Annotated in this window: 93 protein-coding genes and 1 other RNA gene (2 of these 94 cut by a window edge); 57 read left to right on the top strand and 37 right to left on the bottom strand. The window is 50.5% G+C overall.

Features of this window, described 5'->3' with window-relative positions:
• The 10 genes from CLV60_RS20885 to CLV60_RS20840 all read right to left on the bottom strand — a co-directional run.
• On the bottom strand, positions 1 to 434 hold the beginning of the coding sequence (locus CLV60_RS20885) for a ferredoxin-like domain-containing protein (RefSeq protein WP_106597320.1). Its footprint begins 1,795 nt before the window's first position; 434 of the gene's 2,229 nt are visible here — the first part of the coding sequence; it begins with the start codon at positions 432 to 434; its stop codon lies beyond the left edge, outside the window.
• 177 nt (positions 435 to 611) lie between these two features.
• A complete protein-coding gene (locus CLV60_RS20880) occupies positions 612 to 1,856 on the bottom strand; it encodes a sulfate adenylyltransferase subunit 1 (RefSeq protein ID WP_106597319.1) in 1,245 nt (414 codons plus the stop codon).
• 87 nt (positions 1,857 to 1,943) lie between these two features.
• Positions 1,944 to 2,897 (bottom strand): sulfate adenylyltransferase subunit CysD, encoded by a 954-nt coding sequence (cysD, locus tag CLV60_RS20875; RefSeq protein ID WP_229211071.1) that lies wholly within the window; start codon positions 2,895 to 2,897, stop codon positions 1,944 to 1,946.
• A gap of 119 nt (positions 2,898 to 3,016) precedes the next feature.
• Positions 3,017 to 3,718 carry a phosphoadenylyl-sulfate reductase gene (locus tag CLV60_RS20870; RefSeq protein ID WP_106597318.1) on the bottom strand — a complete coding sequence of 234 codons (702 nt, stop codon included), beginning with the start codon at positions 3,716 to 3,718 and terminating at the stop codon, positions 3,017 to 3,019.
• Positions 3,719 to 3,726: 8 nt separating this feature from the next.
• Positions 3,727 to 4,173, bottom strand: a complete 447-nt coding sequence (locus tag CLV60_RS20865; RefSeq protein WP_106597317.1) for a type II toxin-antitoxin system VapC family toxin — start codon at positions 4,171 to 4,173, stop codon at positions 3,727 to 3,729.
• A complete protein-coding gene (locus CLV60_RS20860) occupies positions 4,170 to 4,511 on the bottom strand; it encodes a hypothetical protein (protein WP_106597316.1) in 342 nt (113 codons plus the stop codon). The genes CLV60_RS20865 and CLV60_RS20860 overlap by 4 nt, the downstream gene beginning before the upstream one ends.
• Before the next feature lie 28 nt (positions 4,512 to 4,539).
• Positions 4,540 to 5,727, bottom strand: coding sequence for a trans-sulfuration enzyme family protein (locus CLV60_RS20855; RefSeq protein WP_106597315.1), 1,188 nt, complete (start codon positions 5,725 to 5,727; stop codon positions 4,540 to 4,542).
• Between the two features lie 70 nt (positions 5,728 to 5,797).
• On the bottom strand, positions 5,798 to 6,976 hold the full coding sequence (locus tag CLV60_RS20850; protein WP_229211070.1) for a TSUP family transporter: 1,179 nt from the start codon (positions 6,974 to 6,976) through the stop codon (positions 5,798 to 5,800).
• A gap of 127 nt (positions 6,977 to 7,103) precedes the next feature.
• Positions 7,104 to 9,377 (bottom strand): FAD-dependent oxidoreductase, encoded by a 2,274-nt coding sequence (locus CLV60_RS20845; RefSeq protein ID WP_106597314.1) that lies wholly within the window; start codon positions 9,375 to 9,377, stop codon positions 7,104 to 7,106.
• Positions 9,378 to 9,431: 54 nt separating this feature from the next.
• Positions 9,432 to 11,492 (bottom strand): glycoside hydrolase family 2 protein, encoded by a 2,061-nt coding sequence (locus tag CLV60_RS20840; protein WP_106597448.1) that lies wholly within the window; start codon positions 11,490 to 11,492, stop codon positions 9,432 to 9,434.
• Positions 11,493 to 11,571: 79 nt separating this feature from the next.
• Here CLV60_RS20840 and CLV60_RS20835 point away from each other — a divergent pair, with 79 nt between their 5' ends.
• On the top strand, positions 11,572 to 11,808 hold the full coding sequence (locus CLV60_RS20835) for a DUF8507 family protein (RefSeq protein ID WP_106597313.1): 237 nt from the start codon (positions 11,572 to 11,574) through the stop codon (positions 11,806 to 11,808).
• 275 nt (positions 11,809 to 12,083) lie between these two features.
• On the opposite strand, the gene CLV60_RS20830 is transcribed toward CLV60_RS20835, so the two are convergent.
• The 7 genes from CLV60_RS20830 to CLV60_RS20800 form a co-directional block, all read right to left on the bottom strand.
• On the bottom strand, positions 12,084 to 13,793 hold the full coding sequence (locus tag CLV60_RS20830; protein WP_106597312.1) for a sodium:solute symporter family protein: 1,710 nt from the start codon (positions 13,791 to 13,793) through the stop codon (positions 12,084 to 12,086).
• Between the two features lie 9 nt (positions 13,794 to 13,802).
• On the bottom strand, positions 13,803 to 16,379 hold the full coding sequence (locus CLV60_RS20825) for a glycoside hydrolase family protein (protein ID WP_106597311.1): 2,577 nt from the start codon (positions 16,377 to 16,379) through the stop codon (positions 13,803 to 13,805).
• Positions 16,376 to 17,407 (bottom strand): FAD:protein FMN transferase, encoded by a 1,032-nt coding sequence (locus CLV60_RS20820; RefSeq protein ID WP_229211069.1) that lies wholly within the window; start codon positions 17,405 to 17,407, stop codon positions 16,376 to 16,378. The genes CLV60_RS20825 and CLV60_RS20820 overlap by 4 nt, the downstream gene beginning before the upstream one ends.
• Positions 17,408 to 17,426: 19 nt before the next feature.
• On the bottom strand, positions 17,427 to 19,190 hold the full coding sequence (locus tag CLV60_RS20815) for an FAD-dependent oxidoreductase (protein ID WP_374755654.1): 1,764 nt from the start codon (positions 19,188 to 19,190) through the stop codon (positions 17,427 to 17,429).
• A gap of 227 nt (positions 19,191 to 19,417) precedes the next feature.
• The gene (locus tag CLV60_RS20810; protein WP_106597309.1) at positions 19,418 to 20,350 is read right to left on the bottom strand and encodes a hypothetical protein; all 933 of its coding nucleotides are present in this window, start codon (positions 20,348 to 20,350) and stop codon (positions 19,418 to 19,420) included.
• Between the two features lie 73 nt (positions 20,351 to 20,423).
• On the bottom strand, positions 20,424 to 21,917 hold the full coding sequence (locus CLV60_RS20805) for a RagB/SusD family nutrient uptake outer membrane protein (protein ID WP_106597308.1): 1,494 nt from the start codon (positions 21,915 to 21,917) through the stop codon (positions 20,424 to 20,426).
• A 33-nt stretch (positions 21,918 to 21,950) separates the two neighbouring features.
• The gene (locus CLV60_RS20800; RefSeq protein WP_106597446.1) at positions 21,951 to 24,974 is read right to left on the bottom strand and encodes a SusC/RagA family TonB-linked outer membrane protein; all 3,024 of its coding nucleotides are present in this window, start codon (positions 24,972 to 24,974) and stop codon (positions 21,951 to 21,953) included.
• Between the two features lie 340 nt (positions 24,975 to 25,314).
• On the opposite strand from CLV60_RS20800, the gene CLV60_RS20795 reads away from it, so the two are divergent.
• From CLV60_RS20795 to CLV60_RS20785, 3 genes are all read left to right on the top strand, one after another.
• Positions 25,315 to 26,481: a substrate-binding domain-containing protein gene (locus CLV60_RS20795; RefSeq protein WP_106597307.1), complete on the top strand. Its 1,167-nt coding sequence runs from the start codon at positions 25,315 to 25,317 to the stop codon at positions 26,479 to 26,481.
• A gap of 70 nt (positions 26,482 to 26,551) precedes the next feature.
• A complete protein-coding gene (locus CLV60_RS20790) occupies positions 26,552 to 26,761 on the top strand; it encodes a type II toxin-antitoxin system Phd/YefM family antitoxin (RefSeq protein ID WP_106597306.1) in 210 nt (69 codons plus the stop codon).
• Positions 26,761 to 27,012, top strand: coding sequence for a Txe/YoeB family addiction module toxin (locus CLV60_RS20785; protein ID WP_106597305.1), 252 nt, complete (start codon positions 26,761 to 26,763; stop codon positions 27,010 to 27,012). The genes CLV60_RS20790 and CLV60_RS20785 overlap by 1 nt, the downstream gene beginning before the upstream one ends.
• Positions 27,013 to 27,095: 83 nt before the next feature.
• Here CLV60_RS20785 and CLV60_RS20780 read toward each other — a convergent pair whose 3' ends face one another.
• The 5 genes from CLV60_RS20780 to CLV60_RS20760 form a co-directional block, all read right to left on the bottom strand.
• Positions 27,096 to 28,046 (bottom strand): sugar phosphate isomerase/epimerase family protein, encoded by a 951-nt coding sequence (locus tag CLV60_RS20780; protein WP_106597304.1) that lies wholly within the window; start codon positions 28,044 to 28,046, stop codon positions 27,096 to 27,098.
• 42 nt (positions 28,047 to 28,088) lie between these two features.
• Positions 28,089 to 29,753, bottom strand: coding sequence for a RagB/SusD family nutrient uptake outer membrane protein (locus CLV60_RS20775; protein ID WP_106597303.1), 1,665 nt, complete (start codon positions 29,751 to 29,753; stop codon positions 28,089 to 28,091).
• A 47-nt stretch (positions 29,754 to 29,800) separates the two neighbouring features.
• A complete protein-coding gene (locus CLV60_RS20770; RefSeq protein ID WP_106597445.1) occupies positions 29,801 to 33,379 on the bottom strand; it encodes a TonB-dependent receptor in 3,579 nt (1,192 codons plus the stop codon).
• Between the two features lie 173 nt (positions 33,380 to 33,552).
• Positions 33,553 to 34,635, bottom strand: coding sequence for a FecR family protein (locus CLV60_RS20765; RefSeq protein WP_106597302.1), 1,083 nt, complete (start codon positions 34,633 to 34,635; stop codon positions 33,553 to 33,555).
• Between the two features lie 76 nt (positions 34,636 to 34,711).
• A complete protein-coding gene (locus tag CLV60_RS20760) occupies positions 34,712 to 35,323 on the bottom strand; it encodes an RNA polymerase sigma factor (RefSeq protein WP_106597301.1) in 612 nt (203 codons plus the stop codon).
• 219 nt (positions 35,324 to 35,542) lie between these two features.
• Between CLV60_RS20760 and CLV60_RS20755 the strand changes: the two genes are divergently transcribed.
• The gene (locus CLV60_RS20755; RefSeq protein WP_106597300.1) at positions 35,543 to 36,622 is read left to right on the top strand and encodes a glycoside hydrolase family 76 protein; all 1,080 of its coding nucleotides are present in this window, start codon (positions 35,543 to 35,545) and stop codon (positions 36,620 to 36,622) included.
• Positions 36,623 to 36,914: 292 nt separating this feature from the next.
• Entirely contained in the window at positions 36,915 to 37,319 is a 405-nt protein-coding gene (locus CLV60_RS20745; protein WP_106597298.1) for a type II toxin-antitoxin system VapC family toxin, read from the top strand.
• A gap of 54 nt (positions 37,320 to 37,373) precedes the next feature.
• Here CLV60_RS20745 and CLV60_RS20740 read toward each other — a convergent pair whose 3' ends face one another.
• The 3 genes from CLV60_RS20740 to CLV60_RS20730 all read right to left on the bottom strand — a co-directional run bounded on the left by CLV60_RS20740 (position 37,374) and on the right by CLV60_RS20730 (position 41,448).
• Positions 37,374 to 38,837, bottom strand: coding sequence for an alpha-L-fucosidase (locus CLV60_RS20740; RefSeq protein WP_106597297.1), 1,464 nt, complete (start codon positions 38,835 to 38,837; stop codon positions 37,374 to 37,376).
• A 107-nt stretch (positions 38,838 to 38,944) separates the two neighbouring features.
• Positions 38,945 to 40,366, bottom strand: coding sequence for an alpha-L-fucosidase (locus CLV60_RS20735; RefSeq protein ID WP_106597296.1), 1,422 nt, complete (start codon positions 40,364 to 40,366; stop codon positions 38,945 to 38,947).
• A 41-nt stretch (positions 40,367 to 40,407) separates the two neighbouring features.
• Positions 40,408 to 41,448 (bottom strand): isoaspartyl peptidase/L-asparaginase family protein, encoded by a 1,041-nt coding sequence (locus CLV60_RS20730; protein WP_106597295.1) that lies wholly within the window; start codon positions 41,446 to 41,448, stop codon positions 40,408 to 40,410.
• A 299-nt stretch (positions 41,449 to 41,747) separates the two neighbouring features.
• Here CLV60_RS20730 and CLV60_RS20725 point away from each other — a divergent pair, with 299 nt between their 5' ends.
• The 3 genes from CLV60_RS20725 to CLV60_RS20715 are packed head-to-tail and all read left to right on the top strand — an operon-like array spanning position 41,748 to position 44,373.
• Positions 41,748 to 42,638: a hypothetical protein gene (locus tag CLV60_RS20725; RefSeq protein ID WP_106597294.1), complete on the top strand. Its 891-nt coding sequence runs from the start codon at positions 41,748 to 41,750 to the stop codon at positions 42,636 to 42,638.
• A gap of 20 nt (positions 42,639 to 42,658) precedes the next feature.
• On the top strand, positions 42,659 to 43,297 hold the full coding sequence (locus CLV60_RS20720) for an ABC transporter ATP-binding protein (RefSeq protein ID WP_106597293.1): 639 nt from the start codon (positions 42,659 to 42,661) through the stop codon (positions 43,295 to 43,297).
• Positions 43,294 to 44,373 carry a hypothetical protein gene (locus CLV60_RS20715; protein ID WP_106597292.1) on the top strand — a complete coding sequence of 360 codons (1,080 nt, stop codon included), beginning with the start codon at positions 43,294 to 43,296 and terminating at the stop codon, positions 44,371 to 44,373. Before CLV60_RS20720 ends, CLV60_RS20715 begins: the two co-directional genes overlap by 4 nt.
• Before the next feature lie 186 nt (positions 44,374 to 44,559).
• Here the strand turns inward: CLV60_RS20715 and CLV60_RS20710 are convergent, their stop codons facing one another.
• Together CLV60_RS20710 and yiaA are read right to left on the bottom strand one after the other, a co-directional pair.
• On the bottom strand, positions 44,560 to 45,270 hold the full coding sequence (locus CLV60_RS20710; RefSeq protein ID WP_106597291.1) for an SDR family oxidoreductase: 711 nt from the start codon (positions 45,268 to 45,270) through the stop codon (positions 44,560 to 44,562).
• A 45-nt stretch (positions 45,271 to 45,315) separates the two neighbouring features.
• The gene (gene yiaA / locus CLV60_RS20705) at positions 45,316 to 45,750 is read right to left on the bottom strand and encodes an inner membrane protein YiaA (RefSeq protein ID WP_106597290.1); all 435 of its coding nucleotides are present in this window, start codon (positions 45,748 to 45,750) and stop codon (positions 45,316 to 45,318) included.
• Between the two features lie 150 nt (positions 45,751 to 45,900).
• On the opposite strand from yiaA, the gene fabG reads away from it, so the two are divergent.
• The 10 genes from fabG (at position 45,901) to trmD (ending at position 56,360) form a co-directional block, all read left to right on the top strand.
• A complete protein-coding gene (fabG, locus tag CLV60_RS20700; RefSeq protein WP_106597289.1) occupies positions 45,901 to 46,647 on the top strand; it encodes a 3-oxoacyl-[acyl-carrier-protein] reductase in 747 nt (248 codons plus the stop codon).
• A 74-nt stretch (positions 46,648 to 46,721) separates the two neighbouring features.
• Complete coding sequence (locus CLV60_RS20695; RefSeq protein ID WP_106597288.1) at positions 46,722 to 48,794, top strand: hypothetical protein; 2,073 nt, start codon at positions 46,722 to 46,724, stop codon at positions 48,792 to 48,794.
• A 22-nt stretch (positions 48,795 to 48,816) separates the two neighbouring features.
• On the top strand, positions 48,817 to 49,785 hold the full coding sequence (locus CLV60_RS20690; protein ID WP_106597444.1) for a DUF2279 domain-containing protein: 969 nt from the start codon (positions 48,817 to 48,819) through the stop codon (positions 49,783 to 49,785).
• Positions 49,786 to 49,838: 53 nt separating this feature from the next.
• Complete coding sequence (locus tag CLV60_RS20685; protein ID WP_106597287.1) at positions 49,839 to 50,822, top strand: Smr/MutS family protein; 984 nt, start codon at positions 49,839 to 49,841, stop codon at positions 50,820 to 50,822.
• A gap of 94 nt (positions 50,823 to 50,916) precedes the next feature.
• On the top strand, positions 50,917 to 52,257 hold the full coding sequence (locus CLV60_RS20680) for a DUF4403 family protein (protein ID WP_106597286.1): 1,341 nt from the start codon (positions 50,917 to 50,919) through the stop codon (positions 52,255 to 52,257).
• 108 nt (positions 52,258 to 52,365) lie between these two features.
• Positions 52,366 to 52,773: RNase P RNA component class A (rnpB, locus tag CLV60_RS20675), an RNA gene on the top strand.
• A 63-nt stretch (positions 52,774 to 52,836) separates the two neighbouring features.
• Entirely contained in the window at positions 52,837 to 54,345 is a 1,509-nt protein-coding gene (locus CLV60_RS20670) for an OmpA family protein (RefSeq protein ID WP_106597285.1), read from the top strand.
• 139 nt (positions 54,346 to 54,484) lie between these two features.
• Positions 54,485 to 55,045: a 30S ribosomal protein S16 gene (locus CLV60_RS20665; protein WP_106597284.1), complete on the top strand. Its 561-nt coding sequence runs from the start codon at positions 54,485 to 54,487 to the stop codon at positions 55,043 to 55,045.
• Between the two features lie 90 nt (positions 55,046 to 55,135).
• Positions 55,136 to 55,696, top strand: a complete 561-nt coding sequence (gene rimM, locus CLV60_RS20660; protein ID WP_106597283.1) for a ribosome maturation factor RimM — start codon at positions 55,136 to 55,138, stop codon at positions 55,694 to 55,696.
• Positions 55,686 to 56,360, top strand: a complete 675-nt coding sequence (gene trmD, locus CLV60_RS20655; protein WP_106597282.1) for a tRNA (guanosine(37)-N1)-methyltransferase TrmD — start codon at positions 55,686 to 55,688, stop codon at positions 56,358 to 56,360. Before rimM ends, trmD begins: the two co-directional genes overlap by 11 nt.
• 52 nt (positions 56,361 to 56,412) lie before the next feature.
• Here the strand turns inward: trmD and CLV60_RS20650 are convergent, their stop codons facing one another.
• The gene (locus tag CLV60_RS20650; protein WP_106597281.1) at positions 56,413 to 56,856 is read right to left on the bottom strand and encodes a GNAT family N-acetyltransferase; all 444 of its coding nucleotides are present in this window, start codon (positions 56,854 to 56,856) and stop codon (positions 56,413 to 56,415) included.
• A 50-nt stretch (positions 56,857 to 56,906) separates the two neighbouring features.
• Positions 56,907 to 57,938 (bottom strand): RluA family pseudouridine synthase, encoded by a 1,032-nt coding sequence (locus CLV60_RS20645; protein ID WP_106597280.1) that lies wholly within the window; start codon positions 57,936 to 57,938, stop codon positions 56,907 to 56,909.
• Between the two features lie 38 nt (positions 57,939 to 57,976).
• Between CLV60_RS20645 and CLV60_RS20640 the strand changes: the two genes are divergently transcribed.
• Positions 57,977 to 58,873: a 1-aminocyclopropane-1-carboxylate deaminase/D-cysteine desulfhydrase gene (locus CLV60_RS20640; protein ID WP_229211068.1), complete on the top strand. Its 897-nt coding sequence runs from the start codon at positions 57,977 to 57,979 to the stop codon at positions 58,871 to 58,873.
• On the opposite strand, the gene CLV60_RS20635 is transcribed toward CLV60_RS20640, so the two are convergent.
• The 3 genes from CLV60_RS20635 to rfaD form a co-directional block, all read right to left on the bottom strand.
• Positions 58,863 to 61,136, bottom strand: coding sequence for a monovalent cation:proton antiporter family protein (locus CLV60_RS20635; protein ID WP_106597279.1), 2,274 nt, complete (start codon positions 61,134 to 61,136; stop codon positions 58,863 to 58,865). The two genes, CLV60_RS20640 and CLV60_RS20635, sit on opposite strands and share 11 nt — an antisense overlap.
• A 99-nt stretch (positions 61,137 to 61,235) precedes the next feature.
• Positions 61,236 to 62,681: a Fe-S cluster assembly protein SufB gene (gene sufB / locus CLV60_RS20630; protein ID WP_106597278.1), complete on the bottom strand. Its 1,446-nt coding sequence runs from the start codon at positions 62,679 to 62,681 to the stop codon at positions 61,236 to 61,238.
• 190 nt (positions 62,682 to 62,871) lie between these two features.
• Positions 62,872 to 63,837, bottom strand: a complete 966-nt coding sequence (rfaD, locus tag CLV60_RS20625) for an ADP-glyceromanno-heptose 6-epimerase (RefSeq protein ID WP_106597277.1) — start codon at positions 63,835 to 63,837, stop codon at positions 62,872 to 62,874.
• Between the two features lie 177 nt (positions 63,838 to 64,014).
• Here rfaD and CLV60_RS20620 point away from each other — a divergent pair, with 177 nt between their 5' ends.
• The 3 genes from CLV60_RS20620 (at position 64,015) to CLV60_RS20610 (ending at position 66,674) form a co-directional block, all read left to right on the top strand.
• The gene (locus CLV60_RS20620; RefSeq protein ID WP_106597442.1) at positions 64,015 to 64,434 is read left to right on the top strand and encodes a 6-pyruvoyl trahydropterin synthase family protein; all 420 of its coding nucleotides are present in this window, start codon (positions 64,015 to 64,017) and stop codon (positions 64,432 to 64,434) included.
• 90 nt (positions 64,435 to 64,524) lie between these two features.
• The gene (gene lpxB, locus CLV60_RS20615) at positions 64,525 to 65,634 is read left to right on the top strand and encodes a lipid-A-disaccharide synthase (protein ID WP_106597441.1); all 1,110 of its coding nucleotides are present in this window, start codon (positions 64,525 to 64,527) and stop codon (positions 65,632 to 65,634) included.
• A 95-nt stretch (positions 65,635 to 65,729) separates the two neighbouring features.
• Complete coding sequence (locus CLV60_RS20610) at positions 65,730 to 66,674, top strand: bifunctional helix-turn-helix transcriptional regulator/GNAT family N-acetyltransferase (protein ID WP_106597276.1); 945 nt, start codon at positions 65,730 to 65,732, stop codon at positions 66,672 to 66,674.
• Here CLV60_RS20610 and CLV60_RS20605 read toward each other — a convergent pair whose 3' ends face one another.
• Together CLV60_RS20605 and CLV60_RS20600 are read right to left on the bottom strand one after the other, a co-directional pair.
• Positions 66,675 to 67,268 carry a Uma2 family endonuclease gene (locus tag CLV60_RS20605; protein WP_106597275.1) on the bottom strand — a complete coding sequence of 198 codons (594 nt, stop codon included), beginning with the start codon at positions 67,266 to 67,268 and terminating at the stop codon, positions 66,675 to 66,677.
• Positions 67,269 to 67,332: 64 nt separating this feature from the next.
• Positions 67,333 to 68,586, bottom strand: coding sequence for an asparagine synthetase B (locus CLV60_RS20600; RefSeq protein WP_106597274.1), 1,254 nt, complete (start codon positions 68,584 to 68,586; stop codon positions 67,333 to 67,335).
• Positions 68,587 to 68,734: 148 nt separating this feature from the next.
• On the opposite strand from CLV60_RS20600, the gene CLV60_RS20595 reads away from it, so the two are divergent.
• Together CLV60_RS20595 and CLV60_RS20590 are read left to right on the top strand one after the other, a co-directional pair.
• Complete coding sequence (locus CLV60_RS20595) at positions 68,735 to 69,322, top strand: Crp/Fnr family transcriptional regulator (RefSeq protein ID WP_106597273.1); 588 nt, start codon at positions 68,735 to 68,737, stop codon at positions 69,320 to 69,322.
• Between the two features lie 103 nt (positions 69,323 to 69,425).
• The gene (locus CLV60_RS20590) at positions 69,426 to 70,211 is read left to right on the top strand and encodes an alpha/beta hydrolase (RefSeq protein WP_106597272.1); all 786 of its coding nucleotides are present in this window, start codon (positions 69,426 to 69,428) and stop codon (positions 70,209 to 70,211) included.
• A 98-nt stretch (positions 70,212 to 70,309) separates the two neighbouring features.
• On the opposite strand, the gene CLV60_RS20585 is transcribed toward CLV60_RS20590, so the two are convergent.
• Positions 70,310 to 72,013 (bottom strand): hypothetical protein, encoded by a 1,704-nt coding sequence (locus tag CLV60_RS20585; protein WP_106597271.1) that lies wholly within the window; start codon positions 72,011 to 72,013, stop codon positions 70,310 to 70,312.
• A 274-nt stretch (positions 72,014 to 72,287) separates the two neighbouring features.
• Here CLV60_RS20585 and CLV60_RS20580 point away from each other — a divergent pair, with 274 nt between their 5' ends.
• Positions 72,288 to 73,745, top strand: coding sequence for a hypothetical protein (locus tag CLV60_RS20580; protein ID WP_106597270.1), 1,458 nt, complete (start codon positions 72,288 to 72,290; stop codon positions 73,743 to 73,745).
• 156 nt (positions 73,746 to 73,901) lie between these two features.
• Here CLV60_RS20580 and CLV60_RS20575 read toward each other — a convergent pair whose 3' ends face one another.
• Complete coding sequence (locus tag CLV60_RS20575; protein ID WP_106597269.1) at positions 73,902 to 75,488, bottom strand: amidase; 1,587 nt, start codon at positions 75,486 to 75,488, stop codon at positions 73,902 to 73,904.
• Between the two features lie 447 nt (positions 75,489 to 75,935).
• Here CLV60_RS20575 and CLV60_RS20570 point away from each other — a divergent pair, with 447 nt between their 5' ends.
• The 27 genes from CLV60_RS20570 to CLV60_RS20440 all read left to right on the top strand — a co-directional run bounded on the left by CLV60_RS20570 (position 75,936) and on the right by CLV60_RS20440 (position 111,148).
• Entirely contained in the window at positions 75,936 to 76,130 is a 195-nt protein-coding gene (locus CLV60_RS20570; RefSeq protein ID WP_106597268.1) for a hypothetical protein, read from the top strand.
• Positions 76,131 to 76,268: 138 nt separating this feature from the next.
• Positions 76,269 to 77,258: an FAD:protein FMN transferase gene (locus CLV60_RS20565; RefSeq protein WP_106597267.1), complete on the top strand. Its 990-nt coding sequence runs from the start codon at positions 76,269 to 76,271 to the stop codon at positions 77,256 to 77,258.
• 58 nt (positions 77,259 to 77,316) lie between these two features.
• The gene (locus tag CLV60_RS20560; protein ID WP_106597266.1) at positions 77,317 to 77,811 is read left to right on the top strand and encodes a DUF421 domain-containing protein; all 495 of its coding nucleotides are present in this window, start codon (positions 77,317 to 77,319) and stop codon (positions 77,809 to 77,811) included.
• Between the two features lie 156 nt (positions 77,812 to 77,967).
• Positions 77,968 to 78,579: a TetR/AcrR family transcriptional regulator gene (locus CLV60_RS20555; protein WP_106597265.1), complete on the top strand. Its 612-nt coding sequence runs from the start codon at positions 77,968 to 77,970 to the stop codon at positions 78,577 to 78,579.
• A gap of 56 nt (positions 78,580 to 78,635) precedes the next feature.
• Positions 78,636 to 79,952, top strand: a complete 1,317-nt coding sequence (locus tag CLV60_RS20550; RefSeq protein ID WP_106597264.1) for a TolC family protein — start codon at positions 78,636 to 78,638, stop codon at positions 79,950 to 79,952.
• A gap of 277 nt (positions 79,953 to 80,229) precedes the next feature.
• Positions 80,230 to 81,279: an efflux RND transporter periplasmic adaptor subunit gene (locus CLV60_RS20545; RefSeq protein ID WP_106597263.1), complete on the top strand. Its 1,050-nt coding sequence runs from the start codon at positions 80,230 to 80,232 to the stop codon at positions 81,277 to 81,279.
• Between the two features lie 18 nt (positions 81,280 to 81,297).
• Entirely contained in the window at positions 81,298 to 84,444 is a 3,147-nt protein-coding gene (locus CLV60_RS20540; protein WP_106597262.1) for an efflux RND transporter permease subunit, read from the top strand.
• 450 nt (positions 84,445 to 84,894) lie between these two features.
• Positions 84,895 to 86,106: a serine palmitoyltransferase gene (gene spt, locus CLV60_RS20535; protein ID WP_106597261.1), complete on the top strand. Its 1,212-nt coding sequence runs from the start codon at positions 84,895 to 84,897 to the stop codon at positions 86,104 to 86,106.
• Entirely contained in the window at positions 86,103 to 87,224 is a 1,122-nt protein-coding gene (locus tag CLV60_RS20530; RefSeq protein ID WP_106597260.1) for a GNAT family N-acetyltransferase, read from the top strand. The genes spt and CLV60_RS20530 overlap by 4 nt, the downstream gene beginning before the upstream one ends.
• Positions 87,221 to 88,231 (top strand): NAD-dependent epimerase/dehydratase family protein, encoded by a 1,011-nt coding sequence (locus CLV60_RS20525; RefSeq protein ID WP_106597259.1) that lies wholly within the window; start codon positions 87,221 to 87,223, stop codon positions 88,229 to 88,231. Before CLV60_RS20530 ends, CLV60_RS20525 begins: the two co-directional genes overlap by 4 nt.
• Positions 88,232 to 88,345: 114 nt before the next feature.
• A complete protein-coding gene (locus CLV60_RS20520) occupies positions 88,346 to 90,916 on the top strand; it encodes a DUF5686 and carboxypeptidase-like regulatory domain-containing protein (RefSeq protein ID WP_106597258.1) in 2,571 nt (856 codons plus the stop codon).
• Between the two features lie 27 nt (positions 90,917 to 90,943).
• Complete coding sequence (locus CLV60_RS20515) at positions 90,944 to 91,657, top strand: nucleotidyltransferase family protein (RefSeq protein WP_106597257.1); 714 nt, start codon at positions 90,944 to 90,946, stop codon at positions 91,655 to 91,657.
• Positions 91,658 to 91,736: 79 nt separating this feature from the next.
• A complete protein-coding gene (locus tag CLV60_RS20510; protein WP_106597256.1) occupies positions 91,737 to 92,606 on the top strand; it encodes a hypothetical protein in 870 nt (289 codons plus the stop codon).
• Positions 92,606 to 93,565 carry a CDP-alcohol phosphatidyltransferase family protein gene (locus CLV60_RS20505; protein WP_106597255.1) on the top strand — a complete coding sequence of 320 codons (960 nt, stop codon included), beginning with the start codon at positions 92,606 to 92,608 and terminating at the stop codon, positions 93,563 to 93,565. Before CLV60_RS20510 ends, CLV60_RS20505 begins: the two co-directional genes overlap by 1 nt.
• Before the next feature lie 22 nt (positions 93,566 to 93,587).
• Positions 93,588 to 94,592 carry a lysylphosphatidylglycerol synthase transmembrane domain-containing protein gene (locus CLV60_RS20500; RefSeq protein ID WP_229211067.1) on the top strand — a complete coding sequence of 335 codons (1,005 nt, stop codon included), beginning with the start codon at positions 93,588 to 93,590 and terminating at the stop codon, positions 94,590 to 94,592.
• 222 nt (positions 94,593 to 94,814) lie between these two features.
• A complete protein-coding gene (locus CLV60_RS20495) occupies positions 94,815 to 95,522 on the top strand; it encodes an HAD family hydrolase (protein ID WP_106597253.1) in 708 nt (235 codons plus the stop codon).
• A gap of 43 nt (positions 95,523 to 95,565) precedes the next feature.
• Positions 95,566 to 96,483 carry a PfkB family carbohydrate kinase gene (locus tag CLV60_RS20490; protein ID WP_106597252.1) on the top strand — a complete coding sequence of 306 codons (918 nt, stop codon included), beginning with the start codon at positions 95,566 to 95,568 and terminating at the stop codon, positions 96,481 to 96,483.
• Positions 96,484 to 96,505: 22 nt separating this feature from the next.
• Positions 96,506 to 97,075 (top strand): DUF4833 domain-containing protein, encoded by a 570-nt coding sequence (locus CLV60_RS20485; protein WP_106597251.1) that lies wholly within the window; start codon positions 96,506 to 96,508, stop codon positions 97,073 to 97,075.
• A 1-nt stretch (position 97,076) separates the two neighbouring features.
• A complete protein-coding gene (locus CLV60_RS20480) occupies positions 97,077 to 97,715 on the top strand; it encodes a sterol desaturase family protein (protein ID WP_106597250.1) in 639 nt (212 codons plus the stop codon).
• A 17-nt stretch (positions 97,716 to 97,732) separates the two neighbouring features.
• On the top strand, positions 97,733 to 98,482 hold the full coding sequence (cmoA, locus tag CLV60_RS20475; protein WP_106597249.1) for a carboxy-S-adenosyl-L-methionine synthase CmoA: 750 nt from the start codon (positions 97,733 to 97,735) through the stop codon (positions 98,480 to 98,482).
• The gene (locus CLV60_RS20470) at positions 98,479 to 99,207 is read left to right on the top strand and encodes a methyltransferase family protein (RefSeq protein ID WP_106597248.1); all 729 of its coding nucleotides are present in this window, start codon (positions 98,479 to 98,481) and stop codon (positions 99,205 to 99,207) included. The genes cmoA and CLV60_RS20470 overlap by 4 nt, the downstream gene beginning before the upstream one ends.
• A gap of 129 nt (positions 99,208 to 99,336) precedes the next feature.
• The gene (locus tag CLV60_RS20465) at positions 99,337 to 100,614 is read left to right on the top strand and encodes an NAD(P)/FAD-dependent oxidoreductase (protein ID WP_106597247.1); all 1,278 of its coding nucleotides are present in this window, start codon (positions 99,337 to 99,339) and stop codon (positions 100,612 to 100,614) included.
• 105 nt (positions 100,615 to 100,719) lie between these two features.
• Complete coding sequence (locus tag CLV60_RS20460; protein WP_106597246.1) at positions 100,720 to 103,116, top strand: GAF domain-containing protein; 2,397 nt, start codon at positions 100,720 to 100,722, stop codon at positions 103,114 to 103,116.
• A 24-nt stretch (positions 103,117 to 103,140) separates the two neighbouring features.
• The gene (locus CLV60_RS20455) at positions 103,141 to 104,424 is read left to right on the top strand and encodes a Pycsar system effector family protein (RefSeq protein WP_106597245.1); all 1,284 of its coding nucleotides are present in this window, start codon (positions 103,141 to 103,143) and stop codon (positions 104,422 to 104,424) included.
• Positions 104,425 to 104,435: 11 nt separating this feature from the next.
• Positions 104,436 to 106,472 carry a polyphosphate kinase 1 gene (gene ppk1 / locus CLV60_RS20450; protein ID WP_106597244.1) on the top strand — a complete coding sequence of 679 codons (2,037 nt, stop codon included), beginning with the start codon at positions 104,436 to 104,438 and terminating at the stop codon, positions 106,470 to 106,472.
• Positions 106,472 to 107,338: an SdiA-regulated domain-containing protein gene (locus CLV60_RS20445; RefSeq protein ID WP_106597243.1), complete on the top strand. Its 867-nt coding sequence runs from the start codon at positions 106,472 to 106,474 to the stop codon at positions 107,336 to 107,338. Before ppk1 ends, CLV60_RS20445 begins: the two co-directional genes overlap by 1 nt.
• Before the next feature lie 18 nt (positions 107,339 to 107,356).
• Positions 107,357 to 111,148 carry a metallophosphoesterase gene (locus CLV60_RS20440; protein WP_106597242.1) on the top strand — a complete coding sequence of 1,264 codons (3,792 nt, stop codon included), beginning with the start codon at positions 107,357 to 107,359 and terminating at the stop codon, positions 111,146 to 111,148.
• Positions 111,149 to 111,265: 117 nt separating this feature from the next.
• Here the strand turns inward: CLV60_RS20440 and CLV60_RS20435 are convergent, their stop codons facing one another.
• Positions 111,266 to 111,778, bottom strand: coding sequence for a DUF4142 domain-containing protein (locus CLV60_RS20435; RefSeq protein ID WP_106597241.1), 513 nt, complete (start codon positions 111,776 to 111,778; stop codon positions 111,266 to 111,268).
• 106 nt (positions 111,779 to 111,884) lie between these two features.
• Between CLV60_RS20435 and CLV60_RS20430 the strand changes: the two genes are divergently transcribed.
• The 4 genes from CLV60_RS20430 to CLV60_RS20415 all read left to right on the top strand — a co-directional run.
• Positions 111,885 to 112,949: a PAS domain-containing sensor histidine kinase gene (locus tag CLV60_RS20430; RefSeq protein ID WP_106597240.1), complete on the top strand. Its 1,065-nt coding sequence runs from the start codon at positions 111,885 to 111,887 to the stop codon at positions 112,947 to 112,949.
• On the top strand, positions 112,939 to 113,364 hold the full coding sequence (locus CLV60_RS20425; RefSeq protein ID WP_106597239.1) for a response regulator: 426 nt from the start codon (positions 112,939 to 112,941) through the stop codon (positions 113,362 to 113,364). Before CLV60_RS20430 ends, CLV60_RS20425 begins: the two co-directional genes overlap by 11 nt.
• A 110-nt stretch (positions 113,365 to 113,474) precedes the next feature.
• The gene (locus CLV60_RS20420) at positions 113,475 to 115,229 is read left to right on the top strand and encodes an ATP-binding protein (protein ID WP_146151579.1); all 1,755 of its coding nucleotides are present in this window, start codon (positions 113,475 to 113,477) and stop codon (positions 115,227 to 115,229) included.
• 104 nt (positions 115,230 to 115,333) lie between these two features.
• Positions 115,334 to 115,343, top strand: the 5' end (the start) of a protein-coding gene (locus CLV60_RS20415) for an RNA polymerase sigma factor (protein ID WP_106597237.1). It continues 593 nt past the right edge of the window; 10 of the gene's 603 nt are visible here — the first part of the coding sequence; it begins with the start codon at positions 115,334 to 115,336; its stop codon lies beyond the right edge, outside the window.

The raw sequence follows: 115,343 nt of genomic DNA, 5'->3' as shown, positions 1-115,343 counted from the left end.
TCGAACGGCTCATCCGGATCGATACCCGCGACAGACGACGCCGTAACGTTACGGATGGTATTACCACAAGCTTCTTTGAGCGTAATGCCCGCATCTTCCAGATCGGCCCACAATTGCGGCGAGTCCGAGAGTTTTACAAAGTGCAGCTGGATATCCTGGCGCGTGGTGGCATGCAGGTTACCGGTTGCGTATTTGTCGGAAGTATTGGCAATACGGACAAGCTGATCAGCTGTAATGCGGCCGTAAGGCAATTTGATGCGGATCATCTGCACGCCGGGCTGACGCTGACCATACACACCGCGTGTCAGACGGAATTTACGGAACGCTTCTTCCGGAGTTTCGCCGGAGTTGAATGCACCGATCTTTTGTTGCAGGTCAATGATATCACGCTTCGCAACGGCGGATACTTTGTCAGAAATGATTAAATCGCTCATGATGATATTCTAATCGTCTATCGGGATAGTATATTTTTATTCAATAGTGCGGTGATGTTGGGGATGACTAGTTGAGGTGTTACATATTAGTATCATTTTCACCTCTGGCTTCGACTTCGCTCAGCCTGACAAACGTCTTGTCACCCTGAGCGGAGTCGAAGGGTCATGCCCAAAACATTACTCGATCATACAAGCCCCAACCGTCACATTGGACGTTTCGTCGATCAGGATCGCTGCGCCGTTTGCGCGGTTCTTCTGATAGGGGTCGTATGCGATGGGCTGGGCTGTCCGCAGAACGATTCTTGCTACGTCGTTCAGTTTCAGGGCCTCTACCTCATCCAGTTTTTCATAAGAGTTGATGTCGATCTGGTATTCGATGTCACGGATCGAGCAGCGTGAACGTGCCGTACCGTGTTGCAAAACGTATTTGTTACCTGGTTTCAGCGTCTTCTTGTCGTCCATCCAGCACACCAGCGCTTCGATATCCTGGCTTACGATCGGTGAGTTATCTACGGTTACGATCGTATCGCCTCGGCTGATATCGATATCGTCTTCAAGCAATATCGTTACAGATTGAAGAACAGATGCCTCCTGTATTTCGTTTCCGCCAAATTCGATTTTAGCGATTTTAGACTCTCTTTCCGAAGGCAATACCTTGATCGCGTCGCCTTTTTTGAAAGTGCCGCTTTGCACACGACCGGCATAACCACGGTAATCGTGCAGCTCGTCAGTCTGAGGGCGGATCACATATTGTACCGCGAAACGGCCGTCTTCCTGGTTCTGGTCTTTCAGTACATTCACGTTTTCGAGTACCGAAAGCAATGTCTCGCCGGTGTACCAGGTCATGCTTTCGGAACGGTCGACGATGTTATCGCCATTCAAAGCGCTCACCGGAATGATGGTGAGGTCTTTAATAGAAAGTTTCTCAGCCAGTTCTTTATAGCTTTTGGCAATTTGAAGGAATGCGTCCTCGGAGTTTCCTACCAAATCCATTTTGTTCACCGCCACGATCACGTGCGGGATGCCCAGCATGGAAGCGATCAGCGAGTGGCGGCGGGTTTGTTCTACCACACCATGACGTGCGTCAACAAGGATAATGGCCAGGTCCGCATTGGAAGCACCGGTCACCATGTTACGGGTATACTGGATATGCCCCGGCGCATCGATGCTGATGAACTTGCGGTTCGGCGTCTGGAAATATTTGTAAGCCACGTCGATGGTAATGCCCTGCTCGCGCTCCGAACGGAGGCCGTCAGTCAGCAATGCAAGGTCGATTTCACCGGCATTACGGGTCTTGCTGGCGCGCTCGATGGCTTCCATCTGATCGGCCAGGATATTTTTTGTATCGTAAAGCAAGCGACCGATCAATGTGCTTTTGCCGTCATCAACGGAGCCTGCTGTTATAAATCTTAGTAAATCCACTGTATTTGTTCAATTTTGAATGACTGAATGATTGAATGAGTGAATGTCTTCTTCCTCCCATTCCTCCATCCTCCTTTCGTCCCTTAATCAGAAATAACCTCCCTTTTTACGGTCTTCCATCGCCGCCTCAGTCTGCTGGTCGTCGATGCGGGTTTCGCCGCGTTCGCTGATTCTTGAAATCGTGATTTCAGCGATAACTTCGTCCAGGGTTGCTGCTGCGGATTCTACCGCTGCGGTACAGGTCATGTCGCCCACGGTACGGAAACGCACCTGGCGGGTTACAATCTGATCTTCCGGATCGGGTTCGATTACCGGCGTGTTGTTCAGCAGCTTACCGTCACGCAGGATCAATTCGCGTTCGTGTGCGAAGTAGATCGAAGGCAATGCGATCCCTTCTCTTTTCAGGTAAGCCCAAACATCCAGTTCAGTCCAGTTCGAGATCGGGAACACGCGTACGTTTTCACCTTTCTGAATGCGGCCGTTGAACAAATTCCAAAGCTCGGGGCGCTGGCGTTTCGGGTCCCATTGACCAAACTCGTCGCGGAACGAGAAGATACGCTCTTTCGCGCGTGCTTTCTCTTCGTCGCGGCGTGCGCCGCCTATACATGCGTCAAATTCAAATTCTTCGATGGTATCCAGCAAAGTGAAAGTCTGCAACCAGTTGCGGCTTGCATTCTTGCCGGTTTGCTCTTTCAAACCTTTCGCTTTGATAGTATCCTCCACATAGCGAACGATCAGTTTCGCATTGATCTGCTCAGCCAGTTCATCACGGTACTCGATCGCCTCGATAAAGTTGTGACCGGTATCGACGTGCACCAGCGGGAAGGGGATTTTGCCGGGTGCGAATGCTTTTTTCGCCAAATGAACCAATGTGATCGAATCCTTACCTCCTGAAAACAACAGGGCAGGGCGCTCAAACTGGCCGGCTACTTCACGCATAATGTAAATGGCCTCTGCTTCCAGCTGATCCAGGTAATCCGGAGCGCTGCGTTCACTAATCTCCCGTTGGATGTCGGAGGCCTCGTTCACTGAAATTGACATATTTTTGGTTATTGATTTAAATGTTAATAGCGGGTACGCATTCTGTAATCGGCGGTCGGCCGTCGGTGGTCAGCGGTCATTTTTGACGGCCGACGACTGACCGCTGACCGCCGATCTCACTACTTCGCGTGCAACCCGCACTCTTTCTTCGACTCATCTTCCCACCACCATCTTCCGGCACGGAAATCCTCGCCTTCCTGGATCGCTCGCGTGCAAGGTGCGCAGCCGATGCTTACGAAGCCTTTGTCGTGCAATGGGTTATAAGGGATTCCGTTTGATTTGACATATTGCTTCACCTCTTCGAACGACCAATGCAAAATCGGGTGGAACTTGAAAAGCTGGTGCGCCTCGTCCCATTCGAGCCTCGGCATATCATGACGGTTCCCCGACTGTTCTGCCCGGATACCCGTCACCCATATTTTTGCACCTTTCAATGCACGGTTCAGCGGCTCCACTTTGCGAATGAAGCAGCATTCCTTCCGGTTTTCGATCGATTCGTAGAAGCTCAGCGGCCCTTTGGTGCTTACCAGGTTTTCTACCGCGTCAGTTTGCGGGTAGTACACCTTTATTTTCGTGTCGTAACGGTTGTTGGTCTTTTGCAGAGTCATGTAAGTCTCCGCGAAAAGCCGACCGGTATCGAGCGTGAAGATGCCGATATTGATATTGTTCTTTAAAATGAGGTCGCTGATCACCTGGTCCTCATACCCGAGGCTGGTCGAAAATACGACTTCACCAGGAAAAAGATCCGCCAGAATCGAGAGCGATTCGATTTCACTTTTGCCTTCGATGGCAGCGTTTAAAGATGCTAATGTTTCGTTCATGGTGTAAATTATTTCAAATCAAATCGGGCAACATTCAGGAACCGGTTGTTCAAGTGATCGAAATCGCCGTCGGTGGTAATCAATGTCGCATTCAAAGTGCTCGCCACTGCCGCAATCCACAAGTCATTCTTCCCCATATTCCTCGCAGAACAATCCAGCCGCCGCCCCGGTAATCTTCCCTGACTGAATGCGTCGATCTCGGCATAGCGGTTGATCGCGTCCTCAGCCAGCCGAAAAAAAGGAACAAATTCGCTAATCAGTTCCTCCATCTCAGCTCTTCTGTTCGGTCCCCATGAATTCTGAATCGCAAGGGACCTCAATTCGCCTATTACAATTGACGGGATCACTACGTAATTCCCGTCTTCGAAAAAACCGAAAGTTTCCTCTAATCTGTACCAAAAAGGATGCTTCCGTAAATAGGTCAATATGATGTTTGTATCCAATACATACCTCATTTGGTCAACTGCGAGAGCAAGAGTTCAAGCGGTTCTCGAATGTCCAGTTTATCGCGCAATGCATCAACCTTTTTCTTATCAGCTCCGGTGTAACCTCGTTCTCTGATTTGCGCTTGGAAAAGCTCCTCCATAGTTTGGTGCGATTTCGCGTCGCTCAACCAATGATCACCATCGCTTTTTGGTAAATCAGTTTTAACAAATTCTTCTACCTCGATTCCGGCAAGGTCTGCAGCCTGCTCCACAGAAATTAAATCTTTGTGATAAAGCTGTTCTGCAAAGGATAGCAAGAGCCCCTTTTTGTCCAAACCCTCCGGTATTTCAATAGTTACAGTGTGCATATGTATAGTTAAATTTAAGTGAATAATCCTACTCCAATATATCACTTTTCACCGACACTTCCACGGCGTGCGTGAAGTCCTCGATGAGGTCTTCGATGTCTTCCAAACCGACGGAAATGCGGATTAAACCTTCGGTAATGCCTAATGCAGCTTTCTCCTCCGGCTTCAATTTCGCATGGGTCGTGGTGTTCGGGTTGGTAACGATCGTACGGGTGTCGCCCAGGTTGGACGACAGTGATGCGATCTCCAATGCGTCCATAAATGCTGCTACGCGTTCGAAACCACCTTCCAGATCGATGGTGACGATAGAGCCACCTGCGCTCATTTGGCGTTTTGCGAGTTCGTATTGCGGATGCGATTCCAGGAATGGATATTTCACCGATTTTACGTCGGGGTGCTTGTCCAATGCCGTAGCCAGTGCCAATGCGTTGGAAGCGTGTTTTTCCATTCTAAGGTTCAGTGTTTCAAGGCTTTTGCTCAAAACCCAGGCATTGAATGGCGACATCGACGGCCCGGTCTGGCGACAGAAAAAGCGCAGCTCCTTGATGTATTCTTTTTTACCTACAACCACACCTCCCAGCACGCGGCCTTGTCCGTCCATGAACTTCGTCGCGGAATGCAGCACGAGGTCGGCACCGAAATCGGCCGGAGTTTGCAATGCGGGTGAGGCAAAGCAGTTATCTACGTTGAAAATAATATTGTGTTTCTTGGTAATGCGGCCGATCATCTCAAGGTCCACCAGGTCGAGTCCGGGGTTGGACGGAGTTTCGAGGTAGATCATGCGGGTATTGGGCTGTACTGCCGCTTCCCATTCAGCCTCGCTCGCGTCCGCATCCAGGTACGTGTGGGAAATGCCCCATTTCGGCAATATTTGCGTGATAATCTGGTGCGCCGAACCAAACAATGCACGACAAGCCAGGATGTGGTCGCCGCTTTTCAGCAATGCAGCCATGCTTGCGAATACGGCCGCCATACCGGTTGCCGTTGCCACGCCGTCTTCCAGACCTTCCAGCATGCAAACCTTATCCACAAACTCCTGTACGCTCGGGTTGGAGAAGCGGCTGTAAATGTTGCCTTCTTCGGTTTCCTCAAAAAGTGCTTTTCCCTGCTCGGCGCTCTCAAATGTGAAGCTGCTGGTCAGGAAGAGGGGAGTCGAATGCTCGCGATACTTGGTTTTACTGGTCTGGGTGCGTATCGCTTTGGTCTGTTTTTTCATGATGTGGAAACGTAGGCTGTCGTTGGTTAGCCCTTAAATGTATAATAGATGATTCCCGGATTGCTCCGTTTTATAAACTGCTTAAAACCATATAAATAATCCTCACACTCACGATAATGACAATCGTTCCTACCATGATCATCATGGTTTTGATGGGCAGGCGGCGGGATAGTGTGGCGGCGATCGGGGCGGACACCATACCACCAAGGATAAGGCCCAGCACCACTTGCCAGTGTGAAAATCCGATAATGCTGATGAAGGTAACCGAGCTTGCCAGCGATACGAAGAACTCCGCCAGGTTCACGGATCCGATGGTGTACTTGGGGTGCCTTCCACGCGCAATCAGCGTTGAAGTAACAATCGGCCCCCAGCCGCCACCGCCGATGGAGTCCAGCGTTCCGCCTGCCATCGCCAGCCAGCCGATTTTCTTGATCGGCCTTTTTTCAACTCGTTTCTTTAACGCTTTCTGTATAATAAGGATTCCCAGGATCAGCGTATAAATTGCCACTAACGGCTTGATGATGTAAATGTATTTTTCGAGGGACGATAGGGCATAGGCACCGACAATCGCGCCGAGCACGCCGGGAAAGAGGATCTTCTTGAACAATTTGCTGTTCACGTTCCCGAATTTCAGGTGCATATAACCCGATACACCACTCGTGAAGATCTCCGAAGTGTGGACGCTCGCACTCACAGCCGACGGCGGTACACCCACCGTCAGCAGAAACGTAGACGCGGTTACGCCATAAGCCATACCCAAAGCGCCGTCGATCATCTGGGCAACAAAGCCGCCTAGAACATAATAAAAGAAGCCTTCGCTTACTTCCAATTCGTTCCATAGGAGCGTCAGCCGGTCGTAGGTAAAAAACGTGAAAAGCAAATGGCCGATCACCATCAACGCGATCGCAGAGAAGATGTTAACCGCGATTTCGGTGCGGCTTCTTTTGCGGAGGGTAGCTGCCCAAAGCTTTTGCTGAATCGTTTCCCAGGTAAGGGGCGTTTTTGGATTATTTCTGGAAACCGGAATGGTCGGAGCGTCATTTTCCGCGCTAACGGCCGCTGACTGGAAGATTTCGTCGGATTCCTCTGGCAGGTCGCGGAGAAAAACCGCCTTCCCTTGCTCGCGTGCAAGCGCAGCCAAACGCCGATCTTCCTCAGGATCACCACTTGCGATATAGGCAACGTGTAACGATTCCCAGTTCTTTTCGGTGTTTTCAGTTGAGGGTGTAAAATCCGCCGCTTCCTTCAAAGTCTATGTAGTATACTATAATTATAGAGTAAACTTTCAAGAAAATAGCAAACTAATGTTTGCTATTTCAGGACGGCAAATTTAAGATCAATTTATTAGTTTTCAAAGAATAAAAACGGAAGCCGCGCTAATAAACGCGTACTTCCATCAGCGATACCGGCACATGGGCATGGCCGTTTTGCAGCTTGATTTTCAGTGAACGGGTCGTTACCGGTGTGGTGAATGTCAGACTTCTCTTCGTCAGGTGGTTGTCATTTATTGTTCCCACCACATTACCCGCGTCGTCCAGCACTTCAATATGTTGGGTACAAAAAGGCATCACGGTTTCCGGATGGACGTAAATCACATTCTCCATCGGGTGGTCGAAATCGGTATCGAATACGAAGTCGATTTCAGAAATGCTTTGATGCTCACTCCATTGCAGCAGGAGTTCGGGATTACGGTCGTCCGGTGCTGCTACCCAGGCGTTAGGACCGGCAATCGGGCGGTGCCAGCCGTTTTTCAGGTTTTCCGTTCCAAAAAGAGAAATGGGCTTGCTTAATGTAAATGCGAGGTTCAGCCCGGCCGGCCGGCGCTGCGGGCACCAGAACTCGAAGGTGTCGACACCCAGGTCGTCCGCAGGTTCCTGCTTTCCGTAATTGGAAACGGCAGGATTGGTCGCGTTGAAAACGGTCACGAGCCCGGTCACGCGCTGCTCGCTGTACTGGACTTTGACGTGCTCATTTTTCAGGAAGCACACAAATGCGTAACATTCCTCGGGGAAATAGCTGCCCCATTCGAGCGTCAGTTCGTGTTTTCCGGCTATCAAGCGGTAGCTTTTGGTTTCCAAAGTGACATCGGGCGTGTGGTTGAACGGCTTGCTGCTTTTGCGGAGTTCCACAACCAGCTCCGTGTCCCTGTCGGCCTCCACCCAAACGGTTACCCAGGGCATATCGCCTTTGACTGGCAACATTTGGGCTACGGAATGTTCGATGCGTTTCCATTGGTCGGAACCGGCGAGCGCTGTTAGTTTCAATGCCGAAGAGGCGCTGATTTGGGCGCTGTTGACCAGGTTCTCGGGATCAATAATCGCCGTTTGCGGCAAATATTGGCCAGAGCGCCATAATTCTAGTTGCAGTTCTTCCAAATGCTTTTCCCCGACTTCTCGCGGTGCGCAATTGTGCTTTTTGGCAACTGCTGCGGCAATCGCGACGGCCTGCCCGCCCGTTGCGCTCGTGGCCATCACTCGTGTAGACGCGAATGCGACGTGCGTAGCGCTGATAATGCGGCCGGCAATGAACAGGTTATCGATGTTTTTGCTGTAAAAACACCGGTAGGGAATGCTGTAAACACCTTTACTATGCCACTGATTGCAACCGGCCTGATCGGAATAGACGCCGTCGGCAGGGTGGAGGTCGAGGCTCCAACCGCCGAATGCCACGGTGTCGTGAAAAGCTTTTTGTTCCACTACATCCTGCTGCCTCAACAGGTAATCCCCTTCAAAACGGCGGCTCTCGCGCTTGCCCGGTATCGTACCCACCCATTCGAGCGTCATATTCTCTGCCTCCGGAAACTCGCCGGAGTTTTTAATGTAATTCCAGGCCCCGTAAACGACTTTCCAAAGCTCCCATTTGATTTGCTCGGTATCGTGCACGGTATCCAGCCTGCCACCATATTCCAGCCACCACAAGCGGCAGCCGAAATCTTTGGGGTTGAAAGTCTTGTAACGCGGGATTTCGGTAATATCCTTTAAAGCAAAGGAAGGCGGTACGAACTTTACCGGCCGCCCCATGTCTTTGGAATAGAAATACATAGAGTGCCCCAAAAGCTCGCCATACCCTTTGTCCGGCGCGAACTTCTCCCCGAATTCATCCATCGACTCCGCGCCCATCCGGAAAGCAGCACCCGCCAGAAACCCTACGATCCCATCGCCCGACGAGTCGCAGAATAGCGGTGCACTCAACGCGTATTTGGTACTATTTTGGCTGCAAAATGCATGCAATGCCTCGATCTTGTCGCCATTTTGTGTTTTATCAAGATCGTAAACTGCGGTGTTCAGTAGGAGGGAGATGTTTGCTTCCTGGGTAACCTTTTCCAGCAAAACAGTATCGAAGATCAGCGGGTTGCCGTCCGGGTTGCGGTAGGCGTTTTCGAGCATGATTTCATCGATAACCCCACCCTCGCGTGCCCAGCGGTTGTTGTTGCCCATGTGCGAGGTGGCGCCCAGTATCCAAAGCCGCACTTCACTCGAACAGTTGCCGCCCAGCACCGGCCGGTCCTGTACCAATATTACTTTCAACCCGGCCCTTGCCGCGGTAATGGCTGCGCAGGTGCCGGTCAATCCGCCTCCCGTAATCACAAGGTCAGCTGCCAATGCAATGGTTTTAGGCTCTCTTTTGTGTGTTGATTCTCCGATTATCATCTTGTCAGGTCTTTAAATGTCGTGGTTGCATGGCCTGTCGCGGCCCGCAGATAGTTATTTCAGCTCGATGTCAGTTTGGGTGGTGATGAAGCCGGTCGGTTTGATCACCGTGATATGGATTTGCTTTTCAAACCCGCGCACAGGAATTACCAGGTCCTTGCTTTCGCCCGGGTTCAGGTCGGGCAATGCGATGCTCGTGTCACCCGCTTTCAGGGTATAACCTTTGAGTGATCGGGCCGGGAAATCGCCGCGGGAGGTGATTTTGAGGGTCAACTGGTGAATGCCCTGGTCGCCGGTTTGGAAGTCTGTTTTCTCAATAATCACCGGCGAAAATTCTTTCTGATGAACCGGGTAGGCCAGCCTTGGCACCCTGTCAGGCCCCACAATACCCCACGGGCGGAAGCCATTCACGTTGGTACCGAACAGCTTGCTGCGGTAATCATTATAAGTCCACCACGAAGCACCTACCACGAAAGGCCGCTTGCGTATTTCCACCATCACATCGCTTAAATGCTGCGCCTGCCCCACTTCGCCGCCTTTGCCGTCCGAACGTGTTCCCCATTCGCTGATGAAGACAGGCTTGTCAGGGTAGAGCTTATGAATATGGTCGAGCGATTTGGCATGGCCGCCATAGGTATTGGTGGAAATAAAATCGACATACTGGCTCGCTTCATCCTCCGGTTTCTCAGGTAGGGTATTCAACAGCATACTCGCGAACGTGTACAGGCGCGTAGGATCGAGCTCGCGTGCGTAGGCGATCATGTCTTTCGTCCAGCGCTGGCCGCTGGCTGTGGTGGACCCGTATTCATTCCCCACACTGTATGCGATCACGCTCGGGTGGTTCCAGTCGCGCTCGGCCATCTCGCGGAACTGAGCGCGGAACTTCACGCGCATGGAATCGTTGTCCATTTGCTTCGGCGTAAGCTGCCAGTTCCCTGCTTCGGTGATGATGAGCATTCCGTAGCGGTCGGCGAGGTCGTAGAAATATTCGGAGGGCGTGTAATGCGTCAGGCGCTGGAACTCCATGCCGGCTTCCTTCATCAGGCGGAAATCCTTTTCAACCAGCCAATCCGGTTCCAGTGAGCCCATGCCGGGATAGTCGATCACCCGGTTGCCGCCGCCGACTTTGAACGGCTTGCCATTCAATAGGATTTGTGCACCGCTCACTTCAATTTTCCGGATCCCGAAGTTCGAGGCCAGCGTATCCTCACCCGCCACCGTTTTCAGTTCATAGAGATTGGGTTGATCCAGATCCCAAAGCTTCACTTGCGTCGCTGTCAGCCCCGTTTCAGCTTCGAGCACGGCCGTCTGTCCCGCCGGAATGCTTTTCGTTTTCGTTTTCCAGCGAAGCGTCAGAGGCTTTTTGTCCTGCAAAATTGTCAACTCGATTTTTGGCGTGGCCGCCGCGGACGATGCATTCCGAACCCGGATTTTGGCCTTAACCACCGCCGTACCTTTCGCCAGATCGGGCGTTGTCTCGATCTTCACATTTTCAGTATAAACCTCCGGCTCGATCGTCAGATAAACCGGCCGGATAATGCCGCCATAATTCACCCAGGCAGGGTAGCCGTCGTTGATATTACCACCGTCTTTCAGGCCTGGAATCGTATTTGTTTTCCAGGTATCGTTATTCACGGCCACTACCAGCAGGTTGTTGCCGTCCTTCAACTGCCCGGTCACATCGAAGCTGAACGGAGTGTACCCGCCCTCGTGTTCCCCGATTTTCTGGCCGTTCAACCATACATTGCTTTTGTAAAAAACAGCGTCGAAATGCAGGATTACCCGTTTACCGGTGGTTTTTTTCCAGGCGAAAGTCTTGCGGTACCAGGCAGTACCGGTGTAAAACTCGTATCGGGGGTCTGTTGAAAAGCAATGCGGGACGGTAACCTTGTCCTGGCGGTTCTCTTTCGCCAGATCTTCCCGGTACCATTGGGCGGCGATGCCTGCTCCCGCCGGATCAAGCAGGAACCACCATTCGCCGTGCAGCGGTATCGCGTTGGGTTGGCGGATATGGTATTGGGGCGCGTTCGGCTGGGCCGCACCAGGTTGCGCTGCGAGGCGTGTACACGTTAATGAGAGTAATAATGAGAAGGTTAATAGGGTTAAGCGTTTCATTATGTGATGTTGTTCGGTTTGGGGTTTTGTTTTTGTTCGAGGTTGAATTTTGTTTAATTTGTAAAAAGCATTTTCCATTATGGCCACTTCACACACCGCCCCGACCCGTTTGAGCAATCTCCAAAACGAATTGCTGAAACTATATGCCTATAATGTTTCCGATGATCAACTGAGGGATATTCGGAAGATGCTGGCCGATTATTTCGCCAGAAAAATTGATATGGAAATAGATCAACTTTGGGAGTCCAATAATTGGGACGAACAGACCATTGAATCCTGGAAATCGGAGCATATGCGCTCCCAGAAATCCATGTAGTTGCGGTTGCTTTTCGTTCGTTTTGTTGTTGCATGCCTGACGGCATTTCACTTCTTCTGATACATTCCATATTGCTACCAATGTTGTGTCCCTAACGGGACTTCTGTTTTGCTGTTAATGCTGGCAGTGGCCATGTTTCCTTTCCAAGTAAAATCCCGCTAGGGATGTAATATTGGTAGAACCAGACGACCCATTCTTGTTCAAAAATGCCGTAGGCATGTAACAGCAATGCTGATGGCCGCCGACGTTACGCGATAACCCTGGCGCCAACTTCTTTACACTACTACCCGCGTTTCGTCCTTCACCAACACCACCTTCCGAGCCGCTGAAAACGGTATCGCCGCCGAAATCAATACCACCACCGCCACCCCAGCCGTTACCAGCGTTCCATCCGTAGTCAAAAAGCTCAGAATGAAGAGCATGACTGCCGTAAAGAGCAGCGCCCCGGCGATCACTTGCAAGCCAAAACGGTTTTGCTTTTTAATTTCCAATGCCTCTTCCGGGTCCGCATTCTCGGCTACTTGCTTGCGCTGGTCTTTCGAAAGCATATAAATGTTGTATTCGTCAGCTGTCATATCCTTTGAACGTGCCCACAATTCGTAGGCGAGCAATAGCAATAGCGGAAGGCCGACACCCACGATCGTTTCCATGCCGCGCGAGAGCTTGAAGTCGAGCAGGAGCGGGGCGAGTGTTTTAAAAAACAGGTTTACACAGAGCCCGATACCGGTAATCCAGAGTGTCGTTCTGCCATTCAGCCTTTTGGAAAACAAGGCCCAAAGCGGCGGTGCGAGCAGTGGGCCACCGGAAATGGCCGAAATGCTGAGCACCACTTCTACAATGCCTCCTGCAGCGGGTACCAGCAATGCAATGCCTATCATCCCCAACCCGAAAAACCACGACGAGCCACGCGCAACGCGGATCAGCTGCTTGTCGGAAGCCGCCGGGTTGACCATCCCTTTGTAAATGTCATTGGTGAAAACGGCTGAAACCACGTTCAGTGCGGTGTTGGCGCTGGCCGAAGTGGAGAAATACATGCCCGTGAGCATCAGGCCTAGCAAGCCGGGAGGTAACACGAGCTTGCAGATCATGAGGTAGGCATTCTCCGTGTCCAGACCGGTGAGTGCGGGGTTAATGGCCTTATAAATCATCGGCGGAAACATCCAGATCACCGGGCTGATGAGGTATAAACCTGCAAAAAGAAATGCTACCTTTTTGGCTGACTTCTCGCTATCGACGCTTGTGTAACGCTGCACCATCGTCCAGTTGCCGCCGATATAGCAGATGTGGTAAATCACGAATGCGGCCACGAAACCGAGCGTGTATTCGCCATTGAGCAGGTTGAAAAAATCATCGGGGATATTATTCGTAAACCCTTCCCAGCCGCCGACTTTATTAAATGAAAGCGGCAGCAGAATGAATACCGCGGCGGACAGTACCACAAATTGCAGGATGTCGGTCACCATAACGGCCCAAAGGCCTCCCACAGCGGTGTAGGCGATCATGAATAGCCCCAGGCCAATCGTGCAGGGTACCAGCGGCAAGTCCAGTGAAGCACTTACGAGCTTAGCCACCGGATACAGCACCGAACCCTTGATAAATACCGAAACCAGCGTGAAAATGAATATGTAGGTCTTCTGGACCGTCGGCCCGAGCCGCTCGCGTATGAACTCGGCTGCGGTGAGTGCACCCGTCCGTTTCCAGCGCGGGGCGAGGTAAACAGCGGTGATCAGCGCGCCGATGCACATCGTCCATTGAATGGTAATGGCCACCCAGCCATGTTTGTAGGCAATGGAGCCCCAGGCCACGAAGGTACCGGCCGAGAAAAAGCTCATGAACAGCGAGAGCCCGCCGATAAACCAGGGCACGGCTTCGCCACCCGCGAAAAACGATTTAAGGTTGCGCCCCGTTCGGGCAAAAAGCATCCCAATGCCCATCACGAATGCGGAGAATACGAGAATGACAATGGTGTCGGTGGTATTGTTCATGAGGGCAGTTTAATAGTTAATTTGAAGCGTCCGGCTACCGAAGGCGGGCAGTTTAATATTGGTAATGGCCGCTTTCTGATTCGTTTCGGCCCATTTCATGGTTGCGGCAACGTTGTTTTCCGAAGCTTTGCCGTGATCGATTTTCAGGTTGAATGCCGTCGGCTGCGGGCTGTTGTTGAGCAGCGTCACGTAGTAAGTATTTTGGGTAGTAGATTTTGAAATAATGGGATCGATGGACGGGCTGTCCGCCACTGCGAAACCTTCTTTGATAATCAGGTTAGCCTTGTCGCCAAAGACATCACCCGGTGCGAAGCCGTACGTCTGGTGCGGGCCCACTTTTGGTGTTACAAAGCCCCGGGGAAATGTGACTTTGCCGTTGGAGCGCAATGCGGCTTCCGAAAGCAGGTAGTCGGTAATCCAGCCGATCTGCCACCAGGCATGGTGCGGGTAAGGGCCGGCTCCGCGGTTCATGGCGTTCCAGTAATAGGAAGCGACGCTGGTTTTGCTGTCCACAAATGCATCACGGCCAATGGCCGCCGCACGCGCCATATCGGCGAAGAACTGGTCTCCCGTAAGCTGATAAATGCGGATAAACATCCCCGCGTGACTCGCGAGCTGGATAGGTCCGTGCCGTGTGGCGGAGCCGAAAATACCGCCATGCTCAAAGCTGAGGCCGGTTTGGCTGATCTCCCAATCCTCGCGGGCGGTGCCATTCACGGTTTTAGGCTGGTGATCGGCAATAGGGTGCGTATATATGGAAGAAGTGTAGATTTTTGCGCAGGTAATGGCGGCGTCCTGGTACTTTTTGTTTTGGGTTAAATCAAATAAATCCAGCAATGCCTGTGCCGACTGCCCGGTGGCAAAGTCGGGTGCGTAGCGCGCGTCCCCGCATACGCCGAGGAAGGCGCCGGTTTCTACGGCGTTTTTGAGAAACCATTCGGCCCCTTTTTCGGCGGCTTTCAGGTATTTCTCGTCTTTGAGAATGCGGTGTGCCACGATGAGGCCATAAAATGTAGGCCGCACATCCTGAATATCCTTGAAAATCTCCTCCTCCGTTTTTCGGTCATAAGCCACGGCGAAGCTGCCGTCTTTGCGCTGCCAGCTCAGCAGCTTTTCGGCTCCGATCCGCAGCCGCTCTTTCAGTTCCGCATTATCCGGTTCGAAAAGGAGCATATTGCCTACATCGAGCATCACATAGTAGGTCAATGCGATAGGTTCAACGACCTCACCCCATTCTTCGACGAACTTTTTCTTTTTGGCTAAATAGTACTGGCCTTCGACAGCTCCTTTGAAGAATCCTTGGTCTGTTTGTTGTTGGACGAGTTTGAAATTCTCGGCTGGCGGCAGCACTTTTTGGGTCAGTTCGGGATCTTGGGTCGCATTGGCGAGCATCCACATGGCGCCGTAATCCGAGTTTTTCATCGCGTCCTTGTCAGAGCCCACCACGCCGCCGAGGTACGACTGCGCGCCGATTTGCTTGCCTTTGAACTCCTCGATGTTCCAGAGCGAGGTTTTCGGATCGGTGAGGTAATGGTGCATCTTTTCGATGCGGTCGGTCAATGCCTGCTTGCTCTGACGCAGTGCGAGTGTCTCGCGGAATTTGTAAATGTCGATAGCCGCATGTTTGGTAGCCTGGAACCAGTCGCCTGCGATAAGGCTATATCGGAAGGTGTAGGAAATTGATTGCCCAGGCTCCATTTCCGACTTTTCTTCGCCCAGCACCGGGTAGTATAGGGTAGGGGAAAGCTCCCCCTTGCGGTTCATGTGGGAAATTCCCAAGTGCCAGTCGATTTGCGTAATCTGGTCTTTCGCCCACGGGTCACGTGCGAGGCCTGGCTCAGGAACGACCGACAGCGTAAATCCATCCTTGCTGCTCATTAGCGGGCTCAGCGTGGAGGCGCACCGCTCGCGGTAAACGACCGGGCGGTCGGGTATCCCGTGGCCGTAGGCATAGGCCAGTGCAAAGTTCTTTTGCATAAAATTGCCTTGGAAGTAGCCCGGTACCGACACCCAACTCATTTGCTTCACCGGCAATGCGGCCAGCGTAGGCGTTGCGAGTGAGAAAAACCCCTTTTTTTTGGCATTCAGGGTCATCGTCACCAGAATATCCGTTGGGAAGCGGGGATCGGTCTTCCAATGCGAAATAACTGTTGCTACCTCGGTTTCGGATTTAAACTCCAATCCTTTGTTTTTCAGCTCACCCGTTTGAGGGTAGAAATGAAAGGCTTGCCCGGCCGTATTGAGCGCTACGCCAGTGGTGCTTTCTTTCCATTGCGTTTGCTGGTAATGGTAGGCATCTTCGGGAAATTTTCCGCCGGTAATTTTCTCAAAAGTTTCGGCAGATTCGGTCGAAGGTTTGGTTTCGGAATAGAGCAATGTGTATTCGCCGGAAGGAGGAATGGTCTTCGTCCAGCGGTCGTTTTGCTTCAAGGAAACCTCTTCGAGCTTCAATCCGCCGTCGATTTGGCGCCATTGTATGCGGATCGCATTGTTAGCTAACGACTTCACGACGGTCCGCTGGGCATGGGCCTGCAAAATGGTCAGAGTGCTGAGTAAAATCGGGAGTAGTAGGGTTATTCGTTTCATTTTTCCTGGATAAATTCTTTAATACCGTCGGTAGCATAGGACATTAAATGCCCTTCCTCATTGGTGTAAAGCATGTACACGTCGATATCTTTCCGGTTTTTCAAAAAGGTTTTGGTCGCTTCGGGGCCCATCACGAAGAAGGCAGTGTCGTAACCGTCGGCGGTCATAGCGTCGTTGGCAAACACGGTCACGCTCAGCAGCGGGGTTTGCTCCATAGAGCCTGTGCGCGGATCGCCCGAGCGCGGGTCGATGATATGGTTGTAGGTAATGCCGTTGCGGATAATGTGGTTGTGGTAATTGCCTGCGGTGGTCATGGCGCGGTCGGTGAGTGTTACCGTCGCCGCTAATGCGGCAGGTTTCAGTGGGTTTTCGATGCCCGTCACCCAGGCTGTACCCCCGTTTTTAGTCCCCGAGCACAGCACTTCCCCGCCGATTTCGACCATGAAACGATCGATACCACGGCTTTTCAGGAATGCACCGAGGATATCGACCGAATAGCCCTGCGCAATGCCATTGAAGTCCAGCTTCACGCCCGGTCGGCCTTTTACTTCGGCCTGATTGAAATCAATTTGTTTAAAACCAATGAATTGCAGCAATGAGTCTACGTTCACATTCTCCGGATCAACATTCTTTTTAAGCCCAAAACCATAAGCCTCCGAAAGCGGCATGATCGTCGGGTCAAAAGCGCCGCCGGTCGCTTCATAGATTTCTTTTGATTTAACCAAAACCTCATAAAACCACTGCGAACGGAACATATGCGGTGCATTCCCATGCTTTGCCCTTCTGTTGAATGCAGAAAGCTCGGAATCAGTACGGTATAGGGAAAGGCATTTGTCGAATTGAACCAAAATGGAATCGATCGAATGCTTGAAGTTGCGCTTTTGGACGTCGAAATAGCGGATGTGATACGTGGTGCCCTGCGCCTCGCCGTTAATGGTGATCATGGCGGTATCCTTCACCGGAGCCGCCATTGTTACCAACGGCAGCATCAGGAGAAGCGAGGATATTACTCCGGCAATATGTATCACAAGACTATTCAATGCAAAATCACGGTTGTGGGGCGAGCGTTTCGCCTTTGAGAATGCCGGTTAATTCAGGTAAATGGTCTTTGTACACGCCTCGGGGGCTGGTTTTGTATTTAGCCGCGATGTACGAGGCAAATCCCACGACTTCGCCCATCATCCCGCATGTGCGCATCACGCGGGTGCTCCCGAACGCCACGTGCGTGGTGCTGATGTTCCGGCCGGCCATGAAGAGGTTCTGGATGTTTTTGGAATAAAGACAGCGGTAGGGAATCGTGTAGGGCGCCACTTTGATGTGCTTGGTACCCGCGAAAAACTCCTGGCCTTCGAAGTACTTGCTGTTTTTGGCATCTGGAAAATGCAGGTCGATCGTCCAGGTGGCTGTTACCGAGCCGTCGGGGTAGAACTTGCCTTCCTGAATATCCATCTGGTTCAGGACATAGTCGCCGATAATGCGGCGCGATTCGCGTTTGCCGCCGATGTAAGCCACCCAGGCCAGGTCTTTCTTGCCGTATTTGGCCGCCTTATTCTTTTTCAAATAGGACCAGTTGCCGTAAATGGCGCGCAGGTTATGGTCGCGGATCTGTTCGGCCTGGGTAATCGTATTGAAATTGCCGAAACCGGTTTCCCATTGCCAGTCCGACTTCGGCTCGTCGATATGGTATTCATCTGAAAACTGCATCGCCCAGGGTGTCTCGGGAAAGGACGAAACCGTGTCGCGATCCACGGAAGCCCACAGATTGGAGGTTCCCAAAGTGAAATCGTCGCTCTTTTCCGCCGCCAGCGACTCGCCGGTTTCGGCTTTGCTTTCGCGGCCCATACGGAACTCCGCACCGGCAAGGAAACCGACCGTGCCATCGCCCGTGCAGTCCGAGAAGAACGAGCCGGAAAAGCGGCGTTCCTGGTTGGTGGCAATGTCGCGACCCACTACCGCCGTAATAATGTCGTTCTCTTTTTCTACTTTAAAAACGTGGGTGTTCAGGAATAGCGAAATGTTTTTTTCAGCTTTTACAATGGAGATTTTGCGCGCATCACCATATTCTTTCGCATCGGGGTTACCGTTGCCGGGGTCGCCGTTATCCATTTCGCGCACAATGCGGCCGAGCTTGGGATAATGGTTTTTGTCCACATCGCCCATCAAATGCACCCGTACTTCCGAACTGTTGTTACCGCCGAGCACGGGCCGGTCCTGGATCAGCGCCACGGTAAGGCCCATCCGCGCTGCGGAGATAGCCGCGCAAGTGCCCGCAATGCCGCCGCCTACCACCACGAGGTCGTACCGGCCGACATCCTGGGGTTTGTCGGTCAGGTTGAGGAGTTTCCTGCGGAATGCGGTTAATGCTTCCAGCTCATTCGGTGGGGTGAATTTCAGGTCGTCGGTGAAAAGCAATGCATCGCAGCGGCCATTGAAGCCGGTAAGGTCTTTCAATGCGAGCTTTGTGTTGGCATTTTTAATGTCGATCACGCCGCCATCGTACCATTTCCAGGCATCCGAGCCACTTTCACCGAAGGTTTGGCCTACGGACTTACCATCTACAAGCACCTGAAACTTGCCCGGCCCTTTCGGAAAAGGTGCCCAGTCTTTGGTGCGAACCCACAAATGGTACTTCCCCGTTTTGGGAAATTTGACAGACGTGGCGGCATCCTTCACCGGCCGGCCCATACCATGCGCCATGATGTAGGATGAATTCATGACCACGAAAGATTGCTGGTCGATCACCCAGCCGCCCTTGTCCTCAAAAGATTCTGTTTCAACAAAAACATGATTCTGGGCCAGAACCGGAAACATCAGAAATATTAAAACAATAGCTATCAGCAACTTCCTCAAATCCCCGGGTTGAAACCCGGGGCAAGGGGATTGAAACCCGGGGCAAGGGGATTGAAACCCGGGGCAAAGGGATTGAAACCCGGGGCAAGGGGATTGAATTGCCTCCGGTAATGTTGTCTTTGCAAATATTGCCGGAGGCAATTCACTATCTATTGCCCCGGACTTTAGTCCGGGGATTTGAAGGATGTTCATGGTTTCTGTAAGATTTTTTGGATTAGTAGAGTTTGTTCTTCATTGGCATTGGGCAGGCTGGATTGCAAGTTGGCTGCCAGTGAATTCGAGGTTTTTATGTTGCCGGTGTCCAGCTTTTTTAGAATGGCTATTTGCATGGCATAACCTGTTTTCTGATAGGTTTCCCAAAGCCAGTTCTGTCTTTGCTCCGTTTTGAAAAAATCGTTTCCGACATGTTGTAATGCATATTTGGCGATAAAGCCATTCTTGCCGGCGATAATCGTTTCAATATCCTTTTCAAAAGGCTTTTTCACCGTGCCGCCAGCATCCATCACTTTCGCCATGGCCCAGTATTGGTAATGATGATTTTTGCTTTCCAGAAACCGGTGGAGTAATGCGTCGCTCGAATAGGTTTCGATGATTTTCTGCATTTCGGGTACCGCTTTGCCGTATGCAATATGCCAAAGCGTGTAGCAGGTATAGACCGCCCCGTCGATCACCTGGTTTTTAATGGTTTTCAAAGTGGCGCCGGCTTTTGCATCGACGGAGTCTGTCAGGTTATCGGTGCCTTTGGCGATCAGGTCCTCCATTTTGAGGTCTGCGAAAATGGAGTTGTTCTGGGCGAGAATGTCCTGCAATTTCTGATAATCCTCTTCCTTGAATTCATCGTGGTCGACTTTCGTCAGCACTTTGCCTTCCGGCAGGTCGTAGCGTTCGTAGTTGCCCAGCAGGTCCCAATAAAAATTGATATACACCGGTTTGCATTCATTGGTATAGCAAACCGGTGTGAAGATATTTCTGAAAAAGTATTGCGGCTGTCCCTTTTCGTCGAGCGCGAGTTTCAGGGTGTAGCTGAGTGTATCGTTCTCGGTGATTTTGTATTCACGAATGCGACCTTCCCGGTTTGGGGAATTACAGCATAGTGAGAACAAAAGCATTAGTTGAATCATTGTTTTGTTTATCGTTTTGGCATCGTAAGGAAGCCCCTCCGGGGCTCAGCGGGAGCCTCCTTATGCACCCGTGCTACTTCCAGTCAGGGTTCTGTTCCAGCTTCGGATTCGCATTGATTTCGTCCTGCGGAATAGGGAAATACTTGTTTTTGGCGGTGACGTTACGGGTCGGGTAAACATCGTTCACGGCTTTCGGGATCACGGTCAGGAATTTGCCGGTACGGGTGAGATCATACCAGCGGTCGCCCTCGGCGAAGAACTCCCACGCGCGCTCCTGCAAGACCGCGTCGATGAATGCGTCTTTGGCGAGGCCGGTTTTCAGGTCCGCCAGGCCTGCACGTTTCCGCACAGGATTGATGAAATCGTAAGCAACCGCCGTAGCGCCGTTCAGCCGCGCCTCGGCTTCTGCCGCGATGAGGTACATATCGGGAAGCCGGAAGATCGGGATGTTCGGGATCAGGCCGACCGTCGAAACAGGATCCTGATACTTCTTGATCAGCACGCCTTTGGTAGTAATCGGCGTAATGCTCTTTTGCGGTACAATAGCGCCAGCTTTATTTACATAGTTGGTATCCAGCAGCGTGCGTCGCTTATCTGCGGGATCAAACGAGTTGAAGAAAGCCTGGTATGCAAACATCGAACCGAACGAAGTGCGGGCAAACTCAGGGCCGGCGCTTCCCGGAGGGCCGCAAAGCCCGGTGAGCTGGTGCCCAAGGCCCGGAGAAACGGGGTCGGCTTCATAGGCCCACATATTCTCGACACGTGATGCGTCTTCCTTGTCGTATTTGTAAACATCACGGACATCCGGAACCAGCGAATATTTGCCGGAGTTGATCACCTCTTTGGCTTTTTCCAATGCTTTGGCCCAATCCTCATTATAAAGCGCTGCTTTCGCGTATAATGCACTCACGACCTCTTTAGCAACACGTCCCTTGTCGACAGTCGGGTACGACGGCAGTCCGGCAGCTAATGCCTGGTCGAGATCGGCATAAATCTGTTTGTAAACATCGGCTTTGGGGCTTTTGGCAGTCAATGCTTCCTCCTCGGTGTAGCTCGGGGTGATTTTAACCGGAACATCTCCGAAATTCTTAGCCAGGAGCCAGTGGTAAAACGCCCGCAGGAAATACGCCTCGCCGATGATCTGTTTCTTACGGGTTTCGTCCATATTCGCGCCGGGTACTTTGGCAATCACCCAGTTGGCCTTTTCGATACCGTTGTAGCATGAGGCCCAGATCTGCTGAGGCGATTCGTTGGTCCGTGCGTTACTTTTCTGAGTCGTGTAATTCACGTCGTAAGTGAATAACGTCAGCGTGTTACGGCCTACTACCCCGCGCGGGTAGGTCTGGTCGTCGCTGAAATCTGCGATGAGCGTTAGCGCGGGGCCGCCGCCCAGGCCGCCCAATGCGCCGTAAGCTGAGACCAGCCCTTTTTCTGCGTCAGCAGCCGTTTTATAGAAATCTTCCGTGTAAATGGATGAATAAATCGTTTCGTCCAGCTGGCAGGAAGGAGCGAGCAGCGCGATGCCGGCAGCGCTGAGGTATGTCGTTATTTTTAGTAGCTTTTTCATATCAAATGGGACTCCAAGAGGATTTTGCGTGGATCAGAATGTAACCTGGATACCACCCAGGAATGATTTGGACTGCGGGTATACGAAGTTGTCGACCCCGATTACCGTATTGGAACCCGCGTAGGTATTTACCTCAGGATCATAGCCGCTGTATTTGGTGATTGTGAACAGGTTATTCGCGCTCACGTACAGGCGGATGCCTTGCACACCCTTGAACCGCGGCACCGTGTAGCCCAGCGTCAGGTTTTTGCAGCGGAGGTAAGAGCCGTTTTCCACCACATAATTGGAAATAGGCAGCCGGCCCCCCTGGAAACCACTCACGTACTGATTGCTGGGATTGGTCGGCGACCAGCGGTTGGCTACCCCGGCCAACAGGTTGCGCTGGCCCAGCGGATTTTCGAACGACAGACGGCTGGCGTTGTAGATATCGTTGCCCTGCGAGCCCGATACGAATGCGGCAAGGTCGAAACCGGCGTAGGATAGGTTAGTGGAAAAACCGTAGATGAACTTAGGGTTCGGGTTGCCCACGATAACCTGGTCCGCTGCGGTTATCTGGCCGTCACCGGTTACGTCCTTTACTTTGTGACCGCCCAGGCGGCCGTCATAACCTGGCAAAATGGTTTCACCGGTTTGATTAACACCGTCGAAAACATACGTTTTGAACATACCGAGCGGCTGTCCGACTTTGAGGATCGTGTAGGTTGTCATGAAGCGCTCGGTGGTAATGCCGCCATCCAGACCGAGCACCTTGTTGCGGTTGATTGTCGCATTGGCTGAAACGTCCCATTTAAGTTTGCCATCCAGAATACGTGCATTCACCGCCAGTTCGAGGCCTTTGTTTTGCAGCGCGGCGAAGTTTCCGGTAATGGCGCCATAGCCCGAGCTCAGCGGAAGTGTTTTCACATAAAGGAGATCATCCGTTTTCTTGTGGTAAACGTCAGCGATAATGCTGATCCGGTTGTTCAGCAGGCTGATGTCTACGCCGATGTTGGCTTGTTTCGACCGCTCCCAGCGCAAATCCGGGTTAGCGATGCCCGTCGGTTCGATACCTGTTACGTAGGTGTGGTTAATCATGTAACTGTTGCCGGAAGCCACCGTAGCAAGTGACTGATAAGGGTCAATCCCGCCTGCATTCCCCGTGATGCCGTAGCTACCGCGCAGTTTGAAATCGGAAAGCCAGCTGATATCCTTCATAAAAGGCTCCTCGATGATCCGGTAAGCGGCTGATACCGCCGGGAAAACCCCGTATTTATGATTCGCCCCGAACTTGCTCGAACCATCGGCACGGGCGGTGACGTCGATAAAGAACTTGTCCTTGAAGCCGTAATTCACACGCGCCATGTAGGAGTCGAGTCGTTGGCTGCTCCTGCCGCTGCTGATGGTGCGGGTTAATGCGAGCTGCATTGCTTCGTTTCTGGTCGCATCATTCGGGAATCCCGTCGCATTCATTGTGTTGGAATTGCCTTGTTCAAGCTGCGTACCAAATACGGCAGTGGCTTTGAAAGAATGGTTTTTAGCAAAAGTGGTGCTATATGTCAAAATGCTTTCATGAAGCAATGCCAGGTAATTGGAATTCGCTTTGGTACCGGAGCCGGAATTGTCGTTCAGGTCGCTTTTGTTGACGATCGAACGCGGCGAATAGCCGTCGAAAAGCTCGCCCTTCTGGTCGATGTTGAACGACGCGCGGTACGTAAGCCCTTTGAAAAGCGATACTTCGCCGTAAATGTTGGCCAGCGTCCGTTTGATTGAACGTTTGTTGAGGACCGCCGAGAAATTCAACGGATTGACAACCTCGCGATACTGGCCGCCGGCTTGTTCGCCGAAGGGGAAAATGGAGCCGTCGGCACGGTAAGGTTGCAGGGTAGGAGGCGCTCCGATTGCCGCTCCGAGAACGGAAGAAAGTACGGCGCCGCCGTCACCGATGTTGGTACCGCCCGTCTGGATACCGTTCGAAATGGAGTAGCTGCCCAGGATGCTCGTCCCTACTTTTACGTTTTTACTAATGCGGTGGTCGAGGTTCAGGCGGTAGGAATAGCGCTGAAATTGAGAGCCGATCAGCGTCCCGTCCTGGTCGAAATAGTTGAGTGATATAGCCAGTTGCGTCTTTTCGCTGCCGCCATTAATCGAAAGCTGATGGTTTTGAATAGGGGCTTTCCGGAAAATCAGTTTTTGCCAGTTCACGCCCTCGCCGAGCGACGCCGGATCCGGGTAGTAATTGTTCTTAAATACTTCGTTTTCAAGCTGGGCAAACTGTGACGCATTGAGCACGTCCAGTGTCTTATTCACCTTTTGTGAGCCATAATAGCCGTCATATGTTACCCGTGTGGTCCCATTTTTACCCCGTTTAGTAGTAATCAGGATTACGCCGTTGGCAGCTCTCGCTCCATAAATAGCGGAAGCGGATGCATCTTTCAGGACTTCAACCGACTCAATGTCATTGGGGTTGATAGTCGAAAGCGGGCTGACGTCGGTAATGCCGCCGCCGTTCGATATTTGAATACCGTCGATGACGTATAGAGGCTCCGAGGAACCGTTAATGGAGTTGGTACCACGGATACGCACGCTGATGTTCCCGCCCGGAGAGCCGGAGTTCTGGTTGATCTGCACCCCTGCTACACGTGCCTGCAAGCCCTGCGCGATGTTTGCGACGGGCGTTTGCACGAGGTCTTCCGCCTTCACGGAGGCAATGGAGCCCGTTGTTTCGACTTTGCGCTGTGTACCGTAGCCCACCACGACCACTTCTTCCAATGCTTTGGTGTCGGTTTTGAGCGAAACGTCAATGGTCGAGCGGTTCGATACGGCCACCTCTTCTTTCAGATAGCCCAGGAATGAGAATACGAGCGTCGCATTACCCGCCACATCGATGGAGTACACACCTTCCGCGTCTGTAAGTGTTCCTTGCTGAGAGCCTTTGACAGTCACGCTTGCGCCGGGAATCATTTCGCCCTTTTCGTCGGTCACTTTGCCTTTCACTGTCACGTTTTGAGCGAGCAACGACTGCGTAATGCCCAGGCACAGGAGGCTGAGCAGGAACAAGTCACGTATTTTTTTCTTCATGTAGGTAAAAATTAGGGTTTGATTCAAAATGGTAAAATTGAAATAGTACAATTTTGTAACACTGAAACGGCATGGGCGCCGACTATCCGTACTTCTGAATAACCGGGCTAAATGGCGGCTTCTACCTAAATATAGCGGCGTTAAGAGGCGATTGACGTGTGGTTTTAGCGCATAAATTTCCGGGAATTGAACAAAAAGTATCGGTAACGTTTGCGGAAACGATACCGATATATGGTTTTGCTGATGATTAATAGGAGATTTTTATATTTTTGTAAGACGGGTAGAAATGGAGAGGTATAGAGATGTTGAAAGGGGATTTTATTTAAAAAGTACAAGGTTTATGATTCAGTGTGTGAAGTGCGCGCAGGTGGACGGCATCATGAAGGCGGGTTATGTGAGAGGCAAGCAGCGGTATCTGTGCAAATGGTGCAACTACTATTTTACCCATTCGGAAAAGGACGATTCGATCGAGTCGCTGGTGAAGCGTAAACGGCACCAGACGACGATCATAGATATTGCCAAATCGCTGGGCGTGTCCAACTCGACCGTCTCGCGCGCGTTACACGGACACGCGGATATCAGCCCCGAGACGCGCCAGGCAGTGCTCGATAAAGCAGCCCAACTCGATTATCAGCCCAATCAGCTGGCGTACAATCTGGTGAAGAGCAGGACGAATACAATTGGAATGATCGTTCCGGAATTCCAGAATCAGTTTTTTCCGAATGTGATCATCGGTGCCCACGAGGTGCTGACGGAGGCCGGGTATAACCTCACCATTATGCAGAGTAATGAATCATACCAGGTAGAGATCTCGAATACCAAGGCAATGCTGGCAAACCGGATCGACGGGCTGCTCATTTCGCTTACGCAGGAAACCAATAATTTTGACCACCTCAGCCTGTTCGCCAAGCGCGGTATTCCGCTCATCCAGTTCAACCGGGTATGTGACCAGATCGACGTGCCGAAAGTAGTCGTGAATGATTTCGAGGCTTCGTTTAAAGCTGTCGAACACCTCATTCTGAATGGTTACGAACGCATTGCACACCTCGGCGGGCCGCTCACGTTACAAGTGAGTCAGGAGCGTCTGCGTGGCTACCGCGCGGCGATGGAGAAGTACGGCAAACCTATTCAGGACCAGCTGATCATCCAGGGGATGCTCACCCAGCAGAAAGCCCGCATTTACGGGCAATACCTCCTCGATCTCGCCGACCGGCCCGACGCGATTTTCGCTGTTAACGACTCTTCTGCCATCGAAATCATGCTGATGGCGATGGAAAAAGGTATCTCCATTCCCGATGAACTCGGAGTAGTAGGTTTCAGCGACAATGCCGAATCCGCCTACATCGGCCCCGGCCTCACCACGGTCCGTCAGCCCACCATGCAAATCGGCCGCACGACCGCAGAATGGGTTTTACAGCTGGTAGATGCGGAGGAGATTATCGTGAACGAGAAGCGGGTTTTGAGCACGGAATTGGTTGTGCGCGGGTCGTCAAGGAGGCGTGGGTAGGTTTGGAAAGCAGGTATTTAAGGTTTAATTTTAAAGGAAGTTTATCCATACACACCTAAGCAAGAAGGAAATGAAATTAGCTCTTCCATTGAAAAAACGGCAGTCCATCTTCAATCTCTTCAAATTTCTGAACCGCCACCATGCTTCGAAGGCGGAAGAAGAAACGGACACAACCGCGTACCTTATGAAAAGCCCGGCTAACCGCGCCCGTTTGCTGAAAGCGATGAATGACATCGAAGCCGGAAATAACATTTTCCCCCGCGACCTGGCTGACCTGTGATGCTCTCCTGGCATCCTGACGCGTGGGAGGATTATGTCGAATGGCAACGGGTTGACCGAAACATTGCAAAACGAATCAACGAATTGATCAAGGAATGTTTGCGGACCCCGTTCGAGGGAAAGGGTAAGCCGGAATTGCTACGCTCGAATTATTCCGGTTTCTGGTCTCGAAGGATTACCGACGAACATCGGTTGGTCTATAAGGTTACGGATGGGTGTATCATCATCGCGCAATGTAAGTATCACTATTAAAACAAAAAGTGCGGCCCCAGAGAAGCTGCACTTTATTAACTACAGAATATAATTATGAAAATCGTAGCGAAGCAAAAGTCGTTCTAGCTCAATGCTTCGCGTAATACTTTCAGGCTTTTGGGCACCGCTGTGGCCGGGTCTTCTTTTCCTTCCATTTCCAGCGATACGTAACCTTTGAAATTCGCTTTTCTCAAAATACCCGCAATCCGTTTGTAATCCAGATCGAGGTCGTAATAATGGCCTCCGCCGTAATAGGTCTTGGCCTGGACGATCGTCGCGTACGGCGCAAGGCGTTCGAACTGCGGGTAGGGGTCGCCTACGAAATTGCCTGTGTCGACATTCATGCCCATCGCCGGTGATGATGCCAGCGGCTTGTAAATTTCGAGCAGGTAATCGATGTTCGACGACAGCCCCCAGTGGTTTTCGATCGCGAGCACAATCCCCGCTTTTTCGGCAGCTACCAGGCATTCCTGCATCGATTCGATACACCACTTGATCGCGTCCTGATCGGTGAATCCCTGGATCGGCGGCTCTTTGCCATCCTTGTAATAGTTGGCGTCGCGCTTCACAGTGCGCCAGCTTCCCGTATTCATCCGGATCGCCGGAATGCCCATTTGGGTCGCAAGGTTAACACATTTTAAGGTATGTTCAATGTCCTTTTTTCGATCTTCCGGCTTCGGCTGCACAAAGCTCTGATGGATAGAAAGTAACGGAAGTGCCAATCCGTTGTCGAATGCAAGCCTTTTCAGCTTGTTCATGTATGGAATGGTCTCGTTATCCATTTGCCGGTGAAGAATCTCCACGCCATCGAAGCCAAGCCTAGCTGCATCTTCGATCACTTTATCGATCGGGTACTTCTGCTCCTGGAAATGCCAGTAGGAGTAGGTCGAAACTGCGATAGGAATTCTGCGTGCAGCGGGAGCAGGGGCTGTTTCCGCTTGTGCAACATGGCCGGTCATGGCCGCTGCACCACCCAACGCGATGGTTTTGAGCCAATCACGCCGTGAAGTATTATCCTGTTCGTTAGGTATCATTGAGTGATAATTTTGGATAATAATATTAAAAATTTGTCACTTTCATGGATTTTGCTTCAAAACATTTGCACCCATGATATCGATCTGTGCCTGCGGGATAGGGAAATACTCGCTTTTGCCCTTCACGAAAGCGGCGCCGGCAAGGTAGGTACGTTTCTTGCTTTCCTTGGTCAGGTAGGCATTCAGCACCACATCGGCATTGCCCCAGCGTACCAGGTCGAAGTGCCGGTGGCCTTCCATGGCCAGTTCCAGGCGGCGCTCGAAGCGCACCGCCTTGCGGGCATAATCCTGGTTAGCGAATGCGGGATACGGTTTTACGAGGTAGTTTGCCGCAGGTTTGTTCGCAGCATCGAGTACCACCACGTTGGCCGCACGCGTGCGCACCTGGTTCACAAGTTTCAATGCGGTGGCGAGGTCGTTGTCCTCCACGGCCACTTCGGCACGCATCAGCAGAACGTCGGCCAGACGAATGGCGCGGTAGTTGTTCGCGTTCGCCCGGGGCGACTCGGCGCCGGCATTTTCACCGCTGTAAGCAAAAAATTTCTTGAAAGTGTAAGGCCCGCCGAATGCCTGGTCGCGGATCCAGTTTTTGCCCGGGTGAGTACCCCAGTTCAGAAACGGTAGCCCGCGACGGCCCACCGTCCAGTCGAGGCGCGGGTCCAGGGTGCCTTCGTAGGGTGTAAATGCATCGGTAGAAGAAAGTCCTTCATCGTTCTTTACATCCACATCATTAAAGGTATCCAGCAATGGAAGCCCAGTGGCATCGGTCTTGAACGCATTCACGAGATTTTGGGTAGGCTGGAAGAACCCGCAGCAACCACCCGGCGCGGAACCATAAGGGAAGTTATAGTTATCCCCCCAGCTGCCGTTCTGACCGGCACCGCCATCGGCAACGGACATTTGTACTTCAAAAATGGATTCCGAATTGTTTTCCGTTGCAATGCGGAAGTTGTCGTGAAAACTATTCACGAGCGAGAACGGGCCATTGTTGATCACATCATCCAGCAACGGTTTGGCAGCGAGGTAATCCTGCTGGTACAGATGTACTTTGGCCAGGAATGCCTTCGCGGTCCATTTGCTCGCGCGGCCTACCTGCGCTTTGGTAGCCGATACGTTGTCGATCGCGAACTGAATATCTGCCTCGATGTTCGGCCAGATATCCTTGTCGTTGGGCAGGTTGATGTAGTCGGTAACCGTTTCGTCCACGTAAGGCACCATATTCCAGAGCTTTTTGGCTTCGAAATGGTACCAGGCACGCAGGAAGCGGGCTTCGCCGAGCGCCTGTGCTTTTTCGGCGGCGGTCATGTCCGTAGCTTTGGCTATGAGGTTAATTACGTTGTTGGAACGCGAAACGCCGTCGTAAACGGCTACCCATTTGTCATTGTAGGCGCCGATGTCGGCCTGGGCAATGTAGCGTTCGATGGTCGTGATCTGCGCCTGGTCGCCCACATCGCTGCCTTTGTAGGCGTCGTCGGATGCGACGGAGCCGTAAATCCAGTTGCTGACGGACGAGGTGTTCACCGGTCCGGAGCCGACGCCGTCGAGCAGGCTGTATGCGCCGATCAATACCGCATTGACCCCCGTTTTGTTCGCAAGCATGGCCTCGTTGCCCACGCCCAGCGGCGTAGTTTCGAGAAAACTGTCCCCGCAGGAGGTGAGCACACCCACGCAGACCATCGCTGTTAATGCTAATACGCTCTTTTTCATATTGATAATGAGAATAATGCCGTGTTAAAGATTTTGATTAAACCAAACTAGAACCCGAAGTTGATACCGATCTGATACATCTTCGAATTGGGGTAATTACCCTGATCCACACCCAGAACCGTGCTGCCCGGTGTCGAACCCACCGATGTTACCTCCGGATCGATACCGCTGTATTTGGTGATCGTGAAAAGGTTTTGCGCCTGCAAATACACCCGCGCGCTCTCGAAACCGATTTTGGACAACACGCCGGCAGGCAATGTGTAGCCCAGCGTCAGGTTTTTCATGCGGAGGTAAGAACCATCCTCGATGAAATAGCTCGAAGGCTGTTGGCTGCGGCTGTCGTTCGCGTCGAGGATCGGCAATACGGCATCGGGGTTTTGAGGCGTCCATGAATCATTGAGCATGCGAAGGCTCCGGTTACCGGCCTGGTTGTTGAAATCCACCCAGCGTTTCACCATGTTGATGATCTGGTTGCCCTTCACGCCCTGGAAGAATGCCGAGAGGTCGAAGTTTTTGTAGCCCACATTGAAATTGATACCATAAGTGAAATCCGGGTGCGGATTGCCGATAAACTTGCGGTCGTTGTCGGTAATGGTGCCGCTTCCATCGGTATCGTGGTATTTGTATTTACCCACCGCCGCATAGCCTGGATATTTCGGGCCATTGTCCACTTCACCCTGGTTTTGGTAAATACCGTCGATCTGCAAGCCGTAGAATGAGTAAAGCGGCATGCCGGCTACGGAACGCGTCCAGGTGTAGCTGCGGATGGCGGGTCCCAGGAGTACGGCGGTTGCGCTGCTGTTCAGCTTTTTGACCTCGTTTTTATAGGTAGAAAAATTAACACCTACCGAGTAAGTAAGGTCGCCGTTCAATGCTTTGTTATGGAAGTCGATGCCGAGGTCGATACCCTTGTTGTTCATCTCGCCCACATTCACGAAAGGAATGGTTGCGACACCCTGGGTTGCAGGCAATGCCACCTGATAAAGCATATCGGAAGTGGTACGGTTGTACAAATCGAGGTTCAGGCCGAACATCCCTTTCAGGAAAGTAGCATCGATACCCACGTTGGTCTGGGTGGTAGTTTCCCATTTTGCATTCTGGTTACCGAACGCCTCGGTATCGAAGCCTGGCTGTACCGCATTGTTGGACCCGTCGATTGCGTACGACGACTGGCTCAGGCTGGAACGGTAGGTGCTGAAACCATTGTAGTTTCCAATCTCCTGGTTCCCGGTCTGTCCCCAGCCCGCACGAAGTTTCAGGTCGTCCAGCCAGGAAATGCTTTTCATAAAACTTTCTTCCGACAAGCGCCATCCCGCGCTGAATGCCGGGAATGTACCGTAGCGGTTGTTTTGTCCGAAGCGTGAAGAACCATCGCGGCGTACGGTAGCTTCCAGCAGGTAGCGATCCTTGAATGCGTAGTTCGCTTTTCCGAAGATAGAGAACAGAGCCCACTCATAACCTGCTCCTGTGTTGGCGATGCCCGCGGTTCCGGAGTTGAGGTACATATATAGAGGATCTTCCGAGAAGAAAGTCGTGCGCGTGCCGGAGAAATCGCGGCCGGTACCTTTAATTGCTTCCGTACCCGCCAGTAGGCTGATTTTGTGCGATGTGCCCAGGTTTTTGGTGTAGTTCAAAGTATTTGACCACGTCCAGTTGACGTCGTACGCGTTGCCATTGGTCATCGCGTTGGCTGCTTCGATTTCCGCTTCTTCGAGGTCGAGCAAGGTATAGCTCACGCGGTTGGCATTGATAAAGTCAATACCAATGCTCGATTTGGCGGTGAGGTCTTTCAGGATGTCTACTTCGAGGTATGCATTACCGAATGCGCGCAATGTGTTGGTCTGGTTGTTGCGGCTTCTCCATAGCTGGGCAACGGGGTTGGTGGCAGGCCCCAGTCCGGCAGCGCGCGTAGCAGCGAAATTGCCCATAATGTCATACACCGGAATGATCGAGGGAATGCGGTACCCATTACCGATCGGGTTGCCGTCCTGGTTGTTGGTACTGCTGGCTGTGCCGTTCGCGTTGTAATAGCCTTTGTTTTCGGTATAGCTCAATTCGAGGTTTTCCCCGAGGCGAATACGCTTTTTGAAAGTGAACTCGGTATTTGAGCGAATCGAGTAGCGATCGAATGAGGTGTGGATCAATACACCATCCTGTTTGAAATAGTTGAGCGCAATGGCGTAGCGACCATTTTCGGTACCGCCATTGGCGCCGATATTATATTCCTGAATGGCAGCCGGGCGCAGGATTTCCTTGTGCCAGTCGGTACCTTCTTTATTGGCCTTTACGATTTGGTAAAATCCGGTGCGGTTGTAGTTGTAAAGGGAAGGATCGGTCTTGGGATCACCCTCAAAAAGGCCGTAACTCGAACCCGCCAGAATGTAGTCGGGCACGACTGCGTTAGCGCCGTTACCGTATTGCTGGTGCGAAGGATTGCCATTCGTCAATACGCCTGCATTTTTTCGCTGTGTCCACAAAAGGTCGCCGAATTGCTGCGGGTCTTTGATCAGGTCAAGGTCTACTTTGCCGGTTTGGAAGCCTGCGCGGGAGTTGAATGTAAATCTCGGCGCGCCCACTTTTCCTTTTTTGGTAGTAATAATAATCACCCCGTTAGCAGCGCGCGAGCCGTAAATGGATGCCGAGGAAGCATCTTTCAGCACCTGCATCGACTCGATATTGTTCGGGTTAATGCTGTTCAAACCGCCTTTGGTAGGCACGCCGTCGATGACGTAGAGCGGGTCATTGTTGTTGATCGTACCGAAACCGCGGATACGGACGGTGGCTTCACCGCCGGGCGTGTTGTTGGAAGTAACAGTCACACCTGCAACGCGTCCCTGTAATTGCTGCGCTACGTTCGGAGCGGCTACTTTGGTCAGTTCGGTAGCGTCAACGGTCGATACCGCGCCGGTAATATCCCGTTTGGATTGAGACGAATAACCCGTTACCACCACCTCACTCAGCGACTTGATGTCGGATTGAAGCGTAACCTCCACCATGGTTTTGTTGGCAATATCAATTTCCTGCGTGAGGAAGCCGATCGACGAAACGACGAGCGTGGTACTGCCGTCGGGGACATTCAACTCAAATCCGCCGTCGGCATCGGTGGTGGTACCTACCGACGAGCTGCCTTTGAGGACGATCGTGGCACCGGGAATGGTGCCGTCTGTTGCGTCTTTTACGGTTCCTTTGATTTGAAAATCGATGGATTGGATCGTTTTGACTGACGTACCGGCACCTTCCGGCAGGTTGAAGACCGGTTTGGAGGTGGCCCGTTTCAGCAAAATCTGCTTACCCGACACTTCGTAGGAAACCTGCAATGGGGTCAGGAAATTATCGAGAATTGCTTCCAGTTTCTCTTCTTTAGCGCTGAAAGTCACCTTGCGCTGCGAGCGGATGAGCTCCGGGCTGTACATGAAATGCACGCCGGATAGTTTGCCGATTTGTTCAAGAGCCGCTCCGATTTTCTGCTCGCGGATATTGATCGTCAGGCGACGGTTGAGCACCTCCTGCCCGAAGCCATCGAAGGCCACGGCGAACTCGGAGAACCCGATGATGATGAACAATTGTATGAGGCTGATTCTCATAATTTTGAGCAGGTAACTCTGCCGGTAAAAGGTTTTTTTCATACTTTTGTCTGTTTTGTAGGTTAAAAAAATCGGCAAAATAATTCCCGTGTCCCGACAAGGGACCTTCTTAGCGCCAGCACAGAAAGAGGGGATTTCAATCGGGTGAATGATGTTGGTAGCATCGTTCACCTTTTGTTGTTTTTATCCAAATAGTCGGGTTTTGAAGTGAATAATCAGTTGCACGGTGTTCCGGTAATGGTAATGCTATCCTCGGTAATGGTATATTTTGCTTCAAGGATGGTACAGATCCATTTCAGCTTGTTTTCGAGCGGCTCATCGCCCAGCGTGGCGGTAATGCTGCAATGCGCCAGACTGGGCGCGTCGAATACGATGTTCACACCATAGGCCTTGGCAAGTGCGTCGAAAACGGTTGCTGCCGGTGTTTCTGAGTAAGTAAATTCTTGATTTTCAATAGGGATGTTCAGCAGGACGGGGCTTTTAAGAGCCGACCGTACGAACTTTGCTCCCGTGCGCTCGAACGTGGCCTGCTGGTTGCAGGTCAGCAGGAGAGTTGGGGACGCCCGCTCGCTGAAAACGGATACTTTGCCCGTTTTGACGGCAACGGTAATCTCCTTTTCGTCGGCAACGGCCTTGATACTGAAACTGGTACCATGCACTTTGGCGATCAGTTCTTCGGCGTACACCAAAAACGGCCGATCAGGATCCTTCGTTACTTCAAAAAATGCCTCGCCGGTAAGATACACTTCCCGTTTTTTGCCGGTGAATGCCCGGGGATATTTCAACGTGCTGTTGCGGTGCAGTACCACCGAGCTGCCATCGGGTAGCTGCACATATTTGAACGGTCGTTCCGTATTGGCTACTTCTTTCAAAGCATTCGCGGGCAGATTGGCCTCCGCTGCTTTCGGGGTGGGGTGTGCATTGTGATAAATCCGGAACAATGCAAAGCCAAGCCCGACGACGATCAGCAGGCTCGCCGCCACGTTCCATCCCGAGAGGAAAACAGGGAAAAATGACTCCTTTTTCCGGCTGTTCTCCATTTGCTCCTGCCGTTTTGCGGCTTGCAATGCATCGCTCACCTTACGCTGGATGTATTCGTCTGTCAGATGCTCGTCGCGCACAGGTACGGCACGCACGATTTCCACGGCCTGCCGGAGAATAGCCTGCCCGTCTTCATGCGCTGCCGCCCATTTCTCCCACATCGCACCGTCTTCGGCACATCTGCCCTCGGCCCAGCATCTGAATGCGGGATTTTCGAGCAGCGATTGCAGTAAATGGCCGGACCGGTCGTGAAGCATGGAATAATGCGTTTTCTACATTATCCGTTTATTCTGCCGGAATACTCGGTTGGGGTTAAAAATTTTTAAAATTAATTCAGAGCCAGGAGGAAATTTGGCAAAATGAGCATAGGATAACCGATATGGAAGGAGGCGTGCGCCAGAGCCCGCGCAGGTTGGACAATGCCCGTTGAATGATATTACTCACGGACTGTGCATTGATCGCCAGAAGCCCGGCAATCTCTTCGGGCGTCAGGTTCTGAAAAAAGCGCAGGTAAATGACTTCCTGCTGGCGTGCCGGTAGCTGATGAATCGCCGTGTGGACCTGTTTTTTTAATGCCAGGTCATTTTCGCGGCCTATCCAGCTGTCCTCGCTCGAAAATTCGGGCAACAGGTGATCGCATTCATCGGTCAGCCCGGTTTCTTCGGACAGCGGTTTGATGGTTTTCAGCATCCGGTGCCGGAATGCCTTGATAAGGTAAAATTTTACCGAAGGAGTCTCATTAATGGTAGCGCGGCGCAGCCATAAATGTACCAGCAGATCCTGAATCACATCTTCGATCAACTGCATATTGGGGGTGAACCGCTGGCCATATTGGAAGAGCGTCCGGTAGTAGCGTTTTGCAAGCTCCGTGTACGCGTGCTCGTCCCCACCACGGAACGCATTCCAAAGCACGGCATCGTCGGTATGTTTGCCAAATGCAGTCAAAAGGGTTAGTCAGGTTAATGGGGGGATTTAACCAAAAGTAGGGGATGTGAACTGGATATGAAATATAGTTTTGTATATTATTAGAATAACCAAATTTTATTATTCTATTTTACTAAAATGCAGTTGAGGGGTATTTTGTCGGCTAGCGATTTTAGGGAGGATCTTTCAAGTAGAGAACCTCGCAGGGACTCCTTCTACTCAAAAAAATCGAAACTATTTATGAAAAGTATGTACACAACGGCGCTGGTTTTGCTTGGTATGGCCCGCTTCGACCTCGCCGTATCCCAGTCCGCTACACCGGATTACAAGTCGCGCCGCGGGCAGATTCTCCACAACATCGAAGGCGTGTTTTACGAGTCGTCGACAGGCCTTTTTATTGAAACAAACGGCAAGAATGAAAAGCCGCATTCCTATCTCTGGCCGCTTTGCGCATTGCTTCAAGCCGCGACCGAGTCCGAGGCTGTGAGCCCGGGCAAGCAGTATATGAAGCCGGTTTTAGGCGCCATAAGGCAATACTACAATACGGCCGCGCCAGCTCCGGGGTATCAGGCCTATGTGACGAGCGAGCAAAAGGACTCCCGTTTTTACGACGACAACCAGTGGATCGCGATCGCCTGCCTGGATGCGTACAACCGCACCGGTGAGAAAGATTACCTGGCCATTGCCGAGGAAATTTACCGCTTTATGATGACGGGCTACGACGAGAAGACTGGCGGCGGGCTCTATTGGAAGGAGGATGAAAAGAATACGAAGAATACCTGCTCGAATGGTCCGGGGATACTCGTAGCGTTGCAATTGTACCAGATCAAAAAGGAGCCCGAATACCTCAAAACGGCCATCAGCCTCTATGATTGGACCAAAAAGAACCTGCGCGCGAGTGATGGTACTTATTATGATGCGATCAAAGTCCCTTCGTTGAAAATAGACTCTGCCAAATACTCCTATAATACCGGCACAATGCTGCAATCCGCGGTTTTGCTGCACAATATCACAGGCAAAAAAGAATACCTGGACGAAGCGAGGGCATTGGCGGAAGGTTCCAAAAAGCACTTTTATAAGAACAACAGGCTGCCGGACAACTATTGGTTCAATGTGGTGCTGTTACGCGGATTTGAAGAACTGCACAAAATCGATCCGCAAGCCGGCGACTATCAAATCTTCATCGCCGACGCCGAACGAATCTGGAAAGACGAACGCGATGGCAAAAACCTCCTGGGCCGCAAACCGGTCAAAACGCTCATCGACCAGGGCGCGATGCTGGAAATGTACGCGCGGTTGGAGCGGCTTGCGAAGGAGTGAGATTATAGTGTTATTTTTGTTTTAGGACCAAGCATGATCAGTTATGCAAACGACATTTGAAGTTAGTCCGGGAGAATGGACGGAGGGTTTCTGGAAGAGGGTGTTGTCGCCGTTTGGACAAAAAAGAGTCCGGGTAACTGTTGAGGATATTGAAGGAGGTTCTTCTCAGAATCAACACGATGTGTACCTTCAGATGAAAGCGTTACAGAGGCAATATCCACCAATTAAGGTGGATGAAAGTATCGACTTGTCCAGGCTAGCAGACGATTCCAATGATGCAATGATTTGAGGTATGCGCTATCTTGATACAGACGTGTTTGTTAATTTTCTGATACAACAAAATCTGGATAAGCACGATCTGGCAGGGCGTATTTTTGAGAAAGCTTCGGAGGAAGGATCAATCTTTGTGTCGTTCCTTGTGTTGCAAGAATTGTCGTTTGTGCTGGGAAAGCTGAATATGCCGGCACCGGAAGTAAGAGCAAATGTCAATGCACTGGCGTTGTTAAAGCCCTACGCATATCAGCAGGGAGAGTATTATCGCGCAGTCTATTTAGCCGAACGAGTGGGGTTTCAGCATTTTAATGATTGCCTGCACACTGCAATAGCGGAGCGAAATTGCGATGAGTTGGTGACTTTTAATAAGTCCGACTTTTCGAGAATCAAGTCGTATACAGATTTGAGAATAACACTATTATAAAAGTAAAAGCGCCGATTGAAACTCAATCGACGCTTTTACTATGCTCCATACGCCCTACTCAGTATCCTTATAAACCCCAAACTCGCTGATCGCGATGCTAGCCGGCGATTTGGTGATGCGGAGACGTACCTTGTTGGAAGTGATGGGTACATCTAGTTTCGCAAGACGTTTTGCGCCTACGCTGGTACCTTTGTATACTTCCTTCCATTCGTTTCCGATCCAGGCATCAACGGCGAATTCTTCAATGCGCTGGCCTAGTTTAATGTATTCCTGCAAGCTGATGATGTCAAACACGATCGGCTGGTTCATTTCAATCACCACTTCCGGCGTTTTGAAATCGTCGTCTGTTGCCCAGTAAGTGTCGGGTTTGCCGTCCAGCAGGTTTTTGGCGCTATAAATGGAGTTATAACCACGAACATTGACCGCTTTCGAAGACGCACGTCCGATAAGGTTTGTCGCAAAAGTGTTTTTGACATGGTCGCCGAACGTTTTGAGCGCTACGACGTCGTCATTATGCAGCTGGCCGCGGGTGTCGGGGGCAAGGCCAAGATCCAGGGCCGCGCCGCGTCCTACACTTTTCAAATACAGGTCGAAGAGCTTTTCCGGTGTTTTAGGCTTTTCGTTGGCGTGGTAGAACCAGCCTTTGCGAAGCGGCACATCGCATTCAGCCGGGATCCAGAACTTGCCGCCGCGGGTACCGCCCGGGTTCTCCGTTGCATTGGCCTGGCCTGGTACTGCCACGTTCTGGCCTTCGGATGGCTTCGGCGTCAATGTCGCCCATGAAGTCGGGTTCACGCTGCCGTCCTCGTTACCTGCCCAGCGCACATCCCAGCCTATGTCGCTGAAAATACTTGCGTTCGGTTGCAGCTTGCGGGTGTAGTTGGTCCAGGTAGAATCCCACTGGTAATAGGTAGTATTATCGATCGAACGTTTTTCTCTCGCGCCGCCGTAGTACCCGTCGCCGCCATTTGCGCCGTCATGCCACGACATAAACAGGTCGCCGTAGTTGGTGTACAACTCACGGAGCTGCTCGCGGTAGATCTTAATGTATTCCGGCGTGCCGTATTTGGCATTATTACGGTCCCAGGGTGAGCAATACACCCCGAATTTCAGCCCGTGCTTACGCGCTGCGTCTGCAACTTCGCGTACGAGGTCGCCTTTGCCGTCGCGGAACGGGCTTTTGGTGATATTGTAATCGGTCGTTTTGGTAGGCCAGAGACAGAAGCCGTCGTGGTGTTTCGCTACCAGGACAATTCCGCGTAAACCGCCTGCTTTGGCGGCTTGTACGATCTGGTCGGCATTGAAATCACTTGGATTGAATGTCTTGGGATCTGCGTCGCCATAGCCCCATTCCTTGTTTTCAAATGTGGTGGGCGTGAAGTGCATGATACCGTAAACTTCGGTTTCGTGCCATGCGATCTGACGCGCTGCGGGCAATGCGCCGTAGGGTTTCGGAGGAGTTTGGGCAAAAGCGATCGACGCCGTCAGGCAGAGGAGACCGGATATTTTTTTGATCATTTGAAAAGGTGTTTCTGATGATACAGATAGGGGTGATGCAAATCGAAAGTGAAGATCGTTTTTTTTAAGCGAGTTCACCAAATCTATCGCTGTTTTCCTATTGGATCCTAGTTAATCACAAATAAGTAAGCAGGCTGCACGCCAACTTCTGCAACTGTCTTTACAGGCAGTTCAATCGCCCCATTCTTCACTTTCAATGCCTTTTTATTGCCCGCAAAAGTGATTTTCGCCTTCGCAGGAATTTCGAGACCTTCCGGTTTCAGGCTGGCTGGCAGCTTTTCGCCTGCTTCGGCGAGGTAGAACGCGTAGGTAGTAGTACCTTTTTTGGTGTAAGCCCATTTGCCGGCGCGGTAAGGAGCCAGCGGCTTGGTTTCGTATATACCGACACCATTTACATTCATCCATTTACCCATTTCTTCGAGGCGCGTATAGGCTTCTTCGTGCCATTCGCCGTCAGGACCAGGCGCTACATTCAGGAGCAGGTTACCGCCTTTTGCAACGATATCAACGAGAGTATGCACCAGTTTCTGGGTCGATTTGAAGTTCTCTTTCGGAATGTACGACCAGGAGTCTCCCATCGTCATGCACGATTCCCAAGGAATGGACATATAATGATCCGGGATCGATTGCTCCGGTGTTACGTAGTTTTCGAACTCGCCGGTAACGGTGCGATCCACCACAAGCAGGCCGGGCTGATGTGAGCGGGCCATTTTGCCGATGCGCGCCATGTCGATGTCCTGGTCATAAGGAATCGTTTTCTGCCAGCTGATGGTGGTATCGATGGTGCTTGCCGGGCGAACCCAGCCGCCGTCGAGCCAAAGGATGTCTACCGAGCCATAGTCCGACATCAGCTCTTCGATCTGGTTGTAGGTGAAGTCCTTGAACTTGTTCCAGATTTCAGGACGTTTCTTCGGGTCGTAGGAAACGTTGCGGTCCTTTGGCGGGAAGTAAGGCCACCAGTAGGAATCGGTATGCCAGTCGGGCTTAGAGAAATAGGTGCCCGTCATGAAGCCCTCGTTGCGGAATGCTGCGAGTACTTCCTTGGTAACGTTCGCCTTCGGGTTGGTTTTGAATGGCGTGTTGGTGATCTTGTAATCGGTGTATTTCGAGTCGAACATCGAAAAGCCGTCGTGGTGCTTGGTGGTGAACACCACATATTTCATACCGGCACCTTTGGCCGCCTTGGCCCAGCGGTCGGGGTTGAATTTGACCGGGTTGAAAGTTTTAGCGATGTCCTCGTAAGCCTTTTTATATTCGAACCAATCGTGTGAATGCGGCCCGCGGCGCTCGCACCAGCCTTCGTCTTCCGGGCACAGCGACCACGATTCTACAATGCCCCATTGGCTGTATGTTCCCCAGTGCATGAGCAGTCCGAACTTGATATCCTGCCATTTGGAAAGCTTCTGCTGCACGAGCGGGTCGGTAGGTGCAACGTATTTGGAGTGATTTTGCTCCGAATGCTGCTGCGCATACGATCCGGAAGCCAATAGCAGCCCTGCCAGGAGCGCCGCTGTCGATTTAAGGTTCATTGTAATGGTTAAGTGTTTGGTAAATACTTCTATCTGAGGGTTTACGAGAGGTAGCTTTTGGACGCAATGACTTTGCCCTTTCCGTCGCCGGTGGTGATGGTATAGGCAAATCCGGGCTGAACGGAATAGGCACCGACCTCGCCCTGCTTATTGATGGCCAGAAAGCCTACCTGGAAAGTTTTGGCACGCTCGGGGTCACGTTTCACGATTCTTTCCACTGCCTTTTTGCATGCTTCTTCGGGTGATGAGCCATTGCGCATGAACTCGACGACCAAATGGGTACCGGCAACGCGGATCACTTCCTCGCCTTGTCCGGACGACGTAGCCGCGCCGATTTCATTGTCAACAAAAAGCCCTGCACCGATAACAGGGGAGTCGCCCACACGGCCGCGCATTTTGAAGCCCATACCGCTGGTGGTGCACATACCGGAGAGGTTACCTTGTGCGTCCAGAGCGAGGGTACCCATGGTATCGTGGTTGAAATCGCCGTTGTCCAGTCGCGTGGGGGCGAATGGGCCGTGGCCTTTCGATTGTTTATGTTCTATATTGATAACGGGCTTGTATTCAGCCTTTTTGAGCCATTTTTTGTACTCCTTTTCAGCGTCCGGCGAAAGTTTTCCGGATTCCAGTTTGAAGCCGTTCGCTAATGCAAACTGCTGCGCACCGGCGCCTACCAAAAACACGTGCGGGGTTGTTTCCATCAGCTTGCGGGCCACGGATACCGGGTGTTTAATTCTTTCGAGGAATGCTACCGCGCCGCAGTTCGATTTTTCATCCATAATACACGCGTCGAGCGTTACATGCCCGTCGCGGTCGGGGTTACCGCCGAGACCTACGCAGCAATTGATATCGTTTTCAATGGCGATGGCGGCTTGCTCCACGGCATCAAGCGCACGGCCTCCTTTTTCCAGCACCGGCCACGCGGCTGCATTTGAAATTTGCCCGCTATCCCAGGTAGAGATCACAACAGGCCCGGCCGCCGGAGCGCCAGCCTTCGGTGATTTCGCAAACAATTGATTGACGCGCGTGAAGGGCAAAGCGAATGCCGACAGGCGGAGGAAGGAACGGCGGTTGGTGTTCATGATGTCCGGGTTTATGGATGGCAAGAGTAGTTTTGTAAAATTTTAAAAATGAATCCCGTGATTAATTAAAATTTTTTCAAATATACATCCCACGAAATTTGTGATCAATGAAAATATGAAATTTCGCATGATCTGTTGGTCGAAGTGTCTTATTTTGAAATATTTGTGGGGAGACGCTTGGGAAGCGACCGGTAAACCGGGTTTGTTACACTTACTAATTTTTTCAAACGAAAAACAGGTGGTTTCTGATTTAATGGCAACCTTTGGCTACTTGTTAAGAAAAAAGAAACGCATACACGATGATGAACTCTCCAAAGGCATGTGTAGATGTGGCGATCAACGCCTACGGTAAGCCGTACCAAACGGCTGTTACACTTCTGACGCTCATGAAGCATTCGCATCAATGGATTAACAAAATCTATTTCGTAGAAGAAGCCAAGCAGCCGGAGCCGCCGAATTTCAAATTCATTTTTGATCATTTCGGTGATAAGATCGTCTACTATAAGCCCAATGTCTGGCTTTGGACCAAAAACGTGAAATTCGATTTTCTGCTGAATTTCAAGCGGTACCGCCACGCGGTGCGCTACCAGTATGCGTGGGAGAAGTCGGACCAGAAATACCTGCTTGTGATTCATAATGACGTGTATTTCAAAAGCGACCTGGTAGGAGAGTATCTCAGTGACATTGGCGATGCTTCGGGTATCGGGAGTATCGGGCAATGCTGGGTATGCCCTGCGAGAGAAGCGGGCCTTTGCGATTCTGACAAGTATACGGAATATAAACCGGACTACGAGGAACTGATGCAGCTCGCTGCCACGTACCCGCAGGCCCGTACAGGCGAGTACAAACTCGTGGTCGATCGCGCTGCGCCCTGGCCGCTGCCCGAATGCCGGTTAAATGAATATGTGGCGATGATCGATCTTGAAAAGACGAGGAAGGATACGATGCCCGTTGGCAAAGGAGCCGCATTTGGGGCTTACGACCGCCTGGACGTCGGTGTCAAGTGGTTTGCTGATATGAATAATGCAGGCCATCGTTTCAAACACTTCAATTACGATCCTTACGCAACCCATAGCTGGATCAGCTTGCAGAATGCCGGCCATAATGCGCTTTTCAACAAGGACCTGTATCGTCACGAAGAGTCGGTAGCGTTGCAGGTGCTGAAAGACGAGTTTAATGTTGTTCCCTAACATAACGGCCATTCCGCGATATGGTATTGGAAATCAGTCAGCTAACGCAGCGGTATGGCGAACGGGAAATCTTGTCTATCCCGTCTTTTGCAATTGAAAAGGGTATTTACTGGATACAGGGAGAAAACGGTGCAGGAAAATCGACGCTGTTCCGAACACTGGCAGGGATGCTGCCATTTGAAGGGACCGTGAGGCTTGACGGCCAGTATGACCTGAAAAAACATCCTGTGGAATACCGCCTCCGGCTAAACCTCGGAGAGGCCGAACCGCTTTACCCTTCCTTTTTAACTCCCGCCGACCTCATTGCCTTCGTCGCCGAAGCGCAGCGGGCATCGCCGGGGCAGAGCGACAAGCTCGTCGAATCATTCGGGATCAACTACCTTCAAAATCCGTTCGGCAGCTGTTCGAGCGGAATGGTGAAGAAAGTGTCCCTGCTGCTGGCATTTTTAGGCGATCCTTCAATCATTATTCTCGATGAGCCGCTCATTACGATTGACCGCGAAGCGCGGGAAGTGCTTTTCGAGTTGATCAAGGAATACCACCGTAACGGGGTCACATTCCTGCTGTCGTCGCACCAGCTGTTCGAGCAGGAAGGACTGCACGTGTCGCAAAGCTTCCGGTTGAAAAACAAGAGCCTCATCGCTACCGATGCGCTATGAAAATGCTGTTGCTCTCCACGGTTTCGGCGTTTTTCAGGCAGCGGGCCGGAGCATTCCTGGTTTTGCTCGGTATGCTTTTCGGGTTTCTGAGCGCGAATGAGCACCACGCGTTCGCGGTATTTTTCCTGACAGGCGCATATGGCATGCTTGCTCTTTTCGTGATCTGGCTCGTATATAGCCTGTTGTGTGTTCAATTTTTGATCAATACCTGGAAGCTCCCGGAATATACATTCATCTATCACGCCCGCACCTGGCCCGCGCCCGTACGGGTGAGAAGGTTTGCCGCCCAGGCGTTGAGTTTTCTGCAACCTATTCTTTATTACGGCGTTTACCTTCTTATTATAGCCATTCAGGACAAGCTGCTGGCCAGGCTCTGGCCGGTTATTCCTTTTTACATTGTATTAATGCTAATACTGGCCTTGGCCGCTGAATGGCGCATAAGGAAGCCGGTTTTATATGTCCCTGTTAAAGGCGAGAGCGTGATCAAATGGCCGTTCGCCAGACCCGCCTCGTGGCTGTATTGGTCGATGGAATGGCTCGTGCGGGAGCGCGGGATTACGTTATTGGTCGGGAAACTGGGGGCAATGCTGGTGGCAGCCGGGACGGTGCTTTATTATAGTACCGGTGAATATGACATTCGAATGCCGGCTGTGGGCATGTCGCTGGCTTACCTGCTCAATCTCGGTTTATCACTGGAATTGTATCAATGGGAAGCTGAAATCTGGCTTTGGGGCAGGTCGTTGCCGGTTCCGGCCTGGAAACGCTGGAGCAGGGTGGTTACGGCGCATTTGCTGCTGATCGTCCCCGAAACGGTGGTGGTACTTCGTAGTGGCGCCCTGGGCTTTGCGGAAGTGGCACAGTTGTACTTGCTGGGCTTAACAATCCTCATAGTCTCTCACCTATACTTTTACAAACGTTCGGGGTTGCCGGAGAATGCCATGCAGGTCTTCCTGTTTGGGTTTGTCAGCCTTACTTTATTGATTTTATACAAAATACCGCTCCTGCTGCTTGCCGGTGGCGGGTTGCTGTTTTCGCTTTATGCATCTTGGCCCAAGGGCAGAAGTAGTCAGAAGTAGTCAGGTGTGGTCATTAGTCGTCAGGAATTGTCACGTGTGGTCAAGTATGGTCAGGAATTGTCATTTGTGGTCAGGTGTTGTCATTTAATGGTCAGGTGTAGTCAGGACATAGGACTATCTCTGACCACACCTGACTATACCTGACAACACTTGACCACACTCGACCAAAAATTCCCAAAACGGGGGTTATTTCGGTGTAGTGGGTCGTACCTCGATTTTACTCGGCAGCGTCCGTGCCGGCATTTTGATGAGGTCGGACACGATCTGGCCGATGTCTTCCGGCTGGATTTTCCAGGCATCCTTATCCGACGGTTCATGGTTGTTGAACTCGGTTGCGACGGAGCCCGGCATGATGGTTGTCACTTTCACACCCGCGTTGCGCACGTCGAGCATCATCGCCTGCGAGAAGCCCACCAGGCCGAATTTGCTGGCGTTGTAAGCAGTACCATTCGCAAAGAAGTTGGTACCTGCGAGGCTCGCAATGTTGATGAAATACCCTTTCGACTCTGTCAGTGCTGCGATAGACGCCTTTGCACTGAAAAACACGCCGGTGAGGTTGATATCGATGGTTTCCTGCCACAATTCGGCGCTGAGCTCCTGGATCGGTGCGAAATGACCTACCCCCGCATTGGCGATGAAGTAGTCGAGCCGGCCCCATTGACTGAGCACGGTTTGTACCGCTTTTTCCTGCGATGGCAGGCTGCGCACATCCGATTCGAGGGCCAATGCATAGCCTTCACGGATTTTGTTCAATGTATTTGCCGCTTCATCGGCATTCTGCTGTGACCGGCTTGTGATCGCGACACGGATGCCGTCGCGGATCAGCGCTTCGGCAATGCCGTATCCTATTCCTTTTGAACCGCCTGTGATCAGGGCTGTTTTTGTTATTTCTGCCATTACCTGAGTTTAGTTTCAAAAATTATACGTAACGGCTTAACAGCATCAATGATCAGAAGGTTTGGAAAATGAGCTGCCGGTTTCGAAAATAGCATTGTCCCGGGTGTTTTTCTGAACCGCAATGGCGCCGAAGATGCCCAAAAGGAAGGCGAATGCGTAGAAGCCTTTTTCGCTCGGTAATAGGGTCGCATTCCAGAGGCCGACTACCAGCAGCACGATGGCGAGGATCGTGGAAAACCAGGCGATACCATAGTAAATGCCCGTTACCGGAACGCCTTCCAGACGGTCGCGAACGCTCTTCTGAACCGATACGGCCGCAAAAAGCCCGTACATTAATACCGTAAAATAATATCCCTTTTCACTCAGCAGCATTTCCGACCGCCAGAGGCCGATGATGAAGCCGGCCATTCCCACGCCCAATGCGATCCACGATGCGGCAATGAAGGCTCCTGATGTTTTCTGGACATTTGTAGTGTTCATGTTAGTGTAAGTTAAATTGTTGGAGAAGGTTTTTTGCCTGAATATTACATCATTTTGTAATAAAGTACCATAGGTCGTTTATTTGCCGGTCTCTGCCCAATATCCTATTTTTGCCGGCAGTATACATTTTGACAGATTCTAATCCTATTTATGAAGTTAGTAGCAAATAAAGTTGCATTGGTAACAGGGGCTTCGCGGGGTATCGGACGTTCGATCGCGCTGCGCCTGGCTCAGGAAGGTGCTGATGTCGCATTTACATATCTGTCCAGCGTCGAAAAAGGCGAAGCTTTGGCGAAAGAACTGGAAGCGTTCGGTGTGAAAGCGAAAGGCTACCGCTCGGATGCATCCGATTTCCAGGCCGCAGACCAGCTCGTTACCGACGTCATTGCCGATTTCGGTAAGCTCGACGTGCTCATTAACAATGCAGGTGTTACCCGCGACGGGCTCCTCATGCGTATGAGCGAAGAGCAATGGGACACGGTGGTGAATATTAACCTGAAATCGGTTTTTAACCTGACCAAAGCCGCTACGAAATCCATGATCCGTGCCAAAAGCGGGTCGATCATCAATATCACATCGGTAGTCGGTATACGCGGCAATGCGGGGCAGTCGAACTACGCTGCTTCGAAGGCTGGAATCATCGGCTTCACGAAATCGATCGCATTGGAATTGGGTTCCAGAAATATCCGCTCCAACGCAGTTGCGCCGGGGTTCATCGAAACTGAAATGACCGACGCGGTAGATGCGAAAGCGGTGGAAGACTGGAAACAGTCGATCCCGATGAAACGCGGAGGCCAGCCGGAAGATGTTGCTGACGCCTGCGTGTTCCTTGCTTCGGATATGTCGCGCTATATCACCGGCCAGGTAATCCAGGTCGACGGTGGTATGTTAACATAGAGACTTTCTTCGTTAGTAGATAGCTGGCGGTTTCGTTGTATATTGTAACGTCGCCAGCTATTGAATCCCAACACATGCGGTCAGAGCTCATATTCCAAACCCCTTACTGGTTCATTATTTTCTGCGTACTTGCGGGCCTGGCCTATGCCTGGCTGCTGTATCAGCCGCAACCGGCCTGGGGTAAGAGACTGAATTATGCGTTGGCAGCTGTGCGTGGCATTGTGGTGGCATTGATTTGCTTCCTGCTGCTGAGCCCGCTCGTGCGGCGTACCCAAACTTCGGTCGACAAGGCCAAGATCGTTTTCGCGATCGACAACTCCGAATCTGTTGGTAAATACGGCCAGGCTGCGATGGAGCAGGTAAAGGCCGTGGCGCGTGACCTGAACGATTCAGGCTTTGAAGTAAGTATCGAGTCGCTGGATGGTACGCAGAACAACGCGGATTCCCTTGCATTTAACCAAAACAAAACCGACCTGGCGGGACTGCTGCAAACGGTCCGTACCAACTTCGAAGGCCGTAACCTGACCGATGTGGTGCTGCTTTCGGATGGGATCGTGAACCAGGGCGTATCGCCGACCTATAACCGTTATCCGTTCAGGGTCAATACGCTGGCTGTGGGCGACTCGGTACCTAAGCTGGATATCCGGGTGAAAGATGTGGTTAGCAACCGCATCGCGTACCTGGGCAACGAGTTTCCGGTACGGGCGGAAATCGCCGCGAACGGATTGCAGGGAAAGAGTACGACAGTGACTTTGAAGCAAAATGGCCGCGTGATCCAAAGCCAGCCGGTAGTGATCGACCGTGCGGATTATTTCAAGGCATTTGATTTCAAAACATCTTCCGCACAAAAGGGCGTTCAGCATTATACCATCGAGTTGGGAGCAGTTTCGGGTGAGACGTCGGGCAGGAACAATAGGAAGGATGTTTACATCGACATTATCGACGGCCGGCAAAAGATCTTGCTCATGGCCCTCGCGCCGCATCCCGATATCAAGAGTATCCGGAGTGTGATCGAGGCGAATGATAATTACGAGCTGGATATCAATATTCTATCCATTGCTAACAATCCGCCGGCCAGTACGAAGCCTTATGACCTCGTAATCCTGCACCAGATCCCGAATGTGCTGGGGTTAGGTAACGGACAGGTCCGTAAATACCTGGATGCCAAAATGCCGTTGTTTTTCATCCTGGGAAATCAATCGGCGGTGCCGCTGGCTAGTTCACTGAACCGGTCGTTGTTTATCAATGCTTCTGCAAACAATCAGATCGACAAGGTTACGGCGCGGTTTAACCCATCATTCTCGCAGCTGAACCTCGATGCCGAGAGCCTGAAATTACTGGAACGCCTTCCGCCGCTTTCCGTACCATTTGGCGAATACAATATTTCGTCGGGTACCGAAACCATATTGTACCAGAAAGTAGGAACGCTCAATACCAACAAGCCGCTCCTGGTTCTGAATACGAATGGTGACCAGAAAACGGCCGTGCTGGCAGGAGAGGGGATCTGGCAATGGCGGCAGGAAGAATTTGCCCAAACCAGCAAGCAGGAAGTGGTGGATAACCTCTTTCAAAAGCTGATACAGGTGCTTTCGGTGAAGGAAGACCGTCGGAAATTCCGCGTATACCCGATCAGCAACGAGTTTGAGGCCGGAGAGCAGGTTGCTTTTCAGACGGAGGTTTACAATGACATTTACGAGCCGATCTTCGGTCAGGAAGTGAAGCTGGAACTGGTGGATGAAAAGGGCAAGAGCAAGCAATTCACGTACACGCACGCTAAGGAGACACCGCGGTTCAACGTCAGCGGGCTGGCCGATGGCGTTTACCGGTACGCGGCTTCCACTACTTTGAAAGGAAAACAGGAAAATGTATCAGGTCAGTTTGTGATCCGCAACGCAGATCTTGAATTGAGCAATACGACAGCGGATTTCGGCATGCTCCGGGACCTGGCACGGCGGTCGGGCGGCACATTCATGATGCCTGCTTCGCTGCAACAATTTATTCAAAAACTTAAAACTGACCGCCCCGCCGACAGGCTGGACAGTACCGAAGATATGGTTGAGCTGATTTACCTGAAATGGCTGTTCTTCCTGCTTGTAGTGCTGTTGGGAGCGGAATGGGGGTTGAGAAAATACCATGGCGGTTATTAAGTCCTGCCCCCGATATGATCGAATGCGTTTTACTCTTCATTGCTTACTAATTTGCCTGCTGGCATTAACGCTGTCTCCCGCGTACGCGCAGGTACCTGAGTCGTCCTCCGATGCATCCGTTCGCGACACGCTTGTCCGGGGAACGCTTTTCGGAGACACCCTTGCCCGTGACTCCGTACCCGAAGTACGACCTAATTATAAACTGCTCCGCGGCATTTTTGCAGCCCAGTCGGCTATCTATCTGGGAACGCTTTATGGCCTCAGCAAATCGTGGTACAAAAACCCGTTGACGAAGTTTACCATCGAGGACGACAGCCGCGAGTGGTTACAAATGGACAAAATGGGGCACCTTTACACATCGTACCAGATAGCCCGACACACGGCGGCATTGTACAAAAAGACCGGTATTTCAAAAAGACAAATGCTTGTTTACGGGGCCATTTCCGGGGTGATTTTTCAGACTCCGATTGAAATCCTGGACGGCTTTTCGCCGGACTATGGTTTTTCTCCCGGCGATATGATCGCGAACCTGACGGGCTCAGTGCTGTATCTCGGGCAGGTCGCATTATGGGACGAGGTGCGTATACAACCCAAGTTTTCCTTCCATTACACTTCATTAGCGCACGTGCGGCCTGAACTGCTCGGCAGCAGCTGGTCGGAGCGTTGGCTGAAAGACTACAATGGGCAGACATATTGGTTCTCGGCAAGCCCGAAGTCATTTTTTAAAGGCTCCAACTGGCCCGCCTGGCTTTGTTTTTCAGTGGGTTATGGCATTCAGAACATGGTTTCGGCGGAGACCGACAAAAGCATCGAAATGGGCTATCGGCCCTACCGGCAGTACTATTTGTCGCTGGATATCGATCTTACGAAGATCAAAACGAGGAGCAAGTTTGTTAAGACGCTGGGTTTCCTGGCGAACTCTATTAAGATTCCCGCTCCGGCATTGCAGATCAGCAAAAAAGGGGTGGATTTCAAACCATTTTATTTTTAAAAGTATTGTTTGAACCAGAAACCGGTTCAAATGATCGGAAAGCATCATTAACTATGAATATCGGAGATAAAGTACGATTGGTCCACGGTAGGGAAGAAGGCGTTATTTACGCTTTTCTGCCTGGTAATGTGGTTGAAATTGAGATTGAAGACGGGTTTCGGATCCCGGTCCTGAGAAATGAGATCGTGACGATTTCGCCTGTGGAATCGCAGCGAATGGTGAAACCGGAAGAAGCGAAAGTGGCGGCAGCCCGTGCGGATGTGATTGTCCCACGCAATGCACCTTTTGCCGAAAAAGGCATTTACCTGGCATTCATTTCTGTGAATGACCGCACGTTAACGGTGCACGTCATCAATAATACCGACTGGGTACTGCCGTTCACCGCAGTAGCCGCTTCCGAATCGGTGAGTAAAGGATTGGCTGCCGGCGTGCTGCAACCGCGTACCTCGCAAAAGCTGACGGAGGTGGAGATGAAGGATTTTGAGTCATGGCCGGTGTTCGACATCCATGCATTGTATTTCCGGGAGGGTAATCATCAGTTGCCCATTGCGTTGAACAAGCGTATTCGTTGCCGGGCGCAGTCGTTTTACAAAAACAAAGGCAAGGTACCTGTGCTGGCGAAGGAAGGTTTTGTGTATCAACTGGATGAGGAAAACCTGAAACGCGAGGCGCCGGGTATTTCGGAGGATGTAGCAGGAGAAATCAAGGCTAGAATGCTGGGGCAGTCGGTTCCCGAGCAGAATAACCTCCCCAGACCGGAGCAGGTGATCGACCTGCATATTGAAAAGTTGGTTAACAATCACAAAAGTCTGTCCAGCGATGCGATCCTGAAAAAGCAACTGGATGTTTTCGAGAGTAATCTTGAATCGGCCATTGCCAATGGAATGGACGAAATTACGTTTATACATGGCGCTGGCAGCGGCGCGCTGAAAAATGAGCTGCACCGCAGGCTGGGCAAGAATCAGCATGTGCAATTTTTTAAAGATGCATTAAAAGAGAAATTCGGATACGGTGCAACCCTCGTCAAAATCAAGTAATGTATACGTCAGGCGCGGTTATTTTCTGATAATCGTGTTGGCAGCCGTTGTTTTTTGGAGCTGCGGTTCTAAGAAAACCTCCCCTAAGGCCCCTATGGAAGAATACAAATATTCGGATAAGGAGATCCAGAACGAGAAACATTTGTCGGTACTGAATGTGCCGGTCGAGATCCCGGTAGCGGAAATCGAAAAGCAGATCAACAACCAGATTAAAGGGCTGATCTACGACGACAATAGTTACGACGATGAAGGTAACGACAACCTGAAAGCGAAAGTCTGGAAGATCAGTCCCATCAAGGTCGTGGCGATTGACTCGTCGTTTCTTTTTGAAGTTCCATTGAAAATCTGGGTAAGCGCCGGGTACAAGATCAGCCCGTTAGGCGTAACGATGTCGGGTTATAAAGATACCGAGTTTTCAATCCGCATCCGGCTGATCTCCAAAATTGGCATCACACCGTCATGGCAGATCAAATCGGAAACTTATGTCGACAGCTACGACTGGATCAGCGAGCCGAACATCCGCGTGGCGGGCATCAGTATTCCCATTAAAGGAATGGTGAGCCGTATGCTCAATAAGAATTTCGAGAAGATCACCGAAGCAATCGACGACCAGGTAGCCTCGAACCTCGAATTGAAAAAGAATGCGGAACTGGCCTGGAATATCGCGCGCCAGCCTGTGATGCTTGCGAAAGAATATGATACCTGGCTGGTGATCAGGCCTACCGGTGTTGAAATGACGCCGCTGCTTGCGAAAAACAATATCCTCCGTTCGGTCATTGGTATTAAAGGTTATACGCAGACTATTACGTCGGCTGTAAAGCCTGCGGTGGCACCTATGCAGAAGCTGCCCGACTTGAAGATCGTCGATAAGGTTCAGGATGATTTCAAGATCGGGTTGATCAGTCTTGTCTCGTACGAGGATGCTGCCAGACTGGCGACCAAACAGTTCGCAGGGGAGAAATTCTCGTTTTTAGGCGGGAAATATCATGTAGAAGTTACCTCTATCGAAATGTACGGGCAGAATGATCGGTTGGTGATCAAAGCAGGACTGAAAGGAAGTATCAGCGGCGATATTTATCTAAAGGGAATCCCTTACTATGATCCGGCAACACAACAGCTATCGCTCAAAAGCCTTGACTACGACCTGGATACGAAAAATTCAATCGTCAGAACGGCGGGTTGGCTCCTGCAAGGGCAGTTCAGCAGGATGATGGAGAAGCGGATGGTGTTTCCGGTGGGAGGGCAGATTGCCGATGCTAAAAACACGATTCAGAAAACGCTTGCCAACTATAAAGTCACCGAAGGTGTAGTTGTAAAGGGAATACTTTCCGATATTGTACCCGATAAGGTTTACCTCACTCCGAAACATCTTTATTCTGTTGTATTTGCGACCGGGAAAGTGAATTTGAAAGTCGACGGACTGAAAGGAATCTGATCAAAAATTTGTACAATATTCAGCGTAAGTGCCATAATTTTTTACTTTTTATGGTATATTGACTGCTGATCGAAAGAAAGTATTTCTTAGCTTTGTGGTCAGAGGAAAGGTCTAAGCTGTCCTGCCGCTGCGGTTTTTTAACCGGGGAGGAAAGTCCGGGCAGCATAGAGTGCCGTACTTCCTAACGGGAAGGCAACGTACCGGCGACGGTGTGTCGACAGCAAGTGCCACAGAAAAGATACCGCCCTGGCATATTTTTTGTATGCCTCGGTAAGGGTGAAAAGGTGGAGTAAGAGCCCACCGGTTTCCTGGTAACAGGGAATGCATGGTAAACCTTACGGGCTGAAAGATCAAATAGGTGTTGGTTAATGGGGCTGCTCGTCCCTGCTCTTCGGGGCGCCGGCACGGGTAGATCGTTAGAGGTTCCGGGTGACCGGAATCCTGGATAAATGGCAGGAGCGGAGATCGGGCAACCGGTCGAAGTTACAGAATCCGGCTTACAGGCTTTGGCCTTTTTTCTGAATTTTGAGTTAATGTATAATGCTATATTTGAATTGAATCACATAACGCGTGTTTCCCATGAAGAAAAAGAATCTTTACGTTGCTTTACTTTGTTCTACCCTCCTGAGCTACAATACGAAAGCTCAAAACCGCACCTATGAAGGACCGAATAAAATGAACACTTGGTCAATCACTGGTTACGGAGGTATTACAAAATTCTTCGGAGATTTGACCCAGTACAATGGCTTCAAGCGTGGAGACCGGGAAGAATTGACAGGTGCATGGGGGCTTTCATTGAACAAGCAGCTCACTCCTCTGTTCGGTATCCAGCTGACCGGCTACAACGGTCGTCTTCAGGGAGCCAAAGACAATCATTACAGCTCATTGAGCGGTGATACTTACAGCGCCACTTTCAACAGCCCTTCGTTTGTTCAGCTGACTTTGGACGGAACATTGAACGTGAATCGTTTGCTGCTCGGCTACAATAAGCTTCGCCGCTGGAAAGTAGATGCACACCTTGGGGGTGGTATTATCTACTACCACACGGATGTAGATTACACCAACGTTACCAAGGGGATTTCAGGTGATTTCTCGACCAATACTGACGCCAGCTCCAAAACAGCGGGTAAATGGGAACGTAACGGATCCACGTATACAAGGGAATGGGTTGTACCTGTTGGCTTTACTGTTCACTATGAACTGAGCTCACGGTTCGATCTTGGACTTGATTACACGCATAACTTCGTCAATACAGAGAAACTGGACGCAACAGTTGGTGGGCTTAGCGACTACGTAAGCCAACAGGGTATCTGGACCTTTGCAAAAGGTGACTCGAGAAACGATGCTTACGGTATGCTGTCACTCGCGCTTACTTACAAATTGGGTAAGAATGCAGTGAGAGCGAAAGACGGTAAATATGATCCGGCTGCCGGACGTTACCACCTGCGTTGGGCTAACCCTCAGCAGCTGATTCCGGTACCTTACAACCCGACCATGAACGATGCGGATTCAATCGCGAAAGCTAACATGCCTAAGCCGGTTGATCCACGTCTTTATACCGACTCCGATGGTGACGGCGTAGCCGATCTGTTCGACAAAGAAGCAAATACGCCTGCTGGTAGCATCGTATCAGGTGGTGGCGTAGCGTTGGATATCGACAAAATCATCCGCGACGCTATCAAAAATAACCTGCCGAAAGACGAATGCGAAGCGTTGTTCAGCAACATCGAATTCGATACCGACAAAGCGATTATCCGCAATGCTTCGAAAGAAACACTCAGCAAAGTGGTTGAGCTCCTGAACATGCGCACCAACTGCCGCATCGTACTCGTAGGTCACACGGATGCACGTGCCTCAGATAGCTACAACGTGTCCCTGTCGCGTCGTCGTGTGGATGCAGCGAAACGCTTCCTGGTTCGCGCAGGTTTGACAGATCCTAGCCGTATCATCGCTGAATACTACGGTGAATATCGCCCGATCGCAGAAAACACAACTGTGGAAGGTCTTCAATCTAACCGTCGTGTTGAGATTAAGATCCTGCCTAACAATACAATCCGCTCTACTTACCCGGCTGGTTTCCGCCGCTAGTAGATGGGAAATACATAGGAAAAGGGGGCAAGAAATTGTCCCCTTTTTTTGTGTGCCTACGTTAAAAACAGGAAAATTTTCCGTACCTTTGCACCCTGTTTAATTACGGGACGAGTTCCCAACCATAACAAATTCACAAATGGCAGTTAAAATCAGATTAGCGCGTCGGGGACGCAAAAAGAAAGCGATCTATGATATCGTAGTCGCAGATGCCAGAGCACCACGTGATGGTCGCTTCATCGAAAAATTGGGTATCTACAACCCAGGTACTAACCCTGCTTCCATCGTTTTGGAATCAGACAAAGCAGTTGACTGGCTTCTGAAAGGTGCTCAGCCAACTGACACAGCTCGTTCAATTTTGCAACACGAAGGCGTATTGCTCCGTAAGCACTTGCAAGTAGGTGTTTTGAAAGGTGCTATCACGCAAGAAGTTGCAGATTCACGTTTCGAAGAGTGGAAAGGTTCTAAAACAGACCGTAAAGCTACTGCTGCCGATACACTGGCACAGCAGAAAGAGGCTGACAAGAAAGCGAAACTGGACGCAGAGCGAAAGATTAACGAAGCCCGTGCTGAGGCAATCGCTAAGAAAAACACTCCTCCTGCGGAAGAAGTTGCAACTGAGGAAGTGGCTGACGAAGCCGCTGACGCAACAGCAGAAGCTCCCGAAGCAGATGCTCCGGCAGAAGAGTCAGCAGAATAATTTAATGTACATACATTGCGCTATGGGTCTGTCGGTATTCCGCACAGACTCATATTGTTTTATACAGAACCAAAATATTAAATCCCGCAAATGACACAGGATAACTGTTATTTATTGGGCTATATCGTGCGGACTCATGGCACCGCAGGCAACGTGGTAATTTATCTGGATGTGGATTATCCGGATGATTATGAAGACCTGGAAACGGTTTATGTTGAGATCAAAGGCGAATTGGTACCTTACTTTATCGAGGATATCAACCTGCAAAAGCAAAGCAATGCGATTGTAACGTTCGAGGATGTCGATACGATTGTGAAGGCTCAGGCGCTCGTGGGAAGTTCGCTTTACCTGCCGCTGGAAGACTTGCAGGAGCTTGGCGATGACGAGTTCTATTACCATGAAATCAAAGGTTTCAAAGTAGTGGACGAAACGATGGGCGAGCTGGGCATTGTACGCGAGGTGTATTCGCTGAACGGCCAGGACCTGATCGCGATGGATTACCAGGGCTCAGAAGTACTGATCCCCACCGCGAATGATATTGTGATCAAAGCGGATAAGGAAGCCAAATCACTGTTCGTGAACTTGCCGGAAGGCCTATTGGAAGTTTATCTCGATAACTCATCAGAAAGCACTCCGGATGATGCGGATTGATATATTGAGCTGTGTGCCCAGTCTGCTGGACAGCTTTTTCGCGCATTCTATATTGAAGAGAGCGCAGCAGGCCAACCATGTGGAAGTGGTGATTCACGACATCCGCGATTATTCTACTAATAAGCATCGTACCATCGACGATTACGCATTCGGAGGTGGGGCTGGCATGGTTTTGCAAATCGAGCCGATCGCGCGGTGCATCCGTGCATTACAAAGCGAGCGCGCGTATGACGAGGTCATTTACCTCACACCCGACGGTGAACAAATGCAGCAGCGGATGGTGAACCAGCTTTCGTTGAAAGGCAACCTGATGATGCTCTGCGGGCATTACAAAGGCGTAGATCAGCGTGTGCGCGATATGTTCGTGACGAAGGAAATCAGCATTGGTGATTACGTGTTATCGGGTGGTGAGCTGGCGGCGGCTGTGCTTGCCGACGCGATTATCCGACTAATCCCCGGCGTGCTCAACGACGAAACTTCCGCATTAACGGATTCATTTCAGGACAATTTGCTGGCACCGCCGGTATATTCCCGCCCGGCTGATTTTGAAGGCCATAAAGTGCCCGAAATCCTGATGTCGGGCCATGAAGCGAAGATCGAAGAGTGGCGTTATGAGCAGTCTCTCAAAAGAACAAAAGAGAGAAGGCCGGACCTGTTGCAGTAAACAACAGGCCCGGCCTCTCCGGCTTTGCCTCTTTTATAGTTGCTGTAACCTATTAAAAATCCAGGTTACAGTTGATCCATTCATTATCGAAATTGGTGCCGTACTTGCGGTAAAAGTTAACCGCAGACGTATTCCAGTCGAGCACCTGCCACATCATCCCCGTACAGCCTACATTTTTTGCGGCTACAACCGTAGCGTCGAAAAGGATTTTGCCAATCCCGTTGCCACGCATTGATTCGGTGACGATGATATCTTCCATATAAAGCCGTTTTCCCTTCCAGGTGGAATAACGGTAATAGTAAAGACAAAGCCCGATGATCTTTGAATCCACTTCGGCAACGAAAAAGTCGAATAGCTTCTCGTTGTAATCACGGGTCATTTTGTCGACATTATTGGTTACCTGGTTCAGCGCCCGTTCGTAGATCGCAAGCTCCTTCACCAATTCAAAAATTGCGGGTATATCTTCTGCTGTTCCCTGCCTGGTCGAAATATTCATGTTAGTGGTTTATTGATTAGAAAGGTTAAGAATCCAGAATATACTATTTCCTATTGAGAGTTTACATAGTTTTCCCATTTTTCGAGGATTGCCTGGAAATTTTCGGGTAAATCTGTGTCAAATTGGATCCATTGGCGTGTGGTAGGGTGGATGAATCCCAGCGATTTGGCATGCAGCGCCTGTCCGGGAATGAGGCTGAAACCGTTTTCTACCATCGCCTTGTAACTGCCGCTCGATACGCCGCGGAGGATCTTGTCGCCGCCGTACATCGGGTCGTTGAAGATGGGGTGGCCGATGTGCTTCATATGTGCGCGGATCTGGTGTGTGCGACCCGTTTCGAGGTTGCATTTGATCATCGAAACATAACGCAACGGTTTAATAACCTCGTAATGCGTCACCGCGTGTTTTCCCTGGCTGCCATCCACGTATACGTCCATTACGCGCCGGTCGCGCGCGCTGCGCCCGATGTGGCCCGTAACCGTGCCTTTTTCAGCTTTGGGTTCGCCCCATATCAATGCGTGGTAGGTACGTTCTATCGAGTGATCGGCGAACTGGCTGGCGAGGAAAGTCATCGCGAACTCGGTTTTGGCGATCACCAGCAGGCCGGAGGTATCCTTATCGATGCGGTGTACAAGCCCCGGCCGGCCTTCGCCGTTCCTGCCGGTTGGAAGTTGCTGGAAATGATATACCAGTCCGTTGATCAGGGTGCCCGTCCAGTTGCCGTAGGCGGGGTGAACAACCATCCCTGCCGGCTTATTGATGATCATCAGTACGTCGTCCTCGTATACAATATTCAGAGGAATGTTTTCAGGAACGATCTCGGTATCACGTGGCGGCTCGGGAAGTGAAAGCGTGATTACATCCAACGGTTTGACCTTGTAACTGGCCTTCGTAGGCTGCCCGTTTACCTTTACGGCCTCTGCTTCGATACCGTTTTGTATTTTTGTCCTGGAAGCGTTGGCTACGTGAAGATTCAGAAATTTATCGAGCCGCATGAGGCTTTGGCCTTTGTCGGCGACAATGCGGTAATGTTCAAATAAATCGTCCTCTTCGGAGGCATTATCAACTAGTTCTACGGACATTCTTTTTTGATTTACTATCAACAAAATTATTAAAATAAGTGGATTTACTAAGTCCGTCGGTGCCTACGCCCCTGCAAAGGCTCGTTAATGCGGGAACTGAGAAAGCGGGAGTACAGCTGTATATCAAGCGCGACGACCTCATTCATTCGATGGTTTCGGGAAATAAATGGCGGAAGCTGAAATACAATCTGCTCGACGCGCAAGCGAGAGGGAAGGGTGCTGTATTGACGTTTGGCGGTGCGTATTCCAACCATTTGTACGCAACAGCGGCCGCCGGGAACGCATTGGGATTGAAGACCATCGGCGTTGTGCGTGGACTGGAGTTGCAAGATAAGGAAAACGAAACGCTTCAATTTTGCCGGGAACAAGGAATGCAGCTGCATTTTGTATCGCGTGAGGAATACAGACAACGGCATTCGGAAGGATATTTGGAAGAGATAATTGCGCGTTTCGGCAACCCCTATCTGATTCCCGAAGGCGGCACTACCGGGCTTGCGTTGAAAGGTGTGGCCGAAATGGTATTTGAAATAGAAGGTCAGTTAGGTGCAATGCCTGATTTTATCGCTTCGGCTGCCGGAACCGGTGGTACGGCTGCGGGTATTCTCTCTGCGGGCGCCAATGCCCTTGCATTCTCAGCACTAAAAGGAGGAGATTTTCTTAAAGAAGACATTCACCGGCTGTCGGATGAATGCAGGCAGCCCGGAAATCTTACTCTGCTTACAGACTACCATTTCGGCGGATATGCGAAGTGGAATAGTGAACTGCTGGCCTTTATGCAAGATTTCCGGGCTGAATATGATGTCCTGTTGGAGCAGGTTTATACAGCAAAAATGTTCTACGGCCTGTTTGATCTCATTCAAAAAGGGTTTTTCGAGGCCGGGACGACTATTGTAGCAGTACATACGGGTGGACTGCAAGGGCTGATCAAGGCGTAGCTACTTCTACTTCCTCTTCATTGTTGGCCGGTTTGGCGGAGATGAACTCCTTGATCAGATCCCGGTCGCCGGCGATCCAAAGCACGTCCTGGTTTTCGATGATCATCGACGAGTCCGGGTTGAGAATACGCTCGCCGTTTCTTTCGAGTCCGACGATCATGCCGTGCGTCATTTCACGGATCTGGCTGTCCCGTATCGTCTTTCCGCGGATATTGTATTGTGTTTTCACTTCGACGCGTTCGAGCACCGTATTATCCTCGTGGGCCATGTAAACGTCGCCATTTGTACTCACTTCGATGTGGCTTCTGAAAACATCCAGCTGATCGTCGGTACCGATGACCTCAATTCGGTCACAAGGGTAAAGTACTTCCGTCGGTCTCGGCAAATGGATGGTTTTGCTTCCCCGCTCGATCAGCACGACATTAATCCCGAAATTTTCCCGGATTTTGAGCTCCTGCAAGCTTTTTCCGATCATATTGGAGTCGGCACTTACTTCCAGGAATGCAAAGTGCGCATCCCAGGGTAACAGAATCTTTTTGGATTTGCCGCTTCCTTCCAGTTGCCGTGCATTGAGGTTTTGCAGGAAACGGTCTTCGATTTTATGATAAAATTGTTGAAGCCGCTGGTAAAAGATAGCGAAGCCTAGTACCATAATGCCGCCTGCTACAATGAAAGCCGTTTGTGTCGAGAAGAACGAATTGAGCAGAAAGGCCATCAGGAGGATCGCTATAACTACCCTTGAAAGTTCGAGTACCAGCAACGGCCCGCGGCTGTACTTCCGGCTGAGCCAGATCGTGGAGTAGGCCTTTCGGTTGCCTCGCTTGAAGACCAATGCCCAGAGGAATGGGGAAATGAGTAAGAATGTAATGCCAAAAAGCACCGAGTTGGTGAGAAACGTTTCAGGTACGCGTGTATGCAGCTGCTGAGCGAGCTGGCGCGAGGACGCGAGGATGATGCCGACTACAACAACGGAGTTCAAAATCACCGTCTGCGCATAGGATTTCAGGATTTCGTTCCACTGGGTGGTTTGTGCAATGGTTTCCGTGCTGGTGCTGTATCGGTTCAGGTACAACCTCCATTTTTCGGGCAGACGCTTGTCCAGCCATTCATAGAGCGGCTCGGAGGCCTTCATCATGTAAGGTGTGGCAAACGTCGTGATGACCGATACCCCGACGGCAATCGGGTACAGAAATCCGCTGGTCACTTTCAGGGAAAGGCCAAGGTTGGCAATGATGAATGAAAATTCGCCGATTTGGGACAAGCTCATCCCTGATTGCAGTGATTTCTTCAAAGGCTGGCCGGAAATGACCGCTCCTAGTGTGACGAATGTCGTTTTACCCACCATTACTACGAGCACCAGAATGGCGGTCGGGACTGCATATTCAAGCAATAGTCCGGGGTTAATAAGCATTCCCACCGAAATAAAGAATACCGCCCCGAAAAGGTCTTTAACCGGTTTCAGCAAATGCTCGATCTTCTCCGCGTGGGTAGTTTCCGCCAGGATAGAACCCATGATAAATGCACCTAACGCCGCTGAAAAGCCTGCTTTGGTTACCAGAAATACCATTCCGAAACACAATGCTACGGAGGTGATCAGCACGCTTTCGTCGTTCATCAAATGCCGGTAGCGCCTGAGCAGGGTAGGGAATACGAAAATTCCGCCCAGAAACCAGATGGTCAGGAAAAAGAAGAGTTTTAGACTCGATTGTATTAATTCGAATCCTGCAAACTGCTGGCTCAGCGATAATGTCGAAAGCAAAACCATTAATAACACAGCCGTAAGGTCCTCGATGACGAGAATGCCCATAACAACCCGGGTGAATTTCTGGGTTTTGAGCCCCAGCTCATCGAATGCACGGAAAATGATGGTAGTGGAGGAAATGGCAATGATACCTCCGAGAAAAAGGCTGTCGGTTTTGCTCCAACCGAGTAACTGACCGGTAACGAAGCCGGTAACCAGCATCATAAAAACCTCAAATAATCCCGTAATAGCAGCCGTATTACCGACTTTGACAAGCTTTTTAAAACTAAACTCCAAACCCAGGTTGAAGAGCAGGAAGATTACCCCGATTTCGGCCCAGATCTCGATCGTTTTAATATCGGTAATGGTAGGAAAAAGGTGGAAATTAGGTCCGACAAGTAACCCGGCCAGAATGTAGCCCAACACGATTGGCTGCTTCAATTTCTTGAAGATTACGGTAATGATACCGGCCATTGTGAGAATGAGCGACAGGTCTATGATTAGTTGTGGAACGTGGGTCATGAAGGGTGAATCGTTGATGGAAAAATTTACTAAGATCAATAAAATACAAAAAGCCTTCGACGAATCAAAGGCTTTCTGTGTTTTATCTTATCGGAAATTTTAACCTACGCTTCCTTCCAGGCTGATTTCCAGTAGCTTTTGCGCTTCAACGGCAAACTCCATCGGAAGTTGGTTTAATACTTCTTTAGCATAGCCATTCACGATCAATGCAACCGCCTGTTCCGTTGGAATACCGCGCTGGTTGCAGTAGAAAAGAATGTCCTCACCGATCTTCGACGTGGTTGCTTCGTGCTCTACGGTGGCCGACGGGTTGCTCACTTCTATGTAAGGGAAAGTATGCGCGCCGCACTTGTCGCCGAGCAACAGGGAGTCGCATTGCGAGAAGTTACGCGCCTTTTCAGCCTTTTTGAAAACCTGCACCAATCCACGGTAGGAGTTCTGGCTCTTGCCTGCCGAAATACCTTTCGAAACGATCCGGCTTTTCGTGTTTTTACCGATATGGATCATTTTGGTACCTGTATCGGCTTGCTGCATATTGTTCGTTACAGCAACCGAGTAAAATTCACCGATCGAGTTGTCGCCTTTCAGGATTACCGAAGGGTACTTCCAGGTAATCGCCGAACCGGTTTCCACCTGTGTCCAGGAGATTTTCGAATTAGGACCGTCGCAAAGGCCGCGTTTCGTTACGAAGTTGTAAATACCGCCTTTTCCGTCCTTATCGCCTGGATACCAGTTCTGTACGGTCGAGTATTTTACATTCGCATTGTCATGCGCGAAGATTTCAACCACCGCAGCGTGCAGCTGATTTTCGTCACGCATTGGGGCTGTACAGCCTTCCAGGTAGCTCACGTGGCTGTCCTCGTCGCCGATGATCAGCGTTCTTTCGAACTGGCCTGTTCCCGCCGCATTGATACGGAAATAGGTCGAAAGCTCCATTGGGCAGCGAACGCCTTTCGGGATGTACACGAATGAACCATCGGAGAAAACCGCTGAGTTCAATGCCGCGTAGTAGTTATCCTTAGGCGGTACTACCGAACCGAGGTATTTTTTTACCAGTTCCGGATGCTCACGGATTGCCTCGCTGATCGAGCAGAAAATAATGCCTTTTTCTTTGAGCGTATCCTTGAAAGTCGTGAAGACCGACTCGGAGTCCATAACCGCGTCGACCGCGATACCGGAAATCCTTTTTTGCTCATTCAAAGAAATACCCAGTCTTTCGAAAGTGTTGCGCAATTCGGGATCGATGTCATCGATACTCTCGACAGCCTTCTTCTTCTTGGGTGCTGAATAATACTTGATAGCCTGGAATTCGATGGGCGGGTAGTGCACGTTCGGCCATTTGGGTTCCTCCATGGTAAGCCACAAATGGTACGCTTTCAGGCGCCACTGCAACATCCATTCGGGTTCATTTTTTTTGGCAGAGATGAACCTGATAATGTCGTCGTTGAGGCCCGCAGGGGCCTCATCTGCCTCAATATCAGTCACAAAGCCGTATTTGTATTCCGAACTGGTGATTTCCTCCAACAATTCTTCTTCTTTGCTCATAGTCGTAATAATGTCACACTCTGGTTGGTATCATGCTAACACAGAGAAGTGGGATTGAGTTTATTCAGAGGTTCAAAAATACGGAAAATTGTGGAGATTCCGGCAGGGGCTGCTGGAAATAGGTTGTAGCAGGTAAAACAAAAAAGACCCGCCGGAGCAGGTCTTTTGAAAGTCGGATGCCTTTGAAATCCTACAAATAGGCTGTGGACGAGAGGTAGTTTTTGACGTAATCGTCAACCCCTTCTTCCAGGCTTGTGAACGGACGGGTATATCCGACAGCGCGTAATTTGCTCATATTAGCCTGCGTGAAATACTGGTATTTGTCACGAATGTCGGCCGGGGTGTCGATAAACGCAATGTCCGGCGTCTTGCCCATTGCATGGAAAGTATTGGTAACCAAATCTTTGAATGTGCGCGCTTTTCCGCTACCGAGGTTGTAAATGCCTGAGTTTTTGCGGTGGTGCATGAAGAAGATACAAACGTCGATCAGGTCTTTTACGTAAATGAAATCACGCATTTGCTCACCATCCTTGAAATCGGGGTTATGCGAGCGGAAGAGCTTCATTTTTTCGGTAGCCTTGATCTGGTTATAAGCGTGGAAAATCACCGATGCCATGCGGCCTTTGTGGTATTCGTTAGGCCCGTAAACATTGAAAAATTTAAGACCTGCCCAGAAAAACGGCTTTTTCTCCTGCACTAATGCCCATTTGTCGAACTCGTTTTTGGAATCGCCGTAAGGGTTCAGCGGCTTCAACTGGCCGATCGTCGACTCGTTATCGTCGTACCCGTGCTCGCCCAGCCCGTATGTGGCCGCGGACGACGCGTACACGAGAGGGATCTGGTAAGCCACGCATTTTTCCCAAATACCTTTGGAATAATTTACATTCAGTTCATCAAAAATTTCCTTGTCGAACTCCGTAGTGTCGGTACGTGCGCCGATGTGGAAAATGAATTCCACGTCGCGGTTGTTCGCATCCAGCCATTCGAAAAGTGCATTTCTTTCTACTTTTTCCTTGATCGTCTTTCCTTCGAGGTTTTCTGCCTTTTCGATTTTGGAAAAATCATCTACTGCAATAATGTTTTTAAAGCCGTCTTGATTGAGGCGGCTGATAAGCCCGCTGCCAATAAAGCCGGCTGCTCCTGTTACGATAATCATCGCGATTATATGTTTAACGGTAAAAAGAATGCCAGATAAGAGTACCGAACCGCGCCGATCTACTCTTAAATTTTAAGGGCGAAATAGGATTTTTTTTAGTTATCCTCTTGTTAACAAACAAAACTACGGATACATGGTGTAATTTTGCGCCAGAATTATCAAGTGGCAGGAAGTTTTATGATTTACGTAACAAGGAAAGAGCATTTCAATGCGGCCCACCGGCTTTACAACCCGGCGTGGAGTGATGAGAAAAACCAGGAGGTATTTGGCCCTTGCGCCAACAACAACTGGCATGGGCATAATTTTGAGCTGATTGTTACGGTTAAAGGCAAGCCCAACCCTGATACGGGTTTTGTGATCGATCTGAAAGTACTGGGGGACATTATCAAGGGAGAGGTCGTCGATAAGGTGGATCACAAGAACCTCAACCTCGATGTGGATTTCATGCAAGGAAAAATGGCTTCCTGCGAGATATTCGTGATGGAAATCTGGAATATCCTCGAACCGGCTATTGCGCAGGCAGCTCCTAATGCGAAACTGCACTATATCAAGCTGATAGAAACGCCGAAGAACTTTGTGGAGTATTATGGGGAGTAGGGGGATTAATGACCGTGAAGTCTTAGACCGCCGACCATGGACCGCCGACCGCCGATTATTGGCGGCCAGATTGCTAGCAACCAATTGCTTATGAAATATTACTTGATCGCGGGCGAGCGCTCGGGGGATTTGCATGGCTCCAACCTGATCAAGGGCATTCGGGCGAATGATCCGCATGCGGAGTTTCGCGGCTGGGGCGGTGATATGATGGAGGCGGAAGGTATGAGCCTGGTGACACATTATAAGGATACCGCTTTTATGGGTTTCCTTGAAGTAGTCATGAATTTGCGGACGATCACCGGTTTCCTCAAAAAATGCAAGGCTGATGTGCTCGATTACCAACCCGATGCGTTGATCCTGATTGATTATCCGGGCTTTAACCTGCGCATTGCCTCATTTGCAAAGTCCAGGGGGCTGAAAGTTTTCTACTACATTTCCCCCAAAGTCTGGGCCTGGAACCAGAAACGTGCCTGGAAGATTAAGGCCAATGTGGATCACATGTTCGTGATCTTTCCGTTCGAGGTCGATTTCTACAAAAAGTACGATTACAAAGTCGATTACGTGGGCAACCCGCTCATGGATGCCATCGCCGCATTCAGTCCCGATCCCGATTTTCGCCGTAAGCATAACCTCGACGACCGGCCTATTATCGCGTTGCTTCCCGGAAGCCGCAAACAGGAGATTATAGGCATGTTGGATACAATGCTAACTACGCAAAAGCATTTTTCCGACTACCAATATGTGATTGCAGGTGTAAAGAACCTGCCTTCTACATTGTACGACCAGTACTTATCCAGCGGCAAGGCGGTGATCGTGTACGAGAGCACCTATGATCTCCTTTCGGTTGCTGATGCTGCGCTCGTTACTTCCGGCACAGCCACACTGGAAACCGCATTGCTGAAAGTCCCCGAAGTAGTCTGCTACCGTACCAGCGCCATTTCCTATGCACTGGCCAAGCGCCTGATCCGCATTCCCTTTATTTCACTGGTGAATTTGATCCTGGAAAAAGAGGCGGTTCGGGAGCTGATTCAGGATGAATTGAATGAGGGGAATCTGGTTGCGGAACTGAAACAAATTCTTCCCGGTGGCAGCAAACACGAACAGCAAATGCGGGATTATGAGCGCCTCTCCGAGCTGGTGGGCGGAGCAGGAGCGTCTGAGCACACGGGTGGACTTATCGTTCAATACCTTTCTAAATAGCCTCATTATAAATGCCTTAAATATTTTATTTCGAATGTGTTTGTTAATTACGTAGTTATCTACGTATATTTGAACCTAAATTAAGAACACCCATTATGAATATCTTCAACGAAGTAGGGGCCCTCGCGATTTCCACGCGTTTACAGCGCCTGAGCGACCAGTTCCGAAAGGACGGCGTACTCATTTATCAGCATAATGGCATCAGCTTCGAGCCGAAATGGTTTCCGGTGATTTATGTGCTGCATAAAAAGGAATCGCTCGGGATTATGGAGTTATCCGAAGAGATCGGTTATGCGCACCCTTCGACGATCAGTTTGCTGAAAGAACTGGAAAAAGAAGGATTGGTGGAATCATTTAAAGATCAGCGCGACGAACGGAAACGAATGGTGCGGCTCTCCGAAAAAGCCCGGGCGCTGGTGGAGCAAATGCAGCCTGTTTGGGAGAAAATCCGAAAAACAGCAGAACAAATCATCGATAATGCCAACAACCTGTTGCAAGCCATGGACGAGACAGAGTATCAATTGAAAAAAGAAGGATTTTTTGAGCGTTACAAAAGAATGGAAAACGAGGAAACCAATGCCGCCATCAGTATTGTAGATTATAAACCGGAACATGCCAAGGCATTTTATGACCTGAATTACGCATGGATTTCGGAAACCTATGAAGTGGAACCGGAGGATGAAAAGACGTTATCAAACCCGGAAACATACTACCTCAAAGACGGCGGCGCGATCCTGATCGCATTGTACGGCGGCGAGCCTGTGGGTACATGCGCGTTGAAACGTAATGGCGATATAGTTGAGATGAGCAAAATGACCGTTTCAAAAAGCATGCGAGGTAAGAAAATCGGGGATTTGCTGGGTAATGCGGTAATTGAAAAGGCGCGGGAGCTCGGAGCTAGTAAGGTGATTCTCTATTCCAACCGCAAAGGCTCGGCCGCAGGTATTAATCTTTACAAAAAACTCGGGTTTGAGGAAGTGCCATTGACCGAGCATAACTTCAAACGGGCGGATATTAAGATGGAAATGGAATTGGATTGATCAGCTGAAGATTTTACCCAAATCTATTTTGAGTTCAGGAAAAATGGACGATTGCACGAATTCAACTGCTGGCTGCAATCCTACATATTTTCCTGTCTCATCGAGTACGTATACCAACACCGCATTTTGAGACGGCTCCACAAGCCAATATTCCCGGACACCGGATTCCTGGTATAATTCAAACTTGTTATGCATCTCTGTCTTCGAGTTACCGGGAGAAAGGACTTCAACAATCAGGTCGGGTGCGCCTAAACAACCACGTTCATCCAATTTTGACTCATCGCATATCACGCACAGGTCAGGCTGAACGACCGTATGGATTTTTTGATCCGCTGCATTTTGATCCTTTCTGGGCAGTCTTACATCGAACGGAGCGAAAAAAGCGTGACAGTAATGGTTTTCAAAATAACCACCTATTCTCAAATGTAATTTCGCTGAAATTTGCTGATGCCGGGTACTTGGTGCCGGTGACATCTTAAAAATCTTCCCCTTAATCAACTCGACGCGCTCCTTGAAATGCCAAAGCAGGTAATCGGCGTAAGTATAACTTTGGCTCAGATCTAATTCGTTGATATCGGTTACGATTGAAGGCATAGCAGGCTCTTTTTAAGTAAATCTACCCAAAATACTGCCGGAAGTCAATGAAGCGCTTGATTCATCAGGTCTTCCGCTTCTTCTTCCGCGCGGAAGGAAAGAGCACATTATTCAATATGAGCCTATACCCGGGTGAGTTGGGGTAGAGGTTGAGGTCGGTGGGCATGCGTCTGCCGCCTCCGCCGCGGCCTTCGGGGTCGTGACCGCCGTAGAAGGTCCACTGGCCCCGACCGAGCTCGCCGTAAATGTAGCGGTCGGAGTTGCTGCTGGTACCCATCACGAGTGAGCTGGGCTTGACGGTGTATTTGGAGAATGCGGTGGTTTGCCCGAAAAACTCGCGGATCAGATGCTCATGGTTTTGTACGAGCATGGCGGGAATGACGTCCCACTTGGCGGAAAAATCAAAAAGGGAGAAATAGGCATCGTTTTCACCCCAGCCGCGATAGCGGCCCGCCGCTGAATTGATGTCCGAGAAGTTCATCCCGTCGTATTCGTCGAGTTGGAGTTTGAAGTTGTAGAATGCGAATGTTTTGTCAAAGTCCAGCTTGGACTGGGCGTCGGGGTCAATACCGTCACCGTCGAGGTTATCGACGATGTCGACGCCCTCGGCTGCCAGGGCTATATCGAAAGTTTCGGCGCCGGAGCACATGGCAAACAGAAAGCCCCCGCCGGCACAAAACTCCTTAATGGCCTTCGCAACGGCCAGCTTCATTTTCGGTACTTTCGAAAAGCCGTAACGGCTTGCAATGGCCTCCTGGGCTTTGATATCGGCTTCACTGGTGCGACGCAGGTTTTTGCCAAACTGCCCCGTAAAATCCTCATGGTGCAAATGCAGCCAGTCGTACTTGGGCAGGTCGCCACGGAGGATTTCTTCGTCGTAAATGACTTCAAACGGGATTTCGGCATATTTGAGCACGAGCAATACGGCATCGGTGTTTTCAAATTCGGCGGGGCTGATCTTGATCGGCGAGTAAACTGCAATTTTGGCCGCTTTGAACAGCTTCACTACATCCATATTCACGTTCGGGTTGCTGATCTCGTTTACGATCTGCGCACTCGCTGCTTCCGAAAGTACTTCATAGGAAACTGCCCTCAGCTTGCATTCATTTTCAATGGATTTGGAATACTGAACCTTAAAACTGCCTCCGCGGTAATTGAGCAGCCAATCCACCTCAATATCTCCTTTCAGCAGAATATAAGCCAGACCGTATGCCTTCAAATGATTGGTCTGGGTATTGTCCATCGGGATCAGGATCTGGTTTGCGAGGCAGATGTGCGACAGGAAAACCAATACGAGCGGTAGAATCTTTCTCAGCATGGTAAGAAATGTTTGAAGTCCGAAGCTGCATCGTCAGGGGAGGTGTATCAAATTTAACGAAATATCGAGATTTTAGGTAGCTGGTTATGAGGTTTTTGTGTCGTCTGTGCCTATTTTTGAAATATACCTCTACTCACCTGCTTCACTCATGACCGAAACACAAATCCTGAACTACGCGCTCAACCAGTTCGCGGGAATCGACGCGTCCGCATTTGAACTGTCGGCGCCCTACTGGCAAAGAAAAACCTATGGTAAGGGAGAGTTTTACAATGAATACAAAAATGTTTGTAAGTACCTGGGTTTCATACTGGATGGCGTGTTCAGGACCTACTATATCGACGACGAATCGGCCGAGGAAAAGAACGTCTTTTTCTTCTCTAAAAATCAGGTGGTGGTGGCGTATAAGAGTTTCGTTACCCAAACGCCATGCAGTTACTACACCGAGTCGATGACCGAGTCGACGATTTTATACATTCATATCAATCACCTCACTGAACTGTACGGGAAATCGCACCACTGGGAGCGCTTCGGACGACTGGTAGCGGAAACGGCATTTAACCTGGCCATGAACCGCGCCGAGGAATTCATGTTCCGTACGCCCGAACAGCGCTATCTCGAACTGATTCAGAACCATCCGGACATTTTTAACAACGTCCCATTGTACCATATTGCCTCTTATCTGGGCATTCAGGCCCCTTCACTCAGCCGTATCAGAAAAAGAATGGTGGGAAAATGACGATCTTAACCTGGGTTAAGAATATAGTCGGCTAGCGTGCTGAATTTTGTCATGTCCAAAGCGGAACACAAAACAAAAATTCAACTTTTAACCGATAGAAATCATGAAAGCTTTTAACACCAAAACCGTCGTATTTGTAACAGGTGCATTTGTAAGCCACAATGGCTGGGACCAATGGAAAGAATATTTTGAAGCCCAGGGCTACACTACTTACGCACCAGCATGGCCACATAAAGATGCACCGGCTGCCGAATTGAGAGACAGACAACCAAACGATACTGCGCTGGCCGGTTTAACGTTCAAAGAACTGGTTGACCACTATGCCAATTTTATCAAAGCATTACCTGAAAAACCAATCATCATCGGTCATTCACTGGGTGGATTGATTACACAGATTCTGATTAACCGCGACCTGGGTGTTGCCGGTATCGCCATCCACCCAGTGCCACCACAAGGCGTGATCCCTTACGAATTCTCTTTCCTGAAAGCAGGTTATAAAGTATTCGGATTGTTTACTTCCCTGAAAAAAACTTACCTGATGTCGCTCGCCGATTGGCAGTATGCCTTCACCAACGGTATGACGCTGGAAGAACAAATGAAAACCTGGGAAGAAAACGTGATTCCCGAATCCAAAACAGTAGCACGCGGCGGTATTACTTCCGCAGCCAGAGTGGACTTCAAAAAAGCGCACGCTCCGTTGCTGATTACCTCCGGTGAATTCGACAACATCATTCCGGCATCTTTGAACCTCCGTAATTTCAAAGCTTACAAACAAAATGGTTCTGTGGTCGATTACAAAGAGTTTCCCGGTCGTAACCACTTCGTTTTAGGCCAGCCTACCTGGAAAGAAGATGCCGACTACATCCTCGACTGGATCAGCAAACATTGAAAGCAACTGACGGCCGACCGCTGACCATAGACCGCCGACCATGGACACATGACAAAAAAAGCATGGTCCATGGTCGGCGGTCAAACAAATAATATGCGTCACGAAAAGCGGATCACATGCTTGAAAGGTGTAAAGCCTGTGAGAAAAACAGTAGGTGCTTCCATAGCCGGCAAGGCTCCCCGTAATGCAATGTTTTTGTGCAATGCCAGTCCCGGGCCGAAGTTGATAGTATCACCTCCCAATTCATAAGAGCCGGTCGCTTCTTTCAGTAACCACGAATCTTTGGTGTTTTCAACTTTGGAAACACCTTTGAGCGTTCCGCCCGGTCTGAAAATCAATTCCAATGCGGCGGGCACGCGCTCGGTGCCATTGGTCACCACTTCTATTTCCATCCCGCCGGAAGTTTCCCGGATGATCACTTTCGTTTCCAATATTTGCACTTCGCTCTGCGGTCGGAGATTCCGCGGCATTTTCTCCCAATCGCCATCAGGCGCAATGGATTCCTTCGGGTAGGGCTGAAAATAAGGCCCGTCGAGTTTCTGTGTGAGTACCCATTCATTTCCATTTTCACTGATTTTTTCAGATTGAAACTGGCCTTTTCCAAAGAAGGAGGATGCGAATCGCACACCTTGCAGCACGGCATTCCCTTTCATAAATGTAAACCAGACCGGATTATTGGCGATCAGCGTGCTGTCTCGGCGGTCCCTGCGAATGCGTACCAGGCCGGAATTCGGGAAAGTTTTGACATAATTGACCGGCACAGGCTTCTCCGCCGGAAGTTCAGCCCAAAGCGAAGGGTCGGTCAGGAAGTAATCCACAAATCCGGTGGTTTTCTGGCTGGCGGTCTGTTCTATCAGCCTGCACATGGCCGCATACCGCGCATTCCCGTCTTTGATCGCGAAATACCGGTAGGGGTAATAGTAGTTTTCGAGCGTGCCTATAATGGCCTTGTCCTGCCGTCCGGAAGCGTCGGTAACGATCTCTCCGTTGGGATGGACATAGTACATGGTCATGTCGAGGTTTTTACGGACAGCGTCGAACAGCTCCGGTTTTTTGAGGCCTTTGCCAATCGTAATGAGCAGCCGATCGGTGAGGGAGGAGTAAATGAATGTACTCTTTTCATTATACTGGCCGTCGCGGTCGATGTCGATGTGCTCGGCCAGCCATTGCTCGGCCCGCGCCACATATTTGGGATTGGGCCAGAGCTCGTTTAGTTTGGTCAATGCGGCGGATACCACCCAACGGTGATTGGGCGTATGGATGCCTCCCACGCTCAGCGCGTCGCCCCCACGCAGGAGGAATGTTTTCAGGTTCGCGAGCATTTTGGCGGCTCCTTCGGTACCGGATTTTTCGATCATGGTATATGCCATCGCCAGTCGCTTTACCAGGAAGCCGGTGTCCGGCGTGGAATGAAAGTTGGTAGAAAGCAGGTCGATGGTACCATCGCTGTGCTGGGTTTTGATCAGGTACAATGCGGCCTGGTCCATTGCCGCAAGCAATTCCTTTGACTGGTAATATTTGGAAGTGGGGGCGAACAAGCCACTCGCGCCATATTGAATTAATGCGGAGGTACTATGCGGGTTGAGCAGGTCGAAACCATCGCGCAAGCCGCCGAAGTCCGGACTTTGGGCATCTTTCTCCTGGTAGGTCAGTAAGGATTCGATGCTTTTGTCGGCCTGTTTTACCATCGCGCGAAGCCATTCAGGCATGGCGTCGGCCCGAATATGGGGAATAGTTGTCGGTAACACGGGTAACGTGCAGAATGCCAGCGTGCTGCTTTTTACGAATTGTCTTCTGTCCATGAAAGTCGGGTTAGGTATTTCCGCAGAAAAGATGCAAAATGCCTTGGGTTACTCGCGATTTGGGGCAATACGGGAAGGTAAATAGCGTTCCGCTTGCGAAGTCATTAGCGCAACGACTTCCTATTTTTGGTATATTTAATATTAAAATGACATAAGAGTTGCAACGGTTACAAACGAGAGGTTGTCACTCTTTGATGACAAGGTATTTCTAGTATTTTTGTCGGATTTTTTTGAAAAACGCATTGGCGCAAACCAATGGAATGCCGATTACTGAATGAAAACAACTGTACTTCGCAATTTGAGTCTGGGTTATTTGCTGTTACCTAACCTGATTTTTTCCATCAGCTGGTTTAGAATGCCCATTTCGGTGTGTTTGGTCGTGGGGCTTGTAGCGATGTATGTCCTCAGTTACCGTCGCGAGAAAACGTTGAAGACCGACCTCGCAACGCGTCATATGGTCGAGGTCGCATTCATTTCGCTCGCAATCATCGCTTTTTCGGGAATAGGCGGCTTTTGCTTTCAGGCATTCGATTTCTGGGCGCATAATTCGAAGTATTACACGCTGTATAACCAATCATGGCCGGTTACTTTCAAGGAAAACGGTCGCTATGCCTGCCATTACTTCGGTTTCTTTCTCGTCCCGGCATTGATTTCGAAAGGGTTAGGAGAGCCTTCGGGTATTGCATTGTACTTGTGGGCGTCGATAGGTCTCTTTATCGGTATTTGCTGGATCCTCATTTTCACCCAGAGAAGCTATCTGGCCCTGGTGTTTTTTCTTTCGCTGGGCGGGATCGGCCATGTTACCAAAGTCTTGTTTCTGCACGCCATTGGGCTTAATTACCATGTCCCGCCTTTTTTTACAGAAATATGGCCGGTGTTGTACCAAACGCAATGGGCGCCCAATCAGCTGATTCCGATTATTATCGTCTCCTGCATTCTCTTCCATGATTATGTGTATGACAAAAAGCCGGAAAAGAGCTTTCTGGCAGTTATTTCCATTTTCATTTGGGGGATTTTTCCTTCCATTGTCTTCGTGATCATCTTCGGAATGCTGATCGTCCTGCGCTATTATAAAGAGCCACAGTATTTCCTTAAACCGAGGCCGATGCTCGACCTTTTTTTGCCGGGTCTGCTATTCATCCCCACATTCTTCTTCTTCCTACAAGGGAAAAGTTCGGTCGTATCCGGCTTTATCTGGCAGTTCAACCCGCGGAATGAGATTGCATTCCATTATTTTTTTGGGGTGGTGGTGGATCTTGCCGTGCTGTATGGCATTGTGCTGATATTGAAACTCCACAAGAGCCAGTATGCCAATGTGATCCACGGCTTATTCCTGCTCCTGATAGCCATATCGCTCTTCCGGATGGGCAAATGGAATGACTGGTTCCTGCGTGGAAGTACCCCTGTGCTTACGCTGTTGTCGCTTTTTATACTCCACCGGTTTGCCGAATGGGTGAAAGAATATCCCGGCTGGTACAAGATGCGCATCGCTTACCCGATTGTCATTTTCCTTGTGCTTGGGTTGGTCGTACCGTTGTCGCACATCAAACGTGCATTGACAGAGAATGTAGTCACGCATTCGCTGTTTCCCGAGAAAGTGAAATTCACGCCCTATCCTTACAATCAGTACGAGGATTTCTACCAATTGGGAAAGGCGATCTACTCACAGCAGGAAGCAAACCAGTTTCTGGGACAGAAGGGGTCGTTCTACGAGCGGTATTTGGCGCGGTAGGGGCCTGCGGCCCTGACCACGGACGGCCGACCACCGACCGCCGAATGCGTTGTTATTCCAACAAATAACAATTCCTGACTATAATGACCATTCCTGACCACAACTGACCAGAACTGACGATAGAAAGTCAAGTGCTCGGCGGTCGGTCGTCGGCGATCAGCCGTCAAGCCGCAGGCTTCTCAGGTACCCCGGCGCGACGCGGTTCCGTGAGGCCTGCTCATACGCATACGCGATGCGGATCAGTTCAGGTTCCTGGTATGCTTTTGCAAGAAACGAAATCCCGACCGGCAGGCCGCTGAGCATGCCCATGGGTAAGGTAATCGACGGGAAGCCCGACAATGCAGCCGGGCCGTAGGAACCGTAGCCGGTCCAGAAGTCGCCGTTGACGAGGTCGGTACACCAGGCGGCTCCGGTCGATGGGCCGCATAATGCGTCGAGGTTGTGCTTGTCGATCAGGTTATTCAATGCGCCGGCTACACCGTTGATTTTTTCCAGCGCGTCCTTGTATTCTTTGGTATTCAAATCGCCTTTGGCCTGTGATAATTCGAAAAGTTCCTGACCGAAATAAGGCATCGTCTTTGCCTTATTGGCCTTGTTGAACTCTATAAGGCCTTCGAGCGACTTGATCTTTGCATTCGATGTCGACAAGTACCGGTTAATGCCGTCTTTAAATTCATATTGCAGCACCAGCGATTCCGAGCCGGGCAGCTTCTGGACTTTCATGTATTCTACTTCTACGATTTCGGCTCCGGCGGCTTTGAGCTGCACCAATGCCTTACTCAGCAACGCGTCGATGCCCTCGTGCATTTGCAGCATGGATTTCTCCACACCAATACGTTTTCCTTTCAGTCCGTTGGGATCCAGGTAGATGCTGTAATCGGTAGGCAGCGCCTGATGGGGTTTATGCTGCGTGATGTCAGCGGGGTCCTGACCTGCCATAGCCCCAAGCAATGCAGCTGCATCGGCGACGGTTCGTCCGAATGGGCCGGCCGTGTCCTGCGTTTGGGAAATAGGAATCACGCCGTTTCTGCTTACCAGGCCGACGGTAGGCTTGATGCCCACCACGCCGTTCATCGATGCCGGGCAGGCGATGGAGCCATTGGTTTCGGTACCGACTGCCACCGCACAAAGGTTGGCTGCTACGGCCACGGCCGAACCTGAGCTTGATCCGCAGGGAGAACGGTCCAGTACATACGGATTCCGGGTCTGCCCGCCGCGACTGCTCCAACCGCTGGACGACCGCGTCGACCGGAAGTTGGCCCATTCGCTCAGATTAGTTTTGCCGAGAATCACCGCGCCCGCTTCCCGGAGTCGGGTTACGAGGAACGCATCCTTTGCAGCTATGTTGTCGAGCAGCGCGAGTGAACCGGCAGTGGTTTTCATGCGGTCGGCGGTGTCGATATTGTCTTTTAGAAGAACCGGGATACCATGCAGCGGGCCACGTATTTTACCCGATTTGCGTTCTTTGTCCAGCGCCGTCGCGATCTTGAGTGCGTCGGGGTTAACTTCGATGACCGATGCAAGTTTAGGGCCTGCTTTGTCAATCTGGCCTATTTCATCGAGATAGTGGCGTGTCAAGGCCAGGGAAGTCAACTTGCCGGACTGCATTTGTTTCTGCATTTCCGCGACGGTCATTTCTGCGTATCCACCGGGGGCGGCCGTTCGCGCAGGCCGGGCGAAGGCGGGTATTATGGTAAACAATCCGGCTGCCGGAGCAATTCTTAGGAAGTTTCTTCTTTTCATGAGAGTGCGTTGTCAGGTACTGTTTACCTGCAATATAGAAACTTCTGTTTTTACTGATGGGGAGGCTTATCACTGAGTTTTTTCCAAATCCACATCATCAGCAGGAATGGAGACATGATAATTGTCGTGAGGACGGTAGCTGTACCGAGGATTCCGGCAAAAATGATTCTGAAAAAAGAGGAGAAAAAATTATTCATGAATACGGGAAGGTGTGTCGATGTGAAATGAATTTTACAATTGATTACGTGCCGGGGAAAATGTTTCTATGTTTTGTAGAATGGATGCTACTAACTAGTTTCTTTTGTGTCGTTAAACGGCTATAAATCATTAAACTACCTGCCAAAATAAATATATTTTATTGGACTGGCATAGTTATTTTTTGTAACTTTATTAATGAAAATTATGGTTAAATAATTGCAATAGCATGAACTTCTTAATGAAAATAGCATGAACTTCTTAATGAAAGTGGTTGGGTATTCCGGGAAGTTATTTTTTGCAACTATTATGTTTTTCGCAATGATTATTTCGACTGTTGTTTCCCTGCCGTTTATAGGTGCAGGAATGATTAAAGATGCCATTAATGCACATCATCATCACCAGGCTGAGGAAAGCAATCTGATAGACGAGTATAGCGAATACTGATATATAACTACCGGAAGCGGAAGGGGTACGGACGGGATGTCCGTACCCCTTCTGTCGTTACTACTTTATCCTGATTCGCTGCCTGCTAATTGCTTGAAATGAAGTAGTTTTGCCGCACGATTACCCTTATTTATTCCAATGGCCTCATTTTCAAAGCTTTTTCTACTCCTGATTTTTGCCGCTCTGGTTACTTTCGTTTCTCCCCTCCGTGCGCAGGAACAACGTTACACTTTCGAAAAGGGATTAATGGGGTCGCCTTTCAAGCTCGTTTTTTATACGTCCAGTGATTCAATCGCTCAATTGGCGGCCGACCGTGCCTTTAAAAGGGTGGAGGAGTTGAATGAGATCATGAGCGATTACCGCGATGGCAGCGAGATCAATCGGCTCTCTGCTACTTCGGGAAGCGGAAAATGGGTGCCGGTAAGCAAGGACCTTTTCGACATTCTGGCCGTTTCGCAGGATATCAGTGCGAAAACAGGCGGTGTTTTCGACGCAACGTTAGGGCCTGTGGTACAAATGTGGCGTCATGCGACACGTAAGGGGATATTCCCGCCGGAGGAGGAAATTCGCGACGCCCTGGCGCGCACCGGCTATTCAAAGTTGAAAATGGATAAGAAAACGCACCGCATTATGCTCATGCAAAAAGGCATGCGGCTTGATATCGGTGGCTTGGGCAAAGGCTATGCGGCCGAAGAAGCTGTTAAAGAGCTCAAAAAAATGGGTATTACTTCCGCTATGATGGACGCTGGCGGGAAGATCGTGCTCACCAACCCGCCTCCGGGTACCAAAGGATGGAATATCAATGTTTCCAACGGCAGTGATTCGTTGAAAGCCATGCAGTTGTCCAATGTTGCGCTCGCAACTTCGGGCCCGACTTACCGCTACATGGAATACAAAGGTGTGCGTTATTCGCATATTGTAGACCCGAAAACAGGCATCGGATTGCTTTTCCACGTGCGCACGACGGTCATCTCGCCCGATGGGACGGTGGCGGACGCGCTGGCGACCGCATTCAGTGTGGCGGGTATTGAAAAGAGTAAAAAGTACCTCAAACGTTTCAAAAGCAGCAAAGTGTGGCTGGTCGAAAAGCAGGGTGACCGCGTCGCGGAATGGAATATGCTTGAATAGAGGCCAGGGGGAGCTGGTTTGTTTTTTGCAGGTGAGCAGGAAACGAACAGCTACCTTTATGGAAATCCTTACCCAGCTTTTCGGAGAGGGCGAAAACCAGACTACTCTCCAGATGTCGGCCCGGGCGGTGGTGATATTTATCATCACGCTCATTCTCCTTCGCATTGCCGGAAGGCGCTCTTTCGGTATGAAATCTCCTTTTGACAACATCATCGTAATCCTGCTCGGTGCCATCCTGAGCAGGGCCGTGGTGGGCGCTTCGGAATTTGTGCCCACTATTGCGGCTGCCACCGTCATTGCCGTGTTGCATCGCCTGGGTGCGTGGCTTGGTGCCCTGAACCTCCGCTTTGGCGCATTGATCAAGGGGCAGAAGATCGTACTTTTCGAGAAGGGAAGGCTGATGCATGACAATATGCGCCGCGCACTCATCAGTGAATCAGACCTTTATGCGAGCCTTCGTAACAACATGCATGTGGAAAGTTTCGATAGTATCAAAAGCGCATATATGGAAAATAATGGTCAGATCAGCTTTGTGAAAAAAGCGGAAGAATAGGATAAAACCGATAAATATTAGTTTCAAATGAATATTTTAAATGGTTGTTTAAAATTTATATTTGAAACATTTGGCATTGTAATTTCAATTGCACAACTTTGATCCGTTGATTCAATAAGCAGCTGCAATCATTAACAACCTAACACACCCGGAATCGTGAAGTGCGTTACAGAAAAAAGTGAGGATAAGATAAGAGAGGCGGCAAAGCGTGTTTTTCTGAAAAAAGGTTTTGACGGTACGACCTCGCGTGACATTGCGAAGGAGGCCGATATGAATATTGCATTGACGAACTACTATTTCAGAAGCAAGGAGAAGTTGTTTCTGGAAATTTTCAAAGATGTGCTGGAAGAGTACTTTCAGAACATGCTCACGATCCTGAACAAGGACATTGATATAAAGCAAAAGATCTCGGAGATTATCGACAACGATTTTGCGATGATGAAAAAGGAGCCAGATCTGGTGATATTCATCATGAACGAGATCCACAAATCACCGCAAAGGCTTTTCCCGGATATGTCGATATTCAGGCAGGTGCGGGAAACCTATCTCAAAAAGCAGTTGGAAGAGGGAGCCGCAAACGGTACGTTACGCCCCATGCAGCTTGAAAACATTCTTCCGCTGATCAAATGCGGCGTGGAATTCATATTCATGGGGAAAGAAATCCATAAGGAGCTTTTCATGATGACCGACGAGGATTTCGAGCGGTACGCTGAGGAACAAAAGGAGCACATTAAGGCAATGGTGTGCAACTATCTGGTGATCGGATAGCCATTTTTTTTGCCGCTTCATTAAACAAACATTTAAAATAAACATTTGTTCTAGCCATGAAACACCTGTTCCATGTCACGGGAATGCTATGCCTGATGCTTTTCCAGCGAACGCAGGCGCAACAGTACGACCTCAACCAATTGCTGGACCTGGCCATGAAAAACGATTTCAGTGTTCAGGCCGCCCGGCTCGATGAGGCAAAGACGAATGCGAAGATTGACGAGGTGCGTTCGGCGTTGCTGCCTAGCCTGAATGTGTCGGGGGATTACAAGCGGTATTTCAAGATACCCGGGCAAGTGGTGCCGGCGAGTGCCTTCGGCGGGCCGGAGGGACAGTTTACGACGCTGTCGTTCGGATTGCCCTACAACCTCTCGACTACGGCACAAGTGACTCAGGCACTGTACAATCCGTCGGTGAAATATGCATTGAAAGCGGCGAACCTGAACCGCGAGCTTACCTCGCTCAGTACGACCAAAACCAAGGAAGATGTTGCCTACAATGTGACGGATGCCTATTATAACCTCGTTACCGTTGTCCAGCAGATGGCTTTTCTCGACAGCAACCTCATTTCGCTCGACCGGCTTTACAAGGTTTCGGATTTGCTGTACCAGAATAAACTCGGGCAACGTGTGGACGTCGACCGGATCCTCATCAACAAGACTGCGACGGAAACACAGCAGGCGACGCTGAAAGACAATTATAATCAGCTGGTTAACCTTTTGAAATACTACACAGGAATCCCGCAGAGTGATTCTGTACGTATACTTGTTAGCGTTCGTGATGTAGCGCTTCCTGCTTATGCCGATTGGGACAAAACGAGGCGCACGGATGTGGCCCTGCTGCAAAAGCAAAAAGATATTAACGAGTTGCAGGACAAGAATATACGTTCGGGTCTGATTCCCACGGTAAATGCCTATGGGGTAGCCAATATGGCGTTCTATGCGCAAGGGGGAGAAAACTCGACTTTCCAGGATGTACCCGGTTACTGGGCAGGTTTGCAGCTCAACTGGAATGTGTTTGATGGCATGGCACGTAAGGCGAAACGGAGCCAGAACCAGATCGACCGGGAGAAGCTCGACGTGCAGCTAAGACAGGTACGGGAAGCCATTCAAATGGAGGAAAACAATGCCCGAAACAAGTTCGGTGTGGAGCAAAGGAATATCAATGCCAAAAAGGACCAGGTAGCATTAGCGGAGAAAGTTTATAAACAAATCCAGCTGCAATTCAAGGAAGGGACGGTATCGCTTACCGACGTGATTCAGGCCGAAAACAGCCTTCTCGACGCACAGAGCAACTATTTGACCTCACTTGTGCAGCTCCTGAAAGCCGAGCTAGAATGGAAAAAAGCAACCGGGCAACTGGTTCAGAAATAACATTATACTTCATCAATCTTGCCGTATTCATCAACAGACAGGCACTTCATCAACGACTAAAAGTAATCATCAGCAAACTGGAACCAAGTAAGTCGGGAATTGTCAGGTGTGGTCATTGATAGTCATGTGTAGTCAAGTATAGTCAAGTGTAGTTCTCTCTCCAATATCTGACAACACCTGACCATACTTGACTAAATCTGACAATACCTGACGACAAATGACAATACCTGACTACAAATGACCACACAGGCCAACACTTTTCAACACCATAACCATTATGAAACGTCTATTCATCTTCCTGGGAATTATTGCCGTGCTGGGGCTTACGGCGGCGAAGTTGCTGAGCAACAAGGAAAAAACGGAGCAGAAAGTGTACATCCCCGATCCCGATCCGAAAGTAGGGGTGAAGGTGGCCGTCGCAGAATTGCGCGATTTGTCGCAGGAATCCGGGTTTCTGGGATCGTTTAATCCTAACCGGAAGGCTGAAATCCGTCCGCAGGCGAGCGGCGAGATCGTGAAACTGAATGTAGAAGTAGGCCAGCACGTGGCGGCCGGACAACTGATCGCGAAGATCGACGACGAACAGCTGCATTACCAGGTGGAAGCATTGCAGGTGACTTTGGAAGGTTATCAGAACGACCTGAAACGTTACGAAGCTTTGGTGAAAGGCGACGCTGTTCCAGCAGTGAATGTGGAAAGGACGCAGCTCAGCATCCGCAGCACGCAGGCGCAGATCAAGCAATTGAATAAACAGATTAAAAATACCAGCATTATCGCGCCGTTTGGAGGCATTATTACGGCCAAAATGGTAGAAAAAGGCTCGGTGGTGAGTCAGGGAACGCCGATAGCGGAGATCACCGATATTTCTTCGTTGAAACTGGTGGTTAATATCCCCGAAAAATCGGTGAATGAGTTCAAAACCGGTAAGGGTATTCCCGTACGCACGGATGTATACCCGCATGCGAGCTTCCCCGGCCGCGTGACGATGATAGCAGCCCAGGGCGACGAGGCACATAACTATCCGGTGGAAATTACCGTGCAGAATTCAGCTACTAACCCATTGAAAGCGGGCATGTACGGCTCCATTGCAAGCGATTCGAAGGTAAAAGGCGAGGCATTGGCCGTTCCGCGGCAGGCCATTATGGGTTCAGCGAAGCAGCCGCAGCTGTATGTGGTGGAAAACGGCAAGGCCACATTGCGTGACGTGAGCGTGGGTGCGACGACGAATGAATACTATGAGATTACCAAAGGCCTGAAAGCAGGCGACCGCGTCGTGACCAGCGGGCAGATCAATCTGCAAAACGGGACATCGGTTATTGCGCAATAACACTTCATCAACAAGCTCATGAAATTCATTGAAACCATATTGAAGCGCCCTTCGATGATCATCGTGTTGTTCGCGATCCTGTTCATCGGCGGGCTGGCTTCCTATAACCAGCTCAGCTATGTGCTGCTGCCGGAGTTCTCAGTTCCTACTATTACGATTACCACATTATATCCAGGCGCGGCGCCGACGGAGGTAGAGGCCGAGGTCAGCAAGAAGATTGAGGATGCGGTGTCTGGCCTGGATAATATTGAAGACGTGACTTCCAAATCGATGGAAAGCGCGTCGCTCGTGATCGTGCAGTTTAAAGCGGGTACCGATATCGACAAGGCATTGGAAGATGCCCAGCGCGATGTGAACAACATGCTCAGCGACTTACCCGATGACGCGGAAACGCCCTCGCTGTCCAAAATCTCGCCGAGCGACCAACCCATTATGCAGCTGCTCGCGACTTCCAGCCTGCCCAACGAAGTTTTTTACCAACAGGTAGAAGACAAATACCTGCCGATGTTGCAGCAGATCGAAGGCGTGGCCGAGATCACCATGACCGGCGGCGACCAGCGCGAGATCCGCATTAATGTTAATAATGACAAACTAAGATTCTACGGGTTATCGCTTTTGCAGGTAACTCAGGCGATTAACCAGGCCAATCTCGACTTCCCGACGGGAAAAGTGAAAAGTACGTCGGAGAATATGACGCTCCGCCTGGCCGGCAAATTTGCCTCGCTGGACGATATTCGTAATCTCGTCATTACCTCGCCGGTAAACAACAGCCCGATCCGTGTAGGCGACGTGGCGGAAATTACCGACGGTCTTACCGACGCTGAAAGCATCAGCCGGTACAATGGTGTGAATGGTATTGGTTTGTTTATCAAGAAACAATCCGATGCGAATGCTGTCGAGATCAGCAAATCGGTGCAGGCCAAGCTGGCTTCTATTGAAAAGGCTAATGCGAAGGACAAAATCAAATTCGCGATCGCGTACGACAGTTCGATATTCACACTGGAATCTGTGGAGGCGGTGACGCACGATTTGGTAATTGCGGTAATACTGGTAGCCGTGGTGATGCTATTGTTCCTGCACAGTTTCCGGAATGCATTCATTGTGATGGTTTCGGTACCGGCGTCACTCATTGCCGCATTCCTTTTTATGTATGTGATGGGCTACTCGCTCAACCTGATGACGCTCCTAGCGCTATCGCTCGTGATTGGTATCCTGGTCGACGACTCGATTGTGATCCTGGAAAACATTCAGCGGCATTTGGAAATGGGTAAAAACCGCTGGGATGCGACGGTAGAAGGCGTGACGGAAATCGGTTTTGCCGCATTGGCCATCACGCTCGTAATCGTGGTCGTTTTCGTACCGATTACCATGGTGAATTCGGTGATTGCCGACTTGCTGAGGCAGTTTTCATTGACAGTGGCCTTTGCGACAATGGTCAGTTTGCTGGTGAGTTTTACATTAACTCCGTGGATGACGTCCAATATGGCGAAGGTCGAACGTCTTAATCCAAAAAATCCGGCGCAGGCATTCCTGATCTGGTTCGAAAAAGGCTTGACAGCATTGACAAAATGGTACCATGGCTCCCTGGAATGGGTGCTGGGGCACAAACTGGCTTTCTCAGGAATATTGGTAGCAATCGTGGTCATGACGGGCTGGGTAATGAGCCTGGGCATTATCGGCTCGGAGTTCGTGGCGGAAGGTGATCAGGGGAAATTCCTGCTCACGATGAAGCTCGACAAAAGCGCATCATTACAGCAGAACAACCTCACCGCACGGAGCATCGAAGACTACCTGCGCAAGAAGCCGGAAGTGAAAACGATTTTCGCGAACGTGGGTGGCGCGAGCACGGGCCTCAACAGCTCTGGCCGCGGCGAAACGAACCGGACTGAATTGACGGTAGAGCTCATTCCGGTAGCCGAACGGAAGAATGCGCAGCCTACCGAAGATTACATGCTGGCAGTACGGAAAGAACTGGAACAAAAATTCGCAGGGGTGGAATTCAACTCGGCGGCGATCGGGATGGTGAATTCGGGAACTGCGCCTATCGAGGTGTTCCTGAGTGGCGACGATCTCGATAAAATCCTGGCCGCAGCCAACGATCTCGCGAACCGCCTGCGGAAAACGCCCGGGGCAAACGACGTGAACGTGTCCGTGGAAGCGGGTAACCCCGAGGTACGCGTGGATATCGACCGTGAAAAAATGGCGAAACTCGGCCTGGACATTCAGACTGTCGGTGCTACGATGCAGAATGCATTTGCCGGTAACGACGATTCCAAATTCCGGGATGGGGGAGAAGACTACGATATCCGCATTATGCTGGACGCATTCGACCGCAAAAACCCGGAAGATGTGAAGGCGATTACATTTTACAGCCCGGTTGCTAAACAATCCGTACAGCTTGCACAGTTTGCGGATGTGACATTGAGTACTGGCCCGAGTATTGTAGAGCGCAAAAACCGTCGCTCATCCGTCACTGTTACCGCCAATACATTAGGGATTGGATCGGGAACTTTGGTGAGTAATATTCAGGCCGGTTTAAAGGAAAATCCGCTCCCGGACGACATTATACTTACCTGGGGCGGTGACGCGAAGAACCAGAGCGAGGGCTTCGGTTCACTGGGGCTGGCCATGCTGGCGGGGTTGATGCTCGTGTATTTCATCATGGTGCTGCTCTACGACAGTTTTGTGTACCCGTTCGTGGTACTGTTCTCGATCCCGGTAGCGGTGATCGGAGCGTTGCTGGCGCTGGCATTATCGTCGTCGAACATCGGCATATTCGCGATGCTCGGTATGCTGATGCTGATCGGTCTCGTGGTGAAGAATGCGATCCTGATCGTGGACTTTGCCAACCAGCAAAAGGCGGAGGGCATTCCATTCCGGAAAGCGATCCTGATTGCCGGTGAAGAACGCCTTCGTCCGATCCTGATGACTACCATTGCAATGGTGATCGGGATGGTGCCGATAGCCACCGCAACCGGCGCCGGGGCCGAATGGAAGAATTCACTGGCTTGGGTACTGATCGGTGGTTTGACGAGTTCGATGCTGCTCACCATTTACCTCGTGCCAATGGCATATTATCTGGTGGACAGGCTGGGCGAAAAGTGGAAGACGTGGAGAGCGAAGTCGGCTAACGTACAGGAAAGCGTTGTAGTGGAAGAAATTTAGGGAAACTGAGTCTGGCAACATGAAAAAATTAATGTTTTGTCCGGTCACTTTAAATTTTTCCTGCAAACGCAAAGTCGGTCAGAGCTTGGTGGTTACAGGTCTGTGTACGGAAACAGGGCAAAACATTTTTTTTCTTTTTACCCGAAAAATACAAAATGAACGGGTATTTTAATGAACTAGTCGGCCCGGTATGGGGTTTACCTCTTAACCCGAATTATTGCCGAATCAAAATAGGAGTTTCTCAACGGTAGAAATTAGTTATTCAAAGGCAATCGATGACGGGTCAACAAGCGTAAAAATCAAACAACCAGACTCACGATCTAATAGTATTTAACATGGGAGATTATAGCTACAATACCAACTGACTTGCCTGATGTCTTTATCAGGCCGCAGCCTGATGCCGGTAGGCACCCCACTAAAACAAGCTGTTGATTCTGACACAAATTACTTATGGGTAAAATCTTAAATAATCGCATCGCCGAATTCAAAGACCCGGCGATTGCAAGAGCAAAAGGTGTATATCCTTTTTTCAGACCGATCGAGTCCGGACAGGACACAGAGGTTATTATTAACGGGAAGCCGGTCCTGATGTTCGGGTCCAACTCCTACCTGGGTCTAACCTCCCACCCCTACATCATTGAAGCGTCGCAAAAGGCAGCGCAGAAATACGGAACAGGCTGTGCCGGTTCACGCTTCCTGAATGGAACGCTCGACATCCACGAGGAACTGGAACGCCGCCTGGCCAAATATGTAGGAAAAGAAGGTGCAGTGCTGTTCAGTACCGGTTACCAGGCCAATTTGGGCGCACTATCGTGCCTCACCGGCCGTAACGATTACCTGATCCTCGACGAAAGCGACCATGCTTCCATTATCGACGGAAGCCGCCTGTCGTTCTCGAAAGTGATCAAATACAAGCACAACGACATGGAGGACCTGCGTAAAAAGCTCGCTCTCCTGCCGGAAGAAGCTGTAAAGCTGATCGCGACCGACGGTATTTTCAGTATGGAAGGGGATATTGTCAAACTCCCTGAACTGAATGCGATCGCACAGGAATACGATGCCACCGTGCTCGTCGACGACGCGCATAGCCTTGGGGTAATCGGTGACAAAGGAGCGGGAACCGCTTCCTACTTCGGCCTGACCGAAACGACAGACCTCATTATGGGAACATTCAGCAAGTCGCTGGCTTCCCTGGGTGGTTTCATCGCCGGCGACGCAGCCGTGATCGATTACCTGAAGCACCGCGCTCGCTCGCTCATGTTCAGCGCGAGCATGACGCCCGCATCCGTAGGAAGCACACTGGCTGCTTTGGATATCATCGAAACCGAGCCGCACCACATGGAGCGTCTTTGGGCCAATACAAGATACGCGAAAGAGTTGCTGCTCGTGAATGGTTTCGACCTGGGCGCAACCGAAAGCCCGATCCTGCCGCTGTACATCCGCGACAACGAGAAGACTTTCATCATGACACGCAGATTGCAGGACGAGGGGATTTTCGTGAACCCGGTGGTTTCACCAGGGGTACGCCCGGAACAATCACTGATCCGTTTCTCGCTGATGGCTACGCATACATTCGGCCAGATCGAGGAGGCAGTGGATAAGATGTCCCGCATTTACCGTGAGGTTTGTCCTGACGCAATTATCGAAAGACAAAGACTATGACCCGCATAGCCCCCGTAAGCACTCCGAAGGAATTAGGCAAGTTCATTGATTTTCCGCATGATCTGTATCAGCACGATCCGAATTATGTACCGGAACTGTTCATTGCTCAAAAAGACATGCTCACACCGGGTAAACACCCGTTCCACGAGCATTCGGAGGTGAAACTATTTCTCTCCTACGACGGAGACAAGGTGAACGGAAGGATAGCGGCGATTTATAATACGAACCACAATGCATTTACGAATCGAAAAGACGGCTTTTTCGGCTTTTTCGATACCGTAAATGACCAGAAGGTGGTGGACGGCCTGTTGCAGGAGGCCACTGCCTGGGTAAAGCAAAAAGGAGCTGACACGCTTGTAGGGCCGGTTAATTTATCAACCAATGAAACCTGCGGTCTGCTGATCGAAGGTTACGACCGGCCGCCGATGGCGATGATGCCTTACAATGCGCCTTATTATCTGCCATTGCTGGAAAAGGCCGGTTTGACGAAGAAAACCGATTTGCTGGCCTACGAAATCAATGTGGCGGATTCCAATGACAAGTCGGTGCGGATGATCGACGCGTTGGAGGAGAGGCTTAAAAGAAGCGGTATCACCATCCGGCAGGTTAATCTGAAAGACTTCAAGAATGAAGTCGTGAAGATCCGGGAAGTGTACAACAAGGCCTGGGACAAGAACCTGGGTTTTGTACCGACTACCGAGGCAGAGTTTGATTACCTGGCCAAGGACCTGAAAATGATCCTTGATCCGAGGTACTGTCTGGTTGCTGAAAAAGGAGCTGAACTGGTAGGATTTATACTTGGTATTCCGGATATCAACCAGATTCTGATCAAAATCAAGCGTGGACGTTTGCTGCCGACCGGGATTTTCAAGTTACTGTTTGGCAAAAAGAACATCACGCGCATCCGCGTACTCACGCTCGGGGTGATCGACGGCTACCGCAAAATGGGTATCGAAGCCTGTTTGTACGGCCGCATTATCAAGAACACCTACGGCACCAAAGTGACGGGCGGGGAATGCTCTTGGATGCTGGAAGAGAATTATCTCATGAACCACGCCATCGAGCAGATCAATGGGAAGCTGTACAAGCGGTACAGATTGTTTGAGAAACCGATATGAAAGAAAAGCTATTCATAACAGGGGCCAGCGGATTTATAGGTTACCACCTGGTAGCGGCGGCACTCGAAGCGGGCATGGAAGTACATGCGGCGGTGAGGCCGAGCAGCGACCTGAGTTTCCTGAAAAAGCTGGATGCAGATCCGCAGGACCTCGTGTATGTGAATGCTGATTTCAGTTCCAAAGATAAATTGACGAAGCTGCTGGAAGATGGAGGCTATACCTACATCATCCACGCGGCGGGAGTGACAAAAGCCAAAACCGCTGCTGCCTATAACCTGGTCAATGCGGAATATTCGCTGAATCTGGCGCAGGCTGCCGTGTCTGCGGATATTCCGTTGAAGCGGTTTGTGTTTTTGAGCAGCCTCGCGGCACTAGGCCCCGCGGCTTACAATGCGGCCCAGCCGATTACAGAGGAAACCTTGCCTGTTCCGGTGACGGATTACGGAAGAAGCAAGCTGCTGGCCGAACAATACCTGAAAACAGTGAATGGCCTGCCGCTGAGCATTATCCGCCCGACAGCAGTGTATGGCCCCGGCGAAAAGGACTTGTTCGTCCTTTTTAAAACACTCAGCAAAGGCCTCGATGCCTACATCGGCAAAGGACCGCAAAGGTTGAGTTTCGTGTATGTAACAGACCTCGTGACGGCTACTATGGCCGCATTGAGGGAAACGGAGAAGGAGATTACGGTTTACAATATCTCGGACGGACAGGCATACGACCGTTACGCATTGGCAGACCAGTTCAGGGCTATCAGCGGAAAGCAGATTTTCCGCACGCACCTGCCGCTGCTGCTCGTCGAAACGATCGCCCGGTTCCTGGATCTTGTTTATGCAAATTCATCAACAACACCGGTTTTAAACCAAGAAAAACTAAAAGAACTCACAGCCCCTAACTGGATCTGTAGCATAGATGCGGCCCGAAGTCGCCTGCATTACCAACCGCAATATAATCTGCACCGAGGCCTCGCAGAGACATTGACCTGGTATAAGGAGAATAAGTGGCTATAACTATCGAACCCGCTTGATCATGAGCTGCGGCCGGTAAATCTGCCGGCAGGTATGCAGCGTACATGATTTTCAAACAAGCAGAGGGCAGCCCAAACACGTGACGAACGTTCCAACATGAAAGCAATCAGTAAGTCGATATGGCTATATACACTCTTGGTGATCAGCGTTTTGCAGGTCGGCTTGGGAATGGCCATCGCACAGTCGACGACAACTATAAAAGGTACCGTTACAGACGCCAAGACAGGTGAAACCCTGCCGTTCGTGTCGATCCTGATCCCGGGAACAACCATGGGGACCGCCTCCGACGCCGATGGCCGTTACGCAATGACATTGCGTGAAGACCATTCGACGATCAAATTCACTTATGTAGGTTATATGGCCGTTGAAAAGCCGATCAAACCGGGTGTAAGCCAGACGATCGACGTGAAAATGGCTGTGGATGCTTCCATGCTGAAAGAGGTAACCGTTAAAACCAAGGCCCGGTACCGGAACAAGGACAATCCGGCGGTACAACTCATCCGTGAGGTGATCGCGCACAAGGATGAGAACAAGCCGTCGAGCAACAACTATTTAGAATACGAACAGTACGAAAAAATATCGCTCGCATTGAGCAACCTGTCCGACGATTTCAAGGACAAACGCATTTTCCGGAACTACCAGTTTTTGTTCAAAAGCCAGGATTCTACGGCAATGGGTGGCAAGAATATGCTCCCGGCTTACATTCAGGAAAAACTGTCGAAAATTTATTTCCGTAAAAGCCCCTACAACAAGAAACAATACGTGCTGGCCAACCGCCGGGCCGAATTTGACGCGAAGTTTGTGGATAACGACGGTTTGAGCGCTTATTTCAACCGTTTGTATGAAGATATCAACATTTATGACAACGATATCTCCATCGCCACCAACCTGTTGCTGAGTCCGATCGCGAACTCCGCACCGACATTTTATAAGTTTTTTATCCGCGATACCATTAAAACCGCGGAGCCGCAGCTGATCGAGCTGGGTTTTGTACCACGGAACAAAACGGACATGCTTTTTGAAGGGAAACTTTATGTTACCCTCGATGGCAAATACGGTGTACAGAATGCCTACCTGACCGTCAACAAAGACATTAACCTCAACTTCATGCGCGACCTCGAAGCGCGTCTGGAATTCGAGAAAGGTGCCGACGGCCGGTACTTCATGAACAAATCGACGCTCGCAATGGAATTTGCATTGGGCGAGAAGAACGGCGGGTTGTATGGCCAGCGGACGGTGAATTTCAAGGATTATACCATTAACCAGTCGCGCCCCGACAGCATTTACCGAGGTCCGGGCGAAGAGATTGTGTATGACCCGGAGATCAAAACGAACGAATCGTTCTGGGCCAGCAAGCGGCATATTCCGTTGGAACGCACCGAGCTGGATATTTACAAGAATATCGACACGCTGCAAACGATCCCGTCGTTCAAGCGCACGATGGACATTGCTACGCTTTTCCTTTCCGGCTACAAGTCGTTTGGTGCCGTGGAAGTAGGGCCGGTGAATACATTTTACAGCTTTAACCCGGTGGAGGGTTTCCGCCTGCGTTTCGGCGGCCGTACTACTACGGACATGAGCAAGCGGGTGTATTTCGAAACCTACGCGGCTTACGGTTTTAAGGACCGGAAATGGAAGTACTTTTTGAGCGGTACCTATTCATTCAATAACAAATCGGTATACCACTTCCCGCTGCATTACATCCGGGCGAGCTACCAGCGCGATACAAAGATTCCGGGCCAGGAATTGCAGTTTGTGCAGGAGGATAACTTCCTGTTGTCGTTCAAACGCGGGGATAATAACCGGTGGTTGTACAATGATATTTACAAACTCGAATACGTACGCGAGTTCGAAAGCCGCTTTTCGTACAAAATCGGTTTTACCCAATGGAAACAAACTCCCGCGGGCGTGCTGCGCTACGAGCACCTGAACGAGGGTGGGGAACTCGAAAACGCGATGTCGCTGAACAATACCGAGGCGAATATCGAGTTCCGCTATGCACCGCATGAGCAATACTATCAAGGTAAGTTGTACCGCACGCCGATCATCAACAAATACCCGATTTTCACCTTGCGCTACAATGCGGGTTTGAAAGGGGTTTTTGAAGGTGAAAACAATTACCACAACGTGGCATTGAATATTCAGAAGCGCTTTTACCTGTCGCAGTTCGGATTCGCGGATATTACAGCGGAGGGCGGTTATATTTTTGGTAAACAAATACAATTCCCGCTGCTGACGATCCACCGCGCGAACCAGACGTACGCTTACCAGCTGAATTCATACAACCTGATGAACTTCCTGGAATTCGCGAGCGACCATTATGCGAGCCTGGATGTGCAATATTACCTGAATGGCTTTCTGTTCAACAAAATACCGTTGCTGAAAAGGCTGAAACTGCGAGAGGTAGTGAGTTTCAAAGGTTTGATGGGCGGCTTGCGGGATGAGAACAACCCGGCATTCAACCCGTCGCTGTACCGCTTTGCGACCGACGATCAGGGGCGGCCGATTACTTATACTTTGTCGCGCGAGCCTTATATCGAAGGCAGTGTGGGTATTGCCAACATTTTCAAGCTGTTGCGCGTAGACCTAGTAAAACGTTTTACCTACCTCGACAACCCGAACGTATCGGAATGGGGTATCCGGGCGCGTTTCAGGCTTGATTTTTAGGGCATTGATTTTAAAAGAGACATTGACATGAATTACGCAATCATAGCAGCAGGAGAGGGTTCACGACTCGCGAAAGAAGGTTTTACACTTCCGAAACCTATGGTGAGCCTGCATGGCGAAATGCTGATCGACCGGCTGATCGGAATTTTCATGCGGAATAATGCGGAGAAAATTCTGGTGATTATCAACGAAGAGTCGCCGCTGCTGGAAATGCATTTGATGGGCATGAGTGAAAACCTGCCGATTCAAATTGTGAAGAAAACCACACCGAGCTCACTGCATAGTGTTTACGAGTTGTTCAAAAGTGACCCGGAATTGAGCGAGGTTTGCCTTACTACCACGGATACTGTTTTCCGTGAAGAGGAATTCAGCACATTCATTACCGAGTTTGCTGAAAATAAAGATCTGGAAGGCCAGATGGCGGTAACTGCATTCATCGATGACGAAAGTCCGCTCTACGTAGCAGTTGACGACGATGACCGCATTACTGCATTCACTGATGATAATAGTACCGACACCCCGTTTGTTTCAGGCGGGATTTATTGTCTCAGGCGGAAAGCGATCGAAACAGTGAATGTGGCCGTAGAAAATGGCGTGAGCCGCATGCGGAACTTCCAGCGGCAGCTGGTAGCGGATGGTTTGCATTTGAAAGCCTACCCATTCACCAAAATCGTGGACGTGGACCATGTGAGCGATATCCAAACGGCAGAGCTGTTTCTGAGCGGCGAAGTAGTTTATTAATAGCAAGCATTGACACACACTGATCTGACACCAATTTATTACTAACTGACCGGGGCGTTTTGCCGGTCAACACCATTAGATGAACGAATTAGAAATTCTGGGCGTGCACCGAAACAAAAAGTTCTCGCCCAACCATATCGGGAACGACGATGCGATTTTTTCCCAAACGGCGAAAGAGCTCGAAAAACTGGGATGCCGCATTACCATCTGTTGCGAAGATGAGTTCCTGGCGATGGAAACAGTGAATTATAGCAAGATTTTCACCATGGCACGCCAAAAGCAGGTCGTGGCCAAGTTACAGGAACTGGAAAGGAATGGCACGCAGGTTTTGAACTCCGCATTCGGTATTGAAAACTGCTTCCGGACCAATCTGACCAACGCATTGAATAACGCCAATATCCCGGTTGCGGACAGCTACATCGTACCGACCGATTACCAGGGAGACGAAGTTTTTGATCAGATCAAAGGAAAAGGTTACTGGATCAAACGGGGCGATTTCCACGCCATCCATAAGGAAGATGTGTCGTTTGCCGCATCGCGCGAGGAAGCCAAGGATATTTTGCGGGAATACGCATTGCGCGAAATCCCCGACGCGGTGATTTCCCAGCATTTGGTGGGGGATTTGGTGAAGTTTTACGGGGTTAGGGGCACGGATTTCTTTTTCTGGTTCTACCCCTACGACGCCAATCACCATAAATATGCGGAGTATCAGCAGATCAACGGAAATTCGGTGTATTACCCGTTCAGCGCCGAAGGTTTGCAGAATACCGCCAACGAAGCGGCAGGGGTAGTGGGGATCGATATTTACGGGGGCGATGCCATTATCGGGAAAGACGGTGATTTTCGCATCATCGACCTCAACGATTGGCCCAGTTTCGCACCGTGCCGTGACCAGGCTGCCGGGCATATTGCCGGCCGGCTTTACCAAAGATTTTTGAACAACAATTAATGGAGACAACCACCACACCCCGCCCATTGGCAGAAGAACCCGAAAAAACCTCGGCATTCGAGAATTCGTTGAAATCGAACGATACCGAGGAGAAGATCGACATCTGGTTTTACCGGCCGATCGGCTACCAAATCGCATTGTTTTGCGCCAAAGTAGGCCTGCGCCCGAACCCGGTGACGATTATCAGTATTTTCTTCGGCGTGGCGGCAGGGATATTGTTTTATCCGCAGCAGTTGTGGATCAACGTGCTCGGGATGTTGTCGCTGATGTTTGCCAACTCGCTCGACAGCGCCGACGGCCAGCTCGCACGGATGACGAACGATAAGAGCCGCCTGGGACGCATTCTCGACGGGGCCGCAGGCGATTTCTGGTTCATCGCCATTCACATTGCGATCTGTTTGCGGAGCATGGAAGAGGGTTGGACGGCGTGGATTTGGGTACCGGGCGTGGTGGCAGGCGTGTCACACATGATCCAGTCGGCCATGGCGGATTACTACCGGAACGTGCATTTGTTTTTTATCAAAGGCACCAATGGCAGTGAGCTCGACAACAGCCGTGATTTGCAGAAAGAATACGATGAAATGAGCTGGACGCGGCAGTTTGGCATGAAGCTCGTGGCACGGCTGTATTTGAATTATACCAAAGAGCAGGAGTTCTTTTCGCCCAAATTGCAGAAACTACTGGCTGTGGTAAAGGAAAAGTACCAGAATGGCCTTCCCGCGAAACTCATTACCGATTTCCGCGCGCAGAACAAGCCGTTGATGAAATATACCAATATCGTCCAGTTCAATACCCGGGTGATATTCCTGTTCCTCTGGCTGTTCCTGGACCAGTCGTGGATCTATTTCTTTTTTGACATTTTCGTCCTGAACCCGATCCTGATTTACATGATCGTGAAGCAGGAGCAGGTAAGCAACCATTTTTACAAGGAGATAACCGCCGGCAAATACAATGGGTAGCAAGTTGTACAAAGCCCTTTTCATGGCAATCGGAATTTTCTCGCTGGGCTATATGATTTATGGCACAGGGTTGCTCGTGATTTGGGAAAATATCAACCGTACGGGCATCTGGTTCCTGCCGGTGATCGGTAGCTGGCTGGTGATCTACATCCTGAATGCCCTCGCATTCCGCGCGATCATCCGCGAACCGCAACTGCCGGAAACGAATATGTCGTTCTGGTCGGTATTGCGGCTGACGATCTCGGGTTATGCGATCAACTACATTACGCCATTCGTGGCATTAGGCGGCGAACCTTACCGCATCATGGAGCTGAAACCGACGCTCGGCATTCAGAAGGCGACTTCCTCGGTGCTGCTGTACAGCCTGATGCACATGTTTTCGCACGTGCTGTTCTGGCTGGTGTCAATTGTGCTGATTGTGGCGGTGGTCCCATTGAGCGACGTAATGCTGGCCGGTTGCGGTATTCTGCTGGTGGTGGGGCTCGTGCTAGGGTATTGGTTTATTAATGTATATAAAAAAGGCTTTACTGTGAGCACGTTCCGCTTGCTGGAAAAGGTGCCTTTTATCAAAAACAAAGCCTGCGAATTCGCTACTAAAAATGCGGAAACGCTTTATGAAGTCGATGAGCAAATCCGGGTGTTGTACTCGGATCGGAGGAACGCATTCTACGTTTCGTTGTTCTATGAATTTGCGGGAAGAGTAATCGGCTGTCTGGAAATCTATTTCACGGCCCACGCCATCGGAATGGAAATGACATTGGCCCAATCGCTGATTGTAAGCTCCGGCTCGTCGCTGTTCGCGAACCTGATTTTCTTCTTTCCGATGCAGCTCGGTACCCGCGAAGGCGGCCTGGCATTGGCATTGAGAAGTGTGGGATTGCCTGCGGCGCAGGGGATTTTTATAGGGGTTGTATTGAGGATCAGGGAGATAGTCTGGATTATTATTGGATTAGCTCTTATTAATAGAAAAACAAAAAACAAGCAGCTGGACAGTACAGAACTGGAACCAGTGCCCATTAGCCAGTGATCTTTATCTGTTATCCCCGGGCTAAAGACCGGGGCAAGGGGATTGGCTTCTGGATTGTAATGCACAGGCAAAATCTATTGCAGTTGTCTTTAGACAACTGACCAGAAGCTAGCTATAAGCAAAAAAGCTAGTGCAATAAATGAAGCTGGCAGATATATTTTGAATAAGAATTGATATAAAAATCTAATAGCCAGGGATTTCAATCCCTGGAAACTGATAAAAATGATTAAAGGAATTTTATTTGATTATGGCGGTACAATCGATACAAATGGCTTGCATTGGGCCAATGTTTTGTGGGATGCGTATCAGCATAATCATGTAAAGGTTGACAAAGAAGCATTTGCGAGTGCATACAAGTTTGGCGAGAGGGCATTGGCTATCCATCCGATCATCCAGCCGCATCATGTGTTTTATGATGTGCTGTTTCTCAAAGTGGAGCAGCAGTTTGGCTATCTGAAAGAAAACGGATACGAGCTGGACAGCCAGGCCATCGAGGCCATCGCCCGCGAATGTGACCGCGTCGCACGCACTAGTGTTGAAAAGGCAGCGCCGGTACTAGAAAACCTCGCCGCCGGATACCCTCTTGTGATGGTTTCCAACTTTTACGGAAACCTGAATAGCGTATTAAAGGAATTTGGCATTGCGCATTATTTCCAGGCTGTCGTCGAATCGGCAGTGGTCGGCGTCCGGAAGCCCGACCCCGCGATATGGCAGTTGGGCGTGGAAGCGCAGGGCTTTCTTCCGCAGGAATGCGTGGCGGTAGGCGATTCCTATTCCAAAGACATTCTGCCTGCAAAGGCAACAGGCGCGAAGGCGATCTGGCTGAATGTGGCGGGATTCGAAGAAGATACCAAAATGCAGGCATCGGTCGCCGATGCTGAAATTACAGATTTCGCCCAGGTGGCTGACACCATTAAAAACCTGGGTTAATAATTAACTTTTGGCCAGGCATTTTAATGCCTGGTGAAAATAAATGAAAAGTACCATGTACGACATTTGTACCATCGGGCATATCACTTTGGATAAAGTAGTTACTGCCCAGTCTGTCAAGTATATGCCCGGGGGCACTTCGTTCTATTTTTCGAAGGCGCTCCGGCAGTTCGACGTCCGCTATATGCTCGTAACGGCATTGGCTGAGAAGGAAAGCCATATCGTTGCAGGCCTGCGGGAGGAGAACATCGAAGTTTTTTCCCAGAACAGCCCCTACACCGTTTATTTCGAAAACATTTACAGCGCCAACCAGGACCACCGCGAGCAGAATGTGCTGCACAAGGCAGCTCCATTCACTGTCTCTCAAATGCCGGCCATCGAAGCAAAGTACTTCCATTTAGGCCCATTGCTTTCGGACGACATTACCGTGGACCTGATCAAAATGCTGGCCGCGAAAGGCAAGGTTTCGCTGGACATCCAGGGTTACCTGCGCTATGTGAAAGACCAGAAGGTGCTGTACAAAGACTGGGAAGATAAGAAAGAAGCATTGCCCTACATCCACATCCTCAAAGCCAACGAGTTCGAAATGGAGGTGGTAGCAGGCACGAGCGACGTGATCGAAGGTGCGAAATATCTCGCCAATCTGGGGGTAAAGGAAGTCATCATTACCCTGGGCAGCAAAGGCTCACTAATTTATAAGGACGACCATTTTTACCAGATTCCGGCCTATAAGCCAACCGACGTCGTGGACGCGACGGGCTGCGGCGACACCTATATGGCCGGCTACCTGAGCCAGCGCGTGAAGGGCGCGGGCGTGCAGGAAGCAGGCGAATTCGGGGCGGCGATGGCGACGCTGAAAATCCAGTCGTCGGGGCCTTTTTCCGGCGATGCCGAAATGGTGCAGGAAGTATTACAGTACGGCGAATGCGACCGTGAGATGATCGCACAAGCCATTTTTTGAATGTAGTTTTTGAATTAAAGTCATGAAATACGTACTCAACATTCTGATGGCGCTCAGCCTGACGCTTGTTTCGTATGCAGGAGGGTTAACAGACAAAAAAGCCGGCACAACGGCCACGGACCCGGACGAGTTTCCGGTCCCGAACAACGTTCCCGGATTGCTTTTTTACATTCAGCGTGACCCGAATACGAATACAATCTGTTACCAGCTTAACGTCGACAAACAAGGAAAAATCAGCGAAAAGAACCCCGTGAATACATTCTGGATCCGTTATCCGGAAGGCGGGGTACGCAAGGAGCTCAATTATTTGCAGCGGAAATTTGCTTACGGTATCAATTCAAAGGCGATCGGCAATGCTACTTACGAACTCCGTTCGGTGGCGTATTCGAAATTGCCGCTTTACCTGCGGAGGGATACCCGGAATGAATACCATGTTTATACCAGCATCGATAAGAAGGAATGCATCCTGAGCAGGGTATTCATCCGGATCGACGGCGGTACTTTCTGGTCACCGAACGTGCTCTACATCGAGCTCAAAGGCACCGAGATTGCCACCGGTAAAACCATTATTCAGCGAATAAAACCATCCTGACATGCCTAAAAACTATGTCTCCAACGCAACGGAATCTTCCAGGATGTTTAAAAGTGACTTTCTGGAAGCATTCTCGAAGGTACATTATTCAGTGCCGCTTTTCATTTTCGTACCGGTGATCAGCTACTTTTCCTGGAAAGCATTGGGGCCGGGAGAGATGCTTTGGTACAATTTTGTAGGTACGGTATTCGGAGGACTGTTCTTCTGGACTTTTACCGAATACTTTATGCACCGGTTCGTGTTTCATTTTACACCCCGCGGCAAGTTCATGGAGCGCATCCATTTCATTTTTCATGGTGTGCATCACGACTACCCCAATGACGCCAAGCGATTGGTAATGCCGCCTTCGGTGAGCATTCCGCTGGCCACGGGCTTCTACTTTTTGTTCACGCTTTTTTTGAGTGAATATTATGTGGCAGCCTTCTATGCGGGGTTCATGGCCGGGTACCTATTTTATGATATGAGCCATTATGCGTTGCATCATGCCAATTTCAAATCCGGGTTCTGGAAGAAATTAAAAAAGCATCACATGCAACATCACTATTCAGATGCAAGTAAAGGTTACGGTGTAAGTTCAGATATTTGGGACAGGGTTTTCGACTCCAACGAAAAGCGCGCCTCAAAATCTAACTCAATCTAACTCTGTAACTTTAACTTATGAAGAACCTTGGAAGTGAGAATTTAGACCAGGTCTTCAGAGATGAAATCACAAAAGTTTCGGACTTCAAGTTCGGGACTACGGTGGTGAATGTCTTTGACGACATGGTGAGCAGGTCAGTACCCTATTACAACGAGATGCAGCGGATGCTCGCCGAGATCGCTGCCGACCACGTGAAAGAAGGAACATTTGTGTACGACCTGGGGTGCTCTACCGGCACCACGCTGATCGGTCTGGACCAGCTCATTCCCTCGGACATCCGGTTCATCGGGATCGACGAGTCGCAGGAAATGCTCGACAAATGCGACGTGAAGCTGAAAGAAGCGGGTTTTGTAAGGCCCTACGACCTTGTCGCGGGCGATTTGCACCAGCAGCTTCCGATTTCCAACGGTTCTGTCGTGATACTCTGCCTTACGTTGCAATTTGTAAGGCCATTGTACCGCGAAAGGCTTCTGAGAAACATTTATGAAGGATTGAACCCCGGCGGCGTGCTGCTGCTGGTAGAGAAAGTGCTCGCGGAGAGCAGCGTGTTCAATCGTGATTTTATTAAATACTATTACAACTATAAGCGGCGCAACCATTACAGCGAGCTCGAAATATCCCAGAAGCGGGAGGCGCTCGAAAATGTGCTGATCCCTTACAAGTTGTCTGAAAACATGCTTCTGCTGAAAGAGGCCGGTTTCGCCGACTGCGAAATTTTCTTCAAGTGGTACAATTTTTCAGGAATGATAGCTTATAAAAAATCATGATCGCGATCGGTAACTTCTTTTTCAAGTACAGAAATAACCTGTTTATCATCCTGTACCTGCTGCTGTTTGTGCCGTCGCCGCCGATTTTTTCGCCTGAGCAGTTCGGAGCACACTATTACCTGTACCCGGTGATCCTCGGATTGCTGGTGACGTTTTCGGGAGAGCTCATCCGCGGCATCACCATCGGCCTCGCGTACATTATCCGCGGGGGCCGCGATAAAAAGGTGTATGCCGAAACACTGGTGACCGAAGGGATTTTCCGGCATTGCCGTAACCCGCTGTATGTGGGGAATATACTGATGTTGCTGGGCGTGGGCATTCTTGCCAACTCGCTGATCTACGTCGGAATCGTAATGCCGCTGTTTTTGTTTATCTATCAGGCGATTGTACTGGCCGAGGAGAACTTTCTGAGAAATAAATTCGGTGCGCAGTTCGATGCGTATTGCAGTCGGGTGAACCGCTGGCTGATCAATCCGGCCGGTATTTCGGAGACATTCAAAGACATGCGTTTCAATTATAAACGCTGGCTTTTAAAAGAGTATAATACATTGCTGGTGTGGCTGATAGGCATTGTGGCCATACTGATTTTCAAATACCCGGAAATCGTGCCCAAGCCGGACAGCAGAATCGCCGTTTTTGCTGTGATCGTACTGATACTCGGGGCCTTGTATGGTTATGTAAGGTATTTGAAGAAATCCGGAAAGATGACAGACAGCATGGCCTGAAATAAAAGGGATGGCGTTTTACTATAAAACGCCATCCAAAATTAACGCATTGGCACACTATTGGTTGCGCCTCCTGAACCTACCCCGAAGCATCACACATTTCATTAACCCCCTAATAAATTAAGCACCATGAATATTGTAATCGTAGGAGGAGGATTTGCCGGTGTCAACCTGGCGCTGGACCTTGCAAAGAGCGAGAAATTTGAGGTAACACTGGTAGACAAGAATAACTACAACTTCTTTCCGCCGCTGATATACCAGGTCGCTACGGCCTTCCTGGAACCATCGAGTATCAGTTACCCGTTCCGAAAGCTCTTTTCAGGAAAGGAAAACCTTCACTTCCGGTTGGGGGAGTTGCAGAGAGTGGTCCCGGGGGAAAACAAGATCATCCTGCATAACGGCGAGCTGGCCTACGATATCCTGGTGTTCGCGACCGGCGCGGAAACGAATTTCTTCGGGATGGAGAATGTGAAGCGTAATGCAACGCCGATGAAAACGCTCGAGGATGCGATCAGTATGCGGAACAAGCTGCTGATGCAAATGGAGCAGGCCACACTCAGTACCGATCCGGCGGAGATCAAGAAACTGCTCACGGTCGTGATCGCGGGCGGCGGGCCTACGGGCGTGGAAATCTCCGGGATGTTTGCCGAAATGCGCAATGGTATTCTGCGCAAGGAATATCCCGAGCTGGCCGGAAAGGGCAGCGAAATATACCTGGTAGATGGTAGTGAGGCGTTGCTCTCCCCGATGAGCAATGAGTCGCAGGAAGATACCTACCGCGACCTGAGCAAGCTCGGCGTGAAGATCCGTCTCAATACCCACGTATCCGATTTTGTGGACGACAAGGTTTACTTCTCCGAAGGCGACAGCATAGAGGCGAAAACGCTTATTTGGGCGGCCGGGGTTACGGGCCGGGTTTTCGAAGGCATTCCTGCGGAAGCCTACGGACGGGGGCGCAGGCTCCTCGTGGACGCATACAACAAGGTTAACAGCACCTACAATATATATGCAATCGGCGACTGCTGTTTGCAAACTACCGACGCCGGTTTCCCGAACGGGCACCCGCAGGTAGCGCAGGTAGCGATCCAGCAAGGCAAGAACCTGGCCCGCAACTTCGAGCTGATCGCCGAGCACCAGCCGTTGCATGCATTTAAATACAATGACAGAGGCTCGATGGCCATTATTGGCCGCGCCAAAGCCGTGGTAGACCTGCCTTCGCCGAAAGTACATTTCAAAGGCGTGATCGCCTGGCTGGCCTGGCTTTTCATACACCTCATATCGCTGATCAACCACCGTAATCGCATGAAAACGCTTTACAACTGGATGATCGCCTATTTCACCAAGGATCAGTCCCTGCGAATGATCATCAAGCCTTCGGTAACGCAGGAAAAGGTCGAATCGGTTTAATGGAACCGTAATTCAACGTTTATCGTTGGCAGTTTGACAAAAAACACTGAATTTTAGTAACCGAAAGCCATCAGAGCATTCATTCAGTGTGCAAAAAACCAAATAATGGAACCGATCACGATTGATGTAACTCAAAACACACCATACGGTCTCCAGAAACTTGACTCATCCATTTCTTTCCGGAGCTTCATCAACTTTCTGGAAAGTAAAATCGATCAGGAAGAAACGGTCAAAAAGACATTTTTCTCGCTGGTTCTTGACAAACTGAAAGCCAATCCGGCTTTCGGTCAGGATATTCCGCTATCGGAAGTCACCAACTACAAGGAAGAACTGAGTTTGATCTATGGCATGCTCATGCCACCTATCGCCAACGAAAAGGAAGTTTTCTGGGCGTTGAGTGCTCCCGTCAGCCCTATTGTTTTTTACGGCACGTCGGGTTTTTATAGCCTGCTTTTCCAGCAGGATGGCAATATCCGGTGCGACCTCATCGAGGACCGCGGGGTCAATTACAAGCAGAAGATGCAGATGCTCTATTCCTTCATCCTGGAAAAGCTCTACCATTTTCCGCCGCTGCACCACCCGGATATGATTATTACTTTGAAAGACGACGAATCGGGGCTGCAAAAGTATTACCGGGTGCATATCGATAACCGTTTTTGCGAAGTATATGCCAAAGGCAGCCTCCCCGAGCTCGACCTCGATACGCTGCGCTCCGAATTACAGGAGAATTTCGATATCAATGTATTTTCGGCGATGCTGCCGCATAGCCTATTCCATTTCGAGGGCTTTTCGGTAATCACGCTGAATGACGTTACGGCGGAACACGCCGTCGAAAATATCAAGAATACCATTCTCGATCGAGCTTCCTATGACCCCAAAACGTATTTCAACTACGTGGCAGGCGCATTGAAAATGCTGGTCGAAAACCCGGGTGTCGACTTCGGGCTGATGGCTGTGCTGCGGGTGAATAACAAGCTGGTCTTCGACCGGAGCTCTATCCTGTTCAGCAAGCTCATGAGTGCCGCCACAGAAAACGACATGGCCGAGCAGACGTATCTTGATATGGCTACCCAGTATTTCGAAGCGCCGAAAACGCTGCTCTTGCGCAACCTGGGCGGTGAAGACCCGAAAAAGCAGGATTTCATCCGTATTCTGCAAAATGACGGCGTGGAGGCTTATGCATTGCTGCCCGTTTACCATGATAACAAAGTGGTAGGCGTGCTGGAAGTGTATTCCAAAGAACAGAAATCGATCGATGAACGTCTGCTGGCGAAGCTGGACGTCGCCTTGCCGTGGATCGCGCAGATGATGACCAACTACATCGACGAGTTCAATTTGCAGATCGACAATGTGATCCGCGACAAGTTTACGTCGCTGCAACCCGCGGTACAGTGGCGTTTCCGTGAAACCGCCTGGCATTATATCCGCGATAAGGCGCTTAACCCGCAGAGTGCCGAAATCGAAGGCATTCAGTTCCGGAACGTATTCCCGCTGTACGGGGCGATCGACATCCGGAATTCCACTCTTGAAAGAAATGCAGCACTCAGGGAAGATCTTCGTCTTCAATTCAATGTATTGATAGAAACCTTTACTGTTCTTAAACAAAAACTCGGTTTCGGGCTGGCCGACGAGATGATCTTCAAATGCCGGAAATGGATCGCGGAGATCACCGACGAAAGTACCGATAACGACGAAATGAAGATCCGGGATTTCCTGGAAAACGAGGCGCACCCGTTCTTGCAGCATTTCAAGGAGGAGAGCCTGAAAATGTTCGGCTCCGGCACGATGGATCCCGGCGAACTCGTGCTGCGCAACCGTATCGACCAGTATTTCGAGATGATCGATGAGGACCATGGCTCCGCATTTGCCAACCGCCGTGAGCTGGAAGCTTCGATGCAGGCGATCAACTCGTCCGTGAACCTCTACCTCGATCTGTTCCGTAACGAAATCCAGGAATCATACCCCTGCTATTTCGAAAAATTCCGCACGGACGGGATCGAATACGATATTTACATTGGCCAGTCCATTGAACCGGAAAAGCGTTTCAGCGAACTTTACTTGAAAAATATCCGCCTTTGGCAGCTGACAACTATGGCTGCCATTGCCCGCATTACGAACTCGCTCATCCCGCAGCTGGAAAAGCCGCTGGAAACGACGCAGCTGATCTTCATCAATTCGGGCAGCATTGATATCAGCTTCCGGGACGACGAGCGGCGGTTCGACGTAGAAGGGGCCTATAACATCCGGTACCAGGTGATCAAGAAGCGGATCGACAAGGTGCACGTGAAAGGTACCGGCGAGCGGCTTACCCAACCGGGCAAGATCGCGCTGGTCTATTTCAACAGCAAGTCGGCCGAAGAATATGTAGGCTATATCCGGTATTTGCAGGAAAAAAATACTTTATTGGATGACCTGGAGTTCTTCGATCTCGAAGACTTGCAGGGAGTTACGGGTCTCAAAGCGCTCCGTGTGGGCGTGAACCTGGAATCGGACTGGAATTAACGAAGCATCATAACTGAACGTTCTATGAACTATAACCATCGGCTCGACAAGGTTAAGCATCACGTCCACCATTTTTTCGGTACCAAGGCGCTGGCGCAGCTGAGCTACCACAACCTCGTTCATACGGAGTCGGTGGTGGGGAATGCCGTCAAGATCGCCAACCATTACCGGTTGGAGGACAAGGAGACTTTCATCGTCGTAACGGCCGCGTGGTTTCATGATACGGGTTACAGCACCGGTGAGGCGGCGGGCCACGAAAAGCGCGGCGCCGAAATGGCCGCCGAGTTTCTCCGCTCGGAAGAGGTGGATGAGGACGTGATCGCAGAGGTGGAAGGTTGCATTCTGGCGACGGTATGGCCGCAAAAGCCGGCTAATTTTTTGCAGCAGGTGGTGTGCGACGCTGATCTGTACCATCTGGGCACGCCCGAGTTCAGCGACTGGAATAAGCTGGTCAGAAAAGAGGCTGAACATCGGTTGGGAAGAAAGATCGATAAGACCGAATGGCGGAAAAGCACCATTAAACTGCTTGAAAACCACGAATACCAGACCGATTACTGCCGTGATCTGCTCGACAAGCAAAAGAAAAAGAACCTCGACAAATTGAAGCAGAAGTTGCTCGAAGAAACCCTGGCAGCTTCGCAGGAAAAAGTAGAGGAGGAAGACGCCGTGCCCAAAGCCATCGAAATAGCTGCCGCAGAACCGCTGCCGGTAGCCCGGCATAAAGAAGAAAAAACATTCATTCCCGAAATAGCCGAAGGCAAAAAGAGGAAGGACGACCGGCCGGACAAGGGCATCGAAACCATGTTCCGGATCAGTTCCAACAACCATCAGCGCCTGAGCGACATGGCCGATAACAAGGCGCATATCATGATCACCACCACGTCGATCATCATTTCGGTGCTCTTGAGCGTGCTCGTACGCAAGCTCGAAGACAATGCGTACCTCATCCTCCCGACGATGATGCTGCTCACAGTATGTATGGTCACAATGGTGTTCTCGATTCTCTCCACGCGCCCCACGATCCCGCGCGGCACGTTCACGCAGGACGATATCGACGCCAAAAGCGTAAACCTGCTGTTTTTTGGGAATTTCTACCGGATGTCGTTCAATGAGTATTCCAAGGGCATGCAAACCATGATGAACGACCGGGATTTTCTGTATGGCAGCCTTACGAAAGACGTTTATTCGCAGGGAGTCGTGTTGGGCAGGAAATACCGGCTGCTGCGGGTGGCGTATAACGTATTCATGTTTGGCATCGTCATTTCCGTGGTCGCGTTTGTGATTGCCTCCATTTTCTTCGAACACTGATCCGCCGACTTATGGAAGCGTTCCGCTATTTCAACCGGGATATCAGTTGGCTTTCCTTCAACGAAAGGGTATTGATGGAAGCTGCGAACGAAGCCGTCCCGCTTATGGAACGGATCCGGTTTTTGTCGATCTATTCGTCCAACCTCGATGAATTTTACCGGGTACGCATGCCTTACCTGCAAAAGAACGCCTTGCAGGATGCTGCCAATAATGCATTCCTGGAAGCGGAGGCAACCGTGAACCGGCAGCAGGACGAGTTCGGGCGCATTCTCACGAAATCGGTCATTCCGGCGCTGGCTCGGCTGGGGTTTCATTTTTTTTATAAAGAACCTGTCTCCGAACAGATTGCCGCTTTTGCACGCCACTATTTTTATACGCAAATAGCAGGCTTTTTGCAGCCGGTTTATTTGAATGACAAAACTTCTTTTTTCCCCGAGAACAACCAGATCTACATTGTTGTCGTGCTGGAATTGCCGGGCGACAAGGAGAAAATTGCCCTCGTCAATATCCCCGTACCCCAGCTCGACCGGTTTGTGAAAATCAGGCAGCCCGATGGCGAGTACATTATCTTCCTCGAAGACCTGATCCGCTGTAACCTGCCGGTGCTCTTCCCGGATGCGCTGGATATCAAAGCGTTCAATATCAAAGTGACTCGTGACGCGGAGCTGGACTTGCTCGATGAAGACGGTGAGGATATGGCGGAGCAAGTGGAGAAGCAGCTCAGTAAGCGCGACTTCGGCCTGGCAACGCGGTTGCTCTATGAGCCCGGCTTGTCGTTGCGGCATTTGCAATACATTGTGAATGTGTTTGATCTGAAAAAAGCGTCGCTGGTGGAAGGCGGGCGCTATCATAACCTGAAAGACCTGTCGGCGTTGCCTGTCGCTTCTTCGTCGATTTCCTACCCGGCCTGGCCCGCAGCCCAACATTTGGAGGGTTTCGAAGAGCCGGAGACATTGTTTGAGGCCCTGACCCGCCGCGATCTGATGGTCCACGCGCCTTACCAGACTTACGATACCATTCTCCGTTTTTTCAACGAAGCTGCGATAGACCGCTCGGTACAGGAGATTTACACGACCATGTATCGCGTGGCACACGATTCCAAGATTGCCCACGCGCTCATTACCGCGGCCAGAAACGGCAAGAAAGTGACGGTACTCGTCGAATTGAAAGCGCGGTTCGACGAGGCGAACAATATCCGATGGGCGAAGAAGATGAAATCCGCGGGTGTAAAGATCATCCACAGCGTCAATGCATTGAAAGTCCATGCGAAACTGGCGCTGGTGAAGCGGAAACACGAAACGCATTCCCACCTGGGTTTGCTTGCGACGGGTAATCTCAATGAAGGTACCGCCCGCTTTTACACCGACCATATCCTGCTTACCGCCCACCCGGCCATGCTGAAAGAGGTGGAGCAGCTGTTCGGATTTTTACGTAAAAAGAAAAAGCCGGAGAAGATCGATGTAATGCGCTTCGAGCATTTGCTGGTGGCGCAGTTCAATTTGCAGAACAGGTTCATTGAGCTGATCGACAGGGAAATTGCCAATGCCCAAAACGGCCAGCCCGCGGGTATTACCATTAAACTGAACAACCTGGAAGAGGAGGTGCTGATCAATAAACTGTACGAAGCCTCCAATGCGGGTATTACCATTAACCTGATCGTGCGGAGCATTTGCAGGCTGGTGCCCGGCGTTCCCGGTCAGAGCGAAAACATCCGCATCAAGCGCATTGTGGACCGCTACCTCGAACACGGCCGTGTTTTCATTTTCCATAACAATGGCCGGCCCGAGGTATTTATGGGCTCTGCCGACTGGATGAACCGCAATATTTACCGGCGGATCGAGGTCTGCTTCCCGATCTACCACGAAGATTTGAAGAAACAGCTCACCGATATCCTCGCCCTGCAATGGGACGATACCGTGCAGGCCGTGTGGATCGACGAGAAACTGCATAATGCGCCCGTTACGACGCTTCCCGGGGGCGTACGCTCGCAGGAGGCCATTTACCAATACCTGACGGGTACTGTCGAGAATTATAAAAAGACATTCTGATGAAAAAACAATACGGATCGGCATTGGCGGCTATTGCATTGGCGGGCTTGCTCGCTGCCGGCTGCAACTCAACGCAAAAAGAGACGGAAATTTTCCGTGAATACGATTTCAACAAACCCGAAAAATTCAACCTGCCCGAAAGTCTTTTCGAGGTTTCGGGTATTGCATTCGATAAAGGACAGAGCGATACGATCTATGCGATCCAGGACGAGGATGGCAAGCTGTTCAGGCTGGCCTGGGACGTGCCGAAGCAACTGCATGCCAAATTTGGTAAGAAGGGTGATTATGAAGACGTTTCGATTATCAACGACCGCGCTTACATCCTGAAAAGCAATGGCACCATTTATACTTTCCCCATGGCCGAGGCGGTTTTCGAGGAGCCGGAGGGAGTATCGGAAGTGAAAGGTATTTTGCCCAAAGGTGAATACGAAGGCATGTATGGCGACGAAGGTACGGGAGAGCTGTTTGTTATTTGCAAGAATTGTGCGGGAGACAACTCGAAGAACAGCGTTTCGGGCTATATCCTCAAAACAGGGCCGGATTCGGTCATTGCAGAATCGGGCAGGTTTGCGATTAATGTGGACGAAATCAAAGCGATTACCGGTAAGGTAGCGCGTGGTTTCAGGCCGTCGGGCATTGCGCGGAATCCGATTACGATGGAATGGTACATTATTTCGGCGGTGAACCAGATGGTGGTTGTTACCGACCGGCAATGGAAGGTGAGGGATGTCCATCATCTCAACAGCAACATGTTTATCCAGCCGGAGGGCATTGCATTCGACAACGCGGGTAACCTTTATATTTCCAATGAAGGCGACGACCTTTTCAGCGGGAATGTGCTCAAATTCAGAAAATCGGGCCGGTAGGGCCTTTGCTGACATCCTATGAATAGATATTTACTCCGTTTACTCACATTAGGGGCAGTTGTGGCAGGCGTATCATCCTGCGCGAGCTATAAAACCCGTTTTTCGAAGGAAGGTGCACAATGGCAGTCGGTTTCGCCCGATCCGGCATTAGAACTGAAGCATACCATGTACCTCGTCGGCGACGCGGGCAACGATTCGCCCGAAAACCGTGCGCCGGTTTTGGAATACCTCAAAACAAAGCTTGGTACCGAGTCGAAAAACAGCTCCATACTGTTTTTGGGGGATAATATCTACGAATCGGGTATGCCGCCTTCGGAGGACTCTGCTGCGCGCAAAGTGGCGGAATTCCGTATCAATTCTCAACTCGAAACACTTGAAGATTTCAAAGGACATCCGATTTTCCTGCCCGGTAACCACGACTGGCGGGGCTGGGGCGTGAAGGGTTTGAAACGGCAGGAGAAATATGTTCAGAAGCATATCAACGAAAGCCGCGGCAAGAAGGACAAGGAGGAGTATGAGGATTATTTCCTGCCGTTGAACGGGTGCTCCGGCCCGGAAGTGGTGGAGCTGAACGACAATGTCGTGATCATCGTCGCCGATTCGCAATGGTGGCTTACCGACTGGGACCGGGACCAGAAAATCAATGACGGTTGCGAGATCAGAAACCGCGAGCAATTCCGGTTTGTGTGGGAGAATGTGGTACGCAAATACCGCAACAAGCACGTCGTGATCGCGATGCACCACCCGCCTTATACCTACGGCCCGCACGGGGGACGGTTCACTATCAAGCAGCATATTTTCCCGCTTACCGAACTGAACCCGAAGCTATATATTCCACTGCCAGTGCTCGGTAGCCTCAGCGCGCTGTTCCGTGCGACGATCGGTTCACGGCAGGATGTGGCCAACAAGCATTATAAGGAGTTGCGCACGGCCATACTGGCGGGTGCGAAGAAGAACGGCAAGTTCATCTTCGCGAGCGGGCATGAGCATGCACTGGAATTTATCGAGAATGACGGGCAGGAGTTTATCGTAAGCGGAAGCGGCTCGAAGGTGAGTCCGGTAAGTCTTGGGAAAGGCTCCATGTTTTCTTCTTCCAAACTCGGGTTTTCGACATTGAGCTTCTACGCGGGCGGCGAAACCTGGGCCAAATTCTGGGAAGTAACGCCCGACGGCAAAGATGCGAAGCTGGTTTTTCAACGCAAAGTGAAGGACAAGCAGCAGATCGATATACCGGATTCGACCATCGCATTTACCGAGTACAATCAGCACGCCGATTCGACCACGAAATTTATCGTCAGTAACGAGGTAAAGCCGATCGGCAAGATCCATAAGGCGATGCTCGGAGAACATTACCGGCCATTGTACCTCCAACAATACCGTTTCCCGGTGCTCGACCTGGCTACTTACAAAGGCGGTGTAATCCCCATCAAGCAGGGCGGGGGGAACCAGACCAACTCGCTGCGCCTCCGCGACGGCGACGGCCGGGAGTACGCCATGCGCGGCCTTACCAAGGATGTGAGCCGGTTTCTGCCTTTTCCGTTCAACCAGATGATTGCGGCGCAATACCTGGTGGAGGATAACTTTCTGTCGACAAACCCGTTTGCGCCGTTGAATATGCCTGCGTTGGCGGGAGCAATCAATGTCTACCACACCAACCCCAGAATGTATTACGTGCCGGCCCAACCCGGGCTGGGCACATTCAACAGCCTTTTCGGCGGTACTATGAACCTCGTGGAAGAGCGGGCCGATGGTAAGAGATGGAAGAATGCCGATTTCTTCGGCAATCCCGACAAGATCGTCAGTACGCCGGAACTGGTGGAAGCATTGCTGGAAAATAGTAAAAACAAAGTCGATGAATCATGGGCCATCCGCACGCGTTTGCTCGATTTTGTTGTCGGCGACTGGGACCGCCACGACGACCAGTGGGCCTGGGCTTCGACCAAGCAAAAAGACGGTACCATCATTTACCGCCCTATTCCCCGCGACCGCGATCAGGCGTTCTCGCGCTACGACGGCTTCCTGACCAACATTGCGCGGCAAACGCTCCCGTTTCTCCGGCAGTTACAGACCTACGGCCCGGAGATCCAGAGTATGAAATGGACCACATGGAGTGCCCGCCTCTTCGACCGCACATTCCTGAACGAATTGAGTTGGGAACAATGGGAGGAGCAGGTGAAATATATTCAGAAAAACCTTACCGACGAGGCCATCGAGGCATCCTTCAAAGACTGGCCGCCGAAGGCGCGTGAAATGGTATCCGCCAAGATGATCGAAGGCCTGAAAGCACGCCGGGCGCATCTGATGGAGATCGCACGGACACACTATGAATTTGTGAGCAAGGAAGTGAATGTGATCGGTACGGAAGAGCAGGAGCGTTTTGTGATCGAGCGGGTGGATGACGCACATACGCGCGTGACCGTGTATGAGACGGGTAAGGAAGGGCGTATCAAGCACCAGAACTACCAGCGTACTTTCGAAAATGCCGTGACGCACGCCATTAACATTTACGGAAATGGCGACGACGATGAGTTTATCGTCAAAGGGGATGTGCGGAAGGGCGTCAAGCTTCGGCTCATCGGCGGATTGGGCAAGGACGTTTTCGCGGACAGCGCTCGCGTGAGCGGAGGCGGGAAGAAAACACTCGTTTACGACGATTTGAAAAATAATACCATTATTGCAGGTCCCGATACCAGGGACAAACGTACCAGTCTGTATCGTTTCAATGTTTATGACCGCCGGAGCGCGGATAGCAACTACGATATTACATTGCCGATCCCGGTTCTCGGTGCCAACCCCGACGACGGTTTCTTCCTCGGAGGAACCGTGAACATAACCAAATATGGCTTCAAGAAAGAGCCGTACGCGTCGGTACAGAACATTGGCGGAAGCTTTGCCGTAAGAACGCAGGGTTTCAAAGTCAATTATACCGGCGATTTTATCAATGCATTTAAGAAATTCGATTTCTACCTCGACAGCTATTACCGTGGTTCGCGCTATGCATTCAACTACGCCGGCCTGGGTAACGAAACCGAGCGACCGGTGGACGACGCTAACTTCTACCGCGTGCGGCAGAGTGCATTGTATGTGTATCCTGCGCTCAAAAAACGTTTTGGCGGGCACAACGGCTTTGTCACATTGGGGCCTGTGTTTGAAACGAACGATATCCAGGCTACGGCGGGAAGGTACATTACCAGCAGCGAGAACGGCTTGCCGGATGATGTTTTCAAAACCAAATATTACAGCGGAGCCAAGTTTACTTTCAATTTCAGTAGCATCGATAACCTGTTTTCTCCGCACACTGGTATCCGTTTCAATGCCGCATTGAATTGGACAACCGACCTGAAAAGCGACAAAAACTTTACCGGCCTGCGCGCGCAATTTGCCTGGTACACCGCACTCGACCAGAAAGAAAACCTCATCCTAGCCACACAAGTGGGAACGGGCATGAACTTCGGCAGCGGGTTCCAGTTTTTCCAAATGCCTAATATTGGCGGTAAGCTGGGGCTGCGGGGCTATCGCACGGAACGCTTCTATGGAAAAACCTCGTTCTGGCATGACACCGATCTGCGGCTTCGCCTCGGTAGCAGCTATAATCCTACATTACCACTTACCTACGGCATTTTCGGCGGCTTCGATTACGGCCGCGTGTGGCTGGAAGGCGAGTCGTCGGACAAATGGCATTACAATTACGGCGGCGGCATCTGGCTCTCGCCCGTCGACGCATTGACCGTCGCCGTGGGCGCATTCATTCCGAAAGAAAAGAATGAAGAGAAACCGCGGATTGCGGTGCAGCTTGGGTTTTGGTTTTGAAATGACCGCTGACGGCCGACCATCGACTGCCGATGCCGGTTATTCTGCTTCGGAAATAACCCGAAAAAACTGTCGACGGTCGGCGGTCCATGGTCGGCGGTCGCGGCCGTCAGGCCGCTAATCCCGCAAAGCTTTGGCGCGTTCTTCGAACTGTCTTAGGAGTGGCAGGCGATCGGACGCCCATTGTTTCAACTCGGTGTCTTTGCCAGAGGCTCCCTCAATCTCCATCATCCGTACCGCGCGTTCCTGAATCGCTACCATCTGGTTGAGATACAGGGTGTCGAGGCTCACCCCGGTTTGCATGGAAAGGCTGTCGAGCTGCTGTTGGCGCTCGTCGGAAAGTGTGGTGGGAAGCTGGACTTTTCTGGCTGCGGCGAGCGTCTGTAACTCCTTTCCGGCCTGGGTGTGGCTGGTCGTCATTTCTTCGCCGTATTCCTGAATGCTGTCCCGCGTCGTGCGTGATGCGGCTACTTGTCCGGCATTAACCTGGAACAAGGCGTCGTCGGCTGCTTCCAGGATAAACTGTTTATCGAGCTCGCCAATCACCGACGGGTCGGTTTTATCATTGTTTTCGCAGCCTGTAAGGGTGAAAAAGAAGAATGTTAGTATTAGAAATATGTATCCGCGCATAAACTTCCTGGTTGTTTTGCAACACGGAGGATAATTATTATGCCAGCGGGATATAAATTTGTAATAATAAATCTACAAAATGACTATTCCCGCGAGGGTTGGATGAATGAGTACAGAGAAGCAGGAAGAGTTTGAAGACAGGAAGCCGCTGGCTTCCGAGATCATGTATCACGAGTCGTTGCGCAGGGCATCAGAGGAAAAATTCAAGGCAATTTTCGATAACACGTCGGATGCAATCGTGCTTTGCGACGACCATGGTTGCTGCACGGACATTAATGAGGCCACGCGCCGGATACTCGGATACGAAATCGACGATCTCAGGGGAGTTTGCATCCACGAGTTTCTTCAGATACCCGAAGAAATGGACTTCGATGTGGTATGGAAGAACTTCCTCAATGGTGAAATTCTCAACGGTTTGATGCAGATCCGGAAAAAGGATGGCACGCTGATAACGGGAAGTTTCAACTCCAAATCCAATATTTTGCCCGGCCTGCACATGTGCGTGATCACGGATGTGACGGAGCGCATGGAAAAGAAGCGGGAGCTCATGGCGAGCGAGCGGCGGTTTAAAGCACTCGTCCAGGAGGGCGCAGACCTCATTGCGATCCTGGACGAGCAGGGGAATTACCAATTCGTAAGCGAAAGCTGCTATCCTATCCTGGGCATCGAGCCCGGCTATCTGGTAGGGAAAAATGCATTCGACTGGATCCATCCCGACGACCGGGCGGCTGTACTGGCATTGTTTTTAAAAATCAGGGAGCATCGGCAGATCCGGACGGAGCCTTTTCGCTTTATGGATGGATTCGGGGAATATCGGTGGATCGTAACCATCGCAACCAATATGACCGACGATCCGGCGGTTGGTGGCGTGGTCGCAAACTCCCGGGACATTACCGATGCCGTCATGAAGGCGAGGGATCTCGAGATCAGCAACGAGCGGTACCGCCAGCAGAACGAGCGGTTGAGGGAAATCGCGTGGACGCAATCGCATGTGGTGCGGGCACCGCTTGCACGCCTGCTGGGCCTGGTAGAGCTCCTTCAATCCGGTGACACCGCCGGAATGCCGATGGAAACGGCCCTGGGGCTGATCAAATCCTCGGCGAATGAGCTGGACGAGGTGATCCGGAAAATTGTAAGCAAAGCAGACAAAGTTCAGAACGATGACGAATGACGGGCTAAAAATCCTTTTGGTAGACGACGACAAGATCATGTTGTTTCTTCATGATACCTTTCTCAAAAGGAGCGGGGTATTATGCGATACCGTGCTTTGCTATAACGGGCAAGAGGCGCTGGATTACCTGGATAGCAACCAGGCGATGGAAACGACATTTCTGGTCCTGCTCGACATCAACATGCCGGTTATGAACGGCTGGGAGTTTCTGGGAGCGATCCGCGACAGGCCGTATTTGTCCAAAGTACTGATCGTCATGGTGAGCTCGGCTACGGAAGAGAGTGAAAAGTCCCGTGCGATGACGTTCAGGCAGGTGATCGATTATCAGCAGAAACCGCTCACTGTCGAGACCTGCCGGCGGATCATCGGTTCGGAAAAACTACGGGGTTTCTTTGATAACGTGATACTCGGGTAACCGTATTAGCCTGCGCAGACTAATAAAACCACGCATTTGCGATTCAAAATGTGCTGTCTTTAACATTTTTAGGGGTATTTTTGGGTTTCAACGTTCAAAAAAGCTCCTATTTGAAAGATATCTACCATTCCGAATCTTTTGAGCAGCTTTGGCAGGAGGAGACGGAAATCAAGACCCGGATTCAAAACCGGTTGTTCTGTATTACATTCCTGGTTTGCAATCCATTGTCCGCGATCGCCTTCTATCTTTCGGGCGACCCGTTTTTTTACACTTTGTTGCCCACTCACCTGCTTTCCGATGCCATTATTCTCGGATATATGTTCCTGAATCACAAAAAGGTAATCTCGGGACAGCAAATGAGTTTCTACACGTTTGCGACACTGGTCTGTTTCTACGCTTTTCTGCTTTCGAGGCCGCACCTCTCGTATGTACAATCGTGCATTAATCTCACGCTCGCCGTCATATTTGCCGGGCTGGTTTTGCGTTGGCCGCTGCGCTATGGCGTGGTCATTTCGGTTATGGCCCTGGTGCTCTACCCGGCATCGATTCATTTCGTCAGCAGCACTTCCCTGTCGGATTTTGTCGAGCAGGGAGCCATTTTCGTGATGGCTGCCCATGTCGTGTTTCCTTTTGTGGTCAAGCTGAATTATAATAAGGATAGGCGCGAGTTCTATTTCCGCTACACCCTGCAACAGCAGAACGACGCCCTGGAACGGCAAAAAACCATTGCCGAGCAGGCTACCCGCGCCAAAACGGACTTCCTGTCGATGATGAGTCACGAAATCCGCACGCCGCTGAACGGGATCGTGGGCATGGTGCATTTGATGATGCAGGAAGAAAGCGGCGAAAGGCCCAATGACCTGCTCAAAACCCTGAAATTTTCGGCCGACCACCTGATGGCGGTGGTCAACGACGTGCTGGATTTTAACAAGATCAACTCCAACCACGTGGTGCTTGACCCGCAGCCGTTCAATCCTTTCGAGTTTTTTGATATACTCAAAAAAACCTTCGATCCGAAAGCCAATGAGAAGGGGATTTCGCTGGTGTTTTCGGTGGATCCCGGATTGCCCGTTCAGCTCGTCGCCGACCGCCTTCGTTTAAGTCAGGTAATTACCAACCTGGTGCATAATGCGATCAAATTCACCGCAAAGGGTTCCGTCACACTCGATGTAAAAGAGGTATCCCGCACCCCTGAGGCCGTGACGCTCGATTTCGCCGTGACGGACACAGGCATCGGTATTCCTAAGTCGGAGCAGCCCGGTATCTTTGAAATTTTCACCCAGGTACGTACCCGGACGCATTCCGACAGCCTGACAGGAACGGGGCTTGGCTTGGCCATTTCCAGGGAACTGATGCGTTTGTTCAATAGCGAAATCCATCTGGAAAGTGAGGAGGGCAAAGGATCACGGTTCACGTTCCGGCTATCGGTACCCTATTCGATGGAACCGGTGAAAGCGAGCCAGCCGCGGCCGGCTGTGGTTCCCGAAGGGATGCCGGAAGTGCGGGTGCTCGTGGCCGACGACAATAAAACCAATCTGGTACTGGCCACGCAACTGCTTAAACGCAGGAATATCCTTCACGATACGGCGTCGAACGGACAGGAAGCCTATAAAATGTTCAGCCGGGGCCGGTATGATCTCGTACTGATGGACCTTCGGATGCCCATCATGGATGGCTTTGAAAGTACGGCGCTCATTCGCCAGCTGGATCCCGTTGTACCCATTATCGCACTCACCGCGTCGGCTTTCGAGAACGAGAAAGAGCGGGCGATGGCCAGCGGCTTCTCCGGGTATTTTATCAAACCTTTTATTCCTCAAGACTTCTACGACTATATCTTTCCTTTTCTGGGAATCGCTGTAAAATAATATTTATTAGATTTATAGTGATATAAATATATCTTTGGGCCCCAACCTATGCGAGGCCAATCTGCTCGGCTGCTTGCATAGCCCGGCAAAGAAAACGTCCGATCATGATGACTA

Origin of the sequence: Dyadobacter jiangsuensis, assembly GCF_003014695.1 — a bacterium.
GTDB lineage: Bacteria > Bacteroidota > Bacteroidia > Cytophagales > Spirosomataceae > Dyadobacter > Dyadobacter jiangsuensis.
Note: the sequence above shows the minus strand (reverse complement) of the source record. Positions and strands in the feature narration are given on the sequence as shown.

Coding starts and splice junctions, on each gene's coding strand:
- cysD (WP_229211071.1), bottom strand. CDS start 2,897: ATGTCAATTTCAGTGAACGAGGCCTCCGACATCCAACGGGAGATTAGT.
- CLV60_RS20870 (WP_106597318.1), bottom strand. CDS start 3,718: ATGAACGAAACATTAGCATCTTTAAACGCTGCCATCGAAGGCAAAAGT.
- CLV60_RS20865 (WP_106597317.1), bottom strand. CDS start 4,173: ATGAGGTATGTATTGGATACAAACATCATATTGACCTATTTACGGAAG.
- CLV60_RS20860 (WP_106597316.1), bottom strand. CDS start 4,511: ATGCACACTGTAACTATTGAAATACCGGAGGGTTTGGACAAAAAGGGG.
- CLV60_RS20855 (WP_106597315.1), bottom strand. CDS start 5,727: ATGAAAAAACAGACCAAAGCGATACGCACCCAGACCAGTAAAACCAAG.
- CLV60_RS20845 (WP_106597314.1), bottom strand. CDS start 9,377: ATGATAATCGGAGAATCAACACACAAAAGAGAGCCTAAAACCATTGCA.
- CLV60_RS20840 (WP_106597448.1), bottom strand. CDS start 11,492: ATGAAACGCTTAACCCTATTAACCTTCTCATTATTACTCTCATTAACG.
- CLV60_RS20835 (WP_106597313.1), top strand. CDS start 11,572: ATGGCCACTTCACACACCGCCCCGACCCGTTTGAGCAATCTCCAAAAC.
- CLV60_RS20830 (WP_106597312.1), bottom strand. CDS start 13,793: ATGAACAATACCACCGACACCATTGTCATTCTCGTATTCTCCGCATTC.
- CLV60_RS20825 (WP_106597311.1), bottom strand. CDS start 16,379: ATGAAACGAATAACCCTACTACTCCCGATTTTACTCAGCACTCTGACC.
- CLV60_RS20815 (WP_374755654.1), bottom strand. CDS start 19,190: ATGTTTCCGGTTCTGGCCCAGAATCATGTTTTTGTTGAAACAGAATCT.
- CLV60_RS20810 (WP_106597309.1), bottom strand. CDS start 20,350: ATGATTCAACTAATGCTTTTGTTCTCACTATGCTGTAATTCCCCAAAC.
- CLV60_RS20805 (WP_106597308.1), bottom strand. CDS start 21,917: ATGAAAAAGCTACTAAAAATAACGACATACCTCAGCGCTGCCGGCATC.
- CLV60_RS20800 (WP_106597446.1), bottom strand. CDS start 24,974: ATGAAGAAAAAAATACGTGACTTGTTCCTGCTCAGCCTCCTGTGCCTG.
- CLV60_RS20795 (WP_106597307.1), top strand. CDS start 25,315: ATGATTCAGTGTGTGAAGTGCGCGCAGGTGGACGGCATCATGAAGGCG.
- CLV60_RS20790 (WP_106597306.1), top strand. CDS start 26,552: ATGAAATTAGCTCTTCCATTGAAAAAACGGCAGTCCATCTTCAATCTC.
- CLV60_RS20785 (WP_106597305.1), top strand. CDS start 26,761: ATGCTCTCCTGGCATCCTGACGCGTGGGAGGATTATGTCGAATGGCAA.
- CLV60_RS20780 (WP_106597304.1), bottom strand. CDS start 28,046: ATGATACCTAACGAACAGGATAATACTTCACGGCGTGATTGGCTCAAA.
- CLV60_RS20775 (WP_106597303.1), bottom strand. CDS start 29,753: ATGAAAAAGAGCGTATTAGCATTAACAGCGATGGTCTGCGTGGGTGTG.
- CLV60_RS20770 (WP_106597445.1), bottom strand. CDS start 33,379: ATGAAAAAAACCTTTTACCGGCAGAGTTACCTGCTCAAAATTATGAGA.
- CLV60_RS20765 (WP_106597302.1), bottom strand. CDS start 34,635: ATGCTTCACGACCGGTCCGGCCATTTACTGCAATCGCTGCTCGAAAAT.
- CLV60_RS20755 (WP_106597300.1), top strand. CDS start 35,543: ATGAAAAGTATGTACACAACGGCGCTGGTTTTGCTTGGTATGGCCCGC.
- CLV60_RS20745 (WP_106597298.1), top strand. CDS start 36,915: ATGCGCTATCTTGATACAGACGTGTTTGTTAATTTTCTGATACAACAA.
- CLV60_RS20740 (WP_106597297.1), bottom strand. CDS start 38,837: ATGATCAAAAAAATATCCGGTCTCCTCTGCCTGACGGCGTCGATCGCT.
- CLV60_RS20735 (WP_106597296.1), bottom strand. CDS start 40,366: ATGAACCTTAAATCGACAGCGGCGCTCCTGGCAGGGCTGCTATTGGCT.
- CLV60_RS20730 (WP_106597295.1), bottom strand. CDS start 41,448: ATGAACACCAACCGCCGTTCCTTCCTCCGCCTGTCGGCATTCGCTTTG.
- CLV60_RS20725 (WP_106597294.1), top strand. CDS start 41,748: ATGATGAACTCTCCAAAGGCATGTGTAGATGTGGCGATCAACGCCTAC.
- CLV60_RS20720 (WP_106597293.1), top strand. CDS start 42,659: ATGGTATTGGAAATCAGTCAGCTAACGCAGCGGTATGGCGAACGGGAA.
- CLV60_RS20715 (WP_106597292.1), top strand. CDS start 43,294: ATGAAAATGCTGTTGCTCTCCACGGTTTCGGCGTTTTTCAGGCAGCGG.
- CLV60_RS20710 (WP_106597291.1), bottom strand. CDS start 45,270: ATGGCAGAAATAACAAAAACAGCCCTGATCACAGGCGGTTCAAAAGGA.
- yiaA (WP_106597290.1), bottom strand. CDS start 45,750: ATGAACACTACAAATGTCCAGAAAACATCAGGAGCCTTCATTGCCGCA.
- fabG (WP_106597289.1), top strand. CDS start 45,901: ATGAAGTTAGTAGCAAATAAAGTTGCATTGGTAACAGGGGCTTCGCGG.
- CLV60_RS20695 (WP_106597288.1), top strand. CDS start 46,722: ATGCGGTCAGAGCTCATATTCCAAACCCCTTACTGGTTCATTATTTTC.
- CLV60_RS20690 (WP_106597444.1), top strand. CDS start 48,817: ATGCGTTTTACTCTTCATTGCTTACTAATTTGCCTGCTGGCATTAACG.
- CLV60_RS20685 (WP_106597287.1), top strand. CDS start 49,839: ATGAATATCGGAGATAAAGTACGATTGGTCCACGGTAGGGAAGAAGGC.
- CLV60_RS20680 (WP_106597286.1), top strand. CDS start 50,917: ATGGAAGAATACAAATATTCGGATAAGGAGATCCAGAACGAGAAACAT.
- CLV60_RS20670 (WP_106597285.1), top strand. CDS start 52,837: ATGAAGAAAAAGAATCTTTACGTTGCTTTACTTTGTTCTACCCTCCTG.
- CLV60_RS20665 (WP_106597284.1), top strand. CDS start 54,485: ATGGCAGTTAAAATCAGATTAGCGCGTCGGGGACGCAAAAAGAAAGCG.
- rimM (WP_106597283.1), top strand. CDS start 55,136: ATGACACAGGATAACTGTTATTTATTGGGCTATATCGTGCGGACTCAT.
- trmD (WP_106597282.1), top strand. CDS start 55,686: ATGCGGATTGATATATTGAGCTGTGTGCCCAGTCTGCTGGACAGCTTT.
- CLV60_RS20650 (WP_106597281.1), bottom strand. CDS start 56,856: ATGAATATTTCGACCAGGCAGGGAACAGCAGAAGATATACCCGCAATT.
- CLV60_RS20645 (WP_106597280.1), bottom strand. CDS start 57,938: ATGTCCGTAGAACTAGTTGATAATGCCTCCGAAGAGGACGATTTATTT.
- CLV60_RS20635 (WP_106597279.1), bottom strand. CDS start 61,136: ATGACCCACGTTCCACAACTAATCATAGACCTGTCGCTCATTCTCACA.
- sufB (WP_106597278.1), bottom strand. CDS start 62,681: ATGAGCAAAGAAGAAGAATTGTTGGAGGAAATCACCAGTTCGGAATAC.
- rfaD (WP_106597277.1), bottom strand. CDS start 63,837: ATGATTATCGTAACAGGAGCAGCCGGCTTTATTGGCAGCGGGCTTATC.
- CLV60_RS20620 (WP_106597442.1), top strand. CDS start 64,015: ATGATTTACGTAACAAGGAAAGAGCATTTCAATGCGGCCCACCGGCTT.
- lpxB (WP_106597441.1), top strand. CDS start 64,525: ATGAAATATTACTTGATCGCGGGCGAGCGCTCGGGGGATTTGCATGGC.
- CLV60_RS20610 (WP_106597276.1), top strand. CDS start 65,730: ATGAATATCTTCAACGAAGTAGGGGCCCTCGCGATTTCCACGCGTTTA.
- CLV60_RS20605 (WP_106597275.1), bottom strand. CDS start 67,268: ATGCCTTCAATCGTAACCGATATCAACGAATTAGATCTGAGCCAAAGT.
- CLV60_RS20600 (WP_106597274.1), bottom strand. CDS start 68,586: ATGCTGAGAAAGATTCTACCGCTCGTATTGGTTTTCCTGTCGCACATC.
- CLV60_RS20595 (WP_106597273.1), top strand. CDS start 68,735: ATGACCGAAACACAAATCCTGAACTACGCGCTCAACCAGTTCGCGGGA.
- CLV60_RS20590 (WP_106597272.1), top strand. CDS start 69,426: ATGAAAGCTTTTAACACCAAAACCGTCGTATTTGTAACAGGTGCATTT.
- CLV60_RS20585 (WP_106597271.1), bottom strand. CDS start 72,013: ATGGACAGAAGACAATTCGTAAAAAGCAGCACGCTGGCATTCTGCACG.
- CLV60_RS20580 (WP_106597270.1), top strand. CDS start 72,288: ATGAAAACAACTGTACTTCGCAATTTGAGTCTGGGTTATTTGCTGTTA.
- CLV60_RS20575 (WP_106597269.1), bottom strand. CDS start 75,488: ATGAAAAGAAGAAACTTCCTAAGAATTGCTCCGGCAGCCGGATTGTTT.
- CLV60_RS20570 (WP_106597268.1), top strand. CDS start 75,936: ATGAACTTCTTAATGAAAGTGGTTGGGTATTCCGGGAAGTTATTTTTT.
- CLV60_RS20565 (WP_106597267.1), top strand. CDS start 76,269: ATGGCCTCATTTTCAAAGCTTTTTCTACTCCTGATTTTTGCCGCTCTG.
- CLV60_RS20560 (WP_106597266.1), top strand. CDS start 77,317: ATGGAAATCCTTACCCAGCTTTTCGGAGAGGGCGAAAACCAGACTACT.
- CLV60_RS20550 (WP_106597264.1), top strand. CDS start 78,636: ATGAAACACCTGTTCCATGTCACGGGAATGCTATGCCTGATGCTTTTC.
- CLV60_RS20545 (WP_106597263.1), top strand. CDS start 80,230: ATGAAACGTCTATTCATCTTCCTGGGAATTATTGCCGTGCTGGGGCTT.
- CLV60_RS20540 (WP_106597262.1), top strand. CDS start 81,298: ATGAAATTCATTGAAACCATATTGAAGCGCCCTTCGATGATCATCGTG.
- spt (WP_106597261.1), top strand. CDS start 84,895: ATGGGTAAAATCTTAAATAATCGCATCGCCGAATTCAAAGACCCGGCG.
- CLV60_RS20530 (WP_106597260.1), top strand. CDS start 86,103: ATGACCCGCATAGCCCCCGTAAGCACTCCGAAGGAATTAGGCAAGTTC.
- CLV60_RS20525 (WP_106597259.1), top strand. CDS start 87,221: ATGAAAGAAAAGCTATTCATAACAGGGGCCAGCGGATTTATAGGTTAC.
- CLV60_RS20520 (WP_106597258.1), top strand. CDS start 88,346: ATGAAAGCAATCAGTAAGTCGATATGGCTATATACACTCTTGGTGATC.
- CLV60_RS20515 (WP_106597257.1), top strand. CDS start 90,944: ATGAATTACGCAATCATAGCAGCAGGAGAGGGTTCACGACTCGCGAAA.
- CLV60_RS20510 (WP_106597256.1), top strand. CDS start 91,737: ATGAACGAATTAGAAATTCTGGGCGTGCACCGAAACAAAAAGTTCTCG.
- CLV60_RS20505 (WP_106597255.1), top strand. CDS start 92,606: ATGGAGACAACCACCACACCCCGCCCATTGGCAGAAGAACCCGAAAAA.
- CLV60_RS20500 (WP_229211067.1), top strand. CDS start 93,588: ATGGCAATCGGAATTTTCTCGCTGGGCTATATGATTTATGGCACAGGG.
- CLV60_RS20495 (WP_106597253.1), top strand. CDS start 94,815: ATGATTAAAGGAATTTTATTTGATTATGGCGGTACAATCGATACAAAT.
- CLV60_RS20490 (WP_106597252.1), top strand. CDS start 95,566: ATGAAAAGTACCATGTACGACATTTGTACCATCGGGCATATCACTTTG.
- CLV60_RS20485 (WP_106597251.1), top strand. CDS start 96,506: ATGAAATACGTACTCAACATTCTGATGGCGCTCAGCCTGACGCTTGTT.
- CLV60_RS20480 (WP_106597250.1), top strand. CDS start 97,077: ATGCCTAAAAACTATGTCTCCAACGCAACGGAATCTTCCAGGATGTTT.
- cmoA (WP_106597249.1), top strand. CDS start 97,733: ATGAAGAACCTTGGAAGTGAGAATTTAGACCAGGTCTTCAGAGATGAA.
- CLV60_RS20470 (WP_106597248.1), top strand. CDS start 98,479: ATGATCGCGATCGGTAACTTCTTTTTCAAGTACAGAAATAACCTGTTT.
- CLV60_RS20465 (WP_106597247.1), top strand. CDS start 99,337: ATGAATATTGTAATCGTAGGAGGAGGATTTGCCGGTGTCAACCTGGCG.
- CLV60_RS20460 (WP_106597246.1), top strand. CDS start 100,720: ATGGAACCGATCACGATTGATGTAACTCAAAACACACCATACGGTCTC.
- CLV60_RS20455 (WP_106597245.1), top strand. CDS start 103,141: ATGAACTATAACCATCGGCTCGACAAGGTTAAGCATCACGTCCACCAT.
- ppk1 (WP_106597244.1), top strand. CDS start 104,436: ATGGAAGCGTTCCGCTATTTCAACCGGGATATCAGTTGGCTTTCCTTC.
- CLV60_RS20445 (WP_106597243.1), top strand. CDS start 106,472: ATGAAAAAACAATACGGATCGGCATTGGCGGCTATTGCATTGGCGGGC.
- CLV60_RS20440 (WP_106597242.1), top strand. CDS start 107,357: ATGAATAGATATTTACTCCGTTTACTCACATTAGGGGCAGTTGTGGCA.
- CLV60_RS20435 (WP_106597241.1), bottom strand. CDS start 111,778: ATGCGCGGATACATATTTCTAATACTAACATTCTTCTTTTTCACCCTT.
- CLV60_RS20430 (WP_106597240.1), top strand. CDS start 111,885: ATGAGTACAGAGAAGCAGGAAGAGTTTGAAGACAGGAAGCCGCTGGCT.
- CLV60_RS20425 (WP_106597239.1), top strand. CDS start 112,939: ATGACGAATGACGGGCTAAAAATCCTTTTGGTAGACGACGACAAGATC.